The sequence below is a fragment of the Hyphomicrobium sp. DY-1 genome (assembly GCF_047497105.1).
GTDB lineage: Bacteria > Pseudomonadota > Alphaproteobacteria > Rhizobiales > Hyphomicrobiaceae > Hyphomicrobium_B.
The window spans coordinates 3075785-3187123 of the sequence record NZ_CP134870.1 but is presented as its reverse complement, the minus strand read 5'-3'; the positions used below and the strand labels follow the sequence as shown (position 1 = coordinate 3187123).

Genomic DNA, 111339 nt, shown 5'->3' with positions numbered 1-111339 from the left:
TCGTCTTCGAATCTGAAGTGCTGTTCCCATCGGGCTCCGCAACGCTGACGCCCGAAGGCATGGCGGCGATGGACCAGATCGCCGAAGCCATCGTCGAATTGCAGAAAGAAATTCCGCCCGACATTGATTGGGCTCTTCAAATCAACGGCCACACCGACGCGCGCCCGATTTCAAATTCGCAATTCGCTTCGAACTGGGAACTCTCGACGGCCCGCGCCGCATCGGTGGTGAAATATCTCGTCTCGCGCGGCGTCCCCGCCGACCGCCTCGTCGCAGCAGGCTATGCCGAATTCCAGCCGGTCGATCCCGGCCACACGGAAGAAGCCTACCAGAAAAACCGTCGCATCGAGCTGAAGCTGACGAACAGATAAAAGCCTGGCGGCCGGCGCGCGAAACGCGCGCGTCGCTGAACTCAATCAAAAAGCGGCAACCACTACGTCCGTGCGTAGCCGGATGCGTCAGAGCAGTTTGGCTGTTTTCACTCAGGCAAGTCCGAGAAACGACCCGACCCAATGCACGATCTCGCCGTTGTTGAACGCGATGTCGTACGCAAAAACTCCGAACCCGATAACGATGACCGTGAGCGTCTTCATGATACTAATTATCAGCAGGCGGACAGATCGTTGATAATCAGTTCACAGACATTAACGGCCGGTTAACTCGCAGATCCGCCGTTCGGCCTACTCCGCCGCCTCGCGTCCGAACTGAAGTTCGGCGAGATGCGCATAGATTCCGCCGCGCCGTACCAGCTCGCTATGCGTACCGGCTTCGGCGATACGGCCGTTCTCCATGACGAGAATCCGGTCCGCCTTTTGCACTGTCGCCAGGCGATGCGCGATGACGATCGTCGTCCGGTCCTTCATCAGGTCTTCAAGCGCTCGCTGCACAGCGCCTTCGCTTTCCGCATCGAGCGCGCTCGTCGCCTCGTCGAGCAGCAGGATCGGCGCATCTTTCAGAATAGCGCGTGCAATGGCGATGCGTTGACGCTGACCGCCCGAAAGCGATGTGCCGCGTTCGCCGAGACGGGTGTTGTATCCATCCGGAAGACGGCGAATGAATTCGTCGGCCTGAGCCGCGGCCGCCGCGCGCCGCACTTCCGACAGCGTCGCGCCGGGCGTGCCATAGCGAATGTTTTCGGCAACCGTATCGGCGAACAGCGCAACGTCCTGCGGTACGAGCGCCATGCGATTGCGCAGCGCCGAGAGGTCGGCATCCTTGACGTTGACGCCATCAACGCGAACGATGCCCGTATCGGGATCATAGAAGCGCAGAAGCAGATTGAAGATCGTGGTCTTGCCCGCCCCCGAGGCGCCGACGAGCGCCAGCGTCTCGCCCGGTTCGGCGCGGAATGAAACACCATCGAGCGCTTTATCGCCCTTGCGCGCCGCATACGCGAACGACACGTTTTCGAACGCAACGCTGCCGATTGCGGGCTCCGGCAGCGGCGTCGGCTTCTCCGGCGAACGGATTTCCGGCACCGTCGCCATCATCTCAGAGAGGCGCTCCGCAGCGCCGGCTGCTTGGCTGATCTCACCCCAGACTTCCGAGACTTCTGCGAGAGATGCCGCAGCAAACAGCGCGTAAAGCACAAACTGCCCAAGCCGGCCGCCGGTCATGTCACCGGCAATCACCGCCGATGCGCCGTACCAGAGCACGGCCGTGATGCTTGCTACCGTCAGGAAGATGGCGATGCCCGTCAGCGCCGCACGAGCCCGCATCCGCCGACGTGCCGCAGCGAACGTCCGCTCCACCGAACGGTCGTACCGATCCGTCACGGCCTTCTCGTTGACGTAGGCCTGCATCGTCCGGTAGGCGGCAAGGTTCTCGGCCGCGTAGGCCGATGAATCGCCGAGCGTATCCTGCGCCTCGCGTGACAGGCGGCGCACAAGCCGCCCGAAGCCGACGAGCGGCAGAACGATGACCGGGATCGCCAAAAACACCAGCAGCGAAAGCTTGGTGCTGGTGATGAACATCATGATCAGCGCGCCGACCAGCATGATCGAGTTGCGCGCCGCTTGGCTCAGCGACGAGCCGGCAACGGCTTTAATCTGCGTGGTGTCCGCCGTCAGGCGGCTCATGATCTCGCCGGAATGATTGACATCGAAATAGGCCGGTCCGAGCTTCGCGAGTTGCGCGAAAACCTTCGAGCGCAAATCGGCAACCACCCGCTCGCCGATCCAGTTGACGAAATAATAGCGTGCCGGGCTCGCGATCGCGATGATGAGGCCGATGCCGATGAGCGTCAGGAAGTAGCTGTTAATGAGCGCGGAATCGTTGCCGGCAAAACCCTTGTCGATCATACGCCTGACGGCGAGCGGAACCGACAGCATTGCAAGCGCCGAAACGACCAGGGCGATAATGGCGCCCCAGAGCGCACCCTTATGCGCGGTGATCAAGGGCATCAGCGTCTTCAAAGGCTTAAGCGACATGCGCCGGCGTTCCCGGGAAGGTTCATCCGTAGGTTGAGCCCGCTCAGGGCTCTGGTCTGCAACGTCGCTGCTCATGGGGTTCTGGTCCAAGTCGTGGGGAAACAAGATGTTTCGACCCTCAAGCCGCGGGGACCATGCCCCACCGCAGCCACGGGCTCAAGTGGCAATGGGACGCTGTTTGGCCTTAAGAAAATTACGATTTGCTTAGGTTTGCGACGCACTGCGGCTTGTGCGGGATAGCTATCTCGGCTAAACAACGCGGCAATTCAGTCCCCTCTTTGTCAAGACCGGGGCCGGAGCTCTTCAGGGCTTCGCCGTGATAAACGTATTACCAGACGGACCAAAGGCTATGAAGAAAGACGCCGATCTCCACCCCGACTACCACCAGATCAAGGTGGTCATGACGGATGGCACTCAGTTCATGACGTACTCGACGTACGGCAAGGAAGGCGACACGCTCACCCTCGACATCGACCCGAACACGCATCCGGCTTGGACCGGCGGCGATGCGAAGTTGATGGACCGTGGCGGCCGCCTGTCGCGCTTCAAGAAGAAGTTCGAAGGCATGTTCTGATCGCTTTTCGCGATCGAACGTATCGTCAGAAATCAAAAGGCCCGCTCTCATCGAGCGGGCCTTTTTGATTTTCGAACTGTCGTCGCGCTCAGCTGACTTTCGCAGCGAACGCCCGCTCCAGCAAACCGACCTGATGCGCAACAGGGTTCACCGCTGCTTCCGGCGCGTCTGCTGCCGACGGCGTCGTCAGAATGCGATCGAGCTGGGAGATGCGATCGTGCAGAGCAAAGCTTTCCTCGATCAGGCTCTGAAGGCCCATCGGGAGCTCCGAATAGCCCTTGACGTGCGCCGGGCGGCCAAAGGCCTGCAGCTTGACGCGACGCCGCTTCTTGCGCGCTTCGTCCTCGGTAATCTCACCTTCACGAAGCGCACGGCGAATGAGAAGCCACGAAGCTAGATCGAGCAGCCGCGTCGTCAGACGCATGCTTTCGGTTGCATAAAGGACGCCGACCCCGCCAGCGAGCGCCTTTGCTTCCTTGCGGCCCGGACCGTCAAGATAACTGGCCGTGCGCTCGACGAGCGCCATGCCTTCTTTGAAGATGTGGTCAAACTGTTCGGAGGACTGAAACCGCTCTCCGAACGAGACCGTTGTGGCGCCGCCAGACGGCGCGCCATCCACGCGATATACGTTACTCATGACCCTCAACGATACAAACGCTTACCCGTGTGCAACTGCTACCACGAACCGACACTAGAGCACCATAGTTAACAACCTCGCCCAAAACGGGGCGTTTCCAATCATGTTGTGGACAGTGCAAAAAAAGAGCCGCTCCGTTAGGGCGGCTCGAAAGTCAACAGGGAGGCGTCAAATGAGGCGGCAGAGGGGCCGCCACGATCCAGATGGCCTGGATTAACACCGAAAGTGCAGCAATATGCTTAAGGTTCAGTTAAGTGGAAACGTGAGCGGAGTGATGCGCTGTTAGGATTCGAAACAGCAGCGCCAAATTCATCGAATCCCAAAATTGGACAGTATGCAGCGTAATTCAAATTGATCGTTAGAGCGCACTTTACGATTTAAAAAGCGCGCGCGCCGCCTCTTCGTGACGCTTCTTGCGATCGACTTCCGCACGCACCCGAACGATCTCCGCCTCAAGATCTGCGATCCGTTTTTCGAGCTCTGCGACCGACAGCGTTTCGAGGCTTTCACCGATTGCTGTACCCTTTGGTTTTTTCGGCGGCAACAGATCGTCGAGGTCCATGACGCGTCCTCCGGCTCTTATGCCCCCACTCTATTGAAGATGCCGCCGCGGGTCGAGATCGGAGGCAGCAGAGAGGGCGCGTCTCCATCCCGCCTTGTCCCGGCGGCGCTTGCGGTGCATTCCTCTCGCCAGCCAAAATACCAAGAGAGCAAACGTGATGAGCCTTCCCACTACGATGAAAGCCGTAGCGATCAACGGAGCCGGCGGCCCCGAAGTCCTGACGATGACGGAACTGCCGCTACCCAAGGTGAAGGCAGGCGAAGTGTTGATCAAGGTTGCAGCAGCAGGCATCAATCGGCCGGATGTAATGCAGCGGCAGGGAAATTATCCCCCGCCGAAAGGCCATTCCGAACTCCCCGGCCTCGAAGTCTCCGGCACCATCGCCGCATTGGGCGAAGGCGCGAAACGCTTCGCCGTCGGCGACGCCGTACTGGCCCTCGTGCCCGGCGGCGGCTACGCCGAATATGCAGCGGTATCGGAACTCGCCTGCATCCCTAAGCCGGATGCTATTTCTTTCGTTGAAGCGGCTGCCATCCCTGAGACCTTCTTCACTGTCTGGCACAACGTCTTTCAGCGCGGACAATTGAAGGCCGGCGAGAAATTTCTCGTTCATGGCGGCAGCGGCGGCATCGGCGTAACTGCCATTCAGCTTGCCAAAGCATTCGGCGCCACGGTTTTCACGACCGTTGGCTCCGACGAGAAATGCGAAGAAGTCCGCAAGCTCGGCGCCGACATCGCGATCAACTATCGCACGCAGGATTTCGCTCAAGTCATCAAGACCGAGACGGCAGGCAAAGGCGTCAATGTCATCCTCGATATGGTTGGCGGCGATTACATCGAGAAAAACATTCGCTCGCTCGCCGACGATGGCCGTCTCGTCAACATCGCGTTCCAGAAAGGCTCTACCGCAACAGTCGACTTCATGCGCGTAATGCTGAAGCGCCTTACGCTGACGGGCTCGACGCTGCGCATTCGTTCGAACGAAGTGAAAGGCGAGATTGCGAACGCGATCGCCGAAAACGTCGTGCCCTTGATCGTTGCCGGCAAGATCAAAATCCCGCTCGACAGCACGTACCCGCTGGCCGACGCCGCTGAAGCCCACAAACGCATCGACAGCGGCGCCCACATCGGCAAAATCGTTTTGACGATTTTGTGAGACTTAATTTTACCAGTGGATCCGGGCCTAAGCCTCATCCAGAAGCTCGGTCCCATAGGAGTTGTCGATGACGCAAAGCCACTTACCGCCAGCGTTCTTGCGGAAGACATAAGTCGATCGTCTGACCAGCGTTGTCTCTGTGCCATCGGCGCCCGACGTCGTCAAAATCGCCTCCGCGATGACAAGGGCCGCATCGCCGGCCTCGATAATCTTCATCTTGTCTTGAGTAATTTTAAGCGAATGGTTGAAGTGATCGGCAATCGCGACAAACGCCTTGCGGATGTCTGCTTTGCCCGAGACATTCAATCCTGGCCTGACGACAAGCGTTGCGTGATCGTGGTAGAAGTCCTTCACCGCGTCGAAATCTTCCGCCATGATTGCCTCATCGGCGGCCTCGATAACGCGCTTCAATTCGTGATCCGACATTTCCGTCCCGTTCGGTATTGCTGAGCCGTAGCTACCAAACAAAATCTTTCATCACCGCAACCGGCTTCGCGGCGCTGTCGTTTGCGAATAGGCGGCGCGATGCGTGGTCCATCGTTTCGTCTGACCGTACGGAGATTCCGCTCGCGATAAACACAGAACGGATACCGAATGCGGCCGCTCCCGCAATGTCGGTCGCCACGCCGTCGCCAATCGCCAGCACCCGATCCCTGTCGACCGCCGCACCGCGTTTCTCTGCGCCGATCTTGAGCGCGAGGTCGTAGATCGGCCGATATGGCTTCCCGGCGTAATTGACGGTCCCGCCCAGCGCCGTATACGCCGCTGCAATCGCTCCGGCGCAATAGATGATGCGGCCACCACGTTCGACCTTCAGATCCGGATTGGCGCAGATCATCGGCACATCGCGCGCACGAAGCTTCTCCAAAATCGCGGCGTAACTATCCGGCATTTCCGTCTCGTCGTCGTAAAGACCGGTGCAGACCGAAACTTCGGCATCCTCGATGGTCGCGCCGGGCTGAGCCTTCAACCCCGCGAAGATCGGCAGATCGCGCGACGGCCCGATGTGCAAAATAGGCCGCCCCGCCCACGCGTCGATGAGACTGCGCGACACGTCTCCCGAACTGACAATGCCGTCATAAGCATCGCGCGATACGCCGATGCTATCGAGCTGCTTGCCCACGCTCTCCCGCGGCCGCGGCGAGTTCGTCACCAACAGTGCTGTTCCACCCCGCTTGCGAAAAACCTCGCACGCCGCCACCGACGACGCGAACGGCCGCACGCCGTTGTGCATCACGCCCCAGATATCGACGAACCAGAGCTCGGATGTTTCCGCGAACGGCGCAATGGACGAGAGAACGGGAATGTCGGTCATCGGCAGGCCTTTACATGGAGCGCGCGCTCTGCGGCCCCGATAAACGGCCCTATAAACGACGCGGCGCCGGACTGTCATCCGGCGCCGTCGTCACAGTCATTAACTTCGCTACGCTATCTCAAGCCGCCGCCGATTGATCGGACGGCCCCGCGCCGCCGTCGACGTTGACCTGTCGCGGCGCTCCAAACAACGGCCCTTGACCTAACAGCACACCGGCGTCGAGCAGCCGCTTTTGCGTTGTTGCGTCCTGAATGCCCGCCGCAATGATCGAAAGCCCTGCCAGCGTCGCCCGCTGCAGAATTTCCTCGGCCGGCACAAGCCGCTCTGGTGTGGCCAGCCCATTGAGCAGCGTCTGAGCGTCAATGCAAACGAAGCGGAAGCCCGATCTCTGCAGCGCCGCGAAATCCGTCCCCACGTGACGAACCTTGTCGAGCGCAAAGCGGAACCCGAACGCGTGCATATCGCGCACGGCCTGCCAAGCCGCCGGTGAGAACGCGTCGACCGCACGCTGCGTAAACGTCAGTACGAGCTGTGCCGAAATTCGCTGCCGCGTTTCGTAGGCGTTCGCGAAGGTTTCAAGAAAAGCCCTGCTCGTCATCGAGGAGCCAAAAAATTCCGCGAGCAGCGAACCTTCTCGATCACGCGCATCCATCCGCGCCGCCAGCGCAGCGGCCCGATTGAGACGCGCAATATCAAATTTCGCATCGCGTTCACCATCGATCAGCGCAAAATCGTCCTCGCTGAAGGTGAGTGTCTCGCCTGTCGGCGAAACGAGGTTCGCCGTCATTTCGTAGTGGCTGACTGAATGCTCCGACAGCGTCACGATCGGCCCAAGCAAGACGTCGATGGTTCCATCGTCAACAGCACTGCTGATCGCAGCCGCACGCGGCGGTAGGGTCGGCCCCAACGGCAGCGAGAAATCGGGAAGCGGCAGCTCAAGGTTGGGAGGTGCCACATCGCGCTCAGCAGCATTTGATAGTTGAGCAGCAGAGGCAGACGCATCGGCATCCGAACCCGCGATTCTTTCTGCCGTCGCCGGAATGACGAGCTCGCCGAAACCCGTTGCGGGGTTCGCCGGAGCAGCAGCTGGCTGCGCAGGCATCGACTGTGGTCGGGAATCGGGCTTCGGCTCGGCAGCCTGCGTTTCGAACTTCGGAATGAAATCGCCGAGAGACGGCCTGCCGCGCATGCTCTTTGCAGCAGCGCGCAGCGCTCCGATGGAGTCTTCCAGCGGGCTCGACGGTCCACTCGGACGAGTCGCAACGAGCTGCGGCTTGGGACGCAATGCTTCCGCCGCGTTCACCTCGTCAGCGAGTTCCTTGATCTTACGCTGCACGAGTTCGAGATCGCCCTCGATGGTCGTCGCGACTGGTGCCTGTGCGTTGCCGTTCATGGCGTTGCTCGCGGCCGACGCGCCCTGCACGGACGCCTGGGCATCGGTACGAGGCCGGAACGACCACTGCTCGCGCGGCGCATCCCCTTGCGGCGGTTGCGGCCCCATGAACTGCGTGTCGGCAGGCGGCGCCGAAACCGGAGGCTTTACAGTCGGTCCCTGCAGAGACGGACCGGCGCCCGCTTCGCTTGCCGACTTCGCCGCTGCTTCACCGATAGATGGTAACGGCGCGCGCTGCGCCTTCCGCGGCCCCTGCTCGGGCGCGAGCGGACCGACGAACGGTTGCGTCGGACCCTGGGCGCCGGCTGGCGCCACATCCGAGCGCGGAACAAGGTTGCCGATGTCACGGCTCAATTCGCGAATCCGAGCTTCGGTCGCGCTCTGCGATGATTGAGGCTGCGCTTGGGCCTGCTGGGTAGCGGGGCCCGGACGCATTCCGCCTTTCGGCCGGCCGGCAAGGCGGCTTTGGGCCAGCTCCGCCTTCAGCTGAGCGATCTGCGCCGACTTCTGCATCTGCTTATGAATAAGCATCAACAGCGCCAGCGTTACGACGCCCACGGCGCCAGCAACAGGAAGCGCCAGCCCGAGCTGGGCAAAGCACATCACCGCCACGGCAACGGAAGCGATGACGATTGACGCCACGATCAGCCCATCCCGCGATTTAACCTCGCGAGGCGAATCCTGGGATGGTGCAGCGGCGCTTGGAGCAGGCGGCCCATTTGCCGGAGCAGGTCCTGGAGCCGGACCAGGCCCAAAAGCGGGACCAGGCACAAGAGCCGGCGATGGTGCAGCCGTGTCGGCAGGCGCGACACTGTCTTGCGGCTTCGAGTTGTCCTGTTTTGTCATCTTATCCAAGCAGCTAGTCGATTCGTCAGTCTCAACCTTCGCAGAGGCGTGAAACGCGGCGCAACGTGCGCGCCTCGAACTATCACCACCTTTTCCACCCTCCGCCCGCACTAAGGGCAGATGGATGCCTGTGCGGGGCGTCAGGGTCACAGCCTTATAACGCGTGGCGCGGTGCATAGTCTCAAAAGCGCCCTTGACCCGTCTCCCCCAAACCCGAATCGGCTGGCTGTTTAGGTCTCGTTAGGCGAATCGGCGTGCTATCATCCTGCCGACGGCGCCTCTCGCGTTCGCCGGTTCAGCGTGTTGTCAGGAGGGGAAGAGCGCCATGTACATGGATCGAGTTGGTACCAGCGTCGAAGAAGAAGTTTCGAGTGAGTTATCGCGGGCGCGCATCCTTATCACCGGCCTCACCGGAAACTCGGGCATCGACGTCGCCCGGACATTTGCCGATCTCAACGTCCGCCTTGTCGCCCATACCGCCGAGTTGTCGCCGGAACTCGTTGAGTTGTTCGCCTTCCTATCCCAGAGCGCTAGCGAGATTCGCCTCCATACTCTCGATATTTCGACTGCAAATTCCGCGGCGCGCTTCGCCCAGACCTCGGCTCAGGCTTTTGGCGGTCTCGACGCCGCCATTAACATGACGTCGATTTCGGCCGACGAGATCGATGCCATCGACGACGATGCCGATCTCGAAGCCCTTATAGAATCAAAGCTTGCACCCCTCGCCCAGCTTACCCGGGTGATCGCCAATCGCATGTGCCTCGTCATGAGCGAAGGCCTCGTCCTCAACGTCGTCAACATGCCAGAACCCCGCGATGCCCGCTCGGCCGCGATCTGCGGCGTCATCCGGACGGCACTCGCCGCGATGATCGCGCAGGAAGCCCGCGCCTGGGCCGATAAGGGCGTTCGCATCAACGGTGTTGGCCCCCGCGCCTTCTTCGACGGCCGCGGCGGAGCCTATCTCGCCAGCGAACCCGACGTCGCTTCTCTCGCGCTGCACCTGGCTTCCCGCCGCGGCCGCACACTTTCAGGCCACGTCTTCGACGCCACCGGAATTGACGTCTGAAATCCGGCCCTCAGTGCGCGATTTGCTTTTGCCCGGCGAAACCCCGATAACCGGCGCTCTCTCAAGCGAGAGCGTCGAAAATGGATATCCGCCAGCTTCAATATCTCGTTGCACTGGCGCGCGAAAAGCATTTCACGCGCGCTGCCCAGGCTTGCAACGTCACGCAGCCGACGCTCTCTGGCCGCATCCGCCAGCTTGAGCTTGAACTCGGCGTGCCCATCGTCGAACGCGGCCAACGCTATCAGGGTCTGACTCAGGAAGGCGAACGTGTCCTCAAGTGGGCGCAGCTCATTCTCAACAATTGGGCTTCGATGCATCAGGAGCTGGCGCAGCTTGCGATCAGCGATTTCGGCCTGACTGGCCGCCTGGTTCTCGGCGCCATTCCGTCGGCGCTGCCGATTCTGCCCTATCTGACGCGCGACGTGCAGCGCCTACATCCGCAGATCAACTTCACGATCATGTCGATGAGTTCCGAGGAAATCCTGCGCGGCCTCAACGAGTATACAATCGATGCCGGGATCAGTTACCTCGACAACGAGCCGATCAATGGCCTCGTCGCCACCCCGCTCTACGTCGAGCGCTACTGTCTTTTTATTCCGGAAGACCATCCGCTGGCCGACCGTGAGGCGGTGAGCTGGCGTGATGCAGCCGAGCTTCCACTCGGCCTGCTGACATCGAACATGCAGAACCGGCGCATCATCGACCATGCTTTCGAGGTCGCCGGCCGCCACCCGGAACCGGCGCTCGAAACCAATTCCGTGATCAATCTCTATTCCAACGTCCGCCTCATGGGGCTGGCGAGCGTCATGCCCCATTATCTGTTGAATCTCCTAGGCGACGATCCCGGCATCCGAGCCATTCCTCTTGTAGATCCTGAGGTGGCGCACAGCGTCGGCATGATCACACAGGATCGTGATCCCGTTGCACCGCTCGTACGGGCCTTCAGAGAGGCCGCGACCGCTCTTTCTGCAAAACGCATTTCCTGAAATTTTCCGGCTACTTAGCCCGAGAAAATGCTCAAAACTATGCCATTCGGCCTAGTTTTTGCGCCGCATCATTGACGGCGTCTATAGAGATATCGACTATATCGATTTGAACCGAGGTGCGGATTGAACCACTTAACCGTTTATGCGGCAAAGTGCGCACTGCGGCACGAAAGACCGCCAACAATACCGAGGAAACGCCACGCATGGCGAAGAAAGCCAGCCAAAACAACGGCACTTCGACGGCGCCAACGCCAGTCATGGACCCCGCTGAGGTTGCGGCCTTGGCGGTATGCGCCCGTCACGGCAACAAGCCCGACGAGCTACTGGAGATTTTTCACGAGTTGCAGCATCAGCTTGACTACGTGCCGGATGCGACGCTGCCGGTGATCGCCAAGGCACTGAACCGCTCCCGCGCCGAGGTCTACGGCGTGTTGACCTTCTATCACGAATTCAAACGCCATCCCGTCGGCCGCCACGTCGTCAAGATCTGCCGCGCCGAGGCCTGCCAATCGATGGGCACTGAGAAGCTCTGTCAGCACGCAGAGCAATCGCTTGGGACCAAACTCGGCGGCACCACCGCCGATGGTTCGGTCACCATCGAACAGGTCTTCTGCCTTGGGAACTGCGCGCTATCGCCGGCCATCATGGTCGGCGAAAAACTTTATGGCATGGTCGATTCTAAGCGTTTCGACGAAATTATCGGCGCCCTCGACAAGGAAGCTGCAGAATGATCAGGGTCTTCGTTCCAAGAGACGCTGCAGCGCTCTCCGTCGGCGCCGACGAAGTCGCAGCTGCGATCACCAAAGAGGCAAAATCTCGCAACCTCGATATTCAGATCGTCCGCAACGGCTCGCGCGGCATGCTCTTTCTTGAGCCGCTCGTTGAGGTCGAGTTGGCGGATGGCCGCGTCGCCTACGGTCCGGTGATGCCGGGCGATGTCGCCGGCCTTTTCGAAGCTGGCTTCCTCGAAGGCAAATCCCATCGTCTCGGCCACGGCCGGACTGAAGAGATTCCCTATTTCAAGAGCCAGGAACGGCTGACGTTTGCGCGTTGCGGCATTACCGATCCGCTTTCCATCGAAGACTATCGTGCCCACGGCGGCTATGAGGGGCTTGCCAAAGCCTTGCAGATGAAGCCGCTGGATATCGTTACCGAAGTGACGACGTCGGGTCTTCGCGGCCGCGGCGGGGCAGGCTTCCCGACCGGCATCAAGTGGAAGACGGTTCACGACCTGCCGCCGGGCGAAAAGTACGTTGTCTGCAACGCCGACGAAGGCGACAGCGGCACCTTCGCCGACCGCATGCTGATGGAAGGCGACCCCTTCTGCCTGATCGAAGGCATGACCATCGCCGCCGTCGCGGGCGGTGCCCAGAAGGGCTACATCTACGTTCGATCCGAATATCCCCATTCGGTGCACGTGCTGCGCGAAGCCATCGAAATCGCACGCCAGGCCAATTGGCTCGGCAACAACATCCAGGGCACGAACTATTCGTTCGATCTCTTCGTCCGGATGGGTGCCGGCGCTTACATCTGCGGCGAGGAAACGTCGATGCTCGAAAGCATCGAGGGCAAACGCGGCATCGTTCGCTACAAGCCCCCGATCCCCGCCATTGAAGGCCTGTTCGGCAAACCGAGCATCATCAACAACGTGATGAGCTTCGCGGCCGTGCCGATCATCCTGTCGAAGGGCGGCGAGTTTTATAAGAACTACGGCGTCGGCCGCTCGCGCGGCACGCTCGCCTTCCAGCTCGGCGGCAACATCAAGCAGGGCGGCCTCGTCGAGAAAGCGTTCGGCGTCACCACGCGTCAGTTGATCGAAGACTGGGGCGGCGGCACCGCGACGGGACGTCCCGTCCGCGCTGTCCAGGTCGGTGGTCCGCTCGGTGCCTACATCCCGGCATCGAAGTTCGACGTGCCGATGGATTACGAAGAATTCGCCAAAGTCGACGCCATGGTCGGCCACGGCGGCCTGGTCGTTTTCGACGACACGGTCGACATGGCAAAGCAGGCACGTTTCGCGATGGAATTCTGCGCGATCGAAAGCTGCGGCAAGTGCACGCCGTGCCGGATCGGCTCGACGCGCGGCGTCGAGGTGATCGACCGCATCATCGACGACGTCGACCGCGACAAGAACTTGGCGCTGCTTGAAGACTTGTGCGTAACGATGACCGACGGCTCGCTCTGCGCAATGGGCGGCCTCACGCCGTTCCCTGTCATGAGCGCGGTGCGTGGCTTTCCGGAAGACTTCCACAAGCCGTCGCCTAATAAATTTCTCGCAGATGCCGCAGAATAAAGTTTCAGGATCAGCTGACCTCCAAGAGGACGCTCGATGAACCAGCATATCAAGCCGATGACTCTCATCAAAGAGACCGACTTCGGCACGCCTACGCCCGATGTTCACGAAGCCACCAAAATGGTGACGCTCGAAATCGACGGCAGCGAGATCACGGTGCCCGAAGGCACGTCGATCATGAATGCCGCGATGCAGCTCGGCATTCAAATTCCGAAGCTCTGCGCCACAGACAGCCTCGACCCGTGGGGTTCGTGTCGTCTCTGCTTGTGCGAGATCGAGGGCCGCAAGGGAACGCCTGCGTCCTGCACGACGCCCGTCGCCCCCGGCATCAAGGTCACGACGCAAAATGCTCGTCTCGCCAACCTCCGTCGTGGCGTGATGGAGCTTTACATCTCCGACCATCCGCTTGACTGCCTGACCTGCGGCGCCAACGGCGACTGCGAGCTGCAGGACATGGCGGGTGCAGTCGGCCTGCGCGAAGTCCGCTATGGCTACGACGGCGAGAACCACGTTTTCGCCAAAACGAAAGACGGCGAAGCCAACGACCGCTTCAAGGCGAAAGACAAGTCGAATCCCTACTTCCAGTTCGATCCGTCGAAGTGCATCGTCTGCTCGCGCTGCGTTCGCGCTTGCGAGGAAGTGCAGGGCACGTTCGCCTTGACGATCGATGGCCGCGGTTTCGCTTCTCACGTTTCTGCCGGTATGGACGAAGAATTCCTGTCGTCGGAATGCGTCTCCTGTGGCGCCTGCGTCCAGGCCTGCCCGACAGCAACGCTCATCGAGAAGTCCGTTCTTGATCACGGTCAGCCTGAGCATTCGCTCGTCACGACGTGCGCTTATTGCGGCGTCGGCTGCTCGTTCAAGGCCGAAATGCGTGGCGAGGAAGTCGTCCGCATGATGCCCTACAAGGACGGCGGCGCCAACGAAGGCCATTCATGCGTCAAGGGCCGCTTCGCGTTCGGTTACGCGACGCACAAGGATCGCGTGTTGACGCCGATGATCCGCGAAAAGATCACCGATCCGTGGCAGGCCGTGTCGTGGGATGAAGCCATCAGCTATGCCGCGAAACGTCTCAAGGACACGCAAGAGAAATACGGCAAGGATTCCATCGGCGGCATCACTTCCTCGCGCACCACGAACGAGGAAGTCTACGCCGTGCAGCGTCTGGTTCGTGGTGCCTTCCGCACCAACAACATCGACACCTGCGCCCGTGTCTGCCACTCGCCGACGGGCTACGGCTTGAAGCAGACGTTCGGTGAATCGGCCGGAACGCAAGACTTCAAGAGCGTCGATAAGACGGACGTCATCATGGTCGTCGGCGCCAACCCGACCGACGGTCACCCTGTCTTTGGTTCGCGCATGAAGAAGCGCATCCGCGAAGGCGCCAAGCTGATTGTCGTCGATCCCCGTCGCACAGATATCGTGCGCTCGCCACACGTTGAGGCGGCCTACCATCTTCAGCTTCAACCCTCGACCAACGTCGCGGTCATGAACGCGATCGGTCACGTGATCGCGACCGAAAATCTGATCGACACCAAGTTCGTCAAACGTCGTTGCGAACCCGCTGATTTCTATCGCTGGGAAGAATTCATCAAGCGCCCTGAAAATTCCCCCGAAGCGACCGAGCATATTACTGGCGTTCCGGCGCAAATGGTTCGCGAAGCCGCGCGCCTTTTTGCGACCGGCGGCAACGCTGCGATTTACTACGGCCTCGGCGTCACCGAGCACAGCCAAGGCTCGACGATGGTCATGGCCATGGCCAACATCGCAATGGCGACCGGCAACATCGGCCGCGAAGGCGTCGGCGTGAACCCGTTGCGCGGCCAAAACAACGTGCAAGGCTCATGCGATATGGGCTCGTTCCCGCACGAGTTCCCCGGCTACCGCCACGTCTCGAACGCCGAAGTGCGCACGATCTTCGAGAAGGAATGGAACACCAAGCTTGATCCGGAACCGGGTCTGCGTCTTCCCAACATGTTCGACGCGGCCTCCGACGGCACGTTCATGGGCATGTTCATCCAGGGCGAAGACATCGCCCAGTCGGATCCAAACACGCACCACGTCGAGCACGCGCTGGAATCGATGGACATCGTCATCGTGCAGGACTTGTTCCTGAACGAGACGGCCGCCTTCGCGCACGTCTTCCTGCCCGGCACGTCGTTCCTCGAAAAAGATGGCACGTTCACGAACGCCGAGCGGCGCATCAACCGCGTCCGTAAGGTCATGCGCGAAAAACAGGGCATGGCGGAATGGGAGGTCATCTCGCGCCTCTCGACGGCGATGGGTCATCCGATGCATTACAATTCGGCGTCGGAAATCATGGACGAGATCGCCCGCGTCACGCCGACCTTCGAAGGCGTCTCGTTCGACCGCATCGACGAGCTCGGCTCCATTCAGTGGCCGTGCAATGAAGAACATCCGGTCGGCACGCCCGTCATGCACACGGATGAGTTCACGCGTGGCAAGGGCCGCTTCATGTTGACGGGCTTCGTCCCGACCGCCGAGCGCACCAACCGCAACTTCCCGCTGATCCTGACGACCGGACGTATCCTGTCACAGTACAATGTCGGTGCTCAGACCCGGCGCACTGAGAACGTCGCGTGGCACCCGGAGGACATCCTCGAACTTCATCCGCACGACGCGGAGGTGCGTGGCATCAAGAGCGGCATGAAAGTGTCTCTTGCAAGCCGCGTCGGCGCCACCACGTTAACGGCGAAGGTCTCGGATCGCATGCCGCAAGGCGTCGTCTATACGACCTTCCACCACCCCGTGACCGGCGCCAACGTCATCACCACGGAAAACTCGGACTGGGCGACCAACTGCCCCGAGTATAAGGTGACGGCGGTACAGGTTCACGTCTCCAACCACCCGTCCGAGTGGCAGGAGGAATGGCAGGAACGCGAGTTCGAGAACAAGCGCATCTCCAAAGACAAGAAGCTGGAGCCGGCGGAGTAATTTCCTCTCAGCCGACCCTCCCGGAGTTGACTGCAATGAATGTCATGCCCAAAGCCGTATCTCAGCCAGCGGGCGGCGCGGGCCTGTGTTCGCGCCCCGCCTCCGGCGAGCAGACGACGGCGTCAGGCACGCACACGATCACGTGGCAACTGCCGGAGGAAACGCCGGTTGCGTTGCAGATTAACTCGTCGCCGTACACCGTGATGATGTCGACGCCGGCAAACCTGCGCGACTTCGCCATCGGCTTTCTCGTCGGCGAAGGCATCGTGCCGGATCCGAGCAAAATCCAGGGAGTCCTGGTGATGCCGGTCGACGGCGGCATGGCGGTTGATGTCGCCGTGCCGGAAGACGCGATCGACTCGACGCGCCTGTCACGACGCACGATCGAAGCCCGCACCGGATGCGGCCTGTGCGGCGTCGAAGAAATCGAGTCCGCCGTTCGTCCGCTGAAACCGGTGCATCGCTCATGGTCGCCATCGCCGGATGCCATCCGCCGCGCCGCGCAGAACTTATCGGATCAGCAGCCGATGAACCGCTTCAACCGCTCCGTCCACGGCGCGGCTTGGGTGTCGAAGGACGGGGAGATCAAGCTCGTCCGCGAAGATGTCGGCCGCCACAACGCCCTCGATAAGCTCATCGGCGCGCTTTACACGCAGAACATCGACCGCAGCGAAGGCTTTGTGCTGATGACCAGCCGCTGCAGCTTCGAGCTTGTTCAGAAAACCGTCACGGCAGGCATCGGTGCGCTCGTCACCGTCTCGGCGCCGACCGCACTCGCCCTCGAACTGGCGACGAACGCCAATCTCTTCCTCGCCGCACTCGGCCCTGGCGGCCCTGTCATCTTTAATCGTTGAACGCTTTCCCATCCAACAACCAGAAAATTACCTGACGATGCAAAGCTCCGACATCATCCGCATGACCAATCAAATTGCCGCTTATTTCGAGTCGTATCCGAAGCAGGAAGCGATCGACGGCATCGCGATGCACATCCACAATTTCTGGGAACCGCGGATGCGCAACGAGTTGAAGTCCTACATCGACGCTGGTGGAAAGGACCTTTCGCCTCTCTTCCTCGAAGCCATGGCTGCTTATTACAAAGGCCCGAAATCGCCGGTGAAGCAGGCCGTCGTGCAGAACAAAGACAAAGTCGCGCCGAAAGGCGCTATGCCGAGCACCGCCAGCGGCGGCGGCGACGCGGGCTAAGACCTCCCCAAGACACGGCACTAAAAAAGGCGGCGGTGTTGTTCCACGCCGCCTTTTAAGTTTCGAACGTGGCAAATTACTCTGCAGCGGCCCGGCTTGCAGCCAGCACCTGATCGCGCAGCCGCCCGGACACTTCCGCCAGATGATCGAAACCGAACGTGAACGAGCCGACGCCTGCCGTCGCTGACCTCAGGTCGATGATCAGGTTGTCCATTTCCGCTTCCGGAATATGCGCCTCAATCACATCCCATCCCGGCCAGCCCGAACGCGCATCGAACCCCAGGATCTGCCCGCGCCGCTGCGAGATGATGCCGTTGATCCGCGCGTTTGCTTCCGACGGCACCGCAATCGACACGGCCATAATCGGTTCGAGCAGCACGGGATTGCACTTCGGCATGCCTTCCGTCATCGCCAATCGTCCGGCCTGACGAAACGCCATGTCGGAAGAATCGACCGAATGGAATGAGCCGTCAGTTAGCGTCACCGCGACATCGACCACCGGAAACCCGAGCGGCCCTTCGCTCAAATAATCGCGTACGCCAATTTCGACCGAAGGAATGAAGTTCTTCGGAATGACGCCGCCCGTGATCTTGTCGTCGAACGCAACTCCACTTGATCGCGGCATCGGTCGGATGTCGAGTTTCACGTCGCCGAACTGCCCGTGTCCGCCGGATTGCTTTTTGTGCCTCGCCCGCACCTCCGTCGCCGTGCGGATTGTCTCTTTGTAGGCGACGCGTCGCTTCTCGCGCGTAACGTCGATGCCGTACTTGCGCATCAAGCGTTCAAGCGCCACGCGCAGATGCATCTCGCCCTGACCATGCAGCAGGATTTGATGCATGTCGGCGTTGTGTTCGAGCGTTAGTGAGGGATCTTCGTCCGTCAGCTTCGCAACGGCCGATGACAGCTTCACTTCGTCCTTGCGATCCTTGAGGCCGAGACCAATCGCCAATGCCGCCTGTGGAGCTTTCGCAACCGCCACCTGCGCCGCCGCCGACTTCCCAACCGCAATCGTCTCGCCGGACCTGATGGAATCGAGCCGCCCCAGCGCCACCGTTTCTCCGGCTTTCGCCGTACCACGCTTAGAAGTTTCTTCCCCGCGAATGCTGAAGACGCCGGCGACACGCTCCTCCTGCCCTTGCGCACCCGTCACGGTCGCTCCGTCGGCGATCTCACCGGCAAAAACGCGCGCGAACGACAGCTTACCACCCGCCTTCGTATGCACGCTCTTGAACACGTAGGCCGCAGATTTCGCACCATCGAGCTTCAGCCGTTTGGCGGTGTCTTCAACGGTCGGGCATTCGTGCCGCAACACTTTCAAAAGCCGGAGAATGCCGTGCCCATGCTCCGCTGAGCCGAGCAGCACCGGACAGATCAATCCGTCGCGCAATTCCTTCGTCAGATCCTCAAACACCCGATCATTGGGCGGCGGAATATCGACGAGCAACTGCTCCATCAGCTCATCGTCGTAATCGGCGAGCTTTTCAAGCATCTGGAACCGCGCCTCCTTCTCGCGCGCGGCGACGGCTGACGGCAGTTCGATAATTTTGCTTTCGGCATGCTCGCGATAGACGTAGGCACGCTCGGACGCGAGGTCGACGAACCCCGTCGCGATGCCGTTTTCCCAGATCGGGATCTGGCGCAGAACCAGGGGCTTGGCGCTTGCAGGCTGAAGACTTGGAATGACATCGCGGACCGGCACGCTCGACGCATCGATCTTATTCAGGAAGAGAAGATGCGGCACACCGGCATCATCGAGCTGCTTCAGGATCACCTGTAAGGCTGACACGCGCTTGGGGTCCGGCTCGCACACCACGACTGCCATGTCGCAAGCTGGAAGCGCCAGCGCGCCCTCGTAGGCGAATTCGACCGAGCCTGGACAATCGATGAAAGTGTATTGCTCTCCGAGAAACGAAGCTTCCGCAACATTGAGCCCAACGCTCATTACGTGGTCGCGAGCCTCCGGGGTACTGTCTCCCACCGTCGATTTCGCTGAGATCGATCCGGCCCGGGAAATCGTACCGGTTCGCGCCAGGATCGCTTCGAGAAGTGTGGTCTTACCACTTGCAAAGGGTCCGATGAGCGCCACGCATCGCGCGCCCCGGACCCCGCCTCTGCCACTTTGAGTGCCGTTTCCGCCTTTTGGGCCATCTGAGCTTGTCATGATTGCCTCCGATTGCGAGGCGCGCGACCTTGCTGGCCGCACCCCGCACCTCGGAAGGGAGCGGCTTAAACAATGCTCGCTCCAAAGATCAGACAGCACAACGATCTTCGCCGCACAGTTTCGTGAATACTTTTATTGCAGCGCGATACGACGACCATTCAAGGGAGTTTTATTTTGCGCTGCCGAACCTACATTGCGGCGCATGTTTGTCGAACGAGGTTCTCAAGCGAAAAATAACTTGAATAACTTTATATTCGTCGCATTGTGAACTCTTCCGGTGTTTCGCGCGTTCTAGGGGTACTGGCGAGAGATGCGGAATGGGCCAGAGGGAATTGGCTCAGAAATGCGAGGCAAGGTTATGAGTATCGAAACCCTAATGTCCGCGGCTAACGCTGCTGGATATGTCATGGCCGCCGAGGAACAACTCCCCGAGACCTTCGGCGCCGAGCCGACGGTTTTCGAATTTAAAGCGCAGCCAGCGACAGAAATTGCAATCTGGCGGCCGGTCGTCCCGGCAGTCGATGGCAAACCGATTACGAGCCAGCTCGCCCATGCTTGGGATTGGTTCGCCGAACGGTTCATGCCGCACGGCGCGACTCCGGCGTAAGGCTTCGGCACGCCACCAAGTTGCCGATCGAATTTTCAAGCGCGCGACCGAAATCGCGCGCTTTATGTTTTTTAGCTGAGATTTCCGCAGAACCGCTGGATGCGGGTGCAGGCGTCCTTCAAGGACTCGGTCGAAGCCGCATAAGAAACGCGGAATGATGGCGAGCCTTCAAACGCCGCACCGTGAACCACGGCGACGCCCTCTTCTTCTAAAAGGGCCGTCACGAAAGCTTCATCGTCCTTGATGACCGTGCCGCCCTTGCTAGTCTTGCCGATCGTCGCCTTGATGCTCGGATAGACGTAGAACGCGCCTTGCGGCTTCGGACACTGGATGCCCTTCGCCTGGTTGAGCATGCTGACGACGAGATCCCGCCGCTCGACGAAGATCTTGTTGTTGGCAGCAATGAAGTCTTGCGGCCCGTTCAGAGCTTCGACACCCGCCCACTGCACGATCGACGACGGGTTCGAGGTCGACTGCGACTGCAGCTTGCGCATGGCGTTGATCAGGATTTCCGGACCGGCGGCATAACCGAGACGCCAGCCGGTCATGCAGTAAGCCTTTGACAGGCCATTCATCGTCAGCGTCCGCTCATAAAGCTTCGGCTCGACCTGCGCCGGCGTTGCGAACTCAAGCCCATCATAAAGCAGGTGCTCGTACATATCGTCGGTCAGCACCCAGACGTGCGGGTGACGAAGAAGAACGTCCGTAATGATCTTCAGATCGGCAGCCGAATAGGCGGTGCCGGTCGGGTTCGACGGCGAGTTGAAGATGAACCACTTCGTCTTCGGCGTGATCGCCTTTTCGAGCGCATCCGCCGTCAGCTTGTAGCCGTTTTCGAGCGTCGTCTCGGCAAAAACCGGCTTGCCGCCGCCGAGCAGCACGATATCGGCGTAGGACACCCAGCATGGCGCCGGAATGACGACCTCGTCGCCCGGGTTGAGCGTCGCAAGCAGCGCATTATAGAGCACCTGCTTGCCGCCCGTGCCGACCGAAACTTGGCTCGGCTTGTAGTCGAGACCGTTGTCGCGCTTGAACTTGGCAACGATGGCCGCCTTCAATTCGGGGATACCGTCGACGTCGGTGTACTTTGTTTTACCCTCGTCGAGCGCCCGCTTGGCGGCGTCCTTGATGTTCTGCGGCGTATCGAAATCCGGCTCGCCCGCGGACAGCGAGACAATGTCCCGACCCTGCGCCTTGAGCTGGCGCGCTTTGGTCGAAACGGCGATGGTTGCGGACGGTTGGATGCGGTTCAAACTGTCGGCGATGAAGCCCATGATCGAAGCGACCTGTAAACGAGGTGAGGAAACGGACAAGACTTCTTATTTCGCAGCGGCGAGATAAGCGGCGCGGACCCTAATTGCAATGTATCCGCGCCGCAAGTCGCGCTTTTGCAGGGCTCTTATCGCCATCGTGAGATCATGATGCAGGCGGGACACGAAGTGCGGGCGAATTCGTGAGAACCAACCAATTGATCCACCGGCGCCACAATCCGAACCCACGTCCGCCCAGATGCAAAGGTCAACTTTGCTTTAATGGAATGTCATTACCAAGTTGATGCTGAGCGGGAGGTCTTGAGACAATGAGTGTGAGTGCTGATCCGGAAACGCCTCCGCGCGCGAAAACTCGCGCTCATCCGAAATATCGCCGCCTCGTGCGTCCCCTGGTGGACGCCGTCGCGGCAGGTCTCCTCTTCACGATCGTCAGTTCGACACTGATCTGCAATCACGCCAAGGCCGGGATCGTGCCCGCAGCCTTCATCGGCGTCGCGCAGGCGGCTCAGAAATCCGCGGCTGAAAAGGCCGTCGCCCAGCCTGGTCCGCAGCCCATTGTCCAGATCGCGACCGCGACCTCCTCGGCCGACGCCGTTTATCGCCAAACAAGCGTAATGGCCGCATGGGGCCTACTTGGAGTTGCATTTTCTCTGATGACAGCGCTAAACTTGGCTATTCTGCGGCATCTGAAGCGCGCTTATGCGGTCCCTGCCCGGCGTTTCCCACCCACGAAATAGAGTTATTGGCTGATGAGGCGAGCAGCGCTATTGAATTGCCGTAATCTCGCCTGTACGTCTGAGGATAGCAACAAGGTTGCATTTGGACCGGTTGTTGCCCTGATAGGAATGCTGGAGACGGAAGCATGACGAAGCAGGAAGTAACGCGCCCTCTTTGGTTGGGTTTGGCGGCTGGTTCGACAGTGGCCTTCGCCGGGTTGGCGTTATTTTTCGCTAGCAGCGAGTCGGTCCTCCGCTCGAGCTTTCAAACGGCTCTGAACGACCGCGCCGAAATTCACACCAAACAAGTCAGACAGGTCGCATCTCTCGCACCGACGACGCCGGTTTCTGGCTCCGAAGACTTCTGGCTTTCGGCCATGCGTGACGGCACCACGCCCGTCACCAAGGCGGTCTCGGTCGGGGATCAGATTTCGCTGGATCTTGGCGGCGTCCATCGCACGCTCGAAGTTTCGACCGTCTCCGATTTCACGCCGCAGATCACCCAGATCGACACCTCGAAGACCCCGACGCACCTCGTTCTCGTCACTGCCCGTGATCTGAACGATTCAGGAGCCCGGCCCGTCCGTTTCGTGATGGAAATTCAGCAGGGCGGATTGCCGGTCGTGGCTGGCGGACGCGGCGGGCGCACGCTCTGATTTTCGTGCTGTAATTCTGACCGCTCAGGTTGGTCGCGAGACAGCGCTTACCAAGCCAACGCCTTCTTATCTTCGAAAAATCCGCCATTCGGGCCGTCGCTTATAAGCGTTGCCAGCCAGATCGCGGTTTCAGCTCCTTCGGCTGGTGAACGCGGTGCGTCCGCGCCGCCCATGTCAGTCCGCACCCATCCCGGCGAGCACGCATTGATCTTCACATCCGCGCCCGACGCAGCCGTTTCATCCGCTGCAATGCGCGTCAGCGCGTTGAGCGCCGCTTTCGAAACCCGATAAGCGGGAAATCCGGCGCTCATCCCGTTCAGTTGCCCCGCTCTCGACGACATGTTGACGACCCGCCCGAACCCTCGCGCCATCATACCCGGAACCAGCGCGCGAATGATTGCTGAAGGCCCCAAGACATTCGTCTCCCACGTTCGCCGAAAGACATCGTCGGTCATGTCGAACAGGCTGGCGGCAAACCCGCCGGGGCCGTCGATGAGAACTGCGGCGTTATTGACGAGAATGTCGATCGGACCGTGATCGCGCGCGATGCCGTCGAGCGCCTCTGGAATGCGCCGCGCATCTGCCACGTCGAGCACAGCGGGGGTGACCGCCGCGCCGGCCTTGCGGAACGCGTCGGCTGCCTCGCGGGCCTTCTCAGTGGAACGCACACCCGCCAGCACACGCACCCCGCCCGCCGCAAGCCCGCACGCTATCGCAAAGCCGATGCCGCGATTTGCGCCCGTTACAAGTGCGAGCTTTGCGTCCTTGCCCATCACCATGAGACCTCTGCCCAGCGTTTTCGCAACCGAACATAACGCCGGACGAGCGACCAAACAAAAACCCCGCCGCAAGCGACGGGGTCTCTCACCTAGACGTATCAGAAGAAAAAGCTTTTTTAGCTCTTCTTGGCCTTCTTCATCTCGGCCTTGCAGTGCGCGCGGAACGTCTTGCGCTCTTTGCCGTGCAGACCCTTCGCGTCGGCCTGCTTCGAGCATTCGATCGATTCCGGCGTACGCGTCTTCTCGGCAGCAACCGCTGCGCCCGCGCCAATAACGAATGTGGCCGCAACGGCTGCAGCGATCAAACGTGTGGTGATCATTGTGGTCTCCATGTTTTTTTCAGGGTCGCCCCGATGAACCGACAAAGCCCAGCTTGGCAGGTTCATCGCCCCCCGCCGGACAGACGCGCATGTAACGCCCCTTCCCGGTTTCCGTTTCGCTATCACGCCACTTGGCACGACCGAACATACTGTTCCGTAAGGAGAACATTTTTGCGGACCGCGAGGCTCGCAATTTCGTACTATTGCTTGGCCGTGACACTGTGGCGTGAAAACAGCATTTATGGACCGCTAGGCATTTCCTATATTTACCCCGTGTCGCCCCCATCGAAAGCATCCGGCCGCAAGGCTCCCCGCCCCTCCCGCGGCAAATCGGGAAAACCGACTGCTCCGCCCATCGAGACGGAAGCAGGCACGCCGGGCTTTGCGGAATCGAGCGCCTATTTCGCGCCCGCCGACTTCTCGGGCCACAAATCGGCCAACGGCCTTCCTAGCCTGCCCGCCCTGCGCCAGTCCGGACCGCGCCCGCCCATGGGCAGCGAGAGCCTGACCGACAGCCTGACGGCCCTCCTCACCAAACCCGAGGAGCGAACCGATCGTGCCCGCGAAATCCTCGCCCGCCAGCCGCTCATGGCGACGCATCCAATCGTCTCCGGCGGCATGCCGACGTTCGTTCCGCATCGCCCCGACCGGCCGGAAAAGAGTGAAGGCGGTGTACGCTTCAAAATCGCGTCCGAGTTTCAGCCAAGAGGCGACCAGCCGCAAGCCATCGCCGAACTCGTTGAGGGCGTCAGCAAACACGAGCACAATCAGGTGCTGCTCGGCGTGACGGGCTCCGGCAAAACGTTCACAATGGCACACGTCATCGAAGCGACGCAGCGCCCGGCGCTGATCCTCGCGCCGAACAAAACGCTCGCCGCCCAACTCTACGGCGAGTTCAAGAGCTTCTTTCCTGACAACGCGGTCGAGTATTTCGTCTCGTATTACGATTACTACCAGCCCGAAGCCTACGTCCCGCGCACTGACACCTACATCGAGAAGGAATCCTCGATCAACGAACAGATCGACCGGATGCGCCACTCCGCGACCCGCGCGCTGCTCGAACGCGACGACGTCATCATCGTCGCGTCCGTCTCCTGCATCTACGGTATCGGTTCGGTCGAAACCTACACTGCGATGACGTTCACGGTGCGCCAGGGCGAACAGCTTTCGCGCGATCAATTGCTGGCCGACCTCGTCGCACTTCACTATCGCCGCAACGATCACAATTTCATCCGCGGTTCGTTCCGCGCGCGCGGCGATACCGTCGAAGTCTTTCCGGCTCACTTAGAAGATCGTGCCTGGCGGTTCTCGATGTTCGGTGACGAAATCGAGAGCATCGTCGAGTTCGATCCGCTGACCGGCGCGAAGACCGACGAGCTGGCGCTCGTGAAGCTTTACGCCAACTCGCACTACGTAACGCCGAAGCCGACGCTGCAGCAGGCCATCAAGTCGATCAAGGCTGAGCTGAAGCAGCGCCTCGATGAGCTTTACAATGCCGGCAAGCTGCTCGAAGCCCAGCGCCTCGAACAGCGCACGACCTTCGACATGGAAATGATGGAGGCGACAGGCTCCTGCGCCGGCATCGAAAACTATTCGCGCTATCTGACGGGCCGCAATCCGGGCGATCCGCCGCCAACGCTGTTCGAATATCTGCCCGACAACGCTCTCGTCTTCGCCGACGAAAGCCACGTCACGGTTCCTCAGATCGGCGGCATGTTCCGCGGCGACTTCCGGCGCAAGGCGACGCTCGCCGAGTACGGCTTCCGCCTGCCGTCCTGCATGGACAATCGCCCGCTCCGCTTCGAAGAATGGGACGCGATGCGCCCGCAGTCGGTGTTCGTCTCGGCGACGCCCGCGAGCTGGGAACTGGAACAGACCGGCGGCACCTTCGCCGAACAGGTCATTCGCCCCACGGGCCTAATCGACCCGGTCGTCGAGGTGCGTTCGGCGAAATCGCAGGTCGATGATCTGTTGGATGAAGTGCGCCAAGTTTCGCAAAAGGGTTATCGCACGCTCGTCACGGTGCTGACGAAACGCATGGCCGAAGACCTCACCGAATACATGCACGAGAACGGCGTGCGCGTCCGCTACATGCACTCCGACATCGAAACGCTGGAGCGTATCGAGATCATCCGCGATCTCCGTCTTGGCGCGTTCGATGTGCTCATCGGCATCAACCTGCTACGCGAAGGTCTCGATATTCCCGAATGCGCCCTCGTCGCTATTCTCGATGCGGATAAGGAAGGCTTTCTGCGTTCGGAAACATCCCTTGTGCAGACCATCGGCCGCGCTGCGCGTAACGTTGACGGCAAAGTCATTCTCTATGCCGACCAGATCACCGGCTCGATGGAACGAGCCATCGCCGAAACCACGCGCCGTCGCGAAAAGCAGATGGCGTGGAACGAAGCCAACGGCATCACGCCGGAAAGCGTGAAGAACAATATCGCCGACGTGCTGCAGTCTGTTTACGAGCAAGATCATGTGACAGTCGATGCCGGTCTCGCGGACGGCGACAAAGTGCAAACGCTCGGACACAACCTACACGCCGTCATCGCCGACATGGAACGGCGCATGAAAGAAGCCGCCGCCGATCTGGAATTCGAAACCGCCGCGCGCTTGCGCGACGAGATCAAACGCCTGCAGCAAACGGAACTCGCAATCTCCGACGACCCGCTCGCGCGCCAGTCGGAGATCGAGGACAAGTCCGGCGGCTTCAAAGGCGAACGAAAATACGGCGCGAAAGCGAATGTGCCGCCGGCCGCCAGTTCTTCCGGCGTGAAGAACGAATACGAGCCGGTTCAGCCGACGCATGCTCAGTCCACATCACGCATCAAGAAACCTTCGCTTGACGACATGGGTCCAGGTACAGATCGCCCTGTGCCTGCTCGCGCGCCGACCGTCGACAGCCGCGCGAAAGCTGGCGCATTCGGCGAACGCATTTCCGGGCCGCACAAGCCGACGCTCGACGAGATGGGCCCGCACGCATCGCTGCCCGTGAAGTCCGGAGAGAAGCCGTCACGCATTACAACGCCGACACGTACGCGGGAATTCGACGACGATAGCGAGAAGAAGAAACGCCGCGGCCGCCCGCGTAAAACCGGCCGCCCTGGCCAATAAACACGCGACAATAACGGCGTTCTTCGCACTGCGGGGAACCTCGCCTGATGCACATGGTTGTCCCTCAGTTGTGCAGCAATCGAGGAACCTCCAATGCCAAAGATCTCGAAAGCGAAAATCCTTATTCTAGCGACTGATGGCTTCGAGCAATCCGAACTCGACGTTCCGCGCGAGAAGCTGAAAGCCGTCGCGCAGCTTGTGCATGTCGCAGCACCGAAGGAGCGCAAACAGAAAGACTCGATCATCGGTTGGGAGAACAAAGACTGGGGCAAGCCCGTCAAAGTCGACGTCGAACTGAGCGAAGCTTCAACGTCGCTCTACGATGCGATCGTACTTCCTGGCGGGCAGATGAACCCCGACACGCTCCGGCAAAGTCGTGAGGCGGTGAAACTCATCAAAGCATTTTTGGCGGAAGGCAAAGTCGTCGCTGCGATCTGCCACGCTCCGTGGCTGCTGATCGAAGCCAACGCCGTCCGCGGCCGCAAAGCGACATCTTACGCCTCAATCAAAACCGACATGCTGAATGCTGGAGCACAATGGGTCGACGAACCCGCGATATCCGACCAAGGCATTGTGACGAGCCGCAACCCCGGTGACCTCGAAGCCTTCGTCGCCAAGATCATCGAGGAAATCGAGGAAGGCAAACACGACCGCGCCGTTCTCGCGGCCTAGCGTCGTCTCAAATTTGCAAAACGCGATGATACGAAGTGGCCGCTGCGTTAGCGGCCATTTCTACTTTTGCAAATCGCCTCACCCCGCGAGTGCGCGCGGCGGCTTCTTCGGCGAAATCTGCAGGCTCTTTAAGATCATCAGCAGCGTCTGGCGCAGCGCTTCGTCCACCGTCTCGACGATGTGACCCGGCTCCGTCAGGTTCGCCGGAACCCAGACGAGCTGCGTATCGACGGTCCGCCAGCTGCCGAAATAGTCCCGGCCCTTGAGAACTGTCACACCGGTGCCAGCCAAGCCTTCCCGGACGGAAAAGCCGCTGAGTGTCACCTCCGGAATATCTGCAAGCTGCTGCAGAAGTTCGCGATCAGGCGTTGCCCATTTCATCGTGCGGTCTCGTTTTCGAATCGAAAAGAACGGTTCGACTGCCGAAATTAGGCAACGAAGGTTGCACAAGGGTTGACGCCATACCGATTTCGGACATGGCCTTTTGGACCGCGCCCGTCCGGCGCATAGCCCCGGCGGCCAAGTCCGGATATTTGTTCAGATGACATTCGTAATGTGACGTCGCGTGCCGGGAAGCCGCGAAACGCTTCAAAAGAGGGGTCGCGGACATGAAAGATGAAAAACCCGACGCCAGCCAGAACCCGACGGCTGCGGATATCACGACGCCGTCTGGCGACCCGGTCATTCGCACGATCGCCATGCCCGCCGACACCAATCCGGCAGGCGACATCTTCGGCGGCTGGATCATGTCGCAGATGGACCTTGCGGCAGGAAACGCCGCCGCCCGGCTCAGCCAGGGTCGCTGCGTGACGGTCGCCGTCGAAGGCATGAGCTTTCACTCCCCCGTCAAAGTCGGTGATGAAGTAACGGTTTGGGCGCTCCTCACGAAGCGCGGCCGCACATCAATGACGTTCGAGGTCCAGGCATGGCGGCGTCCGCGCGACGGCGAAGTTCAAGCCTGCGTGACGCGCGCGCATTTCACGTTCGTCGCGCTCGATGACAACGGCCGGCCGCGCCCCCTGCCCGACCCGCGCAATGGCTCAACCTGGGTCTAAACTCCCGCTGAAGGGAAAAAACATGAGACATGGTCTCGCCTACCGGCACGTACTTCCCGCGGCCGTTTTAATGGCGGCGCTCGCGACAGCAGCATTCGGCACTGACTTTGCCGATATTGCTGATGGCCTTCACGTCGGCCTGCTTGCGCTCGGCATTCCGAAAACCGACGCGGCACGCATTTGCAGCGTCTGCACACCTGCGCGCGAAAAGGCGAGCGACCTTGCGCCGATTGATCACTTCATGGGCGGCCCGAAGCGCATCATCCTGATGCGTCACGCCGACAAGACCGACGACCCCGATAACGAAGACCTTTCGGATGCCGGCGTCGAGCGCGCCAAGCGCCTGGCGACGTACATCCCCGAAACCTTCGGCAAGCCCGACATCATCGTCGCGACTGCGGGATCGAAACATTCCGACCGGCCCCACGAAACGATGGAACCGCTCGCGGACGCACTCGATCTCAAAATCCAGGATTATTTCAACAAAGATGAGTTCGGCGATCTCATCGATGAGATCCTGAACGACCCAGACTTCAAGAACAAGACGGTCGTCATCTGCTGGCACCACAAGGAATTGCCCGCCATCGCCGCACTGCTCGGCGCACCGGCCGGCAGCTATCCCGATCCTTGGCCGAAAAACGCCTACAACATTGTCCTCGACCTCCAATACGATCCCTTTTCCGGCAAACCTCCGAAGGTGTCGCGCGTCATCGAACCGTTTTGATCGCCGTGCGTAACTGCCGGATTGAAACGCCGGCAGATCGTCGTCGCATTGACGCTTCCGGCATCTCTGACTACACGCGGGCGCGTGCTTAGTTGGGGCCGGGCGCCGATGCGGATATGCGCCGCGATGACACCGTTGAGGGACACGACGTGCTGAGTTCTGAGGAAAAAAGTGCCGACGGCAACAGCGGCTGGCTTGGCGCGCTTTGGAAAGCCTGGTGTGGGTACAGGGAAATAACCGCGACGTGCCACCCGGATGGCGGTCCTGGCCGCATCCTGTTGATGCGCCACGCCGAGAAGACCGGCAAAACCGACGACATTTATCTTTCGACAGACGGAATGAAGCGTGCCGAACGGCTGGCGACCTACATTCCGCAAGTCTTCGGTAAACCAGACTATATCTATGCAGCTGCGCGCTCGAAGCGGTCGATCCGCTCGATCGAAACGGTAAAACCGCTCGCCGCCACCCTCGGCATTGAGGTTCAATACCACATCGAAGACAAGCAGTTCCGTTCGCTCGTCACAGAGATTTTCTCGAAGCCCGAGTATCGCAGCAAGACCATCGTCATCTGCTGGCATCACGGCAAGCTGCCGGAGATCGCGTCCCTTCTGGGCGCGCAAAAAGGGTCTTATCCTGATCCCTGGCCTCAGGACTGCTTCAATCTCATCCTGGATTTCCGCTACGACCCCAAAACGGATGCGCCACCGATCGTCGCACAGATCGTCAATCCGTTCTAAAACCGGCATCAAAATGAAACCGGAGTACTGTAGAATCGCCCCCATATACGGGGGGCTGCGCCGGCCATTACCCTTTTAGTGTCGCCTCGCGGCCACACATTTCGGCGTGAACGCGAACTACATGCATACGGCTCGCAAAACGGCGAACATCAGACAATAATGCGCGCCGCTTGTGCAGCCCGCATTCTGGGAAGGAAGGCTTTACGTGATGCGCAATCTGAGACGTGCAACGTCGGTGTCGGCGTGGACCTCCGTCATCGCCGTGGCTTTAGCAGTTTCGGCGGCACCGGCATGGGCCGCCTCGGACAACCCATTCGTCACCCTCGCAGGAACGTGGGGCGGCTCTGGCACGGCCCGCTTCGATGACGGCAAGACCGAAAGCCTGCGTTGCAAGGGATACTACACCAACAACGGCAACCCGCATAACCTCGGGCTCTCGATCCGCTGCGCCAACGCGTCTGCCAAATTGGAACTGCGCGCCAATCTCGTCGATACCAACGGCGCCGTCAGCGGCAGTTGGGAAGAGCGGACATACAATCAGTCGGGCACCGTGCAGGGACGCGCGACGGCCAGCCGGATGACGCTCGCCATCAGTGGCGGCATCACCGGTACGATGACCGTCTCGATTTCGGGCGGCACGCATTCAGTGACGGTCGCTTCCAGCGGTCCGTCGTTCAAGGGCGTGCACATTTCCATGTCGCGTTAACGGGAATCTGCCACACTTCCGGAAATTGGAGATTTCGATGCGCGCACGACTGCTGGCTCTCGTACCCGCCCTCGCCGCTATGCTCGGCACGACGGCACTTGTTCCGGTTGCAGATGCCGGCGGCATCGGCCGTCTGAAAACAAACTATAAGCCGGGCCAGATCATCACGGCCTATAGCCGCTACGGCAACGGCTCGATCAGAAGCGTCGTTCGACCGACGCAGGTGGGCTGGCAGGTGAAGCTGCCGAGCGGCAACTGGACCTACTGCCGTCGCAGTTGCGAAGAAACATTGCGCGTGCAGACGATCGACTACTTTTCGGGCGGCAACTCGATCGACGATGGCGGCTATGGCTCGCTTGCCCGCGAATGCGGCATCTTCGGCTGTCTGGGCGGCTCTTACGAATTCTCGTTCTGAGCGGCTTCTGATCTCTAGCGGCAGCGGCCTCAAGCTCTGCCCTATACGAGAAACGGATTGCTCGTCCGCTCGTGCCCGAATTGACTGGGCGAACCGTGCCCACAAATGAAGGCGACATCGTCGCCGAGCGGTAGCAGCTTCGTCTTGATAGCGGAGATCAGCGCCTCATGATCGCCATACGGAAAGTCCGTACGTCCGATTGAGCCGCGAAAGATAACGTCGCCGACGAGCGCAAACCGCTGCGGCTGGTTAAAGAATACGACCGAACCGGGCGAGTGCCCCGGACAGTGAAAAATCTCGAACGTATGCCCGGCGACCGTGACCGTCTCGCCTTCGTTGAGCCAACGGTCCGGCACAACGTTGCGGACACCGGAAAAGCCGTACATCTCGCCCTGCTTTTCCAGTGCATCGAGCAGGATCGAGTCGTTCTTGTGCGGGCCTTCGATCTTGACGCCGAGCCTGTCGCGCAATTCCGCCGCGCCACCCGCATGATCGATGTGCCCATGCGTCAGCAGGATCTTCTCGACCGTCATGCCGGTCTCTTTGATCGCGGCTTCAATACGATCAAGATCACCACCCGGATCGATAACCGCGCCGACCTTCGTCGCCTCGTCCCAGATCAAGGTGCAATTCTGCTCGAACGGCGTGACGCGAACGATCGCGGCCTGCAGCGGGGATGAAACGTTCGCGCGCGGTTCGCTCATGAGATTTGCTCCGTATTGCCGACCTGGGTCTTAGCGCATCTTGCGGTGCAGGTAGCAGCGTCGCATTGGCGCAAATATCGGCACAGCAGCGGCCTCTGCCCAACCATCCCCAGATAATCTGCCTAATTAATAATCATGGTTCATTGCCTTTCGGCATCTCCGCGCCAAAGCCGAATCGCACGATCGTCCGCATACGCTCAATTTTTGCTCAATACGGGAAGAAGCAACAATGCCGAACACAATCAGTATTGCACTAAGCATCGCTGTTTCGGCTGCTGCGTTTGGGCTCGCCTCTCACCCGGCACACGCCAACGACTGGAATGGGTTTTCGGTCGGAATTGGAGGCGGTTACGGGGTCACCAACAATGAAATGAAGATTGGTCCCGGTCCCGACGTGACGGGAATAAGCGGCGGCCTGGATATCAACGGGCTCAGCGGCACCGGCGGTTTTTTCACCCTCGGCGCTGGTTACGACCTCGTTCTCTATAACAAACTGCTCGTCGGCGCATTCGTCGACTACGATTTCGCCGACATCGAGACAAAGGTCTCGCTCGGCATCCCGCCCGCCGACGATCTGAACGCGAGCGCTAAATTCAAGATCGATAACCAGCTCTCTGTCGGTGGCAAGATCGGATACTTGGTTTCACCGACGACGGTCTTCTTCGCGACGGGCGGCTACGCACGCGCCGAAACGAGCGATGTGGATGCCTCGGTTTCAACGGCCAGCGGCGGCGGCAGCGGAACGCTCGCGAGTGTCGGAAGCTTCAACGGCTATTTCTTCGGCGGCGGCGCCGAGACGCTGATCGGCAAGGGATTCAGCGTCAAGGCCGAGTATCGCTATACCTCACTTGAGGCCGAAAACGCGACGGTCCTGCCTGGCAGTGGTGCCAGCGACTTCATATCCGCGTCGATCAAACCGCAGATTCAAACGGCGCGGCTGTCGCTCAATTATCGCTTCGGCGATGACAGCCACGACGCGACAGTCGATTTGCCGCCGCCAATCGTCAACAGCAATTGGACAGGTCCCTATATCGGGATCGGCGCGGGCTACGGCGTCGCGAATAATAAGGCGACGGTTGCAGATCGGTCGTCGCCTCCGGGATCCATCTTCAACGTCGCCCTTGATGGCATCGGAAGCGACGGAGGACTGATATCTGGCACGGTCGGTTACGACCTTCAGCTCCACTCTCGATATGTCATCGGCGCATTTTTCGATGCCGACTTTGCCAATCTTAAAAACCGCAACACCCTCAGCCTGACAGACGGCGTCGATACTCTTGGCGCCGGCACAATCTCGAAGTTCGACAATATGCTGATGGTCGGCGGCAGGCTCGGATATCTCGTTACCCCCGACACGCTGGTCTTCGGAAGTGTCGGCTATGCCAACGTCGGAATGGATCCGATGACGCTCAACGCCGGGTTCTCCGGAGCGAGCACCGGTATAGTCCTGATCGACGGCCAGCGATTTGATGGCTTCTTCGTCGGCGGTGGTATCGAAACGAAAATCTGGGAGTCGCTGTCGCTGAAGGCCGAGTATCGCTATGTCGATCTCAGTCGCGATGAGGTGACGTTATTACCGAACGACCTTCCTCAGATCAATCAGTTCATCTCGACCAAATTCGATCCCACCATCCAGATGGGGCGCCTCTCGCTCAACTATCGCTTTGGCGCTCGCGAAACGCCCGACGCTCCGTTGAAATAGCGCGGCGGGAAGCTTGCTGCGCTCCGCATGCCTCACAAAAACACGACAAGGGCCATCATGGCCCCTGTGCGCGTGATCGCAATGACGCTCTGGCCTACGCGGCCTCGGAGCCTTCATCACTCGGATCGCGAAGAACGTAGCCGCGGCCCCACACCGTCTCGATGTAATGCTTGCCGCCGGTCGCTGCCTGCAGCTTCTTACGAAGTTTGCAGATGAACACGTCGATGATCTTGAGCTCGGGCTCGTCCATGCCGCCGTAGAGATGATTAAGGAACATCTCCTTCGTCAGCGTCGTACCCTTGCGCAGCGAGAGCAGCTCGAGCATCTGGTATTCTTTGCCCGTCAGATGCACGCGCTGATTGTTGACATCGACCGTCTTGGTGTCGAGGTTAACGCGAAGATCGCCCGTCTCGATGACCGACTGCGCATGACCTTTCGAACGGCGAACGATTGCCTGGATGCGCGCGACGAGTTCGTCCTTGTGGAACGGCTTCGTCATATAGTCGTCGGCGCCGAAGCCGAGACCGCGAACTTTGTCGTCGATGCCGGCGAGGCCCGATAGAATGAGAATTGGCGTGCCGACCTTTGCCACGCGCAGCGTCTTCAGAACTTCATAGCCGCTCATGTCGGGAAGGTTCAGGTCGAGGAGAATAATATCGTAATCATAAAGTTTGCCGAGATCGACGCCCTCTTCCCCAAGATCCGTCGTGTAAACGTTAAAACCTTCCGACTGCAGCATAAGCTCGATGCTTTGCGCCGTGGCACTATCATCTTCAATGAGTAGAACCCGCATGACCGTCCCTCTGGTGCCCTATCCGATCCGTGTCCGCGCTATGTCTGCTCTTTGCTCAAAGTGAACGCACTACAGTCGAGCTAAGCGATCGTTAGGAAGTTAGCGACGAGAGGTTAACAAACCCTAATCCGCGTTAGCTATTTCACCATACTGTCGGAATGCCGAAACACGTCAGCGTCCGCAGCCGATGATACGGCTTTCACGATCTCGGGTCACGCGCCGTCGATAACGGGACAAAGTAATCCCGTTCGCGCCGGACAACGGCCCGCCACAAGTTTCGATGTATTAGAACTTGCCCCTCTCGACCCGCTAACAGACCCTAAGCGAAACCTCTCGCTGGGGCGCCCACCCCATTGATTGGCCTATACAATCGCCTCGCAATCCATATACGGCTCGAATCAAGAGCTAACAGAATTCGCGTCATTGCCCTAGATGGGTGATGGCCAAAATCTGCCCCCAAACGAAACGACCGATCAGAATTAGTTACGCGTTGCTTTACCGCAACTTAAGTGCAGAATGTTATTTAGAGTATTGAGGGTCCTAAAGAGCTGTTGCAACGCAGCCTCTTGCCGGATTTAAGGTATTTCTTCCTGGTTGCTGTAGCAGCAAAGCCTTATCAATGATCTGGCATGCTTCTTGGATACCAGGGTTCGAATGTGTTTGGGGTATCGAACGATGAAGTCACGTGACCTGGCCATCCGCCTGAAGCGTCGAGAAGTGGAAGAGAAGTCCCGAAAGGTTGACGATCTCGAGCGCATTATTCGCGAATTTGATCAAATGGCTGCTGATTTGGAACGCCAGATCCAGCTCGAAGAGGATCGCACCGGCATTCGCGATCGCGGGCATTTCTCCTACTCGACCTTTGCGAAGGCCGCCGCCCAGCGCCGCGACAACCTCCGACAGTCGACGGAAGGCCTCCGCGAGAAGCTTACCGCCGCCGTCCGCGAGCGCGATGACACCGTCGAACAGTTTTCCCGGGCCTCCCAGCAGTCCCAGAATATGGACGATCCGCGCCCCGGCCGCCGCGACCGTCCGCTCGGCTTCACGGCCCTTCGCTGAGCCTTGCGCTCCGGGCGAACTTGGGTTGTGTAGGCCGTCAGAAAAAGGCAGGCTTCAAGGCGGTGCCCGAAAGGCGCCGCCTTTTTCATTCCAAATTCTGTTGGCGGTGCGGCTGAAAGTGCTCCGCCCCCTTGCCCAAACGTAACGCGGCGGGCAGGAGTCTGTGCCGTTGCAGTGCTCAGAATGACGATTCGATTGGACTGCACTTTGGGGGAAGATGTCGCTTCGCCGTCCATCATGCATGGCCGCTTCAGCGCTGCTTTTGGCTGCGTCGCTATCGGGTTGCGCAGGCAATACCCCTGAACTGCCGTCGCTCGGCGCGCAATCGACGGCTGCAACAGCACCCACGCCCGTCACGATGCCGACGTCGCCAACGACAGCACCCGGCGACCCTGAAGCACCTCCCGGCACTCCCATTCGCGGCGCTGTTGGATCGGCAACCACGATCTATTCGCACATCGCGACCGGTGCGATGGCCTGCTGGTTCTCGGCGAATGGACCGCTCAAGAAAGATTATATCTTCCATGCCGCGGCCGACGCGCCATCGCGCGGCACCGGCGGCAAGGCCGTGATCACAATCCACGTGCGTGATCCGTCGCAGGCCAACCCGCGTGGGCTCAAAGCCTATCTGGTTCAAATCGAGCCAACCGGCGAAGAAACCGCCAGCGTCACCGTCGAAAACCGCAAGATGTCGGACGCCTACGCCGCCGCCATGACCGACGACATTTCCCGCTGGTCGAAAGGCGAAGAAGGCTGTCACGGCCCGACGACCGTCGCCGCGTGGCCTCCGCCACCAGGCGACGCCGTCGCGTCCGCAACAAAACCGGCAAAGACCGCGAAGAAGCACAAGACAAAGGTCAAGGCTGCGCAGGCAAAACCTGCCGCGCAGTCTGCTTCTCAACCGTAAATCCAGTTGGACACGGCTAAACGGCCCGCAAGCGCGAGCCGCCGCGTTCACGTCCCGAGGATCGCGAAGTTATTCGCGATAGTCCTGCAGGCGCGTCGCCCGAAGACCCGGAAGACCATGCTTGTCGATCGAACGCTGCCACGACAAAAACTCGTCGACGGTCAGCGTATATCGCTCGCACGCCTCCTCAATGCTGAGCAGTCCGCCGCGCACGGCAGCAACCACTTCAGCCTTGCGGCGAATAACCCAACGTTTCGTATCCCGCGGGGGAAGATCTGCGACTGTAAGCGGAGACCCATCGGGTCCGATCACATAGCGCCCGCGCGCTCTCATCTGCTGTTCGGTCATGATACTCGATACACACTCTTGACCACGGCTCAGTTATAACCGGTTTGCGATTAAATTAGCACTAACCCATTGAGTGAAAAAGACTTAAATAGGCGTGCCAATTCCAACATTCCGGCCACTGAAATAGGGCGCCGATGAGGCGAACTGTTCCATTTTGACCCAATCGCTAACCGTAAGTCTTTCTCAGCGAAAAATGGGCCAACGACAGCTTCCGGATGACACACAGCCTTGCCGATGGCAGATTTGAGAACTATTGATTACACGCTATTCGAATTGGCGGTGGCGCCATCCAGGCTGCGTCACGGTAGTTGTCTAAATCTGTTCAATCTTTTGAAGGATAGCGGCACAGGGATAGCGTTGCAGGGGCCGACCGATGGCCCGCTTTGAGTTACCCTAGCCTCTGCTTGATCACCATGACTCAGTCTGAAACGACATTTGCCAGCCGCGGCACGATGACCAATCCCGCCAACACGCCCATCGCGGTGCCGGCCGCTCGCAAGCGCGTGGTCGTCGCCATGTCCGGCGGCGTCGACAGCTCAGTTGCCGCGGCAATCATGAAGGCAGCCGGCCACGACGTCATCGGCGTCACACTCCAGCTTTACGATCATGGGTCAGCCACCGGACGCAAGGGCAGCTGTTGCGCCGGCCAGGACATCCACGATGCTCGGCGCGTCGCCGAAGCTCTCGACATCCCCCATTACGTTCTGGACTATGAGACGCGCTTCGCCGCCAAGGTGATCGAGACGTTCGCCGAGAGCTACGTCGCCGGTGAAACCCCGATTCCGTGCGTCACCTGCAACAACGAGATCAAGTTCCGCGATCTTCTCGACACCGCCAAGGATCTCGGCGCCGACGTACTCGTCACGGGCCATTACGTGCAGCGGCTCGACACCGAGCACGGCCCCGTCCTCGCCCGCGCCGTCGATACAGATCGCGACCAGAGCTATTTTCTGTTCGGGATCACAAAGGAGCAGCTTGCGTCCCTGTGGTTCCCGATCGGCGGCATGCGCAAGGCCGACGTGCGCGAGCTTGCCCGCTCGTTCAATCTGCCCGTCGCCGATAAGTCGGACAGCCAGGACATCTGCTTCGTCCCGACCGGCAAGTACACCGACGTGATCGAGCGCCTGAAGCCGACCGCGCTCGATTCCGGCAACATCGTCCACCTCGACGGTCGCATTCTCGGCCGTCACGACGGCATCGTTCACTATACGGTCGGTCAGCGTCGCGGCATCAAGATCCCCGCCGCCGAGCCGCTGTACGTCGTGCGCCTCGACGCCGCCCGCAACGAAGTCATCGTTGGGCCGCGCTCGGCGCTGACGACGACCGGCCTGATGCTCCGCAACGTCAATTGGCTCGGGGAAAAACCGCTCGAAGACGTCGGTGCATCTGGACTTTCGCTGTATGTTCGCATGCGTTCGTCACAGAATCTTCGGCCCGCACTGCTGCAAATCGAGCAAAATGCTGCGGTCAGAATTGAACTTCATGACGGTGAGGAAGGTATTGCGACCGGTCAGGCGTGCGTGTTTTATGCCGATAACGGTACGGAAGGACGCGTTCTCGGCGGGGGCTGGATTGCCAAGACGATCAAGGCAAACGGTGCCGAGCCTCGCGTTGCGACGACGATGGCCGAGTTGGGACGCTAGGCGCATCGAGCAAGATTGTTTGCGGACTGATGGAGATCGGCAGTGAGTGATAACAAGCCTTCGAGCTTCCGCTCCGCGACAGCGCGGTCGGAAGCACAGAAAGGGCGTTCTGCAACGAAGGTTCTTCAACTCGATGAAGGGCAGGTTCGCGACGCTTACCGCCGATGGGCGCCTGTCTACGACTATACCTTCGGAGCCGTTTCGACGGCTGGCCGCCGACATGCCGTCGAGATCATCAACTCCGGGTCTGGGCGCGTTCTCGAAGTTGGCGTCGGCACCGGCTTGTCACTTCCGAACTACAAGAAACACCTCGACATCGTTGGCATCGACCTCGCGCCTGAAATGCTTGAGAAGGCCCGCGAGCGTGTCAAAGCCGAAAAGCTGACGAACGTTTCCGGCCTCCACGAGATGGACGCCAGCAATCTTACTTTCCCCGACAACACCTTCGACACGACGGTTGCGATGTACGTCATCACCGTCGTTCCCGATCCCAAGAAGGTGATGCTTGAACTCGCACGCGTAACCAAGCCCGGCGGCGAGGTCATGCTGGTCAATCACTTCAGCCAGGACGAAGGCGTCCGCGGCTGGGTCGAGCGCCAGATGGCACCGTTCGCCGACCTCGTCGGCTGGCATTCCGTCTTCGACGTCTCGCGCGTCATGGTCTGCCCGGACCTGAAGCTGATGGACCGCAAGGCACTCCGACCCTGGGGCATCTTCACGATGATGCGCTTCCGCAAGGACGAAGGTTCGGCTTCCCTCCGCCCCGAAGCGGCGGAATAGCCGCCAGCCCTCAACCAATTGCCGAGATAAGCGGTTCGGCGGCATTTTGAGACGGCGCGCCGTGTTGACAGAAAGGCACGGCGCTCCCTATAGACGGTCCCTCGACGGCGCAGCGCGCCGCGTGTGGCGGGATAGCTCAGGTGGTTAGAGCGGCGGTCTCATAATCCGCAGGTCGGCGGTTCAAGTCCGCCTCCCGCTACCAATAAACCAAACTTAGCGCGACAAAATTTGTCTCCCCCTCATCTGGCTGACCTTCGCCAGCGCGAAGCGTGGACGCGATTGGTCATCGTGAAAGGTGCATCAAACGCACATTTCTCGCTCGCTTCCCTGGCATCGTGAAGAAAATGATCATTGCCCCGCGCGGCGTGTCCGGACTGTCGGATTGCCGGCAATCGCGCGCGGTCATTATGCCTGCGTTCCAATCTTAGGACGAACTCGGCGGCCGGCACTCCGTTGCAAAAATCAACATATCGGATTTGCCGGCAAATTGGGACGGTTCGGCCTTCTCCCAGCGCAGACGATGCAAGGCGCTTTCGATCGCAAGCTCAATTCCGCCCGGCTTACCTACACCGGGATTGTTCTTATCGCCTGGACTCGATAGCTTATTGAAATATTTTCGATGTGAGCATTGGGGGGAGATATTTTCGATGGAATTGGGCGCCGAGTTCGCAACTCGTTTCGCATTTGAAGAACGTGGATACGCAAGCCGAGGGATGGTTGTTATCGGCGACGGATTCGCCTTCGGCGAGTGCCTAAAAAAATCAATAGAGAGAGGGCTTGTGGGCGACCTCGCAATTATTTGCGAGGCCAACGTCCAAACTGCCGCCCCCGCTCGAACATGACACCCGGACATCGCGACAGAGGCGACAACGAATTTTGGACATGTGGTGAGACTTCATGCTGATGCAGGACGCGACCATCGAGACAGTCATTTCTATTCTCGAACAGACGGGCGAGAGCAAAAATCCATGGCTGACCGCTCACCAACTTCGCTATGCTGAAACGCTGAAACGACTTTATGCCTTTGATGGCGAACGAACCGCTGCTCTCGAACTCGGCGCGACCCATATCTTTCAATACATCCTTGCCAAGATGGGTTTCGAGACTGTCTATGGAACTCAATTCCGCTCAAGCCCCGAGCAACCAGATCGGAAACCATTTGAACTCACCGTGGATGGCTTTCCGATGCGGTCGACGTTCCTCACGGTGAACTTTGAAGAGGAGCCTATCCCGCTGCCGGACGAGAGCCTTGATCTCGTCCTTTGCTGCGAAGTAATCGAGCACATGGACGTCGATCCGATGTTTTTGATGTCAGATTTGAATAGGGTTCTTAAACCCGGCGGTGCACTGCTCATGACAACGCCAAATTGTACGTCTTCCCAGAATGTCTTGAAGATCCTGCATGGATATCGCCCGCATTTCTTCATGCAGTACATGAAGAACCGAAGCCCCTACCGGCACAACTTCGAATACGATGTCCACGCCTTATTGGCTCTGACGCGGGCTGCGGGATTCGAATGCACAAGCTTGGAGACCGTTGACACCTTTGGAAAGTCCTCGGAAGAGGCTCTCGAATTTCTCCGCAAAAATGACCTTTCTACCGCCCATCGCGGCGATAATATCTTCTTCATCGGAAAGAAGAGCGGCCCAGTGATTGAGCGCTGGCCTCCAGAACTCTATGTTTGAGGCGTATTCACTAGCGATAGCATCGCTAAACTGGCGTGGCGTCCATGCCCCAGCTAAAATGTAGGACGTCGAAGGTCGCAATCGGGGCCTGCATAAACCTTCGCTGCAAGATTGACGACCGCAGCTTGAGCTGCCCGTGCCGCCGCGAGCAGATGTGGGACGGGCATAACAACGTTCCTTGCCTCATCACCCCCATGAATGCACGGCCGCCTTTTCTCAAATCGATGACAATGTCAGCCTCGGGCGAGGTTCGCGGGTTAAAAAACGCTGTTTCATCGGCGGCGGCTCGTTTGCATGTGCTTACCGCGGCCGACAAGGCCATCTCGGCCCTCCTTTATGCCTCCGCTCCATAGGAGACCGCATGTCCATTTCATCCGTCGGCAACTCGGACGCCTACGCACGCTATCGCCAGCAGGCGCTCGATCTCCTGGCTTCGCCCGGCCAGCAGACGCAAGCCGGTCAGACGACAGCCCTGTCCTACATCACGCCACCGGCCACGACCGACCCTTCCGACACCAATCCGTTCGCGACCAAGTTCAAAACCGATCTTTCGATGCTCAACGGCTCGAATGACGGCAAATCGCACGCTCATGGTGCGCACGGCCACCACAGCAAGGCCGACGCGACATCGCAGACGAGTGACAGCACGGCGACCACCGATACGGCCGCGACCGACCCGCTCCAGCAGACGCTCACCCAATTCGCCAATCTCCTGAAGACAGCCGCCGGCATTGCTGCGGTGATCGCCTGATCCAACAGGCGACAAGACGGTTACTCGCGAAGCCGCACAGCGGTCTCAGTCGAAATCGACTTTACGGCTTCGCATTTTCTTCACCTGCCCGCGCACGGTCTTTGCTTTGATGCGCTCTTCACGGGCGCCGCGCGACGGCTTGGTTTTGATCCTGAGCTTCGGCCGCACTAGCGCTTCGGCAATCAACTCGGCGAGACGCGCACGCGCATCCGCCCGGTTCTGCTCCTGACTTCGAAACCGGTCCGCCTGGATGACGATCACGCCATCAAGCGTCATCCGCCGCCCCGCAAGCCGCTTCAGGCGCTCGCGGGCGTAAGGCGGTATCGAGGTGTTGGCTTGCAGGTTGAACCTCAGTTCGACTGCCGTCGACACCTTGTTGACGTTTTGGCCACCCGGTCCCGACGCCCTGACGAAGCGCTCTTCGAGTTCCGCTTCGTCGATGTCGAGCGCATCGGAAACGCGCATCGCGCTGCTAGTCCTTCTTCGCGGGCGAGAAGAACATCAGGCGGTTGAAGAACGGATCGATGACTTTGATCTCGCGCGTCCCCCACGGCATCGCTTCGATCCCCGGCCGCATATACTTGTAGCCCTTCTCCATGATCTCAGCGTGATAGCCGTCAATATCGTCGACGGCAATTCGAACTGCGCTGCCTGGGGCTGCGTCCCCATGATGCTCGGAGAGATGGATGATGCAAGCGCTCCGCGTGATCTGCGCATAAAGCGGCGTGCCCGGCTCGAACCGATGTTCCCAGTCGAGCGTGAACCCCAAGAAGCCAAGGTAGAAGTCTTTGGCCTTCCCCTCGTCGAATATCCTTAATATCGGCACGGCCGGAGAGATGTGCATAATCATCAATCGAAAATTGTAGACAGAGGAAAACACCACTATTGATTGCGAAAAACTGCGGCATAGTATTCGCGATTGCGAAATTCGGGAACAACCCTCAGGAGGAGATCGTAAGGCAGTTAGTGCGCATACGGAATATAGCCCCATTTCGCCCTACATTGCGCCCTATTTGTAGCATTTTAGCAGCAGCATTTACCATTTGTTGAATGCCGCAACATAGCCTTGGTCGAGGAGCTGCAACCGACCGTCAGCTTAGGGGTCGAATCATATTACTGATTTAGGGCTGAGGAGCCGCTATGCGAACTGCGACGACATCGACCGCGATTCACGCCATTGAGGAGACCACGCATGTGGCTCGTCCGTCAGGCTTGTCGCGCTTCGCTGGTCTCGCGATTGCGTCCCTCGTTCCAGCCGTCTTCTGGAGTGCCATTCTCGCTGTCGGCGCGTTGTGGCTCGACAAGCCGCTGTCCTCGACAACGATCCTGATGGTCGGCGCGGCGATTGCTCTCTTCCTCTTCGCGATTTGCGCTCCGCTGATGTTGCGCCGGCCGGCTGCCGACACCGACGCCAAAATCGAAGCCCGCAAGGCGTAGAATTCCAAAACCTGCATTCACCGCGGCATGCCATACGCGTATCGGTCAGAGCGCAACAATTGCGCGGCATCCGCCCGACCGCTCTCCAATACGAATGCAAAGCCCAACAAAAAACGGGGCGCCGTCGAAACGGCACCCCGCTAATATCTGCCGAACAGTTCGAAACGTGGCTTACTCCGCAGCGACACGCTTCTTCGGTTTCACCAGTTCCATATAGTCGTTCAGGAGCGTCTCGGTGACTTTGGCCGGCTTGTATTTGTGCTCGCCAATCTCCGAAACCGGCGTCACTTCCGCCGCCGTACCGGTGATGAAGCATTCCGAGAACGACGCCAGCTCGTCCGGCATAATATCGCGCTCGATCACCTGAATTCCGCGCTTTTTCGCAAGCTCGATGACCGTCCGCCGCGTGATGCCGTTAAGGAAGCAATCGGCCGTCGGCGTATGAATGACGCCGTCCTTGACGAAGAAGATGTTGGCGCCGGTGCATTCCGCCACGCGGCCCTTCCAATCGAGCATCAAAGCATCCGAATAGCCCATGCGCTCGGCGCGGTGTTTTTCGAGCGTGCAGATCATGTAGAGACCGGCAGCCTTGGCGCGCGACGGCGCGCAGGCCGGATCGGGACGACGGTAAACGGCATTGGTGATGCGAATACCCTTCAGCCGCTGTTCCATCGGGAAATAGGAACCCCAGTCCCAGGCCGCGACGGCGAGATGGATCTTCGAGTTCTGCGCCGAAACACCCATCTGCTCGCTGCCGCGCCATGCCACAGGCCGCACGTAGCAGTCCGACAGCTTGTTGGCGGCAATGACATCCCGGCAGGCTTGGTCGATTTCGGCGACGGTGTACGGAATTGTAAAGTCGAGGATCCGGGCACTTTCGATCAGCCGCTCGCTATGCTCGGTCAGCTTGAAGATCTCGCCGTCGTAGGCGCGCTCGCCCTCGAACACCGAGCTGGCGTAGTGCAGCCCGTGCGTCAGGATATGAACGTTCGCGTCGCGCCAGGGAACGAGCGCTCCATCCATCCAGATGAACCCGTCGCGATCGTGAAACGGAATAAGGTCGGCCATGCCAGCGTAATCCTTCCTGGTCTTTATCATTGGCGAATTTGAAGTGGTGGTGTATGTCGCGCGGTCCGTTACGGACGGGCCAGGCAGGCTGAAACGCTCGGAAAACCGATATTTCAGTGCGCCGCGTGCAAGACTATGGACCTGCGGGACAAGCCACCAAATTGGCTTGCAACAGAATACAATCGAGGCCAATAAGTCAACATGACTGACATAACGTCAGAAGGCCCGTCAGAACATCGCGGCGCACCGGGACAGCCCTCCCACGCCCAGGACGCTGGCCGACGCTCTCCGAATGCCGACCTGATCGCCTGTATCGAGCTGTTTTACTTCGCGTATCGCGGCTTTACATGCGACCCGGATACGATACTTGAGCAATACGGCTTCGGGCGAGCGCACCACCGCGTCCTGCACTTCGTGCACCGCAATCCCGGCCTGAAGGTCGCGGAACTGCTCGATATTTTGCAGATTACAAAACAGTCATTAGCGCGCGTCTTGAAACAGCTCGTCGATGAGGGCTTCATCATCCAGAAAGCGGGCAACGAGGATCGCCGAGAACGCCGCCTCTATCTGTCGGCAAAAGGCGCGCGTTTGACCGATAAACTGACACAAATCCAGGCCAAACGGATTGAAGGGGCTCTTGCCGGGCTCGGCGAAAACGCCGACACCGTTGCAAGGAATTTTCTCTTCGCGATGATTTCCGAAAAGGACAAGCATCGTGTCGAAAGCCTTATCCGTAGCGAGCACGGCGGACTGCCCTCGCCCGAACCTGGTTGCAACCCACGGGAACCATGATGGCACCGGACCGAACTGAACCTTTGGCCGATAATGCCCCGCACATCCTCGTCGTCGACGACGACCAGAAAATCCGCGGACTGCTCGGCCGCTTTCTTTCGAGCAACGGCTTCCGCGTCACCGAAGCGTCTGACGCTGCCTCCGCGCGATCCTACATGCGTGGCCTTGCGTTCGACCTGGTGCTGCTCGACGTCATGATGCCGGGCGAAAGCGGCTTGTCTCTCGCCCGCGACCTGAAGCTAACGCGCCCAGTGCCGATCTGCATGCTGACCGCACTCGCCGAAGCCGAGGATCGCATTTCAGGTCTCGAAGCCGGCGTCGACGATTACGTCTCGAAGCCCTTCGATCCACGCGAGCTGTTGCTCCGCCTGCGCAACATCCTTCGTCGCGGCCAGACGCAAACCGCCCAGCGCGATGAAATCCGCATGGGTGGCTGCGTCTTCAACATCACGCGCGGCGAACTCAAGCGCGATGACGAAGCCATCAAGTTGACCGAGCGTGAGCGCGATCTTTTGCGCCTCTTCTCACAACGCATTGGCGTCGCCGTTCCGCGCCATGAACTGTCGAGTGACGACAGCACTGGCAGCGAGCGCGCCATCGACGTCCAGATCAACCGCCTCCGGCGCAAGATCGAAGCCGACCCTTCGAACCCGGTCTATTTACAAACGGTCAGAGGCAAAGGCTACATCCTCTACACCGATTGACCGTAACAGCGCGCTCGGGTCGACCGGCGCAAGGCGGATAGCATCCCATGGCCGTTGTGCCCGAAACGACCCCGGAGACCGGCAGCCTCGCCGCGCGCTATCAGCGCTTTCGCGAGCACCCTATCGTCATGCGCATCCTGGGTCTCGGCTCCGAGATGCTGCCGAAAGGGCTTTATGCCCGCGCGCTGCTGATCATCATCACGCCCATCGTCGTCCTTGAAGGCGTGATCGCATTCGCGTTCATGGAACGGCACTGGCAAGCCGTTACGCGCCGGCTTTCGGAAGCAACCGCGCGCGATATCGCCGCCGTGATCGAAGTCTATGAGGACATGGCGAAACGCGAAGGTCCGCAAAAGATCATCGACCTCGCGCGCGATCGCCTCAACCTGCAAATGGAAGTGCTGCCGAGCGGCGACCTGCCGCCGCCTGGTCCGAAACCATTCTTTCGCCTGCTCGACCGCGCGCTCTCGAACGAACTGCGCAAGCACGTACAGCTGCCGTTCTGGATCAACACCGTCGGCGACCAGAACGTCGAGATCCGCGTGAAGCTCGACGATGCGATCCTGCGTTTCGTCGCCACCCGCAGCCAGACGTATGCCTCGAACTCGCACATCTTCCTGCTGTGGATGGTCGGCTCGTCCGTTATTCTGCTGACGGTCGCGATCCTGTTCCTGCGCAACCAGATCAGGCCCATCCTCCGTCTTGCGGACGCGGCGGACGAATTCGGCAAAGGTCGCGGCATCCCGGAGGATTTCCGCCCGCGCGGCGCACGCGAGGTGCGCCAGGCCGCGCTCGCCTTCCTGCAGATGCGCGACCGCATCAAGCAGCACGTCGAGCAGCGTACGACGATGCTGGCGGGCGTCAGCCACGACCTGCGCACCGTCCTGACCCGCTTCAAGCTTGAGCTTGCCCTACTCGAAGATACGCCGGAGACGCGCGCACTCTCCGCCGACGTCGACGAGATGCAGCACATGCTCGAAGACTACCTCGCCTTCGCGAAAGGCGACGGCGGCGAGGAAGCCAAGCCGACGAACCTCAAGGAGCTGCTGGAAGAGATCGTCGACGATGCGTCGATCTACGCTTGCTCGATCGAACTCAAGATCCGCAAGAGCAAGGGCGACATCATCCTGCCGTTGAAGCGGCAGGCCCTGAAACGCGCCATCATGAACCTCGTCACCAACGCTGCCCGCTTCGGAGACCGCATCATCATTCGTGTGGCACCCGAAGGCCGCTGGGTTCGCATCGAGGTCGACGACGACGGCCCTGGCATCCCCGAAGACGAACGCGAGAACGTCTTCCGGCCTTTCTATCGTCTCGACCACGCCCGCAATCAGGACGAGGGCAACAGCGGCTTGGGGCTCGTCATCGCCCGCGACATCGCCAAAAGCCACGGCGGCGAGATCGCATTGGGCGAGAGTTCGATGGGCGGCCTCCGCGCCATTATCTCTTTGCCGCAATAGAGAAATTTGACTGTCGATCACAAATTTGGCGCGCGGGGCACACGCCCTTGTGATTTGACTGTAACGTTATGAAGTTACAATTTTTGGACATCGGTTCCGGCACGATTTCCCGTCCGACTACGGCGAAGGTGTCCTCCAAGGCTGCAGTCGCCGGAACCGAAGTTCCACGCTGTGGGTCGCCAACCCACGGGAACGCCAATCGAAGGTCGCGAACCTCGGGCGAGACCAATTTCCCAGCCCTGGTCAATGCCCGAGTTCGCGGCCTCGTTTTTCTGCCGCCAGCACCGCTTCCGTCATCAGCTCTTTGAGGCCGCTACCGTCGCGCATCAACACGCCCAGCGCCGCCGCCGTCGTGCCGCCCGGTGACGTCACGTTCTGGCGCAGCGTCGCCGGATCGGCCTTCGACTGATGCAAAAGCTCACCGGCACCTGATACCGTGGCAGTGGCGAGCCGCTTCGCCGTCGCCGCATCGAGCCCCGCCGCAACGCCAGCGTCCGCCAGTGCTTCCGCCAGCAGGAACACATAGGCAGGTCCCGACCCCGACACAGCCGTTACCGCGTCGATCAGATCTTCTTCCGGAACCCAAACGACATCACCAACCGCGCCGAGCAGCGCTTCGCAGGCGGCCTTTTGAGACGGTGTTGTATGAGCGCTCGCGACGGCGCCCGTGATGCCGCGCGCGATGGCAGCCGGCGTATTCGGCATGGCCCGCACAACGGCAATACCAGCCGGCAGATGCCTCTCGAAGCTCGCAATCGTCTTGCCCGCCGCAATCGACACGACGACCGTCTGAGGCCCCGCGATCTTGGCCAAGGCCGGAAAGACGTCATCCATCACTTGCGGCTTCACCGCGACGACGATGACAGCGGGTGGCGTCGACTGCGGTTCCAGAACCGGTTGCGACGCGATCCCGTGCTTCTGCGCGAGTTCAAGCGCAGCGCCGGAAAGCTGCGGTTCCTGGATGATGACCTGAGCCGGATCGAGGCCCCGCTCAAGCCAGCCCGCGAGCATCGCTGCGCCCATTTTGCCCGCGCCGGCAAGCACGACGGAACCATCTAATTTCAGAGACATAACCCGGACACCTTGGAAAGTGGCCGGGCGTGGGTCGAGACGTCGCCCGATGGACCCGGCTTAAGCCTGCCCCTGTGTCTCGAACATCGTCGAAACCAGGGCTTCGCGGCTTTCCTTACCTGCCCACACCACGAACTGGAAGGCCTGGTAATACCGTTCACAGCCTTCGAGCGCCGCTTTCAGCATCGCTTCGCACTGCCGGACCGTCGCGACGGCGCCGTTGAGCAGCAGCGCGTGACGGAACATCACGAGCCCTTCCTGGGTCCACAGATCGAAGTGGCCGAGCCAGAGCTGCTCGTTGATCTGGGCGATCAGGCGATACATTTCCGTCAGGCGATTTTCTGGCACCCGGAAATCGAACGCGCACGCCAAGTGCAGGGCTTCGAGATCGTCACGCCAGTTGATCGAGATGTGATAGTCGGCCCAGGAGCCCGCAACGATCAACGTCAGCTCTTCATCGCTCGCGCGCTCGCACGGCCAGTCGTGGGCATGCGCAAGTTGTTCGATGAGATCGATCGGATTGAGAACGCGGTCAGAACCCTGTTCCGCAACTGCCATTTGATATCGCTCTCCAGTCTGCCGCGCGCCGGGATGGCCACGAAGCAACCACGCGATTGGGATTTCCCAAATTGCGCCGCTTTCGTGCTGCTGCGCCGGACAAAACCAGACGGCCCTGCGAGTCGCAAGCTGACCCGGCGGGCCAGGAAATCTTGTCCACGATCAAAGTGGCAAAGCCCAGGCGAAACAGGGGCCAAGGCCGCCTTGGGCCACGATTGCTGGTGAAAAGCGCTCGAACCTGTGGATGCCTTCAGGCAGCGGTGCCGCCCTGCGGCGAAAGCTTCGAGAGCTTGGCTTCCAGCTCCGCAATGCGCGCCGCCAGCGCCTCGTTTTCCTGCCGCGCCTTCTGCGCCATTTCGCGCACCGCTTCGAAATCTTCGCGCGTCACGACATTCATGTCCCGCAGGAACTTTTCGGCTTGGCCCCGAAAAACGGCCTCGGTTTCTTTCTTGAAGCCCTCTGCCGCACCAGCGGCGTCTGTCATGAGCTTGGCAAAGTCGTCAAAGAGTTTGTTGGTCGTCTGGGTCATTTCGAGATCTCGGATTGGAACGGTCATTCAACTATGGCGATAGGCAGGCATGGCTGCAAGCTTACGACATTCTCATCTTGGGTCTGCCGGATGCCTGCTTGACATTAAGACGGTGTTACTCAAACAACGCGGCCTAAGACCGGCCTTCCCTGGTAACTCGATACGGCCATTTGCGAAACCTCGCCCGGAGAGCCGATGACACCCCTCGCCCTTCTCACCTACCCCGATATCGACCCCGTCGCGATCCATCTCGGGCCGGTAGCCGTCAAATGGTATGGCCTCTCATATATGGCCGGCCTTTTGCTCGGCTGGTGGTATATCCGCAACCTGGTCTCGACACCGAAACTCTGGGCGGGCAACAAAGCGCCGATGACGCTCGAACGCATCGACGACCTTCTGCTCTTCATGACCTTTGGTGTCATCATCGGCGGCCGCCTCGGTCAGATCTTCCTCTACGACCCCGACTTCTACTTCTCGCATCCTCTGGAGATGGTGAAGGTCTGGAAGGGCGGGATGAGCTTTCATGGCGGCGTCATCGGCTGCGCCATCCTGATCTTCGTATTCGCCTACATCTACAAAGTGTCAGCCCGGTCCGTGGCGGATCTCGTCTGTGCGTCCGTACCCTTCGGACTTTTCTTTGGCCGGATCGCCAATTTCATCAATTCCGAGCACTGGGGCCGCGTGACCGACGCCTGGGTCGGCATGGTCTTTCCCAACGGCGGCGACAACCCGCGCCATCCGAGCCAGCTTTATGAGGCGGCGCTCGAAGGCATCGTGATGTTCATCATCTTGCGGATCGCCACCCACCACTTCTCCTCGCTGAAGCGCCCCGGACTGACGACCGGCATCTGGATGATCTGGTACGCCATCGCCCGCAGCTTCTCGGAGATCTTCCGCGAGCCCGAGCCCTATAACATCATGAACATCGGTCCCTTCACGGCCGGTCAGATGTACTGCGTGCCGATGGTTATTCTGGGGATCTATCTGATCTGGACCGCCTGCCATAACAAAAGCGAGCCCGGAAAGGCTGCGGTGTGATCGATAACGGCCTGCGTCGCGATACACCGCTCGCCCGGCGGATCAAGGAACGGATTCGCCGCGACGGGCCGATGACGGTCGATAGCTATATGTCCGCCTGCCTTTGGGATGCGGACTACGGCTACTATCGCCGTCAGCAGGTGTTCGGCGCATCGGGCGACTTCATCACCGCCGCCGACGTATCGCAGGTCTTTGGCGAGCTTCTGGGCGTCTGGGCCGGCGTCGTCTGGCAGGGCGTGCTCGGCGCTCCTAACCCGATTACCATCGTCGAATACGGCCCCGGACGCGGCACCATGATGCGCGATATTCTTCGCGCCGCCCGCATCGTCCCCGGCTTCTCGAACGTCACGCGCGTGCATCTCGTCGAAGCCAGCGAATCCCTGATCGAGTTGCAAACTGCAACTCTGTCGGAATTCCGCAACGTGCTGAGCTGGGGCCGCGAACTCGACGAGATCAACCCGCCGGCCATCATCTTCGCCAACGAATTTCTCGATGCCTGGCCGGTCGCCCAATGGGTCAAGACCGCATCGGGTTGGCACATTCGCGCCGTGACCCTCGATGCCCGCGGCGACCTGCAATTCACCGCAATCGACGGCGAATGCCCGCGCGATGCATTCGAAGCTCTGCTGCCCGGCGCCCCGCCCGGGGCCGTCATCGAAAGCCAGCGCCTCGACCAGCTTGCCGACGCCCTGCAAGCACTCTCCGAACGCGGCCCCATCGCCTTTCTTATGGTCGACTATGGTCACACCACACCGGCCGCCGGAGACACACTGCAAGCGGTCCGCGCGCATAAGTATGAATCTCCACTGACGTCGCCGGGCGAAGCCGACCTGACGGTGCACATCAACTTCTACGATCTCGCCTCGACGCTGCATCGCGCCGGTCTGGCGCTCGATGGCCCTGTCACGCAGGCGGAGTTCCTCGGTGCTCTCGGCATTGTCGAGCGCGCCTCGCGTTTGATGGCGGCCAATCCGGCCCGCGCGACCGAAATCGAAACGGGCGTCGCCCGCTTGCTCGCCCCCAATGGCATGGGAGGGCGCTTCAAGGTCCTCGCAGCCCGCTCCCCCGGTCTACCGTCGCTTCCGGGCTTCAGCGCGGCCCGCGAGCAGAGCGCCGCGCCCGGACCAGCATGAAGACCCGCATAAAGGGAAAGCGCGCCGGATGTCCTTGAAACCCATCGAAGCGCGAAATCTCTCCAGCTGGAACGGCATCCGCCACGGCTTCTTCACCCGCGAAGGCGGCGTCTCGACGGGTCTCTACGCCAGCCTCAACTGTGGCTGGGGCTCAAGCGACGATCAGAACCTCGTCGCCGAGAACCGCAACCGGATCGGCCGTTTTCTCGGCGGCGACGAAAAACTCGGCGGCGGTGTCGTCACGCTCTATCAGGAGCACGGCACGATGGCGCTGCACGTGACCAAAGCGCCAGACCGCGCGGCCCTCCCCCACGCCGACGCCGTCGTCTCCAACACGCCCGGACTTGTCATTGGCGTTCTGACAGCGGATTGCGCTCCGGTCCTGATGGCCGACGCAGAGGCCGGCGTCATCGCTGCTGCTCACGCCGGCTGGCGTGGCGCCATTAACGATGTTGTCGGCAGCGCCGTCGCGGAAATGGAACGTCTCGGCGCCAAACGCGAACGGATCACTGCGGCCGTTGGCCCCTGCATCAGTCAGTCAGCCTACGAGGTCGGCCCTGAGTTCGAGGCGACCTTCCTTGAGCGTGATCCAGCGTTCAGCACGTATTTCACGCGCGCGAACCCGAACGCGCGTCCGCATTTCGATCTACCGGCCTTTGTGACAATGCGATTGCAGGCAGCCGGCGTCGGCAGCATCGAGGATCTGGCGCTCTGCACCTGCAAGAACGAATCGCTTTTCTTCAGCTACAGGCGTAAAACTCTCCTCGGGGAAGTGGACTATGGCCGTCAAATCTCCGCCATCGTCGTGGCGTAACGGCATAATCCACAGGGAAGTCCGAGCCGACGCCAACGTTTACACCGGTCGATAACAGTTTCGCCGAACTCCCGTCTGGACGGGTCGTTCAGGGCTGATCTACAGGGATAAGGGTCAGTTCCGGTAGTAATCACAGGAGTTCAGGCCGCGGAGGTAATGTGTTCCGGCCGCCGGGGAAGTCGCGGTTGGATAAGGGGGGACGTCGAGTGGCGACCTTTTGCTCTGCTCGGGTACGCGAGCGCCGAACACGTCTTTGGACGATCGGGTCAATACTTTTGGCTTCGCTGGTAACGGCAGGCCTGGGCGGCTGTGGCTCATCATCAAACCTCCTGGGCGACATGGGCGGCGGAACGCCCTCGGCACAAAACTCGATCGCTCTCCCGACAGGCGCGTCACCATCGGGACCCGTTACACAGAACGCCAAATTCCAGATCGCGCCGGTTATCGGATCGCCCGAAAACGTCGCTCATGAATTGCAGTCGCAGCTTGCGTCTGCCATCGGCCGAGAGGGCCTGAGCGTCGGCACCTCAAACAATGCGACTGGCGAATATGTCGTCCGCGGCTACATCGTAGCTGCTCGCGAAAAATCGAAAGCGAAGATCTCCTACATCTGGGACGTGACCGACCAGAGCGGCAAGCGCGTCCATCGCGTTACGGGTGAGGAAGTCATCGCAAGCGCCGGGAAAGACCCCTGGTCAGCCGTGACGCCGGCCGTCGTAGAACGGATCTCCGGCAAGACCTCAAAACAGATCGCTAGCTGGATCGCGAGCGGCGGCGGTGTTCCGATGGCTTCGAACATCAACACGCAGTCGACCAACGCTCCGTCGAGCCCGCCGCGGCCGACGACGTACGCCTCGGCTGCATCGAGCCCGGCTTCGCCGACGACCGGCAGCATCACCCACTCGGGTCCTGTCACAGCCGTCGTGCCGCTGGTGACGGGAGCGCCCGGCGATGGCAGCACCACGCTCACCACCGCAATTCAGCGCGAATTGTCGAAGAGCGGCCTGAAGCTGGCGACCACGCCCGACTCCCAAGCCTACAAAGTTGTCGGCAAGGTCGCCATGGGCACCAGCAAAGACGGCAAGCAGCCGATCCAGATCGACTGGAACGTGATCGACCCGAGCGGCAAGAAGCTCGGCACTGTGTCGCAGAAGAACGAGATCCCAACCGGCTCGCTTGACGGTTCCTGGGGGCAGACCGCGGACGCCGCAGCCGCTGCTGCCGCGCAAGGCATTATCAAGCTCTTACCGCCAAAGAGCGTCGAATAATCAGTAGCCGGTCAGGTTAACCTCGATCGGCAACACTGTGACAACAGCTTGGGCCCGGACGGTTGAATCGTCCGGGCCCAATTGCTACAAGCCCGCAAATGAAGAGGTTTCTGGAGCGCAAATGCCTTTCGATTCCAAGGGTGACGCCCGGAACAATGACGGCCGAGGGAAGCTGGGCGTGAAAATCATCGCGGGAAACAGCAATCGCCCCCTCGCCGAGGCGATCTGCACCTATCTGAAGCTGCCGATGGCCAAAGGCCAGGTGAAGCGCTTCGCCGATATGGAGATCTTCGTCGAGATCCAGGAGAACGTCCGCGGACAGGACGTATTCGTCATTCAGTCGACGTCGTTCCCCGCCAACGACAACATGATGGAGCTGCTGATCCTGCTTGATGCGTTGAAGCGCTCGTCTGCGCGCCGCATCACAGCCGTCATCCCGTACTTCGGTTACGCCCGGCAGGACCGCAAGCCGGGTCCGCGGACGCCCATTTCTGCCAAGCTCGTCGCCAACCTGATCGAGCGCGCCGGCGCCGACCGCGTTCTGACGCTCGATCTCCATGCCGGCCAGATCCAGGGCTTCTTCGACATCCCGACCGATAACCTCTTCGCTGCCCCGGTCATGACGCGCGACATCGAAGAGCACTATGGCAACACGGACGACATCGTCGTCGTGTCGCCCGACGTCGGCGGCGTCGTCCGTGCCCGAGCGCTCGCCAAGCGTATCACCGCGCCAATCGCCATTTGCGATAAGCGGCGCGAACGTCCAGGCGAAAGCGAAGTGATGAACGTCATCGGTGACGTCGACGGTAAACGCTGCATTCTGATCGACGATATCGTCGATTCCGGCGGTACACTCGTCAACGCCGCTGAGGCCCTGCTGAAAAACGGCGCGACGGAAGTCTCTGCTTACATTTCGCACGCTGTGCTGTCCGGCGGCGCCGTCAGCCGCATCCAGAACTCGCGCCTGAAATCGCTCGTCATTACGGACTCGATCCTGCCGACCGAAGCCGTGAAGGCCGCGCGCAATATCCGCGTCATGTCGATCGCGCCACTCATCGGCGAAGCGATCCTCCGCACGAGCCGCGAAGAAAGCGTCTCAAGCCTCTTTTACTGATACGCTTTCAAGAAGCCGGATTTTCCGATCCCTAGCGGTGCTGTTTCGCACTGTTCGGGAAAAACTCCCCATGCCATAAGGAAATTTGAGAACAATAACGGGAAGCAAATTCTCGAGGGGGAGGCGTGGGGCAAATCCCGTTTCACACGCGAGCGGCAGGCTGCGTTGTTGCCTTGCTCATGGGCATCTCGATGCTCACGTTCTCACAGGCGGCAATGGCGGGACCGTCACTCGACCAGTTCGAAATCAAAGATCTCGACACCGAACCTGGCGCGATCGAGATTGAAAGCCAGAATGACTTCTCATCTGGCAATCCGAGACGCGGCGTTGTTTCCAATGGCGCGGGCGGCATCATTGCCGACGACAATACGGTGACACGCCAACGCGAAGGCCTGGAAGTTGAGATGGGCCTCACGACCTTCGTCAAACTTCGCCTTGGCGTCGAGTTCGAGCAGCAGCGCCTGGACGATCCCAAGACCTTTAACGAAGCCGACCGGATGGGACCGCTCGAATTCGACAGCTACGGCGCCGAAACCATCTGGACCGTCATCAAACGCAAAGGCGACGGCATCGGCGCCGGCTTTCTCGTCGAATGGGATCAATCCGCACACGAAGACGAAGCTTCGACGCTGACGATTGGTCCGATCATCGAATGGCAATCCGGACGCTGGAGCGCAAACATCAATCCGACCGCCATTCAATACTTCGGCGGTGGCTTCGAAAATCAGAGCAAGCTCGATTTCGGCTACGCCGCCCGGATCATGTATCGCACATCTAAGCAGCTCGCTCTTGCCGTTGAATCCTATGGCGGCATCGAACGCATCAGCGGCGGCAACACGAACGAGTCGCAGCAAATCTTCGGAACGTTCAATCAGTATCGTCTCGGTCCTATCGCCTACTGGACGTTCGGCGACGACAATGATGACGACACGCTCTCAAAGAAAGATGACGCTGAAGACGAACGAAAAGTCGAAACGACAGTCGGCTTCGGCGCGCTGTTCGGTTTGAATAGTGCGACGCCTGCAACCACACTGAAACTCAGTCTCGATATCGATTTTTGACGAAAGCCCACGTCACGCAATCCATTCTTTGCGGAAAATAACCTACCGTGGTGTTCAAAGCGCGCTTTCTCGACAAGTGTACTACACTGTTGCGATCGTGGGACGAAACCCACGGCGCCGCGCCAGCGACCCATCCATTGCCCGTACCACGGATTTTCGATCACCAGAATTTCGCGTCCCGACAAGCGTGAACTTCTAACACGCGCAAAAGCTACGTGACGGCCTGATAATTGGTGAACAGCTCGACCGCGCTTTGAGGCGCCCTGTCGTTGAAGAACAGCTTGAGGTTCCGGTCTGCTTCCGCAGCAGCAGCGGCGCTGCGGGAAAAGAGATCTTTTTCATACGCGATGAGTGCGGTTTCAACGTCGCCAGGATGGTCCGCGATCGCCTTGCCGAGTTCAGACCCATCGTACATCGCGAGGTTGGCCCCTTCGCCTGCGAAGGGTGACATCAGATGCGCCGCATCACCGACCAGCGTCACGCCGGGAATTCGGTCCCACCTGTGCTCGATCGGGAGCGCATAGATGGCGCGAGGAATTGGGGCGGTCTCACTTTCTGTAATGAGCGCCGTCAGCTCCGGCGCCCATCCGTCAAATTCTTTGGCGATAATAGCCAACGCGTCCGTACGGTTGGAAAAATCGATGCGCGCAATCCAGTCCTCCGGCTTGTTCAACGCGACATAAGTATGCATCGTGCCATCGGCCTCTCGATGCCCCAGGATACCTTTGCCGGGAGCAATTGCCATCAGCGTGCATCCGCCGATCGCCTCCGCACTCGCCTTGTACCGGTTGTCGATATCGAACAGGTACGTCTCGATGAACGACGTGCCGACATAGGCCGGTGTGGTTTTGGAAAGAAGCGGGCGCACTCTCGACCAGGCACCGTCCGCCCCCACCAGGACATCGGTCGTCACCGTCGAGCCATCGCTAAAGGTCACCAAGTGCAGCCCGCCGCCGAGCGCAGACACCGCAGTAACCTTATGCCCCCAGCGGATCGTGCCGGCGGGCAGTGACTCGAGCAAAATCCGACGAAGCTCTCCGCGAGGGACCTCTGGCCGGCCGCCGTTACCCTTGTCGGTCTCGTCGAGCAGCACGTTGCCGTGTTTGTCGAGGACCCGCTGCGCCTCGGCGCCGGGAAGGATGATTTTGCGAAACTCCTCGAAGAGCCCTGCGGCCTTGAGCGCGAGCTGACCATTGTACGTGTGGATATCGAGCAAGCCGCCTTGAGGACGCGCATCCGCAGAGGCTTCCGCTTCAAAGATCGTCGCCGCGATACCGTGAAGATGCAGAACACGCGCAAGTGTCAGCCCCCCAAGGCCGGCACCGACAATCGCGATCGGAATGTGCATCTCTGCTCCCCCCACAAATCCTCCGTCACAACAGCAAATGGAACGTCGTTCCATACTTGGAACGTCGTTCCATTAATGTCAAGATAAGGTCATGGCCAAAAAAGCTCACAGCAGCAAACGACGTGAAGAATCGCTCTCGCGGGACCGCATCATCGATGCGTCGATCGCGCTCTTGGACGAGAGCGGAGAGAGCGGGCTGACGTTCCGGGCGTTGTCGGAACGGCTCGCCACCGGCCCTGGAGCGATCTACTGGCACATAGAAAGCAAGAATGAGCTGCTCACCGCGGCGGCCGACGCCATCATCTCGCGCTCAACAAATGCTCCCGTAGCCGAAGCCACGCCCGAGGCAGCCATCCGCGCGCTCGCTCTCGGCATATTCCACGCAATCGACGCGCATCCATGGGTTGGGTCGGCACTCTCGCGAGCGCCGGGGCGGCCGCCGATGGTCCGCATTCTCGAGCGCCTGGGCCAGCAGCTTCGCGCTCTCCGCATTCCGGCGGAAGTACAGTGGGACGCAGCATCGGCGTTGGTAAGCTACATTCTCGGTGTTGCGGGGCAGAACGCGGCCAATGGGCAATTCGCCCGTACGCATAACCTTGATAGATCCGAATTTCTGAATGCAGTCGCAGCGGAGTGGTTGAAGCTCGACCCGGACGATTTCCCATTTACACGCAGCCTAGCGGGGCGGTTGCGCACTCATGACGACCGGACCGATTTCCTCGCCGGCATTGATCTCATCCTGAAAGGCATTTGCTCGCGGAAACAGCGCTGAGACGGAGATCACACGTCAATCGTGGCCCGTTACGCAGTCCCCGCAGCGTCCGCGAATTTCCATCGTCATCGAACGGATGTTGAAGTCGTTTTTGCCGGCCCAGGTCTGCAGGCTCTTCACAGCGGTCGGACTATCGAATTCCTTCACCGTGCCGCAGGAATCGCAGATCGCGAAGACAGCCTTTCCGACGTGATGAGGATGATCGCAAGCGACGAAAGCGTTGAGGCTTTCAAGCCGATGCGCCAAGCCATCGTCGATTAAACGTTGTAGAGCCCGATAGACCGTTGGTGGCGCGCTGACACCCTTCGCGCGCACCTGTTCGATAAGCTCGTAGGCGCTCACGGGCCGCCCGACGCCCCTCAGCGCTTCGACAATGATCTTGTCCTGATCGGCCGCGCTTCGGCGTTTGGTCGTCTTCTTCGTTATCACTTCGGGCATCTCCACACCCACAATTGCAGGTCACAACGCAGGGTTTCCAGTAAATCACCCCTTAATATGCTGATTTTCTCAGCAACTTTCCAGTCCGACCCAAGTATTGTGCGCCTATTAGGGGCCGTTTCCGACCGTTGCGCGCGGCGGCAACCCCAGGTATATACCCGCCATCTCAAGAGGATTTTCCTGAGACGCCGCCCGGCACCCTTGGAGGCCGGCAAGCGGCTTTTTGGCTCTTCTGATAGGCAGAAGAGCCTTTAACACTCGGAGACGATGCCATGGCTGAGCTCATTACGCTCAAGGCTACGGCGCGCCCGCGTGCCGGCAAGGGGGCCGCACGCCAAGCACGCCGCAATGGAAATGTGCCCGCCGTCATTTACGGCAACCACGAAACCCCGGAAACGATCAATCTCGAATACAACGAGCTGTGGAAGCAGGTCCTGCGCGGCCACTTCACCTCGACGGCTATCGAGATCGACGTCGAAGGCACGAAGCACATCGTGCTCGCCCGCGACGTCCAGGTCGACCCTGTCCGCGACACGCCCCTTCACGTCGACTTCCAGCGCGTCGGCAAGGATGGCGTGATCCGCGTCTCGATCCCCGTGCACTTCACGAACGAAACGTTGTCGCCGGGTCTGAAGCGCGGTGGCGTTCTCAATATCGTCCGCCACGACGTCGAAGTGTTCTGCCCTTATGACAAGATCCCCCGCGCGTTCGAGATCAATCTCGAAGGCATGGAGATCGGCCGTTCGATCCACATCTCGGCCGTCGAGATGCCGGAAGGCGTTTCGCCCGTCATCAAGAATCGCGACTTCACGATTGCGACGATCGCCGGCGCTCTGAAGGGTGACGACGAAGCTGCAAGCACGACCGCAGATGCCGCTGCCGCTCCCGCCGCTGGCGCCAAGGCTGCTCCGGCCGCCGCTGGCAAGGCAGCCCCGGCTGCTGCAGGTAAGGCCGCTCCGGCCGCCAAGCCCGCCGCGAAGAAGTAAGACGTTATATACCGGCGCGATCTGCCGATTGCGCCGGTCTCTCTTTTACCGCGTGATAAACCCAGTGCCGGCTTCCCGACAATGTCCCGCGCCTTCCGGCCGGCTCCCCGGAGGGGAGTCGGAAGGCGCAACGAAAAGGCTCGGTCGGAAGGCACAGTTGAAATGAAGCTCTTCGTCGGTCTTGGCAATCCGGGCGATAAATATCGCGCCAACCGTCACAACATCGGCTTCATGGCGCTCGACCGCATCGCGGAACGCCACAGCTTCGCGCCCTGGCGCAAGAAATTTCAGGGCCTCATCTCCGAAGGCTCGATCGGCGGCGAGCGCGTGGCGCTGCTGAAACCCGAAACCTACATGAACGAGAGCGGCCGCTCTGTCGGCGAAGCCCAGCGTTTTCTAAAAATTCCGCTGTCGGACATTTACGTCTTTCACGACGAGTTGGACCTTGTCCCCGGCAAGGTGAAACTGAAAACGGGCGGCGGCAACGCCGGTCACAATGGCCTGCGCTCGATCACCGCGCACATTGAAAACGAATACAAGCGCGTGCGCCTCGGCATCGGTCATCCCGGTTCAAAAGATGCGGTCGTCTATTATGTTTTGAACGACTTCGCGAAATCGGAGCGCGAATGGCTCAATGCGCTGCTTGATGCCATCTCCGACGCCGCCCCCTATCTCGCCAAAGGCGAAGACGACCGCTTCCTGAGTGACGTCGCCCGCACGACGCAGGAAGATCACGAAACGCCTGCGCGCAAGGCTGAGCGCGCGCCACAAGAGTCGCCGCGCCCGCCGAAGGCATCGCGGCCACACCCCGCCGGTGAACGCGCGTCCAAACGCCAATCCGCCCTCGCCGACAACTTGAAAAAATGGCTGAGCGCGCGAAAATCCGGCGGCGAGGACGCCTAGCATCCTCGCGAAGTTTGGCGAGTTGTGGGGTTGAGCCGATGTCTGAGTATCAGGAAGAGAGCCGCGCGGACTCCGGATCGCGATCTCTTTTCGATCTGGCTATCGGCGCGCTCATTCTCCTTTTCACCGTCGGCGTTTTCGGCAGCGTGCTGAATGACGCTTATTTCGCACGCGATAAAGACAAGACCGGCGTCCGGCGCATTTTCGCCCACCGCTGGAATGATCGCACGCTGGTCTTCCCGATCGAAGGCACCGACCGCCAGGGGCGCCGCGCCGTGTTCGACGTCGTTGTGCTGACGAAGAATTACGGCTGGGTCCGCGCCTCGACGACGGAACTTGAGAAGGACGACACCATCCTGTCGCCGCAAGAGATCCAGGACGAGGTTCTCGCGCCGCAATTGCGTCAGGGCCTGGGCACCGCGCTCGGTCTGATCGCCGTCGGCCTTGCGAGCCAGGAAGGCGACGTCGCCCGCGAGGAGCAGCGCGGTGGTCTCCGCGCCGTTCGCACCGCACAATGGGTGCGCGGCGCCATCGGCAATCGCATCCCGATGTGGACGCTCAATCTCGGCCGCTACATCGATCCGTGCGCCGATTGCGAAGATATAGATACGAGTTGGCAGCGCCCGTTTATCGTCATCGCGGTCCGCAGCGTCGATCAGGGCACGCACATTTCGGAGGCGCTTGCAGACGCCATGTCCGGCACGAGCAATCTTCCCGCACCCTCGCGCTACTCGACATTCGCCTTTACCAAGTACCAGCGGTGAGCCATACGGCCGCACATTGGACCGATAAGGCTTCACATTAAGGCCTGGGTCGCTTAACCCACGGACCACAACCTAAACGGATATTTCCCCACCATGGGCTTCAAATGCGGCATCGTCGGCTTGCCGAACGTCGGCAAGTCAACCCTCTTCAATGCGCTCACGCAAACGGCACAGGCCGAGGCGGCCAACTATCCCTTCTGCACCATCGAACCGAACGTCGGCGAGGTTGCTGTTCCCGATAAGCGCCTCGACACGCTCGCTGGCATTGCTGGTAGCAAGGAAATCATTCCGACGCGCCTGACGTTCGTCGATATCGCCGGCCTCGTCCGCGGCGCTTCGAAGGGCGAAGGCCTCGGCAACAAGTTCCTGTCCCACATTCGCGAAGTCGATGCCGTGGCCTACGTGCTGCGCTGCTTCGTTGACGAAGACATCACCCACGTCGAGAACCGCATCGACCCGCTCGCCGACGCTGACGTCGTCGAAACGGAATTGATGCTCGCCGATCTTGAAAGCCTCGAAAAGCGCATCTCGCAAATCGAGAAAAGGGCAAAGTCCGGCGACAAGGAAGCCAAGGCGCAGTACGCCGTCATGGAAAAGCCGCTGGTGCTTCTGCGTGAAGGCAAGCCCGCTCGCCTCGCGCAGATGACCGCCGAAGAGATGCCTGCCTTCCGTGCGCTGCAGCTTCTGACATCGAAGCCGGTCGTCTACGTCTGCAACGTCGAGGAAGCCTCAGCGGCCAACGGCAACGCCTATTCGAAACAGGTCGAAGAGCGCGCGAAGGCCGAGAACGCGGCTGTCGTCGTCATCTCCGCCAAGATCGAAAGCGAATTCGCAGGCCTCGCGCCGGAAGACCGTGATGCCTTCCTCAGCGAGATGGGCCTCGACGAACCGGGCCTCAATCGCCTGATCCGCGCCGGCTACGACCTGCTCCACCTCGTGACCTACTTCACCGTCGGCCCGAAGGAAGCCCGCGCCTGGACAATCACGCGCGGCACCAAGGCCCCGCAGGCGGCCGGCGTCATCCATACCGACTTCGAAAAGGGCTTCATCCGCGCCGAAACCATTGCCTTCGACGATTATGTGACCGGTAACGGCGAAACCGGTGCTAAAGAAGCCGGAAAAATGCGTCTCGAAGGCAAGGACTACGTCGTCCAGGACGGCGACGTCATGCACTTCCGTTTCGCCAACTAGGACGAACAAACATGTCCAACGAACTGCCCGACCGCCTTTGCAACGATCCCGCCAGTCCGTTCTTCAACGAAGAGCTTCTAAAGCGTGACATCGGCATCCGCTTCAACGGCACCGACAAAACCAACGTTGAAGAATATTGCATCAGCGAAGGCTGGATCCGCGTCGCGGCAGGGAACGCGCGCGACCGCAAAGGCCGCCCGATGACGCTGAAGCTCAAAGGCAAGGTCGAGCCGTATTTCCGCACGGCGTAATGATGACGCCAATGCGGCGCGATCAGCTTCCGCGCCGCTTTCTCGTCGCTGCAGCTTTCCGCGCTGACGCACTGCGCGCCGCCGCCGGTCGCGACGCCGACGCCTTGCCGCCGATCTTTCCACCGCGCTTCGACGCGACGTGCGTGTCTTTCTTCCCGCGACCGGAGCCGCTCTTGTTTCCGCCGCCGCTCTCTTTGTTGACGGTCGCCCACGCGCGCCGCTCGGCTTCCGACTTGCCGACGCCGCGTTTCTCGTAGCCTTCCTCGATGTGTTCGGCCTTGCGTTTCTGTTTGGTCGTATAGCTCGATTTATCGCCTCTCGGCATGACGGCTCCTCCTCGATACATTGAGTGCCGTCCGAGCAACGCGCTGGCACTCGGGAAGTTGCGTCCTACCAGCAGCAAACCGCCGAACAAAAAGGCCCCGCACGAGCAGGGCCTTTTCATTAATCGTCGAAACGAACCGCGCGGTCACTCGGCAGCTTCTGCGCCTTGCGGCATCTTCTGCTGCTGCGCCGTCTCGGAAGCTTTCTGTCGTGTCATGTGATCGAGCGCCGCGCGCACCCCGGCTTCATAATCAGGATGCACCTTCTTGAAGTGGGCGAGCTGCCGCTCCGCGATGAAATCGGGAATGCCCCACATCGCTTCAGCGACGTTCGAGAACAGCCGCGCTTTCTGCTCTTTGTTGAAGAGATTGAACAGCGCCGTCACCTGTCTGTAATCGTCGTTGCCATCGCGATGATTGAAGCGATCGGCATCGCCCGAAATCTTGAGCGGCGGCTCGGCGACGGACTTGTCCTGCTCGGCGCCATGAAACGAGTTCGGCTCGTAATAGGCGTCCACGTTCCCCGTCTCCGGTGCGAAGAACCGCATCGGGCCGTCCTTGTGATAGTTATGAACGGGGCAGCGCGCGGCGTTCACGGGCAGATGCTCGTAGTGCGTGCCGAGGCGATAGCGATGCGCATCCGCATACGAGAAGATGCGCGCCTGCAGCATCTTGTCGGGCGAAAAGCCAATGCCGGGCACGATGTTCGACGGCGAGAATGCCGCTTGCTCGATCTCGGAGAAATAGTTCTCAGGATTGCGGTTGAGCTCGAATACGCCGATGTCGATCGGCGGATAGTCCGCATGCGGCCAAACCTTCGTCAGGTCGAACGGATTATACCAATGCTTGTCTGCATCGGCTTCCGGCATCACCTGAACCTGCATCTTCCACTTCGGGAACTCACCGCGCTCGATCGCCGTGAACAGATCTTCCTGCGTCGATTCACGCGTCCGGCCGACGATCTCGCTCGCTTCGCCGTTCGTCCAGTGCTTATGGCCTTGCAGCGTCTTGAAGTGGAATTTCACCCAGAAACGCTCGTTGTTAGCGTTGATGAATGAATACGTGTGCGAACCGTAGCCGTTCATGTTGCGAACGCCGACCGGCAGACCGCGATCCGACATCAGGATCGTCACTTGGTGCAGGCTCTCCGGCGACAGCGACCAGAAATCCCACATCGCCGTCGGCGAGCGCATGTTGGTTTTCGGATGCCGCTTCTGCGTGTGAATGAAATCGGGAAACTTCATCGGATCGCGGACGAAAAACACCGGCGTGTTGTTGCCGACGAGATCCCAGTTGCCTTCACTGGTATAGAATTTGAGTGCAAAGCCGCGAACATCGCGCTCGGCATCCGCCGCGCCAAGCTCGCCGGCGACAGTCGAAAACCGCGCGATCATGTCGGTCTTCGCGCCCGGCTGCAGCGCCTTTGCCTTCGTATATTTCGAAATGTCGCCCGTGATCGTAAGCGTGCCGTACGCGCCCCAGCCCTTCGCGTGGACCGTGCGCTCAGGAATGCGCTCGCGGTTCTGATGCGCGAGCTTCTCGATGAGTTGGTAGTCCTGCATCAACAGCGGCCCGCGCGGTCCCGCCGAGAGAGAATTCTGGTTATCGGGAACGGGGGCGCCCGCGGTCGTGGTGAGCTTCGTAGTATCGGTCATTGCGATCGTCCTTCCTGGAGGAAACCAAAGAGACCTAAGATCAGAAAAACTTAATCCACCAATCGAATCTTCAGGAAAAGCTTATAAGGCAATCTTATCGCGTACGAACTTCTATAGGAGCGATTGGTCCTTCCTATCGGCGTTTCTGGTTTAGCTCCGCATTCCTGCCATAGGTTTTAAAGCGCTCGGCAATTTCGAGCATTTCAGCATCATCGAGCAGATGTAGGTCATTGAGTACGAGTACTTTGTAATACTGCTCGGCCAGAACTTCCACCTCTCGAGCCATCTCAAGTGCGTGCGCGAGCGAAGCTCCGCAAGCAATCTGGCCGTGATTGGCCATTAAACATGCGTCGCGCTCTCGAAGCCCCGCAGCGACGTGCCGAGCAAGTTCATCCGTTCCGAACGTGGCGTAAGGCACGCACGGAATGTCCTTCCCGCCCGCAACGGCCACCATGTAATGAAAGGCCGGAATAGCCTTATGCGCACACGCAAGCACCGTCGCATGCAACGAGTGTGTGTGAACGAGCGCATTCCGATCTGGGCGCGCGTGATACGCAGCAAGGTGAAATTGCCACTCGCTCGACGGTTTCAGTTGGCCATCTGGAACGCTGCCGTCTGCGGCGACGAACACGATGTCGTCAGGCTCGGTATCTTCATAACGCTTGCCCGTCGGCGTGATGAGCATGCCGTCGCTGAACCGGCATGAGACATTTCCTGAACGCCCGGGCGACAGCCCTGACCGACTCATCTCCAAAGCCGTCGCGATGACCTCTTTGCGCAACGATTTTTCGCTTGGCTGCTTCATGAGATCACGCTGCTGCGCTGGTCTTTTCAGGATAGAGCGACAGCAGCCCTTCTCGCGACGCCGCACAAATGCCCCGCTCCGTGATGAAGCCCGTCACGAGCCTCGCAGGTGTCACATCAAAGGCCGGATTACGGGCATGCGTCCCCTCTGCCGCAATCAGAACCGACCCGAGCTCGCCATTGGGCAGCTTGCCCTGAACATACAGAACTTCGTCTTCGCTTCGTTCCTCGATGGGAATGTCGCTGCCTTTTTCGGTGCGCCAGTCGATCGTCGAAAACGGTAGCGCCACATAGAACGGAACCCGCGTATCGTGCGCCGCGAGCGCCTTCAGATACGTGCCGATCTTGTTCGCAACGTCGCCGTTCGCCGTCACCCGGTCCGTGCCGACGATGACGAGATCGACGTCGCCAGCCTGCATGAAATGCCCACCAGCGTTGTCGGCGATGAGGCTATGCGGAACGCCGTGCTGTAAAAGCTCGAACGCCGTCAGCGCCGCGCCCTGGTTGCGCGGCCGCGTCTCGTCCACCCAGACATGCACCGGAATGCCCGCATCGTGCGCCTGATAGATGGGCGACGTCGCCGTCCCCCAATCGACGCACGCGAGCCAGCCCGCATTGCAATGCGTCAGCACGTTGACAGGACCACCGCCCTTGCGGATCGCGATCTCCTTAATCAACTTGAGGCCATTGACGCCGATGTTCCGGCACGTCTCGACATCGTCCTCCGCCAGTTCTGCCGCGCGCGCATAGGCGGCGACCGTGCGAATGCTCGGCGCCAGCGGCAGCAGTGTTGTGCGCAGGTCTTCCAGCGCCCAGCGGAGATTGACCGCCGTCGGCCGCTGCGCCCCGAGGAACGCAACCGCATTGTCTAGGCTCGCATCCGATGCATCGACACGCATAGCCAGCGCCACGCCGTAAGCCGCCATGACACCGATCAGCGGCGCGCCGCGAACCTGCATCGTTTTAATAGCGCGCGCCGCATCCTCCACGGTCTTGAGCACCGGCCGCACGATCTTATGCGGCAGAAGCGTCTGATCGATGATGCCGATGGACCAGCCGTCCGGTTCGAGCCAGATCGTGCGCGAGGGCACTCCGTCAAGCTTCATGATGAGCCTCCGCGATTGACTTAGTGAAATTAACGATCTCGGCCGCCGCCTCGGCGGAACGCGTTTGCAATAGCATATGGGCGCCGGGAATGACGACCATGCGTGCGCGCCCGCGTTCGCAAACCGCACGCTGAATGGGCGACTTGCGGACGAGCCAATCGCCGCGCCCATGCAGCACCAGGATCGGACAGGCGAGTTGGGCGAAATCCCGCCGCACGTCTACCTCCGCAATGGCCTTGAGCCGCGATGCCCGCACCGACCGTGACAGCGTAGCGACGATCCCTTCGACTTTTTTGACAAGTTCGGGATCGCCGAAAGGTCCCATCAGGACAGCATCGCGAAGTCGCGACGGCGTCGTTCTGGGATCGACGAGCGCCGCGCGGCGAATGAAGCAACCGGGCCATGGGTTCTTCACGAACGTTGCCGCCAACACGACGCCCTGTACCTGCCGCCCGAGTTGCGTAGCGACACGAACGGCAACCGGCCCCGAAAACGACTCTCCCAGAACAAATACCGGTCTTTTGCCGATCACGTTGCGCACGATTTCCGCGTAGCCCGCGTACCCGAGCGACGGATCCTGCGGATAGCGTACGATTGTAACGGTGAGATCGGGAGCAAGCCGCGCTGCCAAACGGTCGAACAGATCGCCTGTCCCGTCGAGACCGGGCAACAGGACAATCTCGATCGGACCGTTCGCCATGCTCACATGTGACCCGGACCGGGCAACGGAATGTGCAGCGAAGCATCAAGCCCACAAGCGGCACACGTCAGCGCATACCATTCCGAATAGGGCCGCACCGACCTGTCGATAATTTGCACCCCCGGCGTTTGGCAGACCGGGCAAGTGTGAACCGTCCAAGGATCGGCCCGCCAAGCGGCAATCCGCTCAAACGCATCTGACAGATGTTCGCTTGGAAGGTCCACGTTTGCTCCCTAGTGGCCTTCGAACGCGACAAGCGCGTGACTGGTGATGCCCAGATCGTCGAGCCGCTTCATGCCGCCAAGGTCCGGCAGATCGACGATGAAGGTTGCGCCAACCACCTTGCCGCCGGAACGCTGGACGAGCTTGACCGCCGCTTCCGCCGTGCCGCCCGTCGCGATCAGGTCGTCGACGATCAGCACGCGCGATCCGCTCGCGAAAGCGTCCTCATGAATTTCGATGACGTCCACGCCGTATTCAAGCGTGTACTCCTGCCCGATCGTCTTCCAAGGCAGCTTGCCTTTTTTCCGGATCGGAATGAAGCCACATTCGAGGCGGTCGGCAATCGCGCCACCCAGAATGAACCCGCGCGCCTCGATACCGGCAACCGCGTCGATTTTCTTGTCCTCGAATGGCTTCGCCATGCCTTTGATCGCTTTTTTAAGCCCTTTCGGGTCGGAAAGAAGCGTCGTGATATCCCGAAACATGATCCCGGGCTTTGGATAGTCAGGGATCGTACGAATAAGCTCTTCGAGGGCGTCCAGGTTCTTCACAGTGCTCCACTCCGGTCAAATTGACGGCGCAAAATAGCAATATCGCTGGGTTCTAGGTAGATTTTGAGCAACGCTGTCGTGCTGAAACATTCGGCACTGGCTGCAGCCCTGCTTGAGGGAAGAGTAATGGCATCTCCAGGCACCTCCGCAATCGCAGGACCCGACTTCGACCCGCTTCTCGACGATACGGAAGACTTGCCGCGCACGCTGAGACGCGAAAAGGAAGCCCGCGCCCGGGAAGCCCGCGAACGTGCAGCGCAGGAACGCGCGGCCGCGCCGTCGCTCTCGATGGGCCCAGACGATCGTTCACGGCCGCAGCCGCAGATCTACGCAGCATCCGATTTCAACCCCAATGCCGCTGCGGCGACCGCAACGCTCGCGCCGGTGTCGGTCCGTAAAATCGACGTGCCCTTCGTCGAGCTGATGCTGTTCTTTCTGAAAGCCGTCATCGCCAGCATCCCCGCGCTCATCCTGCTCGGCACCGTACTATGGACGCTCGGCACCCTACTCGAAATGATCTTCCCCTGGCTCATCAAGATGAAGATCCTGATCAGCTTCCCGAACTAACGCACGCCTCTCCGGGCCACCCTCGGAACAATCCCGAAGATGACAATCAGGTGCTATCCCAGCACCCGCCCCGCAACGGCATCGAGCTTCTTCAACAGCTCAGGATCGCGCGCTTCCGGCGGCGTGATCAGCGCAACTTCGAGTGCCCTGTCCGAGCCGATCGGACAAGCCGGATGCTCGCGCGGAAAATCCCGCGCCAGATGCGCGACGAGCCGCTGCGCCTTTTCTGTATTTGCGTGCATGACAGCAATGATCGACGCGACATCGACGTCTTCATGATCGTCGTGCCAGCAATCGTAATCCGTCACCATCGCGACGCTCGCGTAGCAAATCTCCGCTTCGCGCGCGAGCTTGGCTTCCGGCATGTTCGTCATGCCGATGACATCGCAATCCCAAGACCGGTAAAGGTTGCTTTCTGCGCGCGTGGAAAATTGCGGTCCTTCCATCGCGAGGTAGGTGCCGCCCTTGTGCACCTCGATCTTCTCGGCCTTCGCCGACTTTTCGAGCGCCTTCGTTAGCAGCGGACTGATCGGATCGCCCATCGCAACATGCGCAACGCAACCGTTGCCGAAGAACGACTTCTCGCGCGCGAACGTCCGGTCGATGAACTGATCGGGAAGCACGAAATCGCCCGGCTTGTATTTCTTCTTCAATGATCCGCACGCGGAAACCGAAATGAGATCGGTCACGCCGGCACGCTTTAACGCATCGATGTTCGCACGGTAATTGATGCCCGTCGGCGACAGCTTATGCCCGCGCCCGTGCCGCGGCAGAAAGCGGATCGGCAATCCGTCGATATCGGCAAACAGAATTTCGTCCGAAGGCGCGCCCCACGGGCTCTCGATCACCTTCCATTCCGGATTGGCAAGGCCCGGCAGCTGATAGAACCCACTGCCCCCAACGATCCCCAGAACCGATGCCGTCATCACCCACCTTTTCCATTTCAATGTACCCGCCGATACAAAAGAAAAAAGGCTACGCAAGCGCAGCCTTCCAGTTTGCAAATCGTCACAAGCGCTCAGGGTCAGTGCTTAATGCTGGCCCAGATCCGCCTCTTGCCCAGGTAGAGCAAGCCAGTGGTGACGATAAGATACAAAATGACCTGCCATCCGATCTGCTTGCGCGTATCGAGCGTGGGGTCGGCGGCCCATGACAGAAATGCGACAACGTCTTTCGCGTAGTTATCGACGGTGTCAGGTGTGCCGTCCTGGTAACTGACGAGACCGTCGGAAAGCGGCGGCGGCATGCTGATTTGATGACCGGGGAAAATCTTGTTGTAGAATTTTCCGTCCGTCAGTTTGAAGTCTGCCGGCGGATCGGAATAACCGTGCATCAGCGCATAGATGTAGTCTGCGCCGCCTTCCTGATAGGCCTTGGCAATATCGCCAAGCATCAGGAATGGATGGATCCACCAGCTCGGATTGCGCTCAACGCCGCGTGCCCGAGCGATAAGCGATAGATCAGGCGGCAACGCGCCGTTTTGCGCCGCCCGCGCTTCCTGATCATTATGATACGGCCCACGGATTGGATCAGACAGCAGCGCCGGACGCTCGAACATTTTGCCTTCGTCGTTGGGACCGTCCGTGATCTGGTTCGGCCACGTCTTCGCCAGCTCCTTCACGGCTGCTTCCGGAAATTCCGGTCCGCCCGGCTGCACGAGATTGCGGAACGACAGATACTTAAGGCCGTGACAGTTCGAACAAACGTCCTTGTAGACCTGGAAGCCGCGCTGCAATTGCGCCTTATCGAATTGCCCGGTGAAGCCCGAGAACGACCACGTCTGCCGATGGATCTCCGGATGTCCCGCTTCCTCCGCAGAGGCGCTCGTAACCGCGAGCACGAACGAAAGCGCGAAGATCAATGAAAGTGAGATGCGCTGTTTCATCTGTCGCTCCTCACCGCGTCTCAGGTGCGGCAGCGGCACCCGACGGCAACCCCGCGCCGCCCTTGCCGAGCACCGATTCCGTGATCGAGCGCGGCAGCCTTCGCGGCGTCTCGATAAGGCCGACGATCGGCATCGCGACGAGGAAGAACAGGAAGTAGCAGACAGTGAAGATCTGTGCGGCGACCACATACACGCCTTCCGCCGGTTTCGACCCAAGATAGCCAAGAGCCACGCACGTGAAGACGAAGAACCAGAAGAACCACTTGAAGATCGGCCGGTATTTATTCGACCGGATACGCGACGTATCGAGCCACGGCGCGAACGCGATGATGATCACGGCAGAGAACATCGCTACGACGCCGCAAAGCTTAGCATACTGCCCGAGCGGAATGCCGAGGAACGAGCTCGTGAAGGCGCGCAGGATTGCGTAAAACGGCAGGAAATACCATTCCGGCACGATATGCGGCGGCGTCACCAGCGGGTTCGCTTCGATGTAATTGTCGGCGTGCCCCAGATAGTCCGGCACGAAAAAAACGAACCACGCGTAAAGCAGAAGGAAAGCGAAAATCCCGACCGCGTCCTTCGACGTTGCATAAGGGTGCATCGGCACGCAGTCGGTCGGCTCCTTGAGATCGAGACCCGTCGGATTGTTCTGCCCGACGACGTGCAACGCCCAGATGTGCAGCCCGACGACGCCCGCCAGCACGAATGGCAACAGGTAGTGCAGCGAGAAGAAACGATTGAGCGTCACGCCCGAGACTGCATAGCCGCCCCACAGCCATTCGACGACCGCCGTCCCGAGCCCATTGACGATCGTATCGAGCGCGGAAAAGAGGTTGGTGATGACCGTCACGCCCCAGAAGCTCATCTGCCCCCATGGCAGCGTGTAGCCCATGAACGCCGTCGCCATCATCAGCAGCATGATCAACACGCCAAGAATCCACAGCACTTCGCGCGGCGCCTTATACGAGCCGTAATAGAAGCCCCGGAAGATATGGATGTAGACGGCGAAAAAGAACATCGATGCGCCGACAGCATGGAAATTACGCAGCATCCAGCCATAGTTCACGTCGCGCCGGATCTGCTCAATGGAGTTGAATGCACCTGTCGCGCTCGGCTGATAGTGCATCGCCAGCACGACCCCCGTCGCGATCTGCCCAAAGAGAATCAGCGTCAGGATACCGCCGAAGGTCCACAGGTAATTGAGGTTCCGCGGCGTCGGATAGTCGATAAAGCTGTTGTTCACGAAGCGGCCGATCGGTAGGCGCTCGTCGAGCCACTTGCCCCACCGCGTTTCGGCCACGTAATTCGAGGTTCGGGCTCCCATATGCTCTCTCCCCCCTAACCGATTTTGATTTTTGTTGCGGTCGTGAACGCATAGGGCGGCACTTCCATATTGCGCGGTGCCGGTCCCTTACGAATGCGTCCGGAGGTATCGTATTGAGAGCCGTGGCATGGGCAGAACCATCCACCGAACTCCCCACGCTCGTCGCCAAGGGCTTGGCCCTTCGGAATGCAGCCCAGATGCGTGCAAATGCCGATGATGATGATCCAGTTCTCGTGCCCGGCCTTGGTGCGGTTGGCATCTGTTGCAGGATCGTCTGTCGGCAGATCCTCGTTCCGCGCCAGCGGATCGGGCAGATCCTTCACAGGCACCGCCAGCGCCGATTCGATCTCCGCCTTCGTCCGATTGCGGATGAAGATCGGCTTGCCTCGCCACATCGCTGTGATCGCCTGCCCTTCTTTCACCGGAGCAAGATCGACCTCCACCGACGACAGCGCCATCGTGCTGGCGTCGGGGTTCATCTGCTGAATGAAAGGCCAAAGAAGCGACGCGGCGCCGACAGCAGCGAACGCGTTTCCAGCAACCACCAGGAAATCCCGGCGGTGCGGCTCCAAGGCATCTGTGCTCAACGCACGCCTCCCGCATTGGGGAACCAGAGCCAGAGGCTTCACCGGTTGCACAGGACAGTGCCCGCCACCGATTGCCTATTTTTTGGTCTCCAGTTCGTTCATTTCTTCCCTAGTTGGATGTTTTGACAGCGTTTGATGCCGCTATCAATCGGAAAGCGCGACAAAAAGTGAGGGGCAATTTGGCGCACATGTCGCAGTAGACACGAATCTCTGAGATCCCTCAGACACCCCGGATGCGCCTCGCCCTCTATCAACCCGATATTGCTCAGAACACCGGAACGATCCTTCGCCTCGGAGCCTGCTTTGGCGTGCCCGTCGACGTCATCGGCCCGACCGGCTTCGACATGAGCGATCGCTCCTTGAAACGCGCCGCGCTCGATTACTTGCCTTTCGTCGATCTCACACGGCACGTGAGCTTCGACGCCTTCATGACCACACGACGCGCTTCCGCCGAAACGCTGGGGCGTCTCGTCCTTCTTACAACGAAGGCGACATCGACGCATTGCGACTTCACTTTCGCGCCGAACGATACGCTGCTGCTTGGCCGCGAAAGCGCCGGCGTTCCCGATGCCGTCCACGACCAAGCCGATGCACGCATCATCATACCGATGCGACCTGGTCTCAGATCGTTGAACGTTGCCGTTGCCGCCGCCATCGTGCTCGGCGAAGCGCTGCGGCAGACGCACGGCTTTCCCGCAGCCTGACGCTTCCCGCCCTGTCGCACGCGTGACACGCGAATGCTGCAAATCTGTCGGATCGCACCGACACGTCGCAGAATCGCATGCCGATCGACTTCATTCTGATCATTGCCGGCGTCGCCTCGGCGCTTCTGTTGATTGCGGGAATGCTGGCCGGCGGGATCAACGCCGCTTGGCGGATTTGGCCCGCGCCCCCGGTCGGGTCAGCAAAAAGCTTTGCCTTCTGGACGCTTTTTCGGACGTTAAACGTCTCGGTCCTGATCCTCGCGGCTGAGCGTTTCCTGACAACGCTGTCCGGACCGTTAGCGCCGTTCCGCATCGCGCTCGCTGCCGTCGCGTTCATTGCGGGCGTCGCTTATATTTATACGCTGTGGTCGCTCGGCCGAAAGGCAACCTACTGTCAGGCGAGCGGCCTTGAGACGACCGGCGTCTATCGCTGGACCCGCAATCCGCAATACGCGACGGCCATTCTCGCTTTCACGGCACTCGGATTAGCGGCTTGGTCATGGGACGCCACGCTTCTCGCCGCAGCACTCGTCATTGTTTACGCCATGATGGCGCGAACGGAAGAGCCATGGCTCGAAGCCCGTTACGGCCGCCCCTATCTCGACTACAAGAAAGACGTGCCGCGCTTCTTCAATATCCGCCACGCAGCGAGCGAGCTTCAGGCCTTTTTGGCGCACAAAGTTCCCGCTCTCGCCAGCAGCCAACGTAGCAAGCGTTAGCGGCGGAATTACTCCGCCGCCTCGCGTGCGAGGAAGCCGCCGGACTGGCGCAGCCACAGCTGGGCATAAAGACCGCCGCGCTTCAGAAGATCCGCATGCGAACCTTCTTCGACAATCCGGCCGTCTTCCATCACGACCAGCCGGTCCATCGCCGCAATGGTCGAAAGCCGGTGTGCGATCGCAATCACGGTTTTGCCGTCCATCAGCTTCTCGAAGCTCGACTGGATCGCAGACTCGACCTCTGAATCAAGCGCACTCGTCGCCTCGTCGAGCACCAGGATCGGCGCGTTCTTCAGCAGTACGCGCGCAATCGCGATACGCTGCCGCTGACCGCCCGAAAGCTTCACGCCGCGCTCGCCGACATGCGCGTCGTAACCCTTGCGGCCCTTGAGGTCTTCGAGATCCATGATGAAATCGTGCGCCTCGGCCTGCTTTGCCGCGGCGATCACGTCCTCGTCCGTGGCATCGAGTCGGCCATAGAGGATGTTGTCGCGCACCGACCGGTGCAATAGCGACGTGTCTTGCGTCACCATCCCGATTTCCGCGCGCAGGCTGTCCTGCGTGACGCGCGAGATGTCCTGCCCATCGATCAGAATACGGCCGCCTTCGAGGTCATAGAACCGCAGCAGCAGATTGACGAGCGTCGACTTGCCAGCGCCGGAGCGCCCGACCAGACCAACCTTCTCGCCCGGCCGTACCTTTAGCGAAAGATCCTCGATCACGCGCGGCGGCGCATCTTCTGCAGACGCACGTCCCGCTCCGTAGTGGAAATGAATGTGATCGAAGCGGATTTCTCCGCACGGCACGACGACCGGCTTCGCATCCGGCGCATCGACGAGCAGGTTTGGCCGCGAGATCGTCTCCATGCCTTCATGCACGACGCCGATGTTCTCGAACACGTCCGCAATCGTCCACATCACCCAGCCCGACATCGTCACGATGCGAATGACAAGACCGCCGACGACCGCGATGTCGCCGACCGAGACGTGATGCAGCGTCCACAGCCAGATCGCCGTTCCCGTTGTCGCAACGAGCAGCAGGCCGTTGAGCGAATAGAGCGTGATTTCCATGCCGGTGATGAGACGCAGAGACGCCTGCCACTTCGTCATCTGCTCGGTCAGCGCCTCGCGCGCATAGATATCCTCGCGCTCGGCATGCGCGAAGAGCTTCACGGTCATGATGTTCGTATAGCTGTCGACAATGCGGCCGACGAGCATCGAACGAGCTTCCGATGCTTCTGTCGAGCGCGCCTTGATGCGCGGCACAAAATAGCGCAGCGCCACGACGTAAGCGACGAGCCAAGCGATCAGCGGAATGGTCAGCCGCCAATCGGACGCCGCAAACAGCAGCGCCGAACCGATGAACTGCACGCTCGCATACCACAGTGCGTCGATCAGCTGGACGACGCTTTCACGCAGCGATGTGCCCGTCTGCATGATCTTGTTGGCGACGCGGCCCGCGAAATCGTTCTGGAAGAAACCGAGGCTCTGCCGCAGCACATAGCGATGCGTCTGCCACCGAATGCGCGTCGTGCAGCCCGCAGAGAGCATCTGGTTCTTGATGAAGTCGTGCGCCGTCGAGATGACCGGCCGCAGCACCAGCGCCACGAACGCCATGCCCGCCAGCATCCACCCGTAGGTCGAAACGAACGTCGCCGGATCGCCATGCGTCCGCATTTTGTCGACGATCGCACCGATAAAACCCATCAACGCCACTTCGATGGTCGAGCCCAGGCAGCCAGCGATCAGCAGCAGCACGAAAAACGGCCAAAGAGGCTTGATAAAAAACCAATAGAAAGCCCACAGTGTATCGGGCGGGCGCACGATCGCGCGCTCGTCGAACGGCTTGATGCGGGTCTCACCCCAGCTCATAAGTCGGCGCAACATGATCTATCGCAATGACGAAAGCGGCGCCTGCTCGCAAAGTCGGGCTAGATCCGACTGGCGACGGCGACCGGATGTTGATCGTTGATGTCGGTTGGAGCTAAGGGTCTTTTCGGTCAAAAACAAGACATAGCTCAGATAAATCCATGAACGCCCCTGAAATGCCACTAGAGCAGAAAAAAGCCACCGCGCGTGCGTGGTTTGAAAAACTGCGTGACGACATCTGCACAGCGTTCGAGAAGCTGGAAACAAGCCTTCCCGAACACGCTCCACACGGAAAAGACGCGCCGGGCACCTTCGTCCGCACGCCCTGGAATCGCGCCAAAGCCGGTGAACCTGATGCCGGCGGCGGCGTGATGAGCCTCATGCATGGCCGCGTTTTCGAGAAAGTCGGCGTGCACACATCCACGGTTTACGGCGAATTTGCCCCGGAGTTCCGCAAACAAATTCCCGGCGCCGAAGAAAACCCTGAGTTCTGGGCGTCGGGCATTTCGCTCATCGGCCACCCAATCAACCCCAACGTGCCTGCGGTTCATATGAACACGCGCATGATCGTGACGAACAAGTGGTGGTTCGGCGGCGGTGCCGACCTGACGCCGGTGCTCGACAAGCGCCGCACGCAGTCGGATGCCGATACGCTCGCTTTTCATGCCGCCATGTACGGCGCCTGCGCCAATCACGCGATCGTCGATTACACCAAGCTCAAAAACTGGTGCGATGAGTACTTTTTCCTCCCGCACCGGAATGAACCGCGCGGCGTCGGCGGTATTTTCTACGATTATCTGACGCCTTCCGATGCCGAAGGCGGTTGGGATGCAGCCTTCGCTTTCACCCAGGATGTCGGACGCGCATTCCACAGCGTCTACCCGATGCTGGTGCGTGGCAATTACACAATGCCGTACTCGGACGCGCAGCGCGAAGAGCAATTGATCCGCCGTGGCCGCTACGTCGAATACAATCTGCTCTACGACCGCGGCACGACGTTCGGTCTGAAAACCGGCGGCAACACCGAGTCGATCCTGTCTTCGATGCCGCCCGTGGTGAAGTGGCCCTGATTTACAAACATGACGTCATCCTCGGGCTTGGGCCCGAGGATGACAGATTCCGTTTATTGTGGCCGTTTCGCCATTCCTGAACACGTCCGTCGCCGCGTTTCCTGCCGCGATGGGTTTACCCTTCCGCACGCGTCCGTATAACCTCCGAGCGATCTAACCCTCGGGCCTTATGCGCGCCGAGAGCAAAGCGGGGCGAATGCCTCGTCTCGGCAGTGGAGGCCTTCGGGAGCACGGCAGGATGAAACGGCTCGTCTGCGCGCTCGACGGCACCTGGAACGATGATGACGACGCGTCACTGCTGACGAACGTCGCCAAGCTCAGCCGCGCGGTCCTTTACGAAGACAATCGAGCCGTCCGCCAACTCGTCCGCTATGTCGTTGGAATTGCCTCGTCGCAAGATCACGGCTTGGCCTTTCTCAAGGGCGCGCTCGGCTTTGAGATCGGCGACCGCATCAAGGCGGCCTATCAGTTTCTCTGCAACGCCTACGAGCCGGGCGATGAGATCTATCTCTTCGGATTTTCACGCGGCGCTTACGAAGCCCGCAGCCTCGCGAGTTTCATCACGCTGTTCGGCCTCGCGGAGAAGGGCAGCAATTTTTTAATCGACGACGCTTGGCGCATATATCGCCAGCCCGAGCGCAAACGTAACTTCGACGCCGTCGCCGAGATCGGCGCTGCCTGTCATTACCCGGTTCGCATTCGCTGTCTCGGCCTCTGGGACACCGTCGGCAATGTCGGCAATCCGTATCGATCTTGGGGCTGGCTGAGCCGCAAATTCGATTATCACGACATGCGCCTGCACGACACCATCGACGTCACGCTGCATGCGCTGTCGATCGACGAAGCGCGAAGTCCATTCCGCCCGACGCTCCTGACCTATCCCGAAGATGGCCGATTGCCATCGCGCCAGCACGTCGAGCAGATGTGGTTCGCTGGTACGCACGCCGACGTCGGAGGTGGTTGGCCGGAAACTGCTCTCTCGGACATCGCACTGCTCTGGATGGCCGAACGCATTCAGGCCAAGACGAGCCTCGCCATCGACATCGATAAGCTGCGCCGAGACAGCAAACCTGATCACCTTGGCTTGCAGCATGCGTCCGCAACCGGCTGGCCATACGCCTTCAGCCGATTGATGCCCGCAAACCGTGCGATCCAGCAGAGTCTCGAAGATCAGCCATTAACCAGCAAACGGCGCACCGGCAAAATCGGACGCGACCTGATTTCGCTCAACGAAAAAATCCACGAGAGCGTGCTTTTGCGTCTCGGACGAACCGTGAAAGAAGCCTGCAACGGCACCGTCCGGGATATCACTTATGAACCGGCCGCCCTTGCACAGCGAGCCGCTACCGGGCCTGATGAATCTGGTGTCGAAACAATCCCCGGCGCAGCAAGCGACAGGGCCGCGTGACGGCCGGCAGGAAGCCAAAACAAGAACATTGGCTCTTCCACTACCTGGGGCGGTCGAAAGCCGCAGTTGTCCGCCAGATAGATCGTGCCACATGTTCACCAGTTCAGTTCTATCGAACTATAGACACCATCTCGACTGTTCCTCGCCGGCAAACTTCGGGACTTCCCATGACAACTCTGTTCGATCCGCTCAAAGCAGGCGCATTCTCGCTGAAGAATCGCGTCGTCCTCGCTCCGCTCACGCGCTGCCGCGCCAGCGCTGGCCGTGTGCCAAATGATATGATGCGTGAATATTACGTCCAGCGCGCCTCGGCAGGCTTGATGCTAACCGAAGCCACCTCCGTGACCCCGATGGGCGTCGGCTATCCCGACACGCCCGGCATCTGGTCGGAAGAGCAGGTCGCGGGCTGGAAGAAAATCACCGATGCGGTTCACGCAGCCGGCGGAACCATCCTGCTGCAACTCTGGCACGTTGGACGCATCTCCGATCCGATCTACCTCCACGGAAAGCTCCCCGTTGCACCCAGCGCCATCGCACCGAAAGGTCACGTCAGCCTCGTGCGCCCCAAAAAAGAATTCGTCACCCCGCGTGCTCTGGAACTGAACGAAATTCCCAGTGTCGTCGCCGAATACCGTCGCGGTGCCGAAAACGCCAAACGCGCGGGCTTCGATGGCGTCGAGGTTCACGGTGCCAACGGCTATCTGCTCGATCAGTTCCTGCAGGACAGCACCAACAAGCGCACCGATCAATATGGCGGACCGATCGAAAATCGTGCCCGCCTCATGCTCGAAGTGGTCGACGCATGCATTGAAGTCTGGGGCGCGGATCGCGTCGGCCTGCACTTGGCGCCGCGCTGCGATTCCCACGACATGGGTGACAGCAATCCGCTCGAAACGTTTGGCTACGTCGCAACGGAAGTCGGCAAACGCAAGATCGCCTTCATCTGCACGCGTGAATACCAGGGCCCAGACTCGATTAGCCCCGAATTGAAGAAGCGTTTCGGCGGCGTCTTCATTGGCAATGAGAAATTCACCAAGGAGACGGCGCAGGCTGCCATCGAAGCCGGAACGGTCGACGCCGTGGCCTTTGGCAAAACATTCATTGCCAATCCCGACCTGCCGCTGCGCTTCAAGCTCGATGCGCCGTTGAATCCGCCTGATCCGGACTCGTTCTATGGCGGTACGGAAAAGGGTTACACCGACTATCCCGCACTTGAATCGCAAAACGCGTAACGGCACTTGTGCGTGACGAACGGCGAGGCCGTGCGCTCAGCGCTCGGCCTCCCGCCGCGCCTCGACTGCGTCGAAGGCGTTCGCGAATTCCAATGAACCGGGTGTCGTCAGCGCGTGCGTCATACGCCGGTCGAGTTCAGCCTGAAGCTGCGAGCCGGTCAAACCCTTCACCATCTTGTTCACGTAATAAGCCCGCCGTGAAAAAAAATTCGACGTGGGCGCGCGTGATCCCGCTCCGTCCATCATTTCGAGCCCCGTGACAGGCCCCGCGAGATTCATCAACTCGAGCTCGGCGCCCGACAGCGAACGCCGTCCATTCTTGGCGGCCAAATCCTGCAGCGTCTTGAGCTTCATCGCCTGCAGCATCGGTCCAATGTCACCGTCGATATTCAGAGTGTGAATACCCATGCCGGCCTGCGTCTTGGCATAGGCCTGCTGCACATGCCATTCGAACGGCTGATGCTTAACGTTCGCGTACATCTTCTTCAGCACAACCAGCTTGTGCCGCAGCAGCGCTTTTCGAGCCGGCGAATTGCGCGGATCATGATATCTCGCCGTCAGCAGCCGAATGAATGTCGGCCCGCTGCGCGCCAGCTCGTTGATCGAATTGGCATCGAGAAGCTGGCCATAGCCGATGGCGCTGGAAATGGCGCGGCCTGTCTTCTTGATCGGATGAATTCCGGCCTGCGTATCGTAGGTGCCGACGCCACCGGTTTCGAGCGCGTAGACACGCACCACCTGCTCCTTCGACAGACCGAGGGCCGCAGCCTCAGACGCATAGCGCAGCTTGAACTCTTTTTCCGTCACGCGTTCCGGCACGAAGTTGTAGACGCGCTTCGCGGCCGCAAGGTAGTCGGGAATGGTTGCCAGTTCCCGGCTTGACGACGGGTTGGCCTCCCGCTGCGCATCAAGGAAGCGGCCATATTTCGACGCGAGCGAACCTGACAGCGACGGCCCTTGATACTTCGGCGGAAAGCTCATCACGTAGTCGTTTGCCGAGAACGGTATATCCTTTGCGCGTTTACGCTTGCGAAGAGTTCGCTTCTGCTCGACTGCATCCCAGTAGGCATCGAGCTTCTCTTCGAAATTCTGCCGCGCCGTTTTCCAGACTTGAAAGGCTTCTATCTCGCTATCGGACAGCGACGTCAGAAAATCGATGGTCGACATTGCGGTTGCGCGCGGCGCCGCCATCGGCACCATGAGGCAAACCAGCGCGAGCGCCAGGGCGGGCGCCGAAATGCCCTGCTTCCGAAACGGCGATGTCATACGTAAGTAAGCCACACGCAGTCCCATCTGCTCCTAAACACGACGCAAGCTAAAACGACGAATCAAAAATAGCGTGATTCAGCCGCCCCCGGCCACCCCAGGACGGTCACGCTTCAATTTCTGCCAGGTTGCGAAATGAACCCGCTTTCTGCCTCCAATATGGCAACGCCGGATATCGAGGCTGCCGATTTCGAGCGCCTGGCACGTGCGCGGCTGCTAGCGAGCCCGCCTGAACTGGATGAACCACAGTCACCTGGCGACGATGACTTGAACCCCGGCCTCGGTCCATTTTCCGCTGGCCTGCGCCACGCAGCCGTCCTGGTGCCCATCGTCGCCCGCGCGCCTCTGACCGTGCTGCTGACGGCACGAACGGACCATTTGCCCTCGCACGCCGGACAAATCGCCTTCCCCGGCGGGAAAGTCGAGCAACAAGACGCGACGCCTCTCGCTGCTGCGCTGCGGGAGACGCGCGAAGAGATTAACCTCGATGCGGCATTCATCGAGCCAGTCGGCTATCTCTCGCCTTATCGCACCGGCACGGGCTACATCATCACGCCCTCGGTCGCGCTCGTGCGGCCGGGCTTCAGGCTTACAGCCAATCCCGACGAAGTCGCTGACGTTTTCGAGGTTCCGTTCGCCTTTTTGATGAACGAAGCCAATCACGAGATCCACAGCCGCGTCTGGCGCGGTGCAGAACGCAGGTTCTATGCGATGCCTTACGGTGAACGCTATATATGGGGCGCGACAGCGGGAATAATCCGCACGCTCTATCGGAGACTGTTCAGCACATGATCCGCATCGTTATCGAGAATATTTTTTTCTTCCTGCTGCCGACGTTCCTCTACATCGCCTGGATCGCATTCTCCGAAGATGAATGGCCTGGCGTGATGACGGTCTTGAGCCGCGCCCCCTTGATCCGTCTCTTCTTTGCCGGCGCTGCCGTGATGCTCGCGACGCTCGTCGTGTTTTCGTCCCGCACCTATAACAGCCCCGACGATGTCTATGTGCCCGCCTCCGTCGTCGACGGGAAGCTCGAACCGGCGCGCAGCATTCACGAGACGAAAACGCCGCCCCCGACGGCAAAGCCGTGATTGCAGGACTGAAACGGCATGACTGAAACAGCCATCAAATCGACCCGCATGAGTGCCGAATGGCTACGAGCCCCGGCGCTTGCAAAAGTCTTCGCCGCGCTTTCTGCCGGCGGCGCCGAAGCCCGCATCGTCGGCGGCGCCGTGCGCAACGCGATGATCAATCGCCCCGTCAAGGATGTCGACATCGCGACAACGGCCCTCCCCGCCGAGGTCATGCGCCTCGCCGCCGATGCCGGTCTTGGCGCATATCCGACTGGCATAGACCACGGCACCGTCACCGTTGTCGCTGAAAAGCGATCCTTCGAAGTGACGACGTTGCGCCGCGACGTCGAGACGGACGGCCGCCATGCCGTCGTCACCTTCACCAACTCCTGGGAAGAAGACGCCGCCCGCCGCGACTTCACGATCAACGCGCTTTATTGTTCGGCCGACGGCATCGTCTACGATTTCGTCGGCGGCCTCGATGATCTGCGCCAACGTCGCATCCGCTTCATCGGCGATGCCGAGGCACGCATCCGCGAGGATTACCTGCGCATTCTGCGCTTCTTCCGTTTCAGCGCCGAATACGGAAAGGGCCAGCTCGATCCCGCAGGACTGGCCGCAGCAAATGCCTTGAAAGAAGGACTATCGCTGCTCTCCGCTGAGCGCGTCCGCGCCGAAATGCTGAAACTGCTCGCAGCGCTGAATGCTGTCGATGTCGTCAACGCCATGGAAAAAAGCGGCATCCTTCAGCTTGTCGTCAGGACTCGCCTCGAACCCGACCGCTTTGCGCGCTTCATTGCGATCGAAGCCGCACTGGGCGAGCCACCCGATGCGCTCGCGCGCCTTGCCGCGCTTGCCGTCAACAATGCGGAAGACGCAGCCTTTCTTGGCCGCGAGCTTCGGCTCTCGAATGCCGAAGCCGAGCGTCTCACAAGCGCATCCGCAGGCGATCCAGGTATCGCCCCGGAAACGTCCGAAGCGATTGCACAGGCTGCACTTTACAGGCTCGGTGCCGATGCCTTCGCGCGCGCCGTCCGCCTTGCCTGGGCGCAATCTGGTGCCCCCTGCACCGATCCGCGCTGGCGCGCCCGCGCATTGCTCGCCGATCGCTGGAAAATTCCGGTCATGCCCTTCACTGGGAACGACGTCCTTGCGCTCGGCATTCAACCAGGTCCGAAAGTCGGCAGCATCCTTAGTGCCTTCGAGCGCTGGTGGATCTCAGAGAATTTTCCCGCCGATGCTGAACGTCAAAGCAGAGCGCTTAAAGAGCTGGCGCGCGAAGCTGTTACTTAACAAATCATTAAATTTCACTTCACCTTTGCTTATGCTCCGACTAAAGTCTCTCTCCGGGGTTCACCCATTTGTATCGCGTTGAGGAGACACCCTGATGGACAGCATCGGCCGTGAGCGTGAGCGTTCGCTCAAGTTCGTTCAAATCGTCTTCGCCGTTCTCGCTCTTCTCAGTCTGACTGCAGCATTGGCCGTATCGACGAGGGGCGTCGATATGGGACTTCCCGAAAATTCGACATCACCGATCGCGCTGGCGTTTCTTCTTGTTGGCGCTGTCGACACCATTCTGCTCTACGCCTGGGAGCATATCTTTCAGCGCATCGAATACTGATACGAAATTGCGCTGCCGTCGCGTGGATGGCAGCGCAATCATCAGTGTGTCGCATATTCGCCATATGACACTTTTGCGGCGATCGAAACCGCCGGCATCTCTCGCGCGCGCCGTCTCGGGCTGTTGGTAAACCCATAAATAGCTGCGATTTCTTACACTCGACGCCACCGGCCGCAGGCGTTCGTCATACGCCTGTTACATGAATCCCGTCCTACGTTTTACATGAAATGCATAGACGCATTTATGGGAAGCGCACTGACTGGGGGCCGACCTTGAGCGCACCAAATCCGGAATTGAACTACCGAACCGTTTTTATTTCCGACATTCACCTCGGAATGCGCAATTGCCAATCGACTGCTCTTCTCGACTTTCTGAAATACGTCGAATGCCAGAACCTCTACCTCGTCGGCGATATCGTCGATTTCTGGAAAGTCCGCCGCGGTCCTTATTGGCCGCAGAGCCACAACGACGTTTTACAAAAGCTTCTGCGCAAGGCGCGTAAAGGCACCCGCGTCGTCTACATTCCGGGCAACCACGATGACGGCCTGCGCGACTATACCGGCATGAACTTCGGCGGCGTCGAAATCCGCCGCGATGCCATTCATGAAGCCGCCGACGGCAAGCGCTATCTCATTTTGCACGGTGATGAATTCGACGTCGTCGTGCGTTACGCCCGCTGGCTCGCATTTCTCGGCGACCGGTCCTATGACGCAGCTCTCGCGCTTAACGTACCGCTGAACTTTGCGCGTCGCATGTTCGGCCTCGGTCATTGGTCGCTGTCGGCCTTCCTGAAGCACAAAGTGAAAAGCGCCGTGAACTACATCGGCGAATTCGAGGAAGCGTTGGCAGGCGAAGCCAAGCGGCGCGATGCGCAGGGCCTCATTTGCGGCCACATCCATCACGCCAACTCGCGCCAGATCGACGGCATTCACTACATGAACTGCGGCGACTGGGTCGAAAGCTGCACCGCCATCGGCGAACGCTTCGACGGCCAATTTGAAATCATTCGTTGGAAAGAGCATTTGGCCGCGCGCGCCTCGCAGGCGCCTTCCGGCCGCTGGTTGATCGAAGCCGCTTAACGGCAATTATGCCGGACGAAAAGCGAGCCGGCGAACGGAGTATCCCACGTGAACGCGACCGCCAAAGCCCTCGAACCGACGAGCATCGATCTTCTGAGCGAAGCTGTGCATCAGAACCGTGCGCTGAGTCTCGCCGGTATCCTTGAGCGCACCTTCACCTTCGCTTTCCGCTCAATGGTCTACCCGCAGATCTGGGAAGACCCGCGCGCCGATATGGAAGCGCTGGAGATCACCCCGCAAACGCGCATCATGACCATCGCCTCCGGCGGCTGCAACGTCATGAGCTACCTCTCGGCCAATCCGGCGCGCATCTATGCCGTCGATCTCAACGCCACGCACATCGCGCTGCTCAAGCTGAAGGTCGCCGCAGCTCAGCATCTGCCGAACCATGCCACGTTCTATCGCTTCTTCGGCGCCGCCAATGACCGCCGCAACGTCGCCCTCTATAACGATCTCATCGCGCCGCATCTCGACGCCGATACCCGCGCCTATTGGGAAGGCCGCGAGCTGACGGGCCGCCGCCGCATCACGCGCTTCGCGCGCAATTTCTATCATTTCGGGCTGCTCGGCCGCTTCATCGCGACAGGCCATCTCGCTGCGCGCGTGTTCGGCGCCAAACCGAAGCGTCTGCTTGAAGCCCGTTCGATCGAAGAGCAGCGCGAGATCTTTGCGCGCGACATCGGACCGGCCTTCAGCCATCCTGTCTTGCGCTGGATCACGTCAAACCGGGCGTCGCTGTTCGGCCTCGGCATTCCGCCGGTGCAGTATGACGCGCTTTCCGGCGGCGGCGCTCGCACGATGGCCGACGTTTTGAAGGAACGCGCCGAACGCCTGGCGACGGGCTTCGATCTGAAAGACAACTATTTCGCTTGGCAGGCCTTCGGCCGCAGCTACGCGACGCAGGGCGAAGGCCCCTGCCCGCCGTATCTCGAAAAAGCGAACTTCATGGCGGTCAAGGCGCGCGCCAACCGAGTCGAGGTTGTCCACGACAACATGATCCGCTTCCTCTCTGGCGAGCCGGCCGAAAGCCTCGATCGCTATATCCTGCTCGATGCCCAGGACTGGATGGACGACGCAGCCTTGAATGCGCTGTGGGATCAAATCACCCGCACTGCGCGCCCCGGCGCCCGCGTCATCTTCCGCACCGCCGGCGAGGAAAGCATCCTGCCGGGCCGTGTCGCCGACGCGACGCTCGGCCAGTGGACCTATGACGCCGCCAAATCCGCTGAGATCCACGCCAAGGATCGCTCGGCGATCTACGGCGGCTTCCACCTCTACATCAAGAACGCCTGATCCTATCATGAGCGACGCCGCCGCAATGACCGAAAGCGCTGCGAGCGCCATGGATGGCATGTATCGCCATCAGCGCTACATTTATGATTTCACACGACGCTACTATCTGATCGGCCGCGATCAGATGATCGCCGAGCTTGCGCCTCCGGTCGGCGGCACGGTGCTCGAAGTCGGCTGCGGCACGGCCCGCAATCTGCTGCGCGCCGCGCGCCGCTATCCGCTTGCGAAGTTCTACGGTCTCGATGTTTCCGAAGAAATGTTGAAGTCGGCGCGCGCCTCGATCGACCGAAGCCCGTTTCGCGACATCGTCACGATCGCGCAAGCCGATGCCACGACGTTCTCGGCGTCCGAACTTTTCGGCATCGCCAACATCGACCGCATCTTCATTTCATACGCACTGTCGATGATACCGCCCTGGCAGGACGTGATCGCCCGCGCCGTCTCACAGCTCTCGCCAACGGGCGAATTGCACATCGTCGACTTCGGCACGATGGCGACCATGCCCTCCTTGGCGCGACGCGGCATGCGCGCGTGGCTGACGAAATTCAGCGTCACGCCACGTCAGGAGCTCGAAGACGTCGTGCGCGACGTCGCCCGCCGCAGTGGTCGAAGCGCCGCTTTCCACCACGGCCGCTTCGATTATGCAGCCCACGTCTGCATCGGTGCGAAGCTTTCGTAACGCCGCGTCGGCAACCTAGCTGACGCGAGGCCCGAGAAGCTGCCGGAGCGCCAGCTCGATGCGCCGCCAGTCTTCTGCCGTGCGCTCGTCTCCGGTCTTTTCATAGCGACGAACCATCTGCGCCGCTTCTGCGAGCGCCTTCGCGCCCTGCACATCGTAAAGCTTACGGGCATGATCATGGATTTCGACGGCATTCATGACAAAGCCTCCCTGCGCTTTTTTTGTTTGGCCCCCTTTGATCCAGGATTTGATCCAGGGGCGTGACAGTCGCTCCCAAAGCCTCAATCGGGAACCACGCGCGAGCGTTCCACACTTCGCACCGCACGCAAAAGCCCCAGCGCGAGCACCAGGGCTTTCGTAATTATCACAATCGCATGATTGCGATTTATTCCGCCGGCGGGGTGGCAGCCGGTGCTTCGGCCGGATGCGCCGCGCCGTTGGGCATGACGGCCGCCGCAACGGGTTTATCGTCTTGCGCTTCCGCTGCCGCTTCTTCCGGAGCTTCGCCGGCGTCCGCCTCCGGAGCAGCCTCTTCGGCTGGTGCGACCTCGGCCGCCTCTGCTGCTGCCGGAGCGGCTTCCCCCTCCGGAGCCTCAGGCGCAGCAGCCTCTGCCTCAGGAGCCGCTTCTTCGGCAGCCTCCGCGACGGGCGCTTCAGCTTCCGCAGATGCTTCGATCGCAGCCTCCGCCGTTTCCGTAGCTTCGGCTGCGGGTTCCTCTGCCGCCGCCTCAACTGGTGCTTCAGCCGCCTCTGCAGGAGCCTCCGGCGCAGCCTCAGCGACTGGCTCCTCCATCGAGGCCTCCGCTGTTTCTACGACTGCGGCCTCAACCACGTCTTCAACCGTCGGCTCAGCCGCCGCTTCTTCTGAGATAGCCTCCTCTGGCATTGCTTCTTCGGCAGCCGCAGCAGCCTCCGGAGCGGCTTCTTCACATTCTGCCGCTTCTACGGCTGGCTCGGCCGTTGCGGCCTCCACAGCATCGCTATCGGCGGCAACAGGCACTGCAAGTATTTCATCGAGCTCGCTGATCGCGCGCTCGACGGCTTTCATGGCCTTGAAGTCCGGCGTCGCCTCAATGCGCGCACGAACGTCGTCGTGTAAGGTCTTGAGCTTGGACAGGATATCGGCCGACATCTTCTTCCCTTTTCTTAGTATTTTGAGAATAAGTTTCCGCTTCGCCTGCGCATGACTGAACATGCGGACGCTCATCTTCAAATTTTCCAGTAATGCGCAGTAATAAAGTACAGCAATTCGAGCCGACGCAAACGCCTGCGACAGATTGTGCACAGCTATAAATTGTATCGGGCTGAAGGACGCGCATCTTACCGCGGCCCCTACTCAGCGTCCTCGACCTGCGCCCGCTCTCCTGAAAGATATCTTCGGCGTCACTCGTTTTGTAATGAACCCATCGAAGAGTAGACCGCTCGATGTTTTGACGTCCGCCGCTAGCGTTCCATACATGAGCAGGCTCGGAATTCTCTCAGAGACCGCCAGATCGTTCGCGCCGCCGTATCCAAATCCCTGCTCACGCCTATGCCACGCGCCGTGCGTTCGGCGCCAAGTGGCTCGCGCACCAGACTGCATCAGTTTTTTTCTAAACCGCTTGCCTTCGGCGCGTCGGGATTTTAGTCTTTATGCGGATATTCTGTGTTATGCATATTATTTGGGGGTTTTTCAAATGCCGGTTACCAAAAAATTTCGACGTTGGTTGTTGAAGCCGCTCACAAAAAAGATCGAGCGGACAGTCGACAAGCGCGTAGCCATGTTTTCGCACTCATTTGAAAATGCCCAACAGCATGCTGAAAATTTAGCGCGAAATGCGCAGCTGGAGCGCGAATTCGTACGCTTAATGGCATTGACAAGAAAATTTCATCCCGTCGTCACCAGGATTGCCCCATGCGCCTCCTCTTCGACGTTCGATTTGCTCGACATCAAAGCCAACGCGGTATCGGCCGATACATATTTGGATTAATTGATGCTCTGCGCGTCGACGGCCGATTGAAGATTTCGCTTCTCGAAGACCGCGGCGCGACGGCCCTTGATGAATCGACAATTTTCATCGACGAACTCTCGGCGATAGACGAAGATCATTTCGATTTTTTCTGCCTGCCGAGCTATTTTCCGGACAACTGGGCCAACCACGAGGGACGCCTTGGATTCTTATTGCCACATCAAGCGCTAAGAATTAGCCGCTCGGTTGTCGGGATCGGCCACGACCTGATCCCAGATATTTTTCCTGATATCTATTTCGGCACGAGGCCCGACCTGCACGATTTATTTCGCCTTGGCGAAACAATCGCGTCACAAATCTCATCTCACACTTTCTGCAACAGCGTCACGACTGCAACCGATTTCGCAAAGTATGCAGGCTGTGCACCTACTGCCCTAACCGTGATTTACGGCGGCGTGGATATTGCGAAATGGTCGGCTGCGCATTGCTATCCGCCGACGGAGAACGTTGTTTATGTCGGCGGCGACGAATACCGCAAAAACCTCGATGGGGCGATTGCGGGTTTCGCTGCATTCAAGAAAATAAGACCAGAGTCTCGAGCAAAGCTCATTATCATCGGAAATATTCACGACCCCTCACGCTCCCGACTTGATAAATTGATCGAAGATCTTCTCTTGCCGCCGACCGACGTCTCGATGACGGGGTTTGTCGATGAGCACGATCTCGTCAGACTTGTAAAATCTGCCCGCATGACCGTATTTCCTTCGTTATATGAAGGCCTCGGATTGCCAGTTCTCGAGAGCTTGGCCGCGGGTGTTCCTTGCGCAGCATCAAACGTAAGCTCTACGGCGGAACTCGTTCCGCCCGAGCACCAATTCGATCCTCGCGATCCCCAGTCTATGGCCAAGGCCATCGACCTTCTTATCCATGACGAAACCGAGAGAAGCCATTCGATCGCGGCAGGACGGGAATTACTTTCCAAGGTGAATTGGCCGCGCGCCGCAAGCACCATGATCGACACGTTGCTCCGTATCCGCGTCGCAGATCGTCAACCCAAGGGATCGAAAAGCCGACGTGTTGCAGTATTCAGCTGCACCCCACCCGATCGAAGCGGAATTGCAACGAATTCAGCCAAGGTCTTTGGCGACGCCGACCTATTTGACCTGTTCACGGATGTGGCGTCACCGCAAGATTTGTCTCTACGTGAACGCGAGACACAGAAGATAGCGGGCCGTCAGGTTTCGTTATGGCCGATCTGCGCGTTCGACGATCTCGATGAGGCCGAACGCTACGACCGCGCTGTCTATGTACTCGGTAATTCGCATCACAATTTGCCGGTGCTTCAGGCACTCATGAACCATAAAGGTAGTCGTGCAGCCAAAACCGGCTACCTGCACGACGGCCGATTGGAAAATATTTGGTTCTGGTACTGCGGCCGATCGCTGGAGACGATGCGTACGCTGTTCTCGATGTTCTATCCCCTGGCGCAGCTGAAGAGTTGCGCAACCCATAACGAGTTCCCTGATGTAGGCATGAGAGGAATTCGCCCGCTCATACTCGGGGCCGACATCAGACACATCGTTGTGAATTCCGAGCGTGCCAAGAAGGCGATTGAATACGATATTGCTTGCGAATTCGATGTTCGCGTGGACATCGCCCATCACACAATCGATCGTATCGAGGCTAACGCCATCCCGCCGTTCTCACGCAGGCGAGATGAACTGATCATCGGCACGTTTGGCATTCCAGATAACATTAAAGGCACGGACCGCGTCATTGCTGCCGTCCGAGAAATAAATAGATCTCGGCCTGCGCGGCTAGCGATCGTAGGCTGGCGCGCTAACGAGTATGCGTGCAACTGCCTCAGCCCGGAAGATCGCAACATCATCGAGATCGTTGACTCTCCGAACGACGCCGAATTGCATCGTTGGATGAAGGCAGTCGATGTGGCTGTTCAGCTGCGCATGATCCAATATGGCGAAAGCTCGGGTGTCCTCGCCCAGCTCGTCGGTGTCGGCAAGAAGCCGATTGCATCGACAAACCTCATCGACCCGGCACTGGCGGATCACACGATTGCCGTCGATCGTGAAATTCCTCCGGAGCAACTGGCTGAGGAAATTTTAAACGCACGCCATGTAATCGGAACATATGACGGCCTCGAAAAATTTTCGTCTGCCTCGCTTGGAAATTGGTTCGCGAGCCGCTTTTTAACGAATTGAACGAAGCCCTTTCAAGCTTTCGACGCACAAAAAAGCCCCGCATCACTGCGGGGCTCTTTGATTTTCGAGGATCGACTGCGCCTTCCGGCCGGCTCGACGTAGGAGAGTCGGAAGGCGCAAGCAAAAGGATCAACTGCGCCGGGCGGCCGGCTCCGCGGAGCGGAGTCGCCCGGCGCAATTAAATTAGAAATCCATTCCGCCCATGCCGCCCATGCCGCCGCCGGGAGCGCCGTGCGAGTGGCCAGCGTCCTTCTTCGGCACGTCGGCGATCATGGCTTCCGTCGTGATCAGCAGGCCCGAAACCGAAGCGGCATCCTGCAGCGCGCAACGCACGACCTTCGTCGGGTCGATGACGCCCTGCGAGTACAGATCGCCGTACTCGTGGGACTGAGCGTTGTAGCCGTAAGCGTACTTCGAGTTCTCGAGGATCTTGCCGACGATCACCGAACCGTCTTCACCGGCGTTGGTCGAGATCTGGCGAGCCGGAGCCTGCAGCGCCTTGCGGACGATGTTGATGCCGACCTTCTGGTCGTCGTTCTCAGGCTTCAGCGAGTCGAGAGCCTTCGCAGCGCGGAGAAGCGCAACGCCGCCGCCCGGGACGATACCCTCTTCAACGGCTGCGCGCGTTGCGTGCAGAGCGTCGTCGACGCGGTCCTTGCGCTCTTTAACTTCGACTTCCGTCGCACCGCCGACCTTGATGACGGCAACGCCGCCGGCGAGCTTGGCAAGACGCTCCTGGAGCTTCTCACGGTCGTAGTCCGAGGACGTTTCCTCGATCTGCGCCTTGATCTGCTTGACGCGCGCTTCGATGTCGGCCTTCTTGCCCGAACCATCGACAATCGTCGTGTTTTCCTTGTCGATCGTCACCTTCTTGGAGCGGCCGAGCATCTGCAGCGTAACCGTCTCGAGCTTGATGCCGAGATCTTCCGAGATCACCGTGCCGCCCGTCAGGACTGCGATGTCTTCCAGCATGGCCTTGCGGCGATCGCCGAAGCCCGGAGCCTTGACGGCAGCAACCTTGAGGCCGCCGCGCAGCTTGTTGACGACGAGCGTCGCGAGAGCTTCGCCTTCGACGTCTTCAGCGATGATGAGGAGCGGCTTGCCCGACTGGACGACGGCTTCGAGAACCGGAAGCATCGCCTGGAGACCCGAAAGCTTCTTCTCGTGGATGAGAATGTAGGGATTCTCGAGTTCAGCAATCATCTTGTCGGCGTTGGTAATGAAGTACGGCGACAGGTAACCACGATCGAACTGCATGCCTTCGACGACATCGAGTTCGAAATCGAGCGTCTTGGATTCTTCAACCGTGATGACGCCTTCCGAACCGACCTTGTCCATCGCTTCGGCAATCTTCTTGCCGACGATTTCGTCGCCATTCGCCGAGATCGTGCCGACTTGAGCGATCTGATCCTTCGCGACCTTCTTCGAGTTGGTCTTGAGGTCTTCGACGATGGCCAGAACGGCGAGGTCGATACCGCGCTTCAGGTCCATCGGGTTCGAGCCGGCAGCAACCGACTTCGCGCCTTCGCGAACGATCGCCTGGGCAAGAACCGTTGCCGTCGTGGTGCCGTCACCGGCGAGGTCGGCCGTCTTCGAGGCGACCTCTTTGAGCATCTGCGCGCCCATATTCTCGAACTTGTCTTCGAGCTCGATTTCCTTCGCGACCGTCACACCGTCCTTGGTGATGCGCGGTGCGCCGAACGACTTCTCGATAACGACGTTGCGACCCTTCGGGCCGAGCGTGACTTTCACGGCGTTGGCAAGAATGTCGACACCACGCAGCATGCGCTCGCGGGCGTCCTGGGCAAACTTGACGTCTTTAGCTGCCATGTTGAGCAACTCCTAAGCTTGGCAAATAGGGGGATGAAATTAAGCGGCGGCCTTGGACTTTGCCGGGGCCGAGAGAACGCCGAGAATGTCGCTCTCTTTCATGATCAGGAGATCTTCGCCGTCGATCTTGACTTCGCTGCCCGACCACTTGCCGAACAGAACGCGATCGCCGACCTTGACGTCGAGGGGAACGACCTTGCCCGCTTCATCGCGAGCGCCGGGGCCAACGGCCACAACTTCGCCCTGCTGGGGCTTTTCCTTGGCGGTGTCGGGGATGATGATCCCGCCTGCAGTCTTTGCTTCTTCCTCAATGCGTTTCACGACGACACGATCGTGGAGAGGACGGAACGCCATGGGGGTAACCTCATGATTTGGCTAGACGATTTGTCTTTTGTTCGCAGCCTAGGATGCCAGGCCGCAGGCAACGGACATTGCTGTCCGCCGGTGCACTGCGAGCAGGATCGCTGACGAGCCCGAACGCGACGGATATATGGTGCGCACTGTTAGCACTGTCAATACTTGAGTGCTAAAACGTGATCCATTAGTATGGGCGTTCGCCTTATTGAACACCGCAGTAGCACGGGGCCATGGCGGGCCGTGCCGTCATCCGATGGCCGCGCCAAAAGTTGCAACAACAAAGCGGTTGCAGCTCACAATTACAAATCGCGCGCGATGTTTATATCGCGCGACAACTTGAAATCCATTTTTCTGAAGAGCGGGTTCGCGCAATTCATTTATCGCAAACAGTTATTCTGCGATGAGAATTGCGCATTTTCTTCAGTTGCCCCGTCGTACAAATTTCGCGACATCAAATCGCGAAATCGGCAAGCTTAGCACCTTTCCTAAGCCGTTCGACCAGCCAGTTCGGCTTACGACCGCGCCCCGTCCAGGTATCGGCTTTATTTTCAGGATTGGCGTATTTCGCAACGCCGATCGACTTGCCTTTTACTGCGCCGCGTCCGCGGCTTGCACCAAATAATTCCGCCACGGAAAATCCGTGTGTTTCTGCAAGATCCGCGACTTTCTTTTTTAGTTCGGCGCGTTCCCGGTCCCGAGCGGCTGCGATCGCCTTCTGAACTTTCGTTTCAAGGTCGACAAGCTCCTTGAGGGAAAGTTTGTCGACATTGATCGTCGCCATAGATTTTACTTTTCGCATCACCAACGACAACCTCTACTAGATTTCCTGCCCGCCGGTGTAATCACATCCCGACCCCTGCGCAGCAGGAATCTCCGAGATGTGTCACCGTGTCAACGCAACCTCATAAATACTCGTGAATATTCCGCAAACGAGAAATGCCGGATCACATATTTTTCAATGCAGCCAATTCATTAGTTTAAGCGGAGCGATATCACCACCTAAAATGCGCCTACGAACAAACGCTCAGGCTGAGAAATAGCACGAAATCTTGCCAATGAATTCAGCCTTTCCAACAGCCGGACCCTTACCGGATCGCAATCGAAAATCGCGTTCTTCTAATAATACCCGCAAACAATCCGTGTAGATACTAAAATACGAATTTGCATTGATGGCAAAAGAAAGAAATTACGGCCGGCATTCTTTGCAGCGATCTTGAAGGCTCTCACGGCATTCAAATTATTAAATTGTTGACTTTATCTGGGTCGCAGCCCGCCGCGAATTTTGGAGCCCAGCGTCCGCCATTAAATCTCTCCCACCATCCGGAAGATCGATATGCGAACGACGAAAATCGCCGATTAGTGTCGGCGCAGTGGAACTGCATCGCCAACCGCGGGTTCAGCCTTCGACTTGTGTAAGCTGGTTTCAAAAGCTACGTTCCCGCGGCTTTCAATCCACCCCGCAACATGATGAGTGGCCGTCTATGACGCTGAAATTACCTGATCTTCCTTATGCCTATGATGCTCTCGCGCCGTTCATGTCGGCCGAGACACTCGAGTTTCACCACGACAAGCATCACTTGGCGTATGTCGAAAATGGCAACAAGCTGCTTGCTGGCTCGAAGTACGAGGGCCAGTCGCTCGAAGATATCGTCAAGAACGCCTACGCCGATAAGGCCCAGGGCCTCATCAACAACGTTGGCCAGCACTATAACCATCTGCATTTCTGGCAGTGGATGAAGAAGGGCGGCGGCGGCAACAAGCTGCCCGGCAACGTCCAGAAGCTTGTCGACGGTTACGGCGGCTTCGACAAGGTGCGCAACGACTTCATCGAAGCCGGCAAGGGCCAGTTCGGTTCGGGCTGGGCTTGGCTTGCGGTAAAGGACGGCAAACTTGAAGTCGTCAAAACGCCGAACGGTGAAAACCCGCTGATGTACGGCTCCAAGCCGATCCTCGGCGTCGATGTCTGGGAGCACAGCTACTACATCGACTACCGCAACGCCCGTCCGAAGTACCTCGAAGCCTGGTTCGACAACCTCGTCAACTGGGAGCACGTCGAGGCTCTCGTCGGCTAAACGACACGTCGTCGAAACATTTGTTGGCGCCGGCATTGGCTCGTAATGCCGGCGCCTTTTTTTTTGCGCCTTTAAACTCCGCGTTCGAACTGATGCGCTAGGGCCACTCGAACACCTGCTGAATCAGAGACTTGGCGTGGAAGCTCGCCGCACGCCGTTGCCGCCGCCTTGTCCGTGCCCTAAAACTCGTACAGTAGGCGGGGTATTACTGAGGGGCGGGGGATCCGAGTGTTCGTGCCGAGATTGCACGTTGCTGTCACGTTGATCTTCGCGCTCGTTCTCACCGGGTGCGCGACAATTATGACGCGCAACGGGATTTCCAGCGCCTCCCTCGCCGAAACTGCGGAAATTCCGGGCATGCCCGGCGTTCGCTTCTGGGGCGATGAAGTTCCAAGAGATCCTATCGCCGAAATCCGGCGGCGTACCGCGCACATGCCCAAGCTAGGTAAGCACGCGAGAACCGTAGCCGGCCGCAAAGTCGTCGATACGCTCGCTCTTTCAGGCGGCGGTTCCGACGGCGCATTCGGCGCGGGCGTCCTCGCCGGCTGGACGAAGCGCGGCGACCGTCCGGAATTCCAGGTGGTAACGGGCGTCAGCGCCGGGGCAATCATTGCGCCGTTCGCCTTTCTCGGACCGTCCGAAGACGAAAAGCTTCACGCCATCTGGACGCAATACAAACAGGATCAGGTCGCGACGCCAGAAATTCTGTCAGGTCTTTTCGGCGGCCCTGCTCTTTCGAGCACCGCTCCCCTGCAGAACCTCATCGCCCACTATGTCGATGAAAAATTTCTCGACCGGATCGCTGCGCAATACAAGCGCGGTCGCATTCTCTTGGTCCTGACGACGAACCTCGATGCCCAGCGCCCGGTTGTTTGGAACATGGGCGAAATCGCCCTCAAAAGATCTCCCCAGGCGATCGAGCTGTTTCGCAAGGTCATCCTGGCGTCCGCTGCTATTCCCGCCGCCTTCCCGCCGGTCAAAATTGAAGTCGTCGCCGACGGCAGAATGTATGACGAGTTGCACGTTGACGGGGGCACCACCCGCGAAGTCTTCATCAGCCCGGTCGATGCGCCCATTAAAGCTTTCGACGTTCTTTACGACCAGCCGCCGATCCGCCGCTACTTCATCATAAAGAACGGCAAAGCCACCCCGGACCAGGAAGTCGTAAAGCCGACGACGCTACAGATCGCCGGCCGCTCGATTTCCACGCTAATCAAGAGCCAGAACATGGGCGAGGTTTATCACATCTACCGCGTTGCGCTTGATGGTGGCGCCGATTTCAACTTCTTGGCTGTGCCGCCATCGTTCGATTACAAGACCAAAGAAATCTACGATCCGAAGTATCAGGCGGCTCTCTATGCCAAGGGCGTCCAGGTCGGACGCAGCGGCATTTGGCTGAAGCATCCGCCGGGTGTGGCCCCGATCGGAGTCGATGGACAGCAGCCACGCCCCAGCCTGCCTGAGCCGCTGGCCGCCGCAGGCAACGGCTGACCCGCATCAACCGACAGCAGCTAAAAAGCAAAAGCGCGGGCTTTCGCCAGCGCTTCCCATCGTCTGAACGAGGCCGTCGCTTAATCTTAAGCTCAGAACCAGCGCGGCTGCCACCAATGCAGCAGTGTCTTCACAGCGTCCGGCGCAACCAGATAGGCGATACCGACGATGGCAACGGCCGCCACAACCAACAGCAGGATGGCAAGGCTCACTGGAGCGCGATAGCTAAGACCCGTACCCGGAATGCCGAACGTCACCACCGGCCCCTGCTTCCCGACATTCAGCGTCGCGCCGTTGCCGCCGACACTGCTGCTGACGCCGGTCTTGCTGAGATTGATGCGAACGCCGGGAAGAATTGTAAATGTCTTGCGAAACCGGAAATAGCCCATCTCAGTCTCCTCGTCGGCGCCTGCCGGTTAAATCATCCAATTTACGCGCCACGGTACTCGCGTTTTGCGAATCTCCAAAAAAACCTAATGGCTCCAATTGTGACTTTCAACGGATTCGCTCCGCTGTCAGCCTTTACTGCCAAAAAGACCGGGAAAGACCTTCTTCGCGCTGTGCTTGAGCTGCCCCAACATCGTGCTGCGATCCTGCAAGCGCTCGTGTGCTGATTCGCGATCGAGGCCCTTGGCGTACTTCTTGACGTTGTCGCTACCGGCGGCGATGAGCTTTTTCCTCTCCTCTGCGGTAAGTGGCCCGACGCGCGACATCGGCGGCCGAATTAACGTCCGCTCGACCATCGACGGTTCGCCCTTGCCGCGCAGTAACGAAACCAGCGCTTCACCGACGCGAAGCTCCTGAATGGCGCGCTCGGTATCGATGCTCGGATTGGGCCGGAACGTCTCGGCAGCAGCGCGGATCGCTTTCTGCTCTCTCGGCGTGAAGGCGCGCAACGCGTGCTGAATTCGGTTGCCGAGCTGTGCCGAGACGCGATCGGGAACGTCGCTCGGGCTCTGCGTCACATAATAGACGCCGACGCCTTTCGAACGGATCAGCCGCGACACGCGTTCGACCTGTTCGAGCACCGCTTTCGGCGCGTCATTGAACAGTAAATGCGCTTCGTCGAACAGAAATACGAGCTTGGGCTTTTCGAGATCGCCCACCTCCGGCAGCTTCTCGAAAAGCTCGGTCAACAGCCAAAGCAGGAACGTCGCGTAAAGGCGCGGCGTGTTCATCAACTTTTCAGCCGCAAGCACGTTGACGATGCCGCGACCGTCCGCATCGACCTTCAGAAAATCCATGATGTCGAGCGCAGGCTCACCGAAAAACCGGTCGGCGCCTTGCTCTTCAAGAACAAGGAGACGGCGCTGGATAACGCCGACAGTTGCCGGCGCGACGTGTCCGTATTTGCTGCGCAACGTCGAGGCTTTCTTGCCCATCTCGTCGATGACCGCGCGCAGATCCTGCAGATCGAGGATCGTCATTTTCGCGTCACCGGCCGCCCGTTCGTCCTCCGCCCAGCGGAATGCAATATTCAGCACGCCTTCCTGAGGCTCGGTCAGCTCCATCAATCGCGAGAGCAACAACGGTCCCATTTCCTGCACGGTCGCGCGAACGGGATGGCCGTCTTTACCGAAGATGTCCCAGAACGCCGTCGGGAACGACGTGTTGCCGTAGTTCGTCAGCCCGATTTCTTTCGCCCGCTCGACGAGCTTCGGCGCAGGTGTACCCTTTGCAGCGATCCCCGAAAGATCGCCCTTGATGTCGGAAGCAAAAACCGGAACGCCGGCCGCTGAGAAGCCTTCGGCCAGCACCTGAAGCGTAACGGTTTTGCCGGTACCGGTCGCGCCCGTGATAAGACCATGCCGGTTGGCCAGCGCAAGCTCGATACATTCCGCCGCCGGTTCGTGGCCTGACTTGCTGACGCCAATGAGGATCAAGCCATCTTGGACATAGTCGCGAGGATCGGCGACCGCTTCGCCACTGTCCTCGGGCCCATGCTTGCCGGTCATAGTGCCTCCTCGCGTATCGAAACGGCCGACTCGCGCTGCGGCCATTCCTGCCGTGATGCCATGCCCGCCCAGCCGACGCAAACGTCAACCCGGCCTCGCCCCAGCGCGGCAATTCGGCCAAGCCACATGGCAATTTCAGGCTCGCACGAACTGCTTTAGGGGGTATACCGGAAAGATACCCTATCGATAACGCCCCCTACGCTTTGGGAACCAAGTTGTATGACGACCCGGACGCAAGATTTGCATTTCGCCCAGGATTTTCCGGCCGCCAATATCGATGAATGGCGCGCCCTCGTCGAAAAAGCGCTGAAAGGCGCCGATTTCGAGAAACGGCTTGTCAGCCGCACGGCCGACGGCCTGAAGGTCGAACCGCTCTATACCCGCCGCGACGCGCTTCAAAGCACGGTAAATGAGCTGCCGGGCAAGCCCCCGCTCACCCGCGGCATGAGGCCCGCACGTGATGGCCTCGGCTGGGACATTCGCACCTTCCACATCGAGGCCGACCCGAAAGCGGCGAACAAGGCAATTCTGGAAGATCTCGAAGGCGGCGTGACATCCATCGCACTTCAGGTTTGCGGCAACGGCCTGCCCGCCACCAAGGAAGCATTCGCCGAGGCGCTCGCGGGCGTCCTGCTTGACGTTTGCCCCATCGTCCTTGTTGCCGGAGAAAACGTCTTCGACGCCGCCCTCGCGCTGATGGCGGAATGGGACGCAAAAGGCATTAAGCCTGCCGAACGCCAGGGCTCGTTCGGCGCCGATCCCCTCGGCACGCTGGCGATGACCGGCCGCTTGTCGGAACCGGTCGAGACGGCGCTCGCACGCGCCGTCGCCTTGATGAAGACGACGATGGCGTCACCGCGCGTTCAGGTCATGACGGCAGATGGCGTCCCGGCGCATGTCGCAGGCGCCAGCGAAGCGCAAGAGCTTGCGTTCATGCTGTCGGCGCTCGTTGCTTATTTGCGTGCAGCGGACAAGGGCGGCATCGCTCCTGCCGAAGCACTCCCGAAAATCAACGTCGCGCTTGCAGCCGACATCGATGAATTCTCCACGATTGCAAAATTGCGCGCTGCGCGTCACCTGGTCTGGCGCGTCGCGGACGCTTGCGGTGCAGGCAATGCGGCATCTGCCGTCACGCTCAATTGCCCAACGTCCTATCGCATCATGGCGAAGCGCGATCCGTGGACGAACATCCTACGCACGACGATCGCATGCGCAGGCGCGGCTCTCGGCGGCGCCGACGCCATCGTTGTACTGCCCTTCACGTTCGCGCTCGGTAAACCGGATGCATTCGCGCGCCGCGTCGCGCGCAACATCCAGATCGTCTGCCAGGAAGAAAGCCACCTCGGCCGCGTCAATGACCCGGCAGGCGGTTCCTGGTACGTCGAGAACCTGACCGACGACATGACGAAGAAAGCTTGGGAAATCTTCCAGGATATCGAAGCCCGCGGCGGCCTTCTCGCCTGCCTGCAATCGGGCTTCGTGCAAGAAATGATCACGAAGACGGCGGAAACACGCGCCAAGTCGGTCGCAACGATCCGTCAGGAATTGACGGGTGTGAATGCGTTTCCGTTGCTCGGAGACGATGGCGTTCATGCCGATCCGTGGCCGGCAGCTTCGGCGCCAACGGCGAATGCCGCCGTCGAGATCGCACCGCTGAAACCGCATCGCCTCGGCGAAGCGTTTGAGACGCTGCGCGACGCGGCGGACGCCCACGGCGGTTTCAACATCTTCCTCGCCAGCATGGGCGAGATCGTCGATCACAACATTCGCACGACGTGGACGAAAAACTACCTCGCGGCGGGTGGCATCGCAACGCTCGTCAGCGACGGCTACAAGACGCCCGAGGCCGCAGCCGAAGCCTTCCGTAAATCCGGAGCGACCGCCGCGTGCATCTGTTCGTCCGATGCGGTCAATGCCGCGCTTTCAGAACCGACGGCAAAAGCTCTGAAAGCCGCAGGCGCTAAACTCGTGCTCATGGCCGGTCGGCCGGGCGACAACGAGGCCGCGCTCAAGGCCGCCGGCGTCGATCAGTTCCTGTTTGCCGGGGCCGATGCGGTCGCCACGCTGAAAGGCCTGCAAGACAAATTGGCCTAAGCGAAAAGCCAAGGAAACGACGAGACGTGGATTCAAAAGTACAAGCCGCTCGCAAAGCGGCAATCCGTCGAAAATTGCATTTGCGCCGCTATAGGTATGTCAGCCTCTCGCGCCGCCTTTGGCTTCGCCGCTGCGTCTTCCTTCTCGGCGCCGTCTGCATCGGCCTTGCCGCGGTCGGCTTTGCCAAGCTCGCCGACGCGGCGCAGGACCTCTACTACCGGATGCTGCACACCTCGCCGTGGCTACCGCTGATCCTGTCGCCCATCGGCTTTGCCGTGCTCGCCTACATCACCGCGCGCTGGTTCCCGGCGTCTTCGGGAAGCGGTATTCCCCAGGTCATCGCCGCGCGGCGGAGCAAGATCGTCGCCTTCCGGAAACGCATTCTCGGCTGGCCGACGATGGTCGCAAAGATCATCATGACGACGATTGCACTGATCTTCGGCGCATCCGTTGGACGCGAAGGCCCGACTGTTCAGGTCGGTGCTTCGGTCATGTATGCGGTTGCCGGTTATGCCGGCATCGGACGACACAACGGCTTGGTCCTCGCAGGCTCGGCGGCTGGCATCGCCGCGGCGTTCAACGCGCCCATCGCCGGTATTCTCTTCGCCATCGAGGAAGTCGCCAAATCTTATGCCGGCCGCATCAACGAACTCGTCATCGCCTCTGTCGCGATCGCTGGCGGCGTGAGCTGGTTCATCCTCGGAAATTACGCTTATTTCGGTGTGGTCTCTGCCAATATGGCACATGCCGCCGACTGGTCCGCCATCCCGATCTGCGCGCTGCTGGGCGGCCTCATGGGCGGCTTCTTTTCGCGCTCGCTCGTCGTACTTGTGCGCAAGCCGCCATCTTTCATCGCGACGCTCCGCCGTCGCCCTGCCGTCTTCGCCGCCGTCTGCGGCCTCATCGTCGCGGTGCTCAGCATTGCAACGGGCGGATATGCCTCCGGCAACGGCTATATGGAAACGCATGCCGGACTGGTGGACGGCAATCACATTCCCTTCTGGTATGGGCCGTGCAAGCTCATCACGACGCTTCTGTCGTCGGCGAGCGGCATTCCCGGCGGTCTCTTTTCCCCGTCGCTTGCCGTCGGCGCCGGATTGGGCTCGATGGTCACCCCGATTTTCTCGTTCGTCGAACCGCGCGCCCTGATGCTGATGATGACCGTCGGCTACTTTGCCGCCGTCGTGCAATCGCCGCTCACCGCCGTCGTGATCGTGATGGAAATGACGAGCGACCGGAACATGGTCATCCCGCTGATGGCGACGTCGCTGCTCGCTGCAGGCATTTCGCGCCTTATCCAGCGCGAGCCGCTCTATCACGCGCTATCGCACGGCTTCAATCCGCTGCCATCTGAACTGAAGAAATAGAACCGGAGGGGCTCCTGCCCCTCCTTTCAGCATCCGCAGAAGATTCCGATGCACGACCTTTCGGTCTTTGCGCATTTCGAAATCAGCGGTTCCATCGACTGCCCCGGGATGCCGATCTGAAAATCCTTGTTGTCAGCACCGGCTTTTTCATCGGCACCCGCCTGCCGCGGCTGATCGACGGCAGCCGTCTTAGTCGGCGGCGCTTCGTGGCCCAACACTATTCGATGCCGCGGGAGCCGACGTTCACTTTGCTTTTTTTTTGAGCCAGGGACGACATCGGTGGAGCTTCTTCCGCGGAGTCGATCACCATACCGAGACCCATCGCCGGCTGATATTTTTTCGTGAGCCGTTCGCGCCCCTCAGACGCCGCGACCTTCCGTTCGGCTTTGCGCCGCTTGTGCGCTGTTTCTGCCGTCTTAGCGGGATAGCCGGTGATAATCTTCACAGGGTCCGCAACCGTCGTCGGGCGCCCGTTCGGATCGGGAACAGCCGGAACCTGCGGTTCTGCTGGCGCCTCTGAAATACTCGCCGTAACAACCGGCCGGGTGACGATAACTGGCGCCGGTTTCTCAGGCGCAGCAGCAGCCATTTGCTGGTCGGGCTTGCGCACTTCGATCTGTTGCGCGTCCGCCGGCTTCGCATCGCCATTCAATGCAAATTTAGCGCTTAACTCCTCCGCCGCAATCCGCGCCGCAGGAGGATTCTGCGCGGCAAACGCCTGCATCGCCAAAACGAACTCGCTGAAATTGACGACCGGAACGAACTCCGGAACCTTGATCGACTGCGCACGCTGCTGCGCCGGCGGTATCGCATCGGCAGCATCGGCCGCGCCGCCGGATCCTAATCTGGTTGGTGCGGAAAATGAGGACGCAGCGACGGCGCCCAGAACCACTGCAACTGCCTTAAATCTCACGACGCACACCCCACGCGATACTCGATGGGACTGCTCGTCGACGCCGGCCCGCACCGGTGCCGCGGCACCCTTCAAAACACACACACGGGCAAGGTAGCTTCGTACTCTAACCCCCCGTGCCCCAACGACTAATGAAACGCTAACAAAGGCAGGAGAATGGCACGCGCGATGCTCTGTCAGAGCCCAATAGCAGCACTGCGCAAACCTATTCGCGGCCCGACACAGCAAGCACGGCCATGACGCCGAGGATCGGCAGCGAGGCGAGCACCGATGCCGCAGGCACCGCATATTCGTTGCCGCCTTCGGTCAACGGCGACAGCAGAGCCTGAGTGTCTGGAAAAGCCGCGGCCAGCACAGTCGCGGCAGTGACGATAGCAGCTCCAGCAGCTCCAACAGCGACAGCAGACATGACACTCCTCCCATCTCAAAATTGCTCCAGCCATGGCAGGCCGATGCGTGGGAGAATGAACACGGCGCCAAACTCTCGCTGTTACCGGAGTGACAAACCGACAGCGCCGCCGCCGCGAAAGCGAACGACGCGCTTCGGCCGGTAAGAGCAGCCGGGCTAGTTGTCGAGCTTTTCGATTTTCGCCGCGAGATCCGGCACTACCGTCATCCGGTAGTGAACACCCTTACACGCAACGATCCAGACTTTGGCGTTAGGCTTCGATGCGTCGTTGTCCAGTCGCGCGCTGTCGGGATGATCGCACGCAAAGCCCTGCGTACGAAGCTGCGCGGCCAGAAGATCCATCGGCGGCTCGAGCCCGCTCTCGGCAATGGCGCTTGAAGCCGACAATCCGGCCGCGATCGCCGAAGCCATGAAGATGATTGAGTTGCGCATAGGACGTTTCCAGGAAATGACGGCAGATATTACGACGAAACGCGACCGATATCCGTCGGGACCACAGTTCGAGGTAAACAATATACTGCTCATTCCTCGATTTTTATTTCACTCGGACGATGGAGCGACGCGACAAGGGTATACGAAATCAACATTAAGAGGAACCACGAACCGAGCTTTCCGGCGCTCACAAGTTGCCAGCCGTGCCGCTGGTTGGGATAAGCCCACGCCGCCGTAAACGTCCCGATATTCTCGGCAAACCAGATGAAAAGCGCCACCAGAAATAGCCCGAGCAACAGCGGCATGTGGCGGTGCGTCTTCCAGATCCTGTAATAGACCGTACACGGCCCGATGAGCACGACGGCGGCCGCAAAGAGAATGACTCGAAAATCCCGGACGTAATGGTGAGCAAAAAAGTTCGCATAAATGGCGACGCTTAGAATGCCTAGCACCCAGACCGGCGGGTGCCGCGTGAATCGGAAATCGAGAAGCCGCCAGCAGCGTGCGATATAGGATCCGACCGCCGCATACATGAAGCCGGTGAAGAGCGGCACGCCCGCAATGCGAAGCAGGCTCGCCTCGGGATAGATCCACGATCCGACCGACGTCTTGAAGATTTCCATCACCGTCCCGACGGCGTGAAACACGACGATGACTTTCGCTTCCTCGAGCGTCTCAAGTTTGAAAAGCAGCATCGCCAATTGGATCAGGACAGCCGCAATAACGAGAAAATCGTATCGCGCCAGCGCCGCCCCTTTCGGATAGAAAAAATGCGTCGCGATCAGCAGCGCGAGAAGCAAAGCTCCGAACAGACAGGCCCACGCCTGCTTCACACCGAAGCGGACGAACTCGTAGGCAAAGTGAGAAAGCCGCCCGTGTGCTTCCGCCGCCTCACCAATCCGCGCTTCCCAATCGATGAAGCGCGCAAGCGGCGGCCACTGTCGGGCTGCACTTCGCTGCGAAGCATCCCCGGAAACTTTGCGTTGCATATTGCACCCTGAAACTGGCGCCCCCTTTGCGCATCATGCCGAGGTTTATGGCTTTATGAGCCCCGCGCAGGCCACTTGCAGCATCGACGTGGAAGCATCGAGTTTCCACACGGTCATCCCGTCCCTTCCCTAGGCGCAGCCCGATATGCCAAATGATCGCGACGCAAGGAGATCGCCTTTGACTGCCCCGACGAGCCCACCCCCTGCACCGAGCCATTCGCTGCTACGCCTGATGCTGATGGGTCTGCTGAGCGGCATCATCTCGGCTTTCGTCGCAGCATCCGCACTCGTCATCCTGGCCGATCTCCGCGTCTTCGGAACAGGGAACGCCGGAGCAGCCGTCAAGGACTTCGGCAACGACATGCCGACGACCCTGCTGGCAGCCTTCATCTGGTTCCTACCCGTGGGGATATTTATTTTCCCACCCGCGGCGAAATTTCTCGGCGCAGCCTCCAGTACCGGAACTCTTCGCCTGCTGAAATTCGTTGCGCTGGCGGCCATCCTCTGGTGCCTTCTGGCGGAGGCGATTTACCTCGTCCTGACGCCGCTAGCACCTGCCCCGCCGGGCGCCCAGAGCGCCGATCTGATCCGCGCCGCACTAAGCGGAGTTTTTTTCGCCGTCGTTTACGATCTGCTTCTCCGCCGAAGGGACTACCTCCTGGACCGCAAACCTCGCTAAACCTTTCCCCGCCCCAAGTTTTGCCGTACCTTGCGGCGGACGATAACCACTTTTGACCGGATCACCGACCCGCATGACTTCGATTCCGAATTTTGCTCAGATTCCCCTTGATCCGGAGACGCCGGTCAAATCCGCTTCGGCGGCCGAGGCCCCGAGCGCTCCCGTGTGGGAAACGCCGGAAGGCATCCCGGTGAAGCCGGTCTTCACCGATGCCGATACGGCCGGGCTCGACTTCATCGACGGCCTGCCGGGTATCGCGCCCTACGTGCGCGGCCCCTATCCGGCGATGTATGCGCTGCAGCCCTGGACGATCCGTCAGTACGCCGGCTTCTCGACGGCAGAAGATTCGAACGCCTTCTATCGCCGCAACATCGCGGCCGGCCAGAAGGGCCTCTCGATCGCCTTCGACCTGGCGACCCACCGCGGCTATGATTCCGACCACCCGCGCGTGAAGGGTGACGTCGGCATGGCGGGCGTCGCCATCGATTCGATCTACGACATGCGCGTGCTGTTCGACGGCATTCCGCTCCAGGACATGACCGTCTCGATGACGATGAACGGCGCCGTGCTGCCTGTGCTGGCGCTTTTCATCGTTGCGGGCGAAGAACAGGGCGTACCGCCACAGAAACTCGCCGGAACCATTCAGAACGACATTCTGAAAGAGTTCATGGTGCGCAACACCTACATCTATCCGCCTGCACCCTCGATGCGCATCGTCTCGGACATCTTCGCCTACACGTCCGGGAACATGCCGAAATTCAACTCGATCTCGATTTCCGGCTATCACATGCAGGAAGCGGGCGCGACCGCCGACCTCGAACTCGGCTACACGATCGCTGACGGCATCGAATACGCCCGCGCCGGTGTCGCCGCAGGTCTGGATATCGACGCCTTTGCCCCGCGCCTGTCGTTCTTCTGGGCGATCGGCATGAACTACTTCATGGAGATCGCCAAGATGCGTGCCGCGCGTCTGCTCTGGGCGAAGCTCATCAAGGAAGAGTTCAAACCGAAAGACCAGCGCTCGCTGTCATTGCGCACGCACTCGCAGACGTCGGGTTGGTCGCTCACCGCGCAGGACATCTTCAACAACGCGACGCGCACCTGCCTCGAAGCCATGGCCGCCACGCAAGGTCATACACAGTCGCTGCACACGAACGGCCTCGATGAAGCTATCGCGCTGCCGACCGACTTCTCCGCCCGCATCGCCCGCAACACCCAGCTTCTACTGCAGCAGGAAAGCGGCACCTGCCGCACCATCGACCCGTGGGGCGGCAGCCATTACGTCGAACGCCTGACGTACGAACTCGCGAAAAAAGCGATGTCGCACATCCAGGAAGTCGAAGAACAGGGCGGCATGGCGAAGGCCATCGCTGCAGGCATTCCGAAGCTGCGCATCGAAGAAGCCGCCGCCCGGACGCAGGCCCGCATCGACAGCGGTCGCCAGACGATCACCGGTGTCAACAAGTATCAGATCAAGGGCGACAAGGAGATCAACTTCCTCAAAGTTGACAACCACGCCGTCCGTGAAGCCCAGCTTGCGAAACTCGAACGCCTGCGCGCCGAGCGTAACGAGGCCGACGTCCAGGCCGCGCTCGATGCCTTGACCGAAGGCGCCAAAGGCAACGCCAACCTGCTCGATCTCGCCGTGAAGGCTGCACGCGTGAAAGCGACCGTCGGCGAAATTTCCTACGCGTTGGAGAAAGTGTTCTCGCGTCACAAGGCGGAAATTCGCGCCATCAGCGGTGTCTATAAGAAGGAAGCGGCGATGAATCCGAGCCTTGAACGGGTCAAGAAGCTCGTCGAGCAGTTCGATAAGAACGACGGCCGCCGTCCGCGCATCCTGATTGCCAAGCTCGGCCAGGACGGCCACGACCGCGGCCAGAAGGTCATCGCTTCAGCCTTTGCCGATCTGGGCTTCGACGTCGATATCGGACCGCTCTTTGCGACAGCCGACGAAGCCGCGCGCCAGGCAGTCGAAAACGACGTGCACGTCGTCGGCGTCTCGACTATGACGGCAGGCCACCTCACGCTCGTGCCGGAACTGAAGGCAGCGCTCGACAAGGAAGGCCGCGGCGACATCATGATCGTCGTCGGCGGCGTCATTCCCCCGTCAGACTACGAAGCGCTTTATGCGGCAGGCGCCAAGGCCGTCTTCGGTCCTGGCACCAACATCCCCGAAGCCGCCGCCGACCTCGTTGAAAAACTCAACGCGCAGTTGGGCTACGTGGACAAGCAAGCGGCGGAATAAATCCCCCGCTATTCAATTCAATTTCGCGAAAGGTACCGATCATGGCTTTCGACCAGATCAAGCTCGAAATCGAGCAGCTGCTGACCGACATGCAGAACCAGCCACAAGACAGCCACGAAATTTATCTGTCAGTCATGGAGAAGCTCAATCAGCTCAAGGCAACGGGCATGCCGCTGCCCGAAGATCTGGTGAAGCTTGAGCAGGAACTTGAAAAAGAGTTCGCGGAAGAACAGCGCGAAGGAGAATGAGGACACTGATGCCGAGTATGGCCGGCTTATAGCCGCTCAAGTACGGCGCTAAGTTTGTCCCGGACAGTTTCGGCAATCTCAGGTAAGACTGGATTGCCGACACGGGCCATAGCAGCAGCGGGATTGACCGCTGCGACTTCGACGTCGCCAGCCGCACGCTCCTGAACGATGACGTTGCATGGAAGCATGACGCCGATCTTATCCTCGGCCTGCAACGCGCGATACGCGAGCTGCGGATTGCAAGCTCCCAGGATTCGATAGGGCCGCCACTCTGCATCGATTTTCGACTTCAACGTCGCACTGACGTCGATGTCGCTGAGAATGCCGAACCCTTCATCCTTGAGCGCCGATATCACTTTCGTAACCACCTCGGCGAAAGGAAGCTGCAACGTCTTCGCGATGTAATAATCCATTCGTGCAATCCGAACTTAGATCATGCAGCAGCCGATACCAAGCAGTGCGTCGGCCTTCTTCTTCTGATCGTCGCTCAAAGCATTGTAGAGCGCCTCAACCGACGGCCGAACGGCCTTTAAGTTCTGCACCATATTTTCCATCGCCTTGGTGCGGGCGTCCAAACGATCAAGCGCACTTCCTGAGTGCATGACCTTCATCATTTCCGTGCGCGTTTCCTGCATGCTGGCCACACGCGCCTTCACGGCTTTTGCGTAGTCGTCCCATGCTGCCGTCTGCTCAGCGGTGATGCCAAGCTCGGCCCTCATGTACGCAAGGCGGCCTTCCATCATCGGGCCCATGTCATTCATCATGCCACGGCCCATCATCATGCCGTGGCCCATCATGCCCATGCCAGACTGACCCATCATACCGGGGCCCATGCCTTGGCCACCCATCATGCCTTGGCCCATCATCGGCATTTGCGGCTGACTGTCTTGGGCAGGAGCAACGCCGACTCCTAGACCTATTGTGCCGATAAGCGCTCCAGCAAGAACACGCAAATTCTGCTTCATGGCCACTCTCCTTCCCGGCTTGTTCTCAACCAGGAACGGAATCCGTTTTCTTGGCCCTGCGCGCGTTGATGGGCGTCAAGTGTTACAGATTTTTATTACGTCTCCAATGTCGCGACGGCGCGATGGAGCCGACGCCGGCCTTCAACACAAAAAAGCCATGGCCAACGCAAAGCGTCAGCCACGGCACACAATGTTATCGAAGAAAAAAGCCTAGTACTTCCTGAGCCGAAAGAAAGCCGTGCCGGCTTCGCCAGCCAAGCTGACATCGCCAGTGCGCCCCGAGACTGTGATCCGGATTCGGCCGCCGGTATTATACTGCTCGTTGAAGAAGCTGCCGACATAACTATTGGCACCGACCTTCGTCAGCTGAGCCGTCTGATCGACTTTCGCCGAGGATGTGGCGCACGAAGCCGACATCTCATAGCTGCGCGCGCCAGTCTTCGCAAAATGCGCACGGCACCGCGCTTTCTCTTTCGTGCCCGACGAGAAATTGATGTTCCCGTTTCCGGCCCACGTCCCAACCAGCATTGCAGATTCGGCGCGTGCTTCGGCGACAACCATACCGAGCCCTAACGCACCAGCGAGCGTCACGGCAAATACCGAAGCGCGGCGCGCTTTTGAAAGGTGGCTCTGGATCATTCCAATACTCCGTTGAAACCGGCCGCCCCACGAAATATAGCGCACCGTGTCAAATGTTGCAGCCGGGTGCAGGTAGGCATCGTTTGGAAAATCGTCAATTGCCGTAAACACCAAACTGGGCGTTCACCAGACCGCGCTCCGCCGACACGAACGCCGCTTCCACCGCCGCAAATTCATCAAATCTGAAGTCAACCGCCGCTAGAGTGATGACAGACATGTGAAGGCCGTCCAGCCCTCGCTCACCATTTGGTTGCGGCATTCCTACCGGCCGAACTTGTCGTTTAAGAAAAAGCATGCTCAGCAGGAGGCATGAAGACCCTCCCGGAATCCTTCCGCCCCTTCGATGCCCGCATGCTGGACGTCGGCGATGGTCATTGGATCTACATCGAGGAAGTCGGCCGGAAGGGCGGCCGGCCGATCGCATTTCTGCATGGAGGCCCCGGCAGCGGCTCGCAGGTGCTGCACCGCACGCTATTCGACCCCGCCCGCGATCATGTCTTCCTGATCGACCAGCGCGGCGCCGGACGCAGCCACCCCTACCTCTCCTGCAAGGCCAACACGACAGCCCATATCGTTGCCGATCTCGAAGCCGTTCGCGCTCATTTTGCCATCGACCGCTGGATGCTCGTCGGCGGCTCTTGGGGATCGACGCTGGCGCTCGCCTATGCCGAACGGCACCCGGAACGCGTAACGGCTCTCGTACTGCGGGCGCTGTTTCTCGGCACCGACGAAGAAGTTCGCTGGGCCTTCGTCGACGGGCCGCAGATTTTCCGCCCCGAACTATTCGAAGCCTATTGTAATCGTCTTCCGCCGGAGGAGCGGGCCAACCCGCTGGCCGCTTACGTCAAACGCCTGACCGGCCCCGACGGCGCTGAGAGAACGCGCGCCGCTCACGCCTGGAACGCCTACGAGCGCGCCCTCTCGGAACTCCAGCCAAAACACGCCGTCATTCCAGAAACGGTCGCTGATGGCGCCCGCCTGCCGCCGACGCCAATCGTCGAAGCACACTACATCGCGAACAGCTTTTTTCTTCAGCCCGGCGAGTTGCTGGCCAACGCTCATCGCTTGCGCGACATTCCGGGCGTCATTGTGCAGGGTCGCTACGACCTTCTGTGCCCGCCGAAGGTCGCTCACGCCATAGCGTCCGTCTGGCCCGCCGCGCGCCTGGAGATCATCGACCACGCCGGGCACTCGATGACAGAGCCCGGCGTGATGGAAGCCATGCGCCGCGCCATTTCCGATCTCTCGGCTGGTTAATTTCCACTTGTGGCCTTCCGCGTCGTGGAGACACAGTCGATCGTTAATTAACGATCGCGCTTGACTTCACAGCCGAACATCGTCACTAGCTCACGCATTGCTCTCCGATGGCGCTCGGGTCCTCGTGCCACTTGAAAGCGGTTCAATCACCGCGCTCGACCCTGCATTGAGATCAATCCTTATAGACAAGGCCGCACCCCGAAAGCGCCGGTGTGGGCCATGGGACGAACCTCCGGCACCAGATGTGTGCGCGGGGCTCGAAGCCCTTGGGACTTTTGCACTTTGACTACTGAAACTTTTGAGGCATTCGGCTTTGCTGAACCTCTCGCGCGTGCTCTGACGCAGTGCGGATACACGACGCCCACACCGATTCAGGTGCAGGCGCTTCCGCCGCAGCTCGAAGGCCGCGACCTGCTCGGCATGGCCGAGACGGGATCGGGCAAGACCGCAACATTCCTTCTGCCGCTTCTGAACAAGTTCGCAGCGAACCCGACCGACCCGCAATGGAAGCAGGTCTCGGCGCTGATCCTCGCGCCGACGCGTGAACTTGCGGTCCAGATCGACCAGGAAGTCGCCAAGCTCTCGCGCAACATGAACCTGCGCCGCGCCGTCGTCCTCGGTGGCGTCAGCAAAGGACCGCAGATCAACGCGCTGAAGCGGGGCGTTCACATCCTTGTGGCGACGCCGGGCCGCCTGCTCGACCACGTCAATATGCGAAGCTGTGATCTCTCCGGCGTGCAGACGCTCGTCATCGACGAAGCCGACCGCATGTTCGACATGGGCTTCGTCCGCGACATCAAGAAGATCGTTTCGCTCATCCCGCAGAAGCGGCGCACCGCGCTCTTCTCTGCCACGATGCCCGACGAGATTAAGAAGTTCGCCTACGACATCCTCCACGAACCTTATCGCATCGATCTCTCTTCCAAGAAGATCGTTGTCGATCGCATCGACCAGAAGGTCATGATCGTGAAGGCGACAGAGAAGCAAAGCCGCCTGCACACCATTCTGAACGACGATGGCGCCAGCCGCGTCATCGTCTTCACCCGTACGAAGCGTGGTGCGG

116 protein-coding genes and 1 tRNA gene (2 of these 117 only partly in view) are annotated in these 111339 nt (G+C 60.0%); 68 read left to right on the top strand and 49 right to left on the bottom strand.

Annotated features, from left to right (window positions below):
* Window positions 1-371: the 3' portion of a peptidoglycan -binding protein gene (locus RLW41_RS15415; protein WP_013946628.1), read on the top strand. The gene continues 658 nt to the left of window position 1, outside the view; 371 of the gene's 1029 nt are visible here — the last part of the coding sequence; its start codon lies off the left edge, out of view; it ends in the stop codon at window positions 369-371.
* Between the two features lie 309 nt (window positions 372-680).
* Here the strand turns inward: RLW41_RS15415 and RLW41_RS15410 are convergent, their stop codons facing one another.
* Complete coding sequence (locus RLW41_RS15410) at window positions 681-2504, bottom strand: ABC transporter transmembrane domain-containing protein (protein ID WP_409562514.1); 1824 nt, start codon at window positions 2502-2504, stop codon at window positions 681-683.
* Between the two features lie 274 nt (window positions 2505-2778).
* Between RLW41_RS15410 and rpmE the strand changes: the two genes are divergently transcribed.
* Entirely contained in the window at window positions 2779-3003 is a 225-nt protein-coding gene (gene rpmE / locus RLW41_RS15405) for a 50S ribosomal protein L31 (protein ID WP_013946625.1), read from the top strand.
* Window positions 3004-3091: 88 nt separating this feature from the next.
* Here rpmE and RLW41_RS15400 read toward each other — a convergent pair whose 3' ends face one another.
* Together RLW41_RS15400 and RLW41_RS15395 are read right to left on the bottom strand one after the other, a co-directional pair.
* Entirely contained in the window at window positions 3092-3640 is a 549-nt protein-coding gene (locus RLW41_RS15400; protein ID WP_013946624.1) for a DUF1465 family protein, read from the bottom strand.
* Between the two features lie 370 nt (window positions 3641-4010).
* Window positions 4011-4202, bottom strand: a complete 192-nt coding sequence (locus RLW41_RS15395) for a DUF1192 domain-containing protein (protein WP_024275507.1) — start codon at window positions 4200-4202, stop codon at window positions 4011-4013.
* A 157-nt stretch (window positions 4203-4359) separates the two neighbouring features.
* Here RLW41_RS15395 and RLW41_RS15390 point away from each other — a divergent pair, with 157 nt between their 5' ends.
* Complete coding sequence (locus tag RLW41_RS15390; protein ID WP_409562512.1) at window positions 4360-5358, top strand: NAD(P)H-quinone oxidoreductase; 999 nt, start codon at window positions 4360-4362, stop codon at window positions 5356-5358.
* Between the two features lie 27 nt (window positions 5359-5385).
* Here the strand turns inward: RLW41_RS15390 and RLW41_RS15385 are convergent, their stop codons facing one another.
* The 3 genes from RLW41_RS15385 to RLW41_RS15375 all read right to left on the bottom strand — a co-directional run bounded on the left by RLW41_RS15385 (window position 5386) and on the right by RLW41_RS15375 (window position 8708).
* Window positions 5386-5784, bottom strand: a complete 399-nt coding sequence (locus tag RLW41_RS15385) for a YybH family protein (protein WP_409562511.1) — start codon at window positions 5782-5784, stop codon at window positions 5386-5388.
* Between the two features lie 31 nt (window positions 5785-5815).
* Entirely contained in the window at window positions 5816-6673 is an 858-nt protein-coding gene (locus RLW41_RS15380; protein ID WP_414462030.1) for a TIGR01459 family HAD-type hydrolase, read from the bottom strand.
* Window positions 6674-6791: 118 nt separating this feature from the next.
* On the bottom strand, window positions 6792-8708 hold the full coding sequence (locus RLW41_RS15375; RefSeq protein ID WP_414462029.1) for an EAL domain-containing protein: 1917 nt from the start codon (window positions 8706-8708) through the stop codon (window positions 6792-6794).
* 529 nt (window positions 8709-9237) lie between these two features.
* Here RLW41_RS15375 and RLW41_RS15370 point away from each other — a divergent pair.
* The 7 genes from RLW41_RS15370 (at window position 9238) to RLW41_RS15340 (ending at window position 17415) form a co-directional block, all read left to right on the top strand.
* The gene (locus RLW41_RS15370; RefSeq protein WP_409562508.1) at window positions 9238-9978 is read left to right on the top strand and encodes an SDR family NAD(P)-dependent oxidoreductase; all 741 of its coding nucleotides are present in this window, start codon (window positions 9238-9240) and stop codon (window positions 9976-9978) included.
* Between the two features lie 80 nt (window positions 9979-10058).
* The gene (locus tag RLW41_RS15365) at window positions 10059-10964 is read left to right on the top strand and encodes a LysR family transcriptional regulator (protein ID WP_409562507.1); all 906 of its coding nucleotides are present in this window, start codon (window positions 10059-10061) and stop codon (window positions 10962-10964) included.
* A gap of 203 nt (window positions 10965-11167) precedes the next feature.
* Entirely contained in the window at window positions 11168-11695 is a 528-nt protein-coding gene (locus RLW41_RS15360; protein ID WP_414462028.1) for an NAD(P)H-dependent oxidoreductase subunit E, read from the top strand.
* Entirely contained in the window at window positions 11692-13257 is a 1566-nt protein-coding gene (locus RLW41_RS15355) for a formate dehydrogenase beta subunit (RefSeq protein ID WP_414462027.1), read from the top strand. The genes RLW41_RS15360 and RLW41_RS15355 overlap by 4 nt, the downstream gene beginning before the upstream one ends.
* A gap of 57 nt (window positions 13258-13314) precedes the next feature.
* Entirely contained in the window at window positions 13315-16212 is a 2898-nt protein-coding gene (gene fdhF / locus RLW41_RS15350; protein ID WP_409563234.1) for a formate dehydrogenase subunit alpha, read from the top strand.
* A gap of 35 nt (window positions 16213-16247) precedes the next feature.
* Window positions 16248-17066, top strand: a complete 819-nt coding sequence (gene fdhD, locus RLW41_RS15345) for a formate dehydrogenase accessory sulfurtransferase FdhD (protein ID WP_414462026.1) — start codon at window positions 16248-16250, stop codon at window positions 17064-17066.
* A 37-nt stretch (window positions 17067-17103) separates the two neighbouring features.
* Window positions 17104-17415, top strand: a complete 312-nt coding sequence (locus RLW41_RS15340) for a formate dehydrogenase subunit delta (RefSeq protein ID WP_409562504.1) — start codon at window positions 17104-17106, stop codon at window positions 17413-17415.
* A 76-nt stretch (window positions 17416-17491) separates the two neighbouring features.
* On the opposite strand, the gene RLW41_RS15335 is transcribed toward RLW41_RS15340, so the two are convergent.
* Complete coding sequence (locus RLW41_RS15335) at window positions 17492-19576, bottom strand: elongation factor G (RefSeq protein WP_414462025.1); 2085 nt, start codon at window positions 19574-19576, stop codon at window positions 17492-17494.
* A 376-nt stretch (window positions 19577-19952) separates the two neighbouring features.
* Between RLW41_RS15335 and RLW41_RS15330 the strand changes: the two genes are divergently transcribed.
* The gene (locus RLW41_RS15330; RefSeq protein ID WP_414462024.1) at window positions 19953-20183 is read left to right on the top strand and encodes a hypothetical protein; all 231 of its coding nucleotides are present in this window, start codon (window positions 19953-19955) and stop codon (window positions 20181-20183) included.
* Between the two features lie 71 nt (window positions 20184-20254).
* Here RLW41_RS15330 and RLW41_RS15325 read toward each other — a convergent pair whose 3' ends face one another.
* Window positions 20255-21457, bottom strand: a complete 1203-nt coding sequence (locus RLW41_RS15325; protein WP_013946610.1) for a pyridoxal phosphate-dependent aminotransferase — start codon at window positions 21455-21457, stop codon at window positions 20255-20257.
* 305 nt (window positions 21458-21762) lie between these two features.
* On the opposite strand from RLW41_RS15325, the gene RLW41_RS15320 reads away from it, so the two are divergent.
* Entirely contained in the window at window positions 21763-22191 is a 429-nt protein-coding gene (locus RLW41_RS15320; RefSeq protein ID WP_414462023.1) for a hypothetical protein, read from the top strand.
* 125 nt (window positions 22192-22316) lie between these two features.
* On the top strand, window positions 22317-22826 hold the full coding sequence (locus tag RLW41_RS15315) for a hypothetical protein (RefSeq protein WP_414462022.1): 510 nt from the start codon (window positions 22317-22319) through the stop codon (window positions 22824-22826).
* A 47-nt stretch (window positions 22827-22873) separates the two neighbouring features.
* On the opposite strand, the gene RLW41_RS15310 is transcribed toward RLW41_RS15315, so the two are convergent.
* Window positions 22874-23599 (bottom strand): SDR family NAD(P)-dependent oxidoreductase, encoded by a 726-nt coding sequence (locus tag RLW41_RS15310; protein WP_414462021.1) that lies wholly within the window; start codon window positions 23597-23599, stop codon window positions 22874-22876.
* Window positions 23600-23721: 122 nt separating this feature from the next.
* Window positions 23722-23925 (bottom strand): PsiF family protein, encoded by a 204-nt coding sequence (locus tag RLW41_RS15305; protein ID WP_035576045.1) that lies wholly within the window; start codon window positions 23923-23925, stop codon window positions 23722-23724.
* Between the two features lie 273 nt (window positions 23926-24198).
* On the opposite strand from RLW41_RS15305, the gene uvrB reads away from it, so the two are divergent.
* Both uvrB and RLW41_RS15295 read left to right on the top strand, forming a co-directional pair.
* Complete coding sequence (uvrB, locus tag RLW41_RS15300; RefSeq protein WP_414464596.1) at window positions 24199-27042, top strand: excinuclease ABC subunit UvrB; 2844 nt, start codon at window positions 24199-24201, stop codon at window positions 27040-27042.
* Window positions 27043-27135: 93 nt separating this feature from the next.
* Window positions 27136-27714: a type 1 glutamine amidotransferase domain-containing protein gene (locus RLW41_RS15295; protein ID WP_414462020.1), complete on the top strand. Its 579-nt coding sequence runs from the start codon at window positions 27136-27138 to the stop codon at window positions 27712-27714.
* A gap of 78 nt (window positions 27715-27792) precedes the next feature.
* Here RLW41_RS15295 and RLW41_RS15290 read toward each other — a convergent pair whose 3' ends face one another.
* Window positions 27793-28095, bottom strand: a complete 303-nt coding sequence (locus tag RLW41_RS15290; RefSeq protein ID WP_409562498.1) for a hypothetical protein — start codon at window positions 28093-28095, stop codon at window positions 27793-27795.
* Window positions 28096-28322: 227 nt separating this feature from the next.
* Here RLW41_RS15290 and RLW41_RS15285 point away from each other — a divergent pair, with 227 nt between their 5' ends.
* The 5 genes from RLW41_RS15285 to RLW41_RS15265 all read left to right on the top strand — a co-directional run bounded on the left by RLW41_RS15285 (window position 28323) and on the right by RLW41_RS15265 (window position 31351).
* Complete coding sequence (locus tag RLW41_RS15285) at window positions 28323-28769, top strand: acyl-CoA thioesterase (RefSeq protein ID WP_409562497.1); 447 nt, start codon at window positions 28323-28325, stop codon at window positions 28767-28769.
* A gap of 22 nt (window positions 28770-28791) precedes the next feature.
* Entirely contained in the window at window positions 28792-29493 is a 702-nt protein-coding gene (locus RLW41_RS15280; RefSeq protein ID WP_414462019.1) for a SixA phosphatase family protein, read from the top strand.
* Between the two features lie 116 nt (window positions 29494-29609).
* The gene (locus RLW41_RS15275; protein WP_414462018.1) at window positions 29610-30230 is read left to right on the top strand and encodes a histidine phosphatase family protein; all 621 of its coding nucleotides are present in this window, start codon (window positions 29610-29612) and stop codon (window positions 30228-30230) included.
* 208 nt (window positions 30231-30438) lie between these two features.
* Window positions 30439-30936: a hypothetical protein gene (locus tag RLW41_RS15270; RefSeq protein ID WP_414462017.1), complete on the top strand. Its 498-nt coding sequence runs from the start codon at window positions 30439-30441 to the stop codon at window positions 30934-30936.
* A gap of 37 nt (window positions 30937-30973) precedes the next feature.
* Window positions 30974-31351 (top strand): hypothetical protein, encoded by a 378-nt coding sequence (locus RLW41_RS15265; RefSeq protein WP_409562493.1) that lies wholly within the window; start codon window positions 30974-30976, stop codon window positions 31349-31351.
* A 41-nt stretch (window positions 31352-31392) separates the two neighbouring features.
* On the opposite strand, the gene RLW41_RS15260 is transcribed toward RLW41_RS15265, so the two are convergent.
* Window positions 31393-32055: an MBL fold metallo-hydrolase gene (locus RLW41_RS15260; protein WP_414462016.1), complete on the bottom strand. Its 663-nt coding sequence runs from the start codon at window positions 32053-32055 to the stop codon at window positions 31393-31395.
* A gap of 229 nt (window positions 32056-32284) precedes the next feature.
* Here RLW41_RS15260 and RLW41_RS15255 point away from each other — a divergent pair, with 229 nt between their 5' ends.
* Window positions 32285-33757, top strand: coding sequence for an outer membrane protein (locus RLW41_RS15255; RefSeq protein ID WP_414462015.1), 1473 nt, complete (start codon window positions 32285-32287; stop codon window positions 33755-33757).
* A 94-nt stretch (window positions 33758-33851) separates the two neighbouring features.
* On the opposite strand, the gene ctrA is transcribed toward RLW41_RS15255, so the two are convergent.
* A complete protein-coding gene (gene ctrA, locus RLW41_RS15250) occupies window positions 33852-34550 on the bottom strand; it encodes a response regulator transcription factor CtrA (RefSeq protein ID WP_013946595.1) in 699 nt (232 codons plus the stop codon).
* Window positions 34551-35225: 675 nt separating this feature from the next.
* Here ctrA and RLW41_RS15245 point away from each other — a divergent pair.
* Together RLW41_RS15245 and RLW41_RS15240 are read left to right on the top strand one after the other, a co-directional pair.
* Window positions 35226-35609: a hypothetical protein gene (locus RLW41_RS15245; protein WP_035575737.1), complete on the top strand. Its 384-nt coding sequence runs from the start codon at window positions 35226-35228 to the stop codon at window positions 35607-35609.
* A gap of 217 nt (window positions 35610-35826) precedes the next feature.
* A complete protein-coding gene (locus tag RLW41_RS15240; protein ID WP_414462014.1) occupies window positions 35827-36516 on the top strand; it encodes a hypothetical protein in 690 nt (229 codons plus the stop codon).
* A 69-nt stretch (window positions 36517-36585) separates the two neighbouring features.
* Here the strand turns inward: RLW41_RS15240 and RLW41_RS15235 are convergent, their stop codons facing one another.
* Window positions 36586-36864 (bottom strand): DUF1153 domain-containing protein, encoded by a 279-nt coding sequence (locus tag RLW41_RS15235; protein ID WP_013216444.1) that lies wholly within the window; start codon window positions 36862-36864, stop codon window positions 36586-36588.
* A gap of 413 nt (window positions 36865-37277) precedes the next feature.
* Here RLW41_RS15235 and mnmA point away from each other — a divergent pair, with 413 nt between their 5' ends.
* The 5 genes from mnmA to RLW41_RS15210 all read left to right on the top strand — a co-directional run bounded on the left by mnmA (window position 37278) and on the right by RLW41_RS15210 (window position 41724).
* The gene (gene mnmA, locus RLW41_RS15230; RefSeq protein WP_414462013.1) at window positions 37278-38507 is read left to right on the top strand and encodes a tRNA 2-thiouridine(34) synthase MnmA; all 1230 of its coding nucleotides are present in this window, start codon (window positions 37278-37280) and stop codon (window positions 38505-38507) included.
* 42 nt (window positions 38508-38549) lie between these two features.
* On the top strand, window positions 38550-39287 hold the full coding sequence (locus tag RLW41_RS15225; RefSeq protein ID WP_013946590.1) for a class I SAM-dependent methyltransferase: 738 nt from the start codon (window positions 38550-38552) through the stop codon (window positions 39285-39287).
* 125 nt (window positions 39288-39412) lie between these two features.
* Window positions 39413-39489 (top strand) — tRNA-Met (locus RLW41_RS15220).
* A gap of 695 nt (window positions 39490-40184) precedes the next feature.
* Window positions 40185-40973, top strand: coding sequence for a class I SAM-dependent methyltransferase (locus RLW41_RS15215; protein ID WP_414462012.1), 789 nt, complete (start codon window positions 40185-40187; stop codon window positions 40971-40973).
* 361 nt (window positions 40974-41334) lie between these two features.
* Window positions 41335-41724: a hypothetical protein gene (locus RLW41_RS15210; RefSeq protein WP_414462011.1), complete on the top strand. Its 390-nt coding sequence runs from the start codon at window positions 41335-41337 to the stop codon at window positions 41722-41724.
* A 45-nt stretch (window positions 41725-41769) separates the two neighbouring features.
* Here RLW41_RS15210 and arfB read toward each other — a convergent pair whose 3' ends face one another.
* Complete coding sequence (gene arfB, locus RLW41_RS15205; RefSeq protein WP_414462010.1) at window positions 41770-42189, bottom strand: alternative ribosome rescue aminoacyl-tRNA hydrolase ArfB; 420 nt, start codon at window positions 42187-42189, stop codon at window positions 41770-41772.
* A gap of 7 nt (window positions 42190-42196) precedes the next feature.
* A complete protein-coding gene (locus RLW41_RS15200; protein WP_414462009.1) occupies window positions 42197-42568 on the bottom strand; it encodes a glyoxalase superfamily protein in 372 nt (123 codons plus the stop codon).
* Window positions 42569-42864: 296 nt separating this feature from the next.
* Between RLW41_RS15200 and RLW41_RS15195 the strand changes: the two genes are divergently transcribed.
* On the top strand, window positions 42865-43161 hold the full coding sequence (locus RLW41_RS15195) for a hypothetical protein (protein ID WP_409562484.1): 297 nt from the start codon (window positions 42865-42867) through the stop codon (window positions 43159-43161).
* Window positions 43162-43332: 171 nt separating this feature from the next.
* On the opposite strand, the gene RLW41_RS15190 is transcribed toward RLW41_RS15195, so the two are convergent.
* On the bottom strand, window positions 43333-44229 hold the full coding sequence (locus tag RLW41_RS15190; RefSeq protein ID WP_409562483.1) for a branched-chain amino acid aminotransferase: 897 nt from the start codon (window positions 44227-44229) through the stop codon (window positions 43333-43335).
* Between the two features lie 201 nt (window positions 44230-44430).
* Here RLW41_RS15190 and RLW41_RS15185 point away from each other — a divergent pair, with 201 nt between their 5' ends.
* Genes RLW41_RS15185 through RLW41_RS15175 form a run of 3 tightly spaced genes read left to right on the top strand, consistent with a single transcriptional unit; the run spans window position 44431 to window position 47185 of the window.
* Window positions 44431-45021 carry a MarR family winged helix-turn-helix transcriptional regulator gene (locus RLW41_RS15185; protein WP_013946583.1) on the top strand — a complete coding sequence of 197 codons (591 nt, stop codon included), beginning with the start codon at window positions 44431-44433 and terminating at the stop codon, window positions 45019-45021.
* Window positions 45018-45725: a response regulator transcription factor gene (locus RLW41_RS15180; RefSeq protein WP_409562482.1), complete on the top strand. Its 708-nt coding sequence runs from the start codon at window positions 45018-45020 to the stop codon at window positions 45723-45725. The genes RLW41_RS15185 and RLW41_RS15180 overlap by 4 nt, the downstream gene beginning before the upstream one ends.
* A gap of 47 nt (window positions 45726-45772) precedes the next feature.
* A complete protein-coding gene (locus RLW41_RS15175) occupies window positions 45773-47185 on the top strand; it encodes an ATP-binding protein (protein ID WP_409562481.1) in 1413 nt (470 codons plus the stop codon).
* 243 nt (window positions 47186-47428) lie between these two features.
* Here RLW41_RS15175 and proC read toward each other — a convergent pair whose 3' ends face one another.
* From proC to RLW41_RS15160, 3 genes are all read right to left on the bottom strand, one after another.
* Window positions 47429-48256, bottom strand: coding sequence for a pyrroline-5-carboxylate reductase (gene proC, locus RLW41_RS15170; protein WP_414462008.1), 828 nt, complete (start codon window positions 48254-48256; stop codon window positions 47429-47431).
* Between the two features lie 60 nt (window positions 48257-48316).
* Entirely contained in the window at window positions 48317-48814 is a 498-nt protein-coding gene (locus RLW41_RS15165; protein WP_013946579.1) for a YbjN domain-containing protein, read from the bottom strand.
* Window positions 48815-49064: 250 nt separating this feature from the next.
* Window positions 49065-49343, bottom strand: a complete 279-nt coding sequence (locus RLW41_RS15160; protein ID WP_409562479.1) for an accessory factor UbiK family protein — start codon at window positions 49341-49343, stop codon at window positions 49065-49067.
* A 195-nt stretch (window positions 49344-49538) separates the two neighbouring features.
* On the opposite strand from RLW41_RS15160, the gene lgt reads away from it, so the two are divergent.
* The 6 genes from lgt to RLW41_RS15130 all read left to right on the top strand — a co-directional run bounded on the left by lgt (window position 49539) and on the right by RLW41_RS15130 (window position 55771).
* A complete protein-coding gene (lgt, locus tag RLW41_RS15155) occupies window positions 49539-50381 on the top strand; it encodes a prolipoprotein diacylglyceryl transferase (RefSeq protein ID WP_409562478.1) in 843 nt (280 codons plus the stop codon).
* Complete coding sequence (locus RLW41_RS15150; protein WP_024275478.1) at window positions 50378-51514, top strand: class I SAM-dependent methyltransferase; 1137 nt, start codon at window positions 50378-50380, stop codon at window positions 51512-51514. The genes lgt and RLW41_RS15150 overlap by 4 nt, the downstream gene beginning before the upstream one ends.
* A 28-nt stretch (window positions 51515-51542) precedes the next feature.
* Window positions 51543-52328 (top strand): peptidoglycan editing factor PgeF, encoded by a 786-nt coding sequence (gene pgeF, locus RLW41_RS15145; protein ID WP_024275477.1) that lies wholly within the window; start codon window positions 51543-51545, stop codon window positions 52326-52328.
* A gap of 275 nt (window positions 52329-52603) precedes the next feature.
* Window positions 52604-53596, top strand: coding sequence for a hypothetical protein (locus RLW41_RS15140; RefSeq protein WP_414462007.1), 993 nt, complete (start codon window positions 52604-52606; stop codon window positions 53594-53596).
* Window positions 53597-53774: 178 nt separating this feature from the next.
* Window positions 53775-54710 (top strand): ribose-phosphate pyrophosphokinase, encoded by a 936-nt coding sequence (locus tag RLW41_RS15135; protein WP_024275475.1) that lies wholly within the window; start codon window positions 53775-53777, stop codon window positions 54708-54710.
* A 191-nt stretch (window positions 54711-54901) separates the two neighbouring features.
* Window positions 54902-55771 (top strand): hypothetical protein, encoded by an 870-nt coding sequence (locus RLW41_RS15130; protein ID WP_414462006.1) that lies wholly within the window; start codon window positions 54902-54904, stop codon window positions 55769-55771.
* A 211-nt stretch (window positions 55772-55982) separates the two neighbouring features.
* Here RLW41_RS15130 and RLW41_RS15125 read toward each other — a convergent pair whose 3' ends face one another.
* Entirely contained in the window at window positions 55983-57119 is a 1137-nt protein-coding gene (locus tag RLW41_RS15125; protein ID WP_414462005.1) for an FAD-dependent oxidoreductase, read from the bottom strand.
* 91 nt (window positions 57120-57210) lie between these two features.
* Here RLW41_RS15125 and RLW41_RS15120 point away from each other — a divergent pair, with 91 nt between their 5' ends.
* On the top strand, window positions 57211-57891 hold the full coding sequence (locus RLW41_RS15120; RefSeq protein ID WP_409562474.1) for a TetR/AcrR family transcriptional regulator: 681 nt from the start codon (window positions 57211-57213) through the stop codon (window positions 57889-57891).
* A gap of 15 nt (window positions 57892-57906) precedes the next feature.
* On the opposite strand, the gene RLW41_RS15115 is transcribed toward RLW41_RS15120, so the two are convergent.
* Window positions 57907-58329 carry a Fur family transcriptional regulator gene (locus RLW41_RS15115; RefSeq protein ID WP_409562473.1) on the bottom strand — a complete coding sequence of 141 codons (423 nt, stop codon included), beginning with the start codon at window positions 58327-58329 and terminating at the stop codon, window positions 57907-57909.
* Window positions 58330-58601: 272 nt separating this feature from the next.
* Here RLW41_RS15115 and RLW41_RS15110 point away from each other — a divergent pair, with 272 nt between their 5' ends.
* The 5 genes from RLW41_RS15110 (at window position 58602) to RLW41_RS15090 (ending at window position 62424) form a co-directional block, all read left to right on the top strand.
* Window positions 58602-59315, top strand: coding sequence for a 50S ribosomal protein L25/general stress protein Ctc (locus tag RLW41_RS15110; RefSeq protein ID WP_409562472.1), 714 nt, complete (start codon window positions 58602-58604; stop codon window positions 59313-59315).
* Window positions 59316-59477: 162 nt separating this feature from the next.
* Window positions 59478-60218 (top strand): aminoacyl-tRNA hydrolase, encoded by a 741-nt coding sequence (gene pth, locus RLW41_RS15105; protein WP_414462004.1) that lies wholly within the window; start codon window positions 59478-59480, stop codon window positions 60216-60218.
* A 38-nt stretch (window positions 60219-60256) separates the two neighbouring features.
* On the top strand, window positions 60257-60982 hold the full coding sequence (locus tag RLW41_RS15100; protein ID WP_414462003.1) for a hypothetical protein: 726 nt from the start codon (window positions 60257-60259) through the stop codon (window positions 60980-60982).
* A gap of 93 nt (window positions 60983-61075) precedes the next feature.
* Window positions 61076-62173, top strand: coding sequence for a redox-regulated ATPase YchF (gene ychF, locus RLW41_RS15095; RefSeq protein WP_414462002.1), 1098 nt, complete (start codon window positions 61076-61078; stop codon window positions 62171-62173).
* An 11-nt stretch (window positions 62174-62184) separates the two neighbouring features.
* Window positions 62185-62424: a DUF3297 family protein gene (locus tag RLW41_RS15090; protein ID WP_409562469.1), complete on the top strand. Its 240-nt coding sequence runs from the start codon at window positions 62185-62187 to the stop codon at window positions 62422-62424.
* 22 nt (window positions 62425-62446) lie between these two features.
* Here the strand turns inward: RLW41_RS15090 and RLW41_RS15085 are convergent, their stop codons facing one another.
* The 6 genes from RLW41_RS15085 to RLW41_RS15060 form a co-directional block, all read right to left on the bottom strand.
* Window positions 62447-62749 carry a plasmid stabilization protein gene (locus RLW41_RS15085; RefSeq protein WP_409562468.1) on the bottom strand — a complete coding sequence of 101 codons (303 nt, stop codon included), beginning with the start codon at window positions 62747-62749 and terminating at the stop codon, window positions 62447-62449.
* A gap of 144 nt (window positions 62750-62893) precedes the next feature.
* Window positions 62894-64402, bottom strand: coding sequence for a catalase (locus RLW41_RS15080; protein ID WP_414462001.1), 1509 nt, complete (start codon window positions 64400-64402; stop codon window positions 62894-62896).
* Between the two features lie 133 nt (window positions 64403-64535).
* Window positions 64536-65207, bottom strand: coding sequence for an L-fuculose-phosphate aldolase (locus RLW41_RS15075; RefSeq protein WP_414462000.1), 672 nt, complete (start codon window positions 65205-65207; stop codon window positions 64536-64538).
* Window positions 65208-65211: 4 nt separating this feature from the next.
* Window positions 65212-66312, bottom strand: a complete 1101-nt coding sequence (mtnA, locus tag RLW41_RS15070) for an S-methyl-5-thioribose-1-phosphate isomerase (RefSeq protein ID WP_414461999.1) — start codon at window positions 66310-66312, stop codon at window positions 65212-65214.
* Entirely contained in the window at window positions 66302-67012 is a 711-nt protein-coding gene (locus tag RLW41_RS15065; RefSeq protein ID WP_414461998.1) for an alpha/beta fold hydrolase, read from the bottom strand. The genes mtnA and RLW41_RS15065 overlap by 11 nt, the downstream gene beginning before the upstream one ends.
* Window positions 67013-67245: 233 nt before the next feature.
* Window positions 67246-67785: an adenine phosphoribosyltransferase gene (locus RLW41_RS15060; protein WP_414461997.1), complete on the bottom strand. Its 540-nt coding sequence runs from the start codon at window positions 67783-67785 to the stop codon at window positions 67246-67248.
* Between the two features lie 126 nt (window positions 67786-67911).
* On the opposite strand from RLW41_RS15060, the gene RLW41_RS15055 reads away from it, so the two are divergent.
* On the top strand, window positions 67912-68352 hold the full coding sequence (locus RLW41_RS15055) for a hypothetical protein (RefSeq protein WP_414461996.1): 441 nt from the start codon (window positions 67912-67914) through the stop codon (window positions 68350-68352).
* A gap of 53 nt (window positions 68353-68405) precedes the next feature.
* Here the strand turns inward: RLW41_RS15055 and RLW41_RS15050 are convergent, their stop codons facing one another.
* The 4 genes from RLW41_RS15050 to petA all read right to left on the bottom strand — a co-directional run bounded on the left by RLW41_RS15050 (window position 68406) and on the right by petA (window position 72151).
* Window positions 68406-69278, bottom strand: coding sequence for an S-methyl-5'-thioadenosine phosphorylase (locus tag RLW41_RS15050; protein ID WP_409562462.1), 873 nt, complete (start codon window positions 69276-69278; stop codon window positions 68406-68408).
* A gap of 98 nt (window positions 69279-69376) precedes the next feature.
* Entirely contained in the window at window positions 69377-70237 is an 861-nt protein-coding gene (locus RLW41_RS15045; protein WP_409562461.1) for a cytochrome c1, read from the bottom strand.
* Between the two features lie 10 nt (window positions 70238-70247).
* Window positions 70248-71564: a cytochrome b gene (locus RLW41_RS15040; protein WP_409562460.1), complete on the bottom strand. Its 1317-nt coding sequence runs from the start codon at window positions 71562-71564 to the stop codon at window positions 70248-70250.
* A 14-nt stretch (window positions 71565-71578) separates the two neighbouring features.
* Window positions 71579-72151: a ubiquinol-cytochrome c reductase iron-sulfur subunit gene (gene petA / locus RLW41_RS15035; RefSeq protein ID WP_409562459.1), complete on the bottom strand. Its 573-nt coding sequence runs from the start codon at window positions 72149-72151 to the stop codon at window positions 71579-71581.
* A 233-nt stretch (window positions 72152-72384) separates the two neighbouring features.
* On the opposite strand from petA, the gene RLW41_RS15030 reads away from it, so the two are divergent.
* Window positions 72385-72855 (top strand): tRNA (cytidine(34)-2'-O)-methyltransferase, encoded by a 471-nt coding sequence (locus RLW41_RS15030; protein ID WP_414461995.1) that lies wholly within the window; start codon window positions 72385-72387, stop codon window positions 72853-72855.
* A 77-nt stretch (window positions 72856-72932) separates the two neighbouring features.
* Window positions 72933-73574 (top strand): methyltransferase family protein, encoded by a 642-nt coding sequence (locus RLW41_RS15025; RefSeq protein WP_414461994.1) that lies wholly within the window; start codon window positions 72933-72935, stop codon window positions 73572-73574.
* 8 nt (window positions 73575-73582) lie between these two features.
* Here the strand turns inward: RLW41_RS15025 and RLW41_RS15020 are convergent, their stop codons facing one another.
* A complete protein-coding gene (locus RLW41_RS15020) occupies window positions 73583-75460 on the bottom strand; it encodes an ABC transporter ATP-binding protein (protein ID WP_414461993.1) in 1878 nt (625 codons plus the stop codon).
* Window positions 75461-75603: 143 nt separating this feature from the next.
* Between RLW41_RS15020 and hemF the strand changes: the two genes are divergently transcribed.
* The 3 genes from hemF to RLW41_RS15005 all read left to right on the top strand — a co-directional run bounded on the left by hemF (window position 75604) and on the right by RLW41_RS15005 (window position 79152).
* Complete coding sequence (hemF, locus tag RLW41_RS15015; protein WP_414461992.1) at window positions 75604-76512, top strand: oxygen-dependent coproporphyrinogen oxidase; 909 nt, start codon at window positions 75604-75606, stop codon at window positions 76510-76512.
* Window positions 76513-76750: 238 nt separating this feature from the next.
* Window positions 76751-77920 carry a DUF2235 domain-containing protein gene (locus RLW41_RS15010; protein WP_414461991.1) on the top strand — a complete coding sequence of 390 codons (1170 nt, stop codon included), beginning with the start codon at window positions 76751-76753 and terminating at the stop codon, window positions 77918-77920.
* Between the two features lie 167 nt (window positions 77921-78087).
* The gene (locus tag RLW41_RS15005) at window positions 78088-79152 is read left to right on the top strand and encodes an alkene reductase (protein WP_414461990.1); all 1065 of its coding nucleotides are present in this window, start codon (window positions 78088-78090) and stop codon (window positions 79150-79152) included.
* Window positions 79153-79188: 36 nt separating this feature from the next.
* Here the strand turns inward: RLW41_RS15005 and RLW41_RS15000 are convergent, their stop codons facing one another.
* Window positions 79189-80418 carry a hypothetical protein gene (locus RLW41_RS15000; protein WP_414461989.1) on the bottom strand — a complete coding sequence of 410 codons (1230 nt, stop codon included), beginning with the start codon at window positions 80416-80418 and terminating at the stop codon, window positions 79189-79191.
* A 135-nt stretch (window positions 80419-80553) separates the two neighbouring features.
* On the opposite strand from RLW41_RS15000, the gene RLW41_RS14995 reads away from it, so the two are divergent.
* From RLW41_RS14995 to RLW41_RS14965, 7 genes are all read left to right on the top strand, one after another.
* Window positions 80554-81210 (top strand): CoA pyrophosphatase, encoded by a 657-nt coding sequence (locus RLW41_RS14995; protein ID WP_414461988.1) that lies wholly within the window; start codon window positions 80554-80556, stop codon window positions 81208-81210.
* The gene (locus tag RLW41_RS14990; protein ID WP_414461987.1) at window positions 81207-81509 is read left to right on the top strand and encodes a DUF6111 family protein; all 303 of its coding nucleotides are present in this window, start codon (window positions 81207-81209) and stop codon (window positions 81507-81509) included. Before RLW41_RS14995 ends, RLW41_RS14990 begins: the two co-directional genes overlap by 4 nt.
* Before the next feature lie 18 nt (window positions 81510-81527).
* Entirely contained in the window at window positions 81528-82784 is a 1257-nt protein-coding gene (locus RLW41_RS14985) for a CCA tRNA nucleotidyltransferase (RefSeq protein WP_414461986.1), read from the top strand.
* Window positions 82785-82878: 94 nt separating this feature from the next.
* Window positions 82879-83112: a hypothetical protein gene (locus tag RLW41_RS14980; RefSeq protein WP_013946543.1), complete on the top strand. Its 234-nt coding sequence runs from the start codon at window positions 82879-82881 to the stop codon at window positions 83110-83112.
* A 227-nt stretch (window positions 83113-83339) separates the two neighbouring features.
* Window positions 83340-84191, top strand: coding sequence for a UDP-2,3-diacylglucosamine diphosphatase (locus tag RLW41_RS14975; protein WP_414461985.1), 852 nt, complete (start codon window positions 83340-83342; stop codon window positions 84189-84191).
* 48 nt (window positions 84192-84239) lie between these two features.
* Window positions 84240-85484, top strand: coding sequence for a DUF3419 family protein (locus RLW41_RS14970; RefSeq protein ID WP_409562448.1), 1245 nt, complete (start codon window positions 84240-84242; stop codon window positions 85482-85484).
* 7 nt (window positions 85485-85491) lie between these two features.
* A complete protein-coding gene (locus tag RLW41_RS14965) occupies window positions 85492-86163 on the top strand; it encodes a class I SAM-dependent methyltransferase (RefSeq protein ID WP_414461984.1) in 672 nt (223 codons plus the stop codon).
* A gap of 15 nt (window positions 86164-86178) precedes the next feature.
* Here RLW41_RS14965 and RLW41_RS14960 read toward each other — a convergent pair whose 3' ends face one another.
* Complete coding sequence (locus tag RLW41_RS14960; RefSeq protein WP_409562446.1) at window positions 86179-86361, bottom strand: hypothetical protein; 183 nt, start codon at window positions 86359-86361, stop codon at window positions 86179-86181.
* A 187-nt stretch (window positions 86362-86548) separates the two neighbouring features.
* The gene (locus tag RLW41_RS14955; RefSeq protein WP_414461983.1) at window positions 86549-87370 is read right to left on the bottom strand and encodes a hypothetical protein; all 822 of its coding nucleotides are present in this window, start codon (window positions 87368-87370) and stop codon (window positions 86549-86551) included.
* A gap of 469 nt (window positions 87371-87839) precedes the next feature.
* Here RLW41_RS14955 and RLW41_RS14950 point away from each other — a divergent pair, with 469 nt between their 5' ends.
* Both RLW41_RS14950 and RLW41_RS14945 read left to right on the top strand, forming a co-directional pair.
* The gene (locus tag RLW41_RS14950) at window positions 87840-88133 is read left to right on the top strand and encodes a hypothetical protein (protein WP_414461982.1); all 294 of its coding nucleotides are present in this window, start codon (window positions 87840-87842) and stop codon (window positions 88131-88133) included.
* A 26-nt stretch (window positions 88134-88159) separates the two neighbouring features.
* On the top strand, window positions 88160-90331 hold the full coding sequence (locus RLW41_RS14945; RefSeq protein WP_414461981.1) for a glycosyltransferase: 2172 nt from the start codon (window positions 88160-88162) through the stop codon (window positions 90329-90331).
* A 183-nt stretch (window positions 90332-90514) separates the two neighbouring features.
* Here the strand turns inward: RLW41_RS14945 and groL are convergent, their stop codons facing one another.
* The 3 genes from groL to RLW41_RS14930 all read right to left on the bottom strand — a co-directional run bounded on the left by groL (window position 90515) and on the right by RLW41_RS14930 (window position 93299).
* Entirely contained in the window at window positions 90515-92161 is a 1647-nt protein-coding gene (groL, locus tag RLW41_RS14940) for a chaperonin GroEL (protein ID WP_409562443.1), read from the bottom strand.
* Window positions 92162-92200: 39 nt separating this feature from the next.
* A complete protein-coding gene (gene groES, locus RLW41_RS14935; protein WP_013946533.1) occupies window positions 92201-92515 on the bottom strand; it encodes a co-chaperone GroES in 315 nt (104 codons plus the stop codon).
* 454 nt (window positions 92516-92969) lie between these two features.
* On the bottom strand, window positions 92970-93299 hold the full coding sequence (locus tag RLW41_RS14930) for an H-NS family nucleoid-associated regulatory protein (RefSeq protein WP_409562442.1): 330 nt from the start codon (window positions 93297-93299) through the stop codon (window positions 92970-92972).
* A gap of 700 nt (window positions 93300-93999) precedes the next feature.
* On the opposite strand from RLW41_RS14930, the gene RLW41_RS14925 reads away from it, so the two are divergent.
* Together RLW41_RS14925 and RLW41_RS14920 are read left to right on the top strand one after the other, a co-directional pair.
* The gene (locus RLW41_RS14925; protein WP_409562441.1) at window positions 94000-94590 is read left to right on the top strand and encodes a superoxide dismutase; all 591 of its coding nucleotides are present in this window, start codon (window positions 94000-94002) and stop codon (window positions 94588-94590) included.
* 234 nt (window positions 94591-94824) lie between these two features.
* Window positions 94825-96081: a patatin-like phospholipase family protein gene (locus RLW41_RS14920; RefSeq protein ID WP_414461980.1), complete on the top strand. Its 1257-nt coding sequence runs from the start codon at window positions 94825-94827 to the stop codon at window positions 96079-96081.
* A gap of 92 nt (window positions 96082-96173) precedes the next feature.
* Here RLW41_RS14920 and RLW41_RS14915 read toward each other — a convergent pair whose 3' ends face one another.
* Both RLW41_RS14915 and RLW41_RS14910 read right to left on the bottom strand, forming a co-directional pair.
* Window positions 96174-96470 carry a DUF4236 domain-containing protein gene (locus tag RLW41_RS14915; RefSeq protein WP_409562439.1) on the bottom strand — a complete coding sequence of 99 codons (297 nt, stop codon included), beginning with the start codon at window positions 96468-96470 and terminating at the stop codon, window positions 96174-96176.
* Between the two features lie 126 nt (window positions 96471-96596).
* The gene (locus tag RLW41_RS14910) at window positions 96597-98036 is read right to left on the bottom strand and encodes a helicase HerA-like domain-containing protein (RefSeq protein WP_414461979.1); all 1440 of its coding nucleotides are present in this window, start codon (window positions 98034-98036) and stop codon (window positions 96597-96599) included.
* 219 nt (window positions 98037-98255) lie between these two features.
* Here RLW41_RS14910 and RLW41_RS14905 point away from each other — a divergent pair, with 219 nt between their 5' ends.
* Both RLW41_RS14905 and RLW41_RS14900 read left to right on the top strand, forming a co-directional pair.
* Complete coding sequence (locus tag RLW41_RS14905) at window positions 98256-100130, top strand: methylmalonyl-CoA mutase family protein (protein WP_414461978.1); 1875 nt, start codon at window positions 98256-98258, stop codon at window positions 100128-100130.
* Between the two features lie 26 nt (window positions 100131-100156).
* Complete coding sequence (locus RLW41_RS14900; RefSeq protein WP_414461977.1) at window positions 100157-101497, top strand: chloride channel protein; 1341 nt, start codon at window positions 100157-100159, stop codon at window positions 101495-101497.
* 217 nt (window positions 101498-101714) lie between these two features.
* Here the strand turns inward: RLW41_RS14900 and RLW41_RS14895 are convergent, their stop codons facing one another.
* From RLW41_RS14895 to RLW41_RS14880, 4 genes are all read right to left on the bottom strand, one after another.
* Window positions 101715-102410 carry a hypothetical protein gene (locus RLW41_RS14895; protein WP_414461976.1) on the bottom strand — a complete coding sequence of 232 codons (696 nt, stop codon included), beginning with the start codon at window positions 102408-102410 and terminating at the stop codon, window positions 101715-101717.
* 205 nt (window positions 102411-102615) lie between these two features.
* On the bottom strand, window positions 102616-102819 hold the full coding sequence (locus tag RLW41_RS14890) for a hypothetical protein (protein WP_013946523.1): 204 nt from the start codon (window positions 102817-102819) through the stop codon (window positions 102616-102618).
* A 156-nt stretch (window positions 102820-102975) separates the two neighbouring features.
* Window positions 102976-103251, bottom strand: a complete 276-nt coding sequence (locus RLW41_RS14885) for a hypothetical protein (RefSeq protein ID WP_409562434.1) — start codon at window positions 103249-103251, stop codon at window positions 102976-102978.
* A gap of 89 nt (window positions 103252-103340) precedes the next feature.
* A complete protein-coding gene (locus RLW41_RS14880; RefSeq protein WP_414461975.1) occupies window positions 103341-104240 on the bottom strand; it encodes a DUF817 domain-containing protein in 900 nt (299 codons plus the stop codon).
* 178 nt (window positions 104241-104418) lie between these two features.
* Between RLW41_RS14880 and RLW41_RS14875 the strand changes: the two genes are divergently transcribed.
* The 3 genes from RLW41_RS14875 to RLW41_RS14865 all read left to right on the top strand — a co-directional run bounded on the left by RLW41_RS14875 (window position 104419) and on the right by RLW41_RS14865 (window position 107415).
* Complete coding sequence (locus RLW41_RS14875; protein WP_414461974.1) at window positions 104419-104919, top strand: hypothetical protein; 501 nt, start codon at window positions 104419-104421, stop codon at window positions 104917-104919.
* 73 nt (window positions 104920-104992) lie between these two features.
* A complete protein-coding gene (gene scpA, locus RLW41_RS14870; RefSeq protein ID WP_414461973.1) occupies window positions 104993-107167 on the top strand; it encodes a methylmalonyl-CoA mutase in 2175 nt (724 codons plus the stop codon).
* Between the two features lie 41 nt (window positions 107168-107208).
* A complete protein-coding gene (locus RLW41_RS14865) occupies window positions 107209-107415 on the top strand; it encodes a hypothetical protein (protein WP_409562430.1) in 207 nt (68 codons plus the stop codon).
* A gap of 26 nt (window positions 107416-107441) precedes the next feature.
* Here RLW41_RS14865 and RLW41_RS14860 read toward each other — a convergent pair whose 3' ends face one another.
* From RLW41_RS14860 to RLW41_RS14845, 4 genes are all read right to left on the bottom strand, one after another.
* A complete protein-coding gene (locus tag RLW41_RS14860; RefSeq protein ID WP_414461972.1) occupies window positions 107442-107828 on the bottom strand; it encodes a DUF302 domain-containing protein in 387 nt (128 codons plus the stop codon).
* Between the two features lie 15 nt (window positions 107829-107843).
* Window positions 107844-108380, bottom strand: a complete 537-nt coding sequence (locus RLW41_RS14855) for a Spy/CpxP family protein refolding chaperone (protein ID WP_414461971.1) — start codon at window positions 108378-108380, stop codon at window positions 107844-107846.
* A 210-nt stretch (window positions 108381-108590) separates the two neighbouring features.
* Complete coding sequence (locus tag RLW41_RS14850) at window positions 108591-109019, bottom strand: hypothetical protein (protein ID WP_409562427.1); 429 nt, start codon at window positions 109017-109019, stop codon at window positions 108591-108593.
* Window positions 109020-109113: 94 nt separating this feature from the next.
* Window positions 109114-109236, bottom strand: coding sequence for a hypothetical protein (locus tag RLW41_RS14845; protein ID WP_409562426.1), 123 nt, complete (start codon window positions 109234-109236; stop codon window positions 109114-109116).
* Between the two features lie 92 nt (window positions 109237-109328).
* Here RLW41_RS14845 and pip point away from each other — a divergent pair, with 92 nt between their 5' ends.
* The gene (gene pip, locus RLW41_RS14840; RefSeq protein ID WP_414461970.1) at window positions 109329-110276 is read left to right on the top strand and encodes a prolyl aminopeptidase; all 948 of its coding nucleotides are present in this window, start codon (window positions 109329-109331) and stop codon (window positions 110274-110276) included.
* A gap of 282 nt (window positions 110277-110558) precedes the next feature.
* On the top strand, window positions 110559-111339 hold the 5' portion of the coding sequence (locus RLW41_RS14835) for a DEAD/DEAH box helicase (RefSeq protein WP_414461969.1). It continues 1097 nt past the right edge of the window; 781 of the gene's 1878 nt are visible here — the first part of the coding sequence; it begins with the start codon at window positions 110559-110561; the stop codon falls past the right edge of the window.

Excerpts from the sequence above, each read along its gene's own strand:
- RLW41_RS15260 (WP_414462016.1), bottom strand. The coding sequence starts at position 32,055 with ATGAGCGAACCGCGCGCGAACGTTTCATCCCCGCTGCAGGCCGCGATC.
- RLW41_RS14950 (WP_414461982.1), top strand. The coding sequence starts at position 87,840 with ATGCCGGTTACCAAAAAATTTCGACGTTGGTTGTTGAAGCCGCTCACA.
- RLW41_RS15180 (WP_409562482.1), top strand. The coding sequence starts at position 45,018 with ATGATGGCACCGGACCGAACTGAACCTTTGGCCGATAATGCCCCGCAC.
- RLW41_RS15085 (WP_409562468.1), bottom strand. The coding sequence starts at position 62,749 with ATGCCGAGAGGCGATAAATCGAGCTATACGACCAAACAGAAACGCAAG.
- ctrA (WP_013946595.1), bottom strand. The coding sequence starts at position 34,550 with ATGCGGGTTCTACTCATTGAAGATGATAGTGCCACGGCGCAAAGCATC.
- RLW41_RS15040 (WP_409562460.1), bottom strand. The coding sequence starts at position 71,564 with ATGGGAGCCCGAACCTCGAATTACGTGGCCGAAACGCGGTGGGGCAAG.
- RLW41_RS15290 (WP_409562498.1), bottom strand. The coding sequence starts at position 28,095 with ATGAAATGGGCAACGCCTGATCGCGAACTTCTGCAGCAGCTTGCAGAT.
- lgt (WP_409562478.1), top strand. The coding sequence starts at position 49,539 with ATGACACCCCTCGCCCTTCTCACCTACCCCGATATCGACCCCGTCGCG.
- RLW41_RS14890 (WP_013946523.1), bottom strand. The coding sequence starts at position 102,819 with ATGTCTGCTGTCGCTGTTGGAGCTGCTGGAGCTGCTATCGTCACTGCC.
- RLW41_RS15125 (WP_414462005.1), bottom strand. The coding sequence starts at position 57,119 with ATGCACATTCCGATCGCGATTGTCGGTGCCGGCCTTGGGGGGCTGACA.
- RLW41_RS15315 (WP_414462022.1), top strand. The coding sequence starts at position 22,317 with ATGACGAAGCAGGAAGTAACGCGCCCTCTTTGGTTGGGTTTGGCGGCT.
- RLW41_RS15200 (WP_414462009.1), bottom strand. The coding sequence starts at position 42,568 with ATGCACATCTCTCCGGCCGTGCCGATATTAAGGATATTCGACGAGGGG.
- RLW41_RS15165 (WP_013946579.1), bottom strand. The coding sequence starts at position 48,814 with ATGGCAGTTGCGGAACAGGGTTCTGACCGCGTTCTCAATCCGATCGAT.
- RLW41_RS15255 (WP_414462015.1), top strand. The coding sequence starts at position 32,285 with ATGCCGAACACAATCAGTATTGCACTAAGCATCGCTGTTTCGGCTGCT.
- RLW41_RS15410 (WP_409562514.1), bottom strand. The coding sequence starts at position 2,504 with ATGAGCAGCGACGTTGCAGACCAGAGCCCTGAGCGGGCTCAACCTACG.
- RLW41_RS15305 (WP_035576045.1), bottom strand. The coding sequence starts at position 23,925 with ATGATCACCACACGTTTGATCGCTGCAGCCGTTGCGGCCACATTCGTT.
- RLW41_RS15335 (WP_414462025.1), bottom strand. The coding sequence starts at position 19,576 with ATGACAAGCTCAGATGGCCCAAAAGGCGGAAACGGCACTCAAAGTGGC.
- RLW41_RS15245 (WP_035575737.1), top strand. The coding sequence starts at position 35,226 with ATGAAGTCACGTGACCTGGCCATCCGCCTGAAGCGTCGAGAAGTGGAA.
- groL (WP_409562443.1), bottom strand. The coding sequence starts at position 92,161 with ATGGCAGCTAAAGACGTCAAGTTTGCCCAGGACGCCCGCGAGCGCATG.
- RLW41_RS15270 (WP_414462017.1), top strand. The coding sequence starts at position 30,439 with ATGCGCAATCTGAGACGTGCAACGTCGGTGTCGGCGTGGACCTCCGTC.
- RLW41_RS15090 (WP_409562469.1), top strand. The coding sequence starts at position 62,185 with ATGTCCAACGAACTGCCCGACCGCCTTTGCAACGATCCCGCCAGTCCG.
- RLW41_RS15330 (WP_414462024.1), top strand. The coding sequence starts at position 19,953 with ATGTCCGCGGCTAACGCTGCTGGATATGTCATGGCCGCCGAGGAACAA.
- RLW41_RS15340 (WP_409562504.1), top strand. The coding sequence starts at position 17,104 with ATGCAAAGCTCCGACATCATCCGCATGACCAATCAAATTGCCGCTTAT.
- RLW41_RS15075 (WP_414462000.1), bottom strand. The coding sequence starts at position 65,207 with ATGAAGCAGCCAAGCGAAAAATCGTTGCGCAAAGAGGTCATCGCGACG.
- RLW41_RS15110 (WP_409562472.1), top strand. The coding sequence starts at position 58,602 with ATGGCTGAGCTCATTACGCTCAAGGCTACGGCGCGCCCGCGTGCCGGC.
- groES (WP_013946533.1), bottom strand. The coding sequence starts at position 92,515 with ATGGCGTTCCGTCCTCTCCACGATCGTGTCGTCGTGAAACGCATTGAG.
- RLW41_RS14990 (WP_414461987.1), top strand. The coding sequence starts at position 81,207 with ATGATCCGCATCGTTATCGAGAATATTTTTTTCTTCCTGCTGCCGACG.
- RLW41_RS14865 (WP_409562430.1), top strand. The coding sequence starts at position 107,209 with ATGGCTTTCGACCAGATCAAGCTCGAAATCGAGCAGCTGCTGACCGAC.
- RLW41_RS15400 (WP_013946624.1), bottom strand. The coding sequence starts at position 3,640 with ATGAGTAACGTATATCGCGTGGATGGCGCGCCGTCTGGCGGCGCCACA.
- RLW41_RS15050 (WP_409562462.1), bottom strand. The coding sequence starts at position 69,278 with ATGACGGCATCGGTTCTGGGGATCGTTGGGGGCAGTGGGTTCTATCAG.
- RLW41_RS14915 (WP_409562439.1), bottom strand. The coding sequence starts at position 96,470 with ATGGGCTATTTCCGGTTTCGCAAGACATTTACAATTCTTCCCGGCGTT.
- RLW41_RS15355 (WP_414462027.1), top strand. The coding sequence starts at position 11,692 with ATGATCAGGGTCTTCGTTCCAAGAGACGCTGCAGCGCTCTCCGTCGGC.
- scpA (WP_414461973.1), top strand. The coding sequence starts at position 104,993 with ATGACTTCGATTCCGAATTTTGCTCAGATTCCCCTTGATCCGGAGACG.
- RLW41_RS15175 (WP_409562481.1), top strand. The coding sequence starts at position 45,773 with ATGGCCGTTGTGCCCGAAACGACCCCGGAGACCGGCAGCCTCGCCGCG.
- RLW41_RS15000 (WP_414461989.1), bottom strand. The coding sequence starts at position 80,418 with ATGACATCGCCGTTTCGGAAGCAGGGCATTTCGGCGCCCGCCCTGGCG.
- RLW41_RS15185 (WP_013946583.1), top strand. The coding sequence starts at position 44,431 with ATGACTGACATAACGTCAGAAGGCCCGTCAGAACATCGCGGCGCACCG.
- RLW41_RS15195 (WP_409562484.1), top strand. The coding sequence starts at position 42,865 with ATGCGAACTGCGACGACATCGACCGCGATTCACGCCATTGAGGAGACC.
- RLW41_RS14925 (WP_409562441.1), top strand. The coding sequence starts at position 94,000 with ATGACGCTGAAATTACCTGATCTTCCTTATGCCTATGATGCTCTCGCG.
- RLW41_RS15395 (WP_024275507.1), bottom strand. The coding sequence starts at position 4,202 with ATGGACCTCGACGATCTGTTGCCGCCGAAAAAACCAAAGGGTACAGCA.
- RLW41_RS14855 (WP_414461971.1), bottom strand. The coding sequence starts at position 108,380 with ATGAAGCAGAATTTGCGTGTTCTTGCTGGAGCGCTTATCGGCACAATA.
- RLW41_RS15235 (WP_013216444.1), bottom strand. The coding sequence starts at position 36,864 with ATGACCGAACAGCAGATGAGAGCGCGCGGGCGCTATGTGATCGGACCC.
- RLW41_RS15025 (WP_414461994.1), top strand. The coding sequence starts at position 72,933 with ATGCCGATCGACTTCATTCTGATCATTGCCGGCGTCGCCTCGGCGCTT.
- mtnA (WP_414461999.1), bottom strand. The coding sequence starts at position 66,312 with ATGAAGCTTGACGGAGTGCCCTCGCGCACGATCTGGCTCGAACCGGAC.
- RLW41_RS14995 (WP_414461988.1), top strand. The coding sequence starts at position 80,554 with ATGAACCCGCTTTCTGCCTCCAATATGGCAACGCCGGATATCGAGGCT.
- RLW41_RS14985 (WP_414461986.1), top strand. The coding sequence starts at position 81,528 with ATGACTGAAACAGCCATCAAATCGACCCGCATGAGTGCCGAATGGCTA.
- RLW41_RS14860 (WP_414461972.1), bottom strand. The coding sequence starts at position 107,828 with ATGGATTATTACATCGCGAAGACGTTGCAGCTTCCTTTCGCCGAGGTG.
- RLW41_RS15385 (WP_409562511.1), bottom strand. The coding sequence starts at position 5,784 with ATGTCGGATCACGAATTGAAGCGCGTTATCGAGGCCGCCGATGAGGCA.
- RLW41_RS14980 (WP_013946543.1), top strand. The coding sequence starts at position 82,879 with ATGGACAGCATCGGCCGTGAGCGTGAGCGTTCGCTCAAGTTCGTTCAA.
- RLW41_RS14910 (WP_414461979.1), bottom strand. The coding sequence starts at position 98,036 with ATGACCGGCAAGCATGGGCCCGAGGACAGTGGCGAAGCGGTCGCCGAT.
- RLW41_RS15065 (WP_414461998.1), bottom strand. The coding sequence starts at position 67,012 with ATGGCGAACGGTCCGATCGAGATTGTCCTGTTGCCCGGTCTCGACGGG.
- RLW41_RS15295 (WP_414462020.1), top strand. The coding sequence starts at position 27,136 with ATGCCAAAGATCTCGAAAGCGAAAATCCTTATTCTAGCGACTGATGGC.
- ychF (WP_414462002.1), top strand. The coding sequence starts at position 61,076 with ATGGGCTTCAAATGCGGCATCGTCGGCTTGCCGAACGTCGGCAAGTCA.
- RLW41_RS14880 (WP_414461975.1), bottom strand. The coding sequence starts at position 104,240 with ATGCAACGCAAAGTTTCCGGGGATGCTTCGCAGCGAAGTGCAGCCCGA.
- RLW41_RS15380 (WP_414462030.1), bottom strand. The coding sequence starts at position 6,673 with ATGACCGACATTCCCGTTCTCTCGTCCATTGCGCCGTTCGCGGAAACA.
- RLW41_RS15320 (WP_414462023.1), top strand. The coding sequence starts at position 21,763 with ATGAGTGTGAGTGCTGATCCGGAAACGCCTCCGCGCGCGAAAACTCGC.
- pgeF (WP_024275477.1), top strand. The coding sequence starts at position 51,543 with ATGTCCTTGAAACCCATCGAAGCGCGAAATCTCTCCAGCTGGAACGGC.
- RLW41_RS15265 (WP_409562493.1), top strand. The coding sequence starts at position 30,974 with ATGCGCGCACGACTGCTGGCTCTCGTACCCGCCCTCGCCGCTATGCTC.
- arfB (WP_414462010.1), bottom strand. The coding sequence starts at position 42,189 with ATGCGCGTTTCCGATGCGCTCGACATCGACGAAGCGGAACTCGAAGAG.
- RLW41_RS14965 (WP_414461984.1), top strand. The coding sequence starts at position 85,492 with ATGAGCGACGCCGCCGCAATGACCGAAAGCGCTGCGAGCGCCATGGAT.
- RLW41_RS15325 (WP_013946610.1), bottom strand. The coding sequence starts at position 21,457 with ATGGGCTTCATCGCCGACAGTTTGAACCGCATCCAACCGTCCGCAACC.
- RLW41_RS14930 (WP_409562442.1), bottom strand. The coding sequence starts at position 93,299 with ATGGCGACGATCAATGTCGACAAACTTTCCCTCAAGGAGCTTGTCGAC.
- RLW41_RS15280 (WP_414462019.1), top strand. The coding sequence starts at position 28,792 with ATGAGACATGGTCTCGCCTACCGGCACGTACTTCCCGCGGCCGTTTTA.
- RLW41_RS14905 (WP_414461978.1), top strand. The coding sequence starts at position 98,256 with ATGACGACCCGGACGCAAGATTTGCATTTCGCCCAGGATTTTCCGGCC.
- RLW41_RS15010 (WP_414461991.1), top strand. The coding sequence starts at position 76,751 with ATGAAACGGCTCGTCTGCGCGCTCGACGGCACCTGGAACGATGATGAC.
- RLW41_RS15390 (WP_409562512.1), top strand. The coding sequence starts at position 4,360 with ATGAGCCTTCCCACTACGATGAAAGCCGTAGCGATCAACGGAGCCGGC.
- fdhD (WP_414462026.1), top strand. The coding sequence starts at position 16,248 with ATGAATGTCATGCCCAAAGCCGTATCTCAGCCAGCGGGCGGCGCGGGC.
- RLW41_RS15240 (WP_414462014.1), top strand. The coding sequence starts at position 35,827 with ATGTCGCTTCGCCGTCCATCATGCATGGCCGCTTCAGCGCTGCTTTTG.
- RLW41_RS15045 (WP_409562461.1), bottom strand. The coding sequence starts at position 70,237 with ATGAAACAGCGCATCTCACTTTCATTGATCTTCGCGCTTTCGTTCGTG.
- RLW41_RS14955 (WP_414461983.1), bottom strand. The coding sequence starts at position 87,370 with ATGAGCGTCCGCATGTTCAGTCATGCGCAGGCGAAGCGGAAACTTATT.
- RLW41_RS14960 (WP_409562446.1), bottom strand. The coding sequence starts at position 86,361 with ATGAATGCCGTCGAAATCCATGATCATGCCCGTAAGCTTTACGATGTG.
- RLW41_RS15285 (WP_409562497.1), top strand. The coding sequence starts at position 28,323 with ATGAAAGATGAAAAACCCGACGCCAGCCAGAACCCGACGGCTGCGGAT.
- fdhF (WP_409563234.1), top strand. The coding sequence starts at position 13,315 with ATGACTCTCATCAAAGAGACCGACTTCGGCACGCCTACGCCCGATGTT.
- pth (WP_414462004.1), top strand. The coding sequence starts at position 59,478 with ATGAAGCTCTTCGTCGGTCTTGGCAATCCGGGCGATAAATATCGCGCC.
- hemF (WP_414461992.1), top strand. The coding sequence starts at position 75,604 with ATGAACGCCCCTGAAATGCCACTAGAGCAGAAAAAAGCCACCGCGCGT.
- RLW41_RS15365 (WP_409562507.1), top strand. The coding sequence starts at position 10,059 with ATGGATATCCGCCAGCTTCAATATCTCGTTGCACTGGCGCGCGAAAAG.
- RLW41_RS15360 (WP_414462028.1), top strand. The coding sequence starts at position 11,168 with ATGGCGAAGAAAGCCAGCCAAAACAACGGCACTTCGACGGCGCCAACG.
- RLW41_RS15030 (WP_414461995.1), top strand. The coding sequence starts at position 72,385 with ATGCGCCTCGCCCTCTATCAACCCGATATTGCTCAGAACACCGGAACG.
- RLW41_RS14845 (WP_409562426.1), bottom strand. The coding sequence starts at position 109,236 with ATGTCTGTCATCACTCTAGCGGCGGTTGACTTCAGATTTGATGAATTT.
- RLW41_RS15100 (WP_414462003.1), top strand. The coding sequence starts at position 60,257 with ATGTCTGAGTATCAGGAAGAGAGCCGCGCGGACTCCGGATCGCGATCT.
- RLW41_RS15130 (WP_414462006.1), top strand. The coding sequence starts at position 54,902 with ATGCTCACGTTCTCACAGGCGGCAATGGCGGGACCGTCACTCGACCAG.
- RLW41_RS15190 (WP_409562483.1), bottom strand. The coding sequence starts at position 44,229 with ATGGCCGACCTTATTCCGTTTCACGATCGCGACGGGTTCATCTGGATG.
- RLW41_RS15020 (WP_414461993.1), bottom strand. The coding sequence starts at position 75,460 with ATGTTGCGCCGACTTATGAGCTGGGGTGAGACCCGCATCAAGCCGTTC.
- rpmE (WP_013946625.1), top strand. The coding sequence starts at position 2,779 with ATGAAGAAAGACGCCGATCTCCACCCCGACTACCACCAGATCAAGGTG.
- RLW41_RS14975 (WP_414461985.1), top strand. The coding sequence starts at position 83,340 with ATGCATAGACGCATTTATGGGAAGCGCACTGACTGGGGGCCGACCTTG.
- RLW41_RS15120 (WP_409562474.1), top strand. The coding sequence starts at position 57,211 with ATGGCCAAAAAAGCTCACAGCAGCAAACGACGTGAAGAATCGCTCTCG.
- RLW41_RS15210 (WP_414462011.1), top strand. The coding sequence starts at position 41,335 with ATGTCCATTTCATCCGTCGGCAACTCGGACGCCTACGCACGCTATCGC.
- pip (WP_414461970.1), top strand. The coding sequence starts at position 109,329 with ATGAAGACCCTCCCGGAATCCTTCCGCCCCTTCGATGCCCGCATGCTG.
- RLW41_RS15055 (WP_414461996.1), top strand. The coding sequence starts at position 67,912 with ATGGCATCTCCAGGCACCTCCGCAATCGCAGGACCCGACTTCGACCCG.
- RLW41_RS15115 (WP_409562473.1), bottom strand. The coding sequence starts at position 58,329 with ATGCCCGAAGTGATAACGAAGAAGACGACCAAACGCCGAAGCGCGGCC.
- RLW41_RS15080 (WP_414462001.1), bottom strand. The coding sequence starts at position 64,402 with ATGACCGATACTACGAAGCTCACCACGACCGCGGGCGCCCCCGTTCCC.
- RLW41_RS15215 (WP_414462012.1), top strand. The coding sequence starts at position 40,185 with ATGCTGATGCAGGACGCGACCATCGAGACAGTCATTTCTATTCTCGAA.
- RLW41_RS15275 (WP_414462018.1), top strand. The coding sequence starts at position 29,610 with ATGCGCCGCGATGACACCGTTGAGGGACACGACGTGCTGAGTTCTGAG.
- RLW41_RS14850 (WP_409562427.1), bottom strand. The coding sequence starts at position 109,019 with ATGATCCAGAGCCACCTTTCAAAAGCGCGCCGCGCTTCGGTATTTGCC.
- RLW41_RS15160 (WP_409562479.1), bottom strand. The coding sequence starts at position 49,343 with ATGACCCAGACGACCAACAAACTCTTTGACGACTTTGCCAAGCTCATG.
- proC (WP_414462008.1), bottom strand. The coding sequence starts at position 48,256 with ATGTCTCTGAAATTAGATGGTTCCGTCGTGCTTGCCGGCGCGGGCAAA.
- RLW41_RS15310 (WP_414462021.1), bottom strand. The coding sequence starts at position 23,599 with ATGGGCAAGGACGCAAAGCTCGCACTTGTAACGGGCGCAAATCGCGGC.
- mnmA (WP_414462013.1), top strand. The coding sequence starts at position 37,278 with ATGACTCAGTCTGAAACGACATTTGCCAGCCGCGGCACGATGACCAAT.
- RLW41_RS15005 (WP_414461990.1), top strand. The coding sequence starts at position 78,088 with ATGACAACTCTGTTCGATCCGCTCAAAGCAGGCGCATTCTCGCTGAAG.
- RLW41_RS14885 (WP_409562434.1), bottom strand. The coding sequence starts at position 103,251 with ATGCGCAACTCAATCATCTTCATGGCTTCGGCGATCGCGGCCGGATTG.
- RLW41_RS15370 (WP_409562508.1), top strand. The coding sequence starts at position 9,238 with ATGTACATGGATCGAGTTGGTACCAGCGTCGAAGAAGAAGTTTCGAGT.